Below are 112,450 nucleotides of genomic sequence, written 5' to 3'. Positions count from 1 at the left end.
GCGGCAGCCGTCGCCGCGGCCTTCTCCAGTCGGCGCTGCCGGACCTCGGAGTACACGAAGTAACCGAGACCGATCGGGGCGATGATGCCGAACGCGATCCACTGGATGCCGTAGGACAGGAACGGCCCCGCGTCGAGATGCGGCAGCGGGATCACCCCGAGACCGCCGGGCTGGTCCTCGACGAGTTGCAGGTACGAGCCGGCCAGCGGAACGCCCGTCAGCGTCGCGACCTGCGCGGTGTTGATCGAGTACACCTGGTCGAAGCCCTCGGCGCGCATCGGCTTCTTGTCGGCGGCGACCTGTTCGGAATCCCGCAGCCGCGCGGTGATGGTGACCGTGCCGCCCGGAACGGGGGCGATCGGCGGCACCTGGGAACCCTGCTCCGGCTTGGCATATCCGCGGTTGACGAGCACGGTGGGCCCGCCGTCCACGGCGAACGGCACCAGCACCTCGTAGGCGGGGTCGCCGTCGACCACCCGCAGCCGGGCAAGCACCTGCGCGTCGGGCAGATAGTGGCCGGTGGCCGTCACCCGTCGCCACTGGTCGTCGGCCGCCGACGAATCCTGTTGCGGCAGAAGTGTCGTCACGGGAACGGGGTCCGCGGTCAGCGAGTAGGCGATCTGGTCGTTCTCCCGGGAGGTCTTGGTGTTCTTGCCGAGCTGCCACGGAGCCAGCACGGTGAAGCACAGGTAGGCGAACGCCATCACCACGACGAACAGGGCCAGCCAGCCCGGCCGTAGGAAGAACGCCCACCGACGCATCAGCTGGCCAGCCCGCGTTCGGCGAGGCGTTCGTCCACCCAGTCGTGCAGGCCGGGCAGCGCCGCCTCGATCACCCGGAACACGTCCTCGAAGTCGTCCTGGGTGCCGTAGTAGGGATCGTCGACGTCCAGCGCATGCGCCCCCGAGCGCGGGTCGAATGAGCGCAGCATCCGCAGCCGGTTCGACGGCACACCCTGCTCGCCGAGCATGCGCAGGTGGTTGCGACCCAGCGCCACCACGAGGTCGGCGCTGCGGTGGTCGTCGTCGACCTGCGCGGCGCAGTGGGCCGAGGGATAGCCGTGGGCGCGCAGCACGCGACCGGCGCGGCTGTCGGCCGGGTCGCCCGCATGCCAGCCGCCGGTGCCCGCGCTGCTCACCCGGACCGCGTCGGCCAGGCCGCGCTCGGCGATCTGATGGGCGAACATCTTCTCCGCCATCGGCGAGCGGCAGATGTTGCCCGAGCAGACGAACGTGACGTGCAGTGGTTCATCCCCGGGTCGCTTCGCTCCTGCCCGCCGAAGCTCAGACACCGAGCACCTCACGCAGATCGGCGACGGTGGCCACGTGTGCCCGGCCGCGCACCGCACCGGGCCTCGTGAAATCGGTGCGGCCGTAACCCCAGTCGACCACCACCGTGTCGATGCCGTGTGCCGCGGCGCCCTCCACGTCATGGCTGCGGTCACCGACCATCAGCACCCGCTCGGGCAGCGGCGCCAACTTCGCCAGCGCATGGGCCACCACGTCGGCCTTCTCGGCGCGCGAGCCGTCGACGCTGGCGCCCGCGATCACCTCGAAGTGGCCGGCCAGACCGAAGTGTTCGAGGATCCGGTGCGCCGTGGGTTCCGCCTTCGAGGTGGCCACCGCCAGACGCACCCCCGCCGCCCGCAGGTCGGCCAGCAGACCGGGGATGCCGTCGAACAGGCTGTTCATCGACCAGCCCCGCGTCGTGTAGTCGGCCCGGTAGGCGGCGACCGCGGCGGCGGTGCGGTCGCCGAGTCCCATGGCGCCGAGGGTGTGGTGCATCGGCGGCCCGATGATCCGTCCGGCCAGGTCGCCGTCCGGCACCGGGGCGCCGACCTCGGCGAGCGCGTGCTTGAAGCTGGACACGATGCCGCGTGCCGAGTCGGTCAGGGTGCCGTCGAGGTCGAAGAGGACCAGCTGCGGTCGCGTCGCGGCGAGCGTGCTGTCCAGCGTGTCCGTCACACCGCCATTGTCCCCGACGCAGTGCGTCGTCCCGAAATCCCACCGGCCGGACCGCCCATTACTGTCGTGATGTGGGGAGTGTCCGTCTGGCCGAGATCATCGACGTCCTCGACGACGCGTATCCACCCGGGCTCGCCGAGGCGTGGGATTCGGTGGGCCTGGTGTGCGGCGACCCCGACGAGACGGTCTCCTCGGTGACGGTCGCCGTGGACGCCACCGCCGACGTCGTCGACGAGGTGCCCGACGGCGGTCTGCTGCTGGCGCACCACCCGCTGCTGCTGCGCGGCGTGGACACCGTGGCGGCGAGCACCCCCAAGGGCGCGCTGGTGCACCGGCTGCTGCGCTCCGGACGCGCCCTGTTCACCGCGCACACCAACGCCGACAGCGCCCGTCCCGGCGTCTCCGACGCGCTGGCCGAGGCGATCGGGCTCGAGGTGGGTGACGCGTTGTCCCCGTCGCAGCCGCGCGCCGACCTGGACAAGTGGGTCGTGTTCGTGCCGACCGAGGACTCCGACGCACTCCGCGAAGCCCTGTTCGCCGCAGGCGCAGGCCACATCGGCGACTACTCGCATTGCAGCTGGACCGTCGCGGGAACCGGTCAGTTCCTGCCGCACGACGGCGCCCGCCCGGCGATCGGCAGCATCGGCGCCGTCGAGCGGGTGCCGGAGGACCGGGTGGAGGTGATCGCACCGGCGAGGTCGCGTGCCCGCATCCTCGCGGCGTTGCGCGCCGCACATCCCTACGAGGAACCCGCCTTCGACGTGCTGGCGCTGGCGCCGCTGCCCGGCGACACCGGCCTCGGCCGGATCGGGCAGCTGCCCGCACCCGAACCGCTCTCGTCGTTCGTGGCGCGGGTCCGTGCCGCACTGCCCGAGACGACGTGGGGGGTGCGGGCCGCGGGCGATCCGCGTGCGACGGTGTCGCGGGTGGCGGTGTGCGGCGGCGCGGGCGACTCCCTGCTGGACGCCGTGACGGCCGCGGACGTCCAGGCCTACGTCACCGCCGACCTGCGCCATCACCCCGCCGACGAATACCGACGCGGGTCGCCTGTGGCGCTCGTCGACGTCGCGCACTGGGCGAGTGAATTCCCCTGGTGCCACCAGGCGGCCGAGCTGTTGCGTGGCCGATTCGGCGCCGCACTGCCGGTGCAGGTGTGTCCGGTGCGCACCGACCCGTGGAACGTCGAAGACGACCGTACGGAAAAGAGGACATGAAAGCCGAAGTAGTGCAACAACGCTCGTTGCTCGAGCTGGCTCAGGTCGATGCCGAGCTCAGTCGCATCGACCACCGGACGAAGAACCTCGCCGAGCAGCAACGGCTCGACGCCGTGCAGGCCGAGCACACCGAGGCCAACGACAAGCTGGCCGTCCTGCAGATCGCGCTCGACGACCTCGAGGGCCAGGCGGCCAAACTCGAAGGCGAGATCGACTCGGTGCGCAAGCGGGAGGACCGGGACCGGTCACTGCTCGACAACGCCGCCAACGCCAAGCAGGTCACCGAACTGCAGCACGAACTCGAGACGCTGCAGCGTCGGCAGGCCAGCCTGGAGGACTCGCTGCTGGAGGTGATGGAGCGGCGCGAGGAACTGCAGGAGCAGCAGGCGGCGGCGCTCGCCACCATCGACGAACTGCAGACCGGCCTGAGCGCAGCCCGCGCGGCGCGGGACGCGGCCGTCAACGAACTCGGCCAGACCCGGCGCCAGCGGGCCACGCGGCGCGACGAGATCGTCGAGATGCTCGACGCCGACCTGGTGAAGCTCTACGAGCGCCAGCGCTCCGGCGGCGGCCCGGGGGCGGGCGCACTGCAGGGCCGCCGGTGTGGCGCCTGCCGGATCGAGATCGACCGCGGCGAATTGGCGAGGATCTCGGCCGCGGCCGAGGACGAGGTGCTGCGGTGTCCTGAGTGCGGTGCGATCCTGTTGCGCGTGAAGGACAACGGCTGATGAAGGTGATCGTCGAGGCCGACGGCGGGTCGCGCGGCAATCCGGGCCCCGCCGGATTCGGTGCGGTGGTGTTCTCGGCCGACCGCGCCACCGTTCTCGCCGAGAGCAAGCAGGCGATCGGGCGTGCCACCAACAATGTCGCGGAGTACCGCGGGCTGATCGCGGGACTCGAGGAGGCCGCCGGGGTGGGCGCCACCGAGGTGGCCGTCGCCATGGATTCCAAGCTGGTGGTCGAGCAGATGAACGGCCGTTGGAAGGTCAAGCATCCCGACCTGATCGAATTGCACCGCGAGGCAAGCGGTCTGGCCGGCAGGTTCGAGCGGGTGGACTACCGCTGGATCCCGCGCGCACAGAATTCGCACGCCGACCGGCTGGCCAACGAAGCCATGGATGCCGCGGCGGGGATCGGCGACGGCCCGTCCGAGGCGACCGCGGACGCACCCGCGTCGACGCAGGTGGTGACGAGTCCGGCGGGCTGGACCGGTGCCCGCGGCGCGCCGACCCGGCTGATGCTGCTGCGGCACGGGCAGACCGAGCTGTCGGTGCAGCGGCGCTACTCCGGCCGCGGCAATCCGGCATTGACCGACCTCGGACGCAGGCAGGCCGACGCCGCAGCGGGGTACCTCGCCCAGCGCGGCGGGATCTCGGCCGTCGTGACGTCGCCGCTGCAACGCGCCTACGACACCGCCGCGGCGGCGGCCAAGGCGCTCGGGCTCGACCTCACCGTCGACGAGGACCTCATCGAGACGGACTTCGGCGACTGGGAGGGCCTGACGTTCTCCGAAGCGTCCGAACGGGATCCGGATCTGCACTCGCGGTGGTTGCGCGACACCGCCATCGACCCGCCCGGCGGCGAGAGCTTCGACACCGTGGCGCACCGCGTCCGGCGCGCGCGCAACCGCATCATCGCCGAGCACGGCGACGCGACGGTGCTGGTGGTGTCCCACGTGACGCCCATCAAGACCATGCTGCGGCTGGCGCTCGACGCCGGGCCCACGATCCTCTACCGGCTGCATCTCGACCTCGCCTCGCTGAGCGTCGCCGAGTTCTATCCGGATGGCGCGGCGTCGGTGCGACTGGTGAACCAGACGTCGTATCTGTGATCTGAGGCGCCGGTCACGAGGTGTGCAGGTGCAGGCGCTCGCCGTGCGGCCCGAAGATCGCCAGCGCCTCGACCGCTTCCTCGACAGCGCCGAACCAGTGCGGCGTCCACGTCGAGAATTCAACCGCCTCACCGGGTTTCACGGTGAAATCCTGGTCGCCCAGGATCAACCGCAGCCGGCCTGAGAGCACGTACATCCAGTCCTGTCCCTCGTGCACCGGCAGTTCCTCCGGCGGCTTGCGGCGTCGCGCACTCACCCGGATCTTGAACGCGTGCAGGCCACTGGCCGGCCCCTGCCGGGTCAGCGGCCAGTAGGTGACGCCGTGATGGGTGTGTGAACTGCTCTTGACCCGTGGGTCTTCGGCGTCGGGCGTGCGCAGCAGGTCGTCGGTGCTGACCGACAGTGCGGCGGCGAGGCGTGGCAGGTGGTCCAACGCGAGGCGACGCTTGCCCGATTCGAGCCGGCTCAGTGTCGACACGTCGATGCTCGACCGGTTCGCCACCTCCTCGAGCGTGAGGCCGCGCTGCGTCCGCAGCTCCCGCAACCGCCGCCGGACCCGTTGGTCGACACTGTCTTCTTCGGCTGTCTTTGCCTGCATGGCAAAACAGCTTGGCACTTGACCGGTGTGCGCGGCAACCTCGGGACATGGACGAGATCTGGGACTGTGTGGTGGTGGGCGGTGGCGCCGCGGGATTGAGTGCTGCGCTGGTGTTGGGACGTGCGCGGCGACGCACGCTGGTGGTCGATGCCGGCGCGCAGAGCAACTTGGCCGCACACGGCATCGGCGGGCTCCTCGGATTCGACGGCCGGCCTCCCGCGGATCTGTACGCGGCGGGCAGAGCCGAACTGACGGCGTATCCGTCCGTGGAGGTGCAGGCCGGTGAGGTGGTCGACGCCGAGCGTGCCGACGACGGGTTCGCCCTCTTGCTGAACGACGGTCGACAGGTGACGGCGCGGCGAATCCTGCTGGCAGGCGGGATGTCCTACGACATGCCTGCGCTGGCCGGGATGGATCGGCTGTGGGGCAGGTCGGTGTTCCACTGTCCCTTCTGCCACGGCTGGGAGGTCAGGGATCAGCCGGTCGCGGTGCTGGCCCGCGGCCCACGTGCCGTGCATGCCTCGCTGCTGCTGCGGGGATGGACCGACGACGTCGTGGTGCTCACCGACGGACCGGCGGATCTGAACGGCGAGGACCGCGCGCGACTGACCGCGGCCGGCGTGGAGATCGACGAGCGTCCGGTGGCGGGGCTGCGGATCGTCGACGACGGCCTCGACGCAATCGAATTCACCGACGGGACGAGCATCGACCGGCGCGCCCTGATGGTGACCCCGCGGCTGCGCCAGCGTTCGCCGCTCGCGGCGCGACTGGGCGTGCGGTTCCAGGAGTCACATCCCCTCGCCGAAGACGCGGTGGTCGTCGACGCGCTGCAGCGCACGTCGGTGCAAGGCGTGTTCGCCGCCGGTGACGTGTGCGTGCAGGTGCCGCAGGTGGCGGCGGCCGTCGCCGCCGGATCGCTGGCCGGCGCCTCGGTGATGCAGTCCCTGATGGCCGACGACCACGGGTTGCCGGTCCCCGAATGGAAGGAGCACGTGAATGTCTGAGGCGCAGGAGTTCTGGGACGAGCTGTACGGCGCGCGTGAACGGGTGTGGAGCGGCCGGGTGAATCCCTGGCTCGCCGAGACGGCCGAGTCGCTCCCGCCGGGTCGTGCTCTCGATCTGGGCTGTGGCGAGGGCGGGGACACCGTATGGCTGGCCGAACGCGGATGGCACGTGACGGCGGTGGACATCTCACCGACGGCATTGGAACGTGCGACCGGCGCCGCAGAGGAGGCCGGGGTGTCGGCGCGTGTCGACTTCCAGCGTCACGACCTGCTGGAGAGTTTCCCCGACGGCGAGTTCGACCTGGTGTCAGCGCAGTTCCTGCAGTCACCCCTGGAATTCGACCGCGACACCGTGTTGCGTCGCGCAGTCGAGGCGGTCGCGTCGGGCGGGCTGTTGATCGTCGTCGACCACGGTGCGGCGCCACCGTGGGCGCACGAGATGGCCCGCAAGCACCGCTTCCTCTCGGTCAGTGAGGTTCTCGATCCCATCGGGCTCGATCCTGTTCATTGGCAACGGGTTCGCGCCGAACCGGTCGAGCGTTCCGCCACCGGCCCGGCCGGCGAAGCGGGGACTCTGCTCGACAACGTGATCGTCCTGCGCCGGGCGGAAGTGCAGTAGGCCGTCGCTCAGGTGGCGTCGTGGAACACCAGGCCGAGGGTGAACCGCTCGCCGGACCGGACCGTCGAGACGCCGTGGCGGACCGGCGCGGTACTCCAGCCGCGGGAAGAGCGCACCGGCCGTTCACGCGTGGTGAACACGAACCCGTGGCAGAACGGCACCGTCGTCGAGGTCCCGCGGGATTGCGCACGGGGCCGCTGCTCGAGCAGCAGGAACTCGCCACCCGTGTGGTCGACGCCGGGCTCGTTGAGACCGATCACCACCTGCAGGGGAAAGATCATGTCTCCGTACAGGTCCCGATGCAGCGCATTCCAGTCGCCGGGGCCGTATCGAAGCAGGATCGCCGTCGACCGGGTCTGGCCGGCGGCGTGGCATGCGGCCAGCCACTCGTCGAGGGTGTCGGGCCAGGGCGCCTCGCGTCCGAGCCGGGTCCACCAGTCGCGCGCGATCGGCAGCAGGCGAGGATAGAGCGCGTGTTTGAGCCGCTCGACGGGCTCGGGCAGGGGGAGGTCGAAGTACCGGTACTCGCCGCGGCCGAAGCGGTATCGGCCCATGTCGATGGTCGCGCGAAATCGCGTGTCGTCGTCGTAGGCCGCCCGCAGCGCCGTCGCCTCGGCGGGGGAGAGCAACGCGGGCAGCGGGGCGCCGCCGAATTCGTCGAGCTCCGCGGCGACTCCTAGCCAGTCCGCGGAGTCGACGCGTCGCTGCCAATCTTGTTGCACCGCATCGGCCATCAGAAGAGCCTCGCCGCCCTGAGCTCTGCCGGCTCTTCCAGGTCGAGAAGCAGCTTCTTGCGAGCGATGCCGCCGGCGTAGCCGGTCAGCCGGCCGGTCTTGCCCACCACCCGGTGGCACGGGATCACGATGCTGAGCGGATTGCGGCCGACGATCTGTCCGGCTTCGCGGGCGGTCACGCCGCCGACGGTGTCGGCCAGTTCGCCGTACGTCATCGTGGCGCCGTAGGGGATCGTGGTCAGCTGCCCCCACACCCGTCGCTGCAGGCTGTCACCGCGCGGGTCGATCGGCAGATCGAGTGCCGTGCGGGTTCCGCTCAGGTAGTCGCCTAACTGGTTGTGCGCCTCGGCCAGCAGCGGATCAGTGTCCGCGTCGACCCGTCGGCCGAAGCCGCTCCTCGCCGGCCTGGGCCAGTGCCCACGGAAGTACAAGCCGATCAACGTGTCGCCGTCGGCGACCAGCGTCAACTCGTCGAGCGGGCTGTCGATCACGGTGTGTCGGATGCTCATGGCGTCCTCCCTTCACCGAGTAGACGGTCTGGTCGTCGATTCTGTGAGACGGCGAGGTGGACGGTGTCGAGGTAGGTGTTGACGGCGATGACGACGCGGCGTGGGGATGTCACGTTGTAAGTCATGTCCGCCCCGCTTGCCCGCACGTCGCTTGTGAGACATTTCACCTGTTAGACAACCCAGGTGGGCGTCAGTCGAACCACGAGTCATCACTGGCGGCGAACGAGCAAGACCATCCTCACTCGAACCGGTTGAACAGAATCATTGTCGTACCCCTCTGCCATAATCGAATGTATGTTCGATCCGGCGCAGGCAAGCTTCGACCAGGTGCTGGCCGTGACGCGTCCGGAGTCGGTCGAGGCACGCGAACTGATAATCGCCGTGGTGGTGGCGGCGCGTCGGGAGAATCAGCAGGCCGCGGCGCGGTTGACCGCGATCGGTGAGTTGTATGCGGTGCGGTTCGCCGAGCGCGATGAGCTCAGCGACCAGTGGGCCGTGGACACCGAATCCGCGGTGGCCGTCGAGATCGGCGCGGCACTGAACATCGCCTACGAGCGGGCCAAGGATCAGGTCGGCCTCGCTCGCGGGCTGCGTGAACGCCTACCGTTGGTGGCGGCGGTGTTCCGCGCCGGTGAGTTGACCCTCGACATCGTCGACACCCTGCTGCACCGCACCACGTTGATCACCGACCCCGCTGTCTTGACCCACGTCGATGCCACCTTGGCCGGTGCGGCGGCCCGGTTGATGAGGCTGAGCTACGGCCAGGTCTGCGGGTATGTCGACCGGATCATCGCCACCCACGATCGGGATGCGGTGCGGCGCCGCCAGAAAGCCGCCGACGAGCGTGAGGTGTGGGTCATCGACGGCCTGGACGGGATGAGCAGTTTCGGCGGCACCATGCCCACCGCCGGGGCCCGGGTGTTCGACAACCGCCTCGACGCGCTCGCCGACACCGTCTGCCCCGATGATCCGCGCACCAAGAAGCAGCGCCGCGTCGACGCCATCGAAGCCATCGCCAAGGGCGCCGACCACCTGGGCTGCCGATGCGGCACCCCCGACTGCCCGAACAAGAACGCGATCGCCGCCCCCTTCGTCATCCACACCATCACCGGCCCCAACACCGACGCTGACAGCGGGGATGCCGCCGAGGATGCGAACACCTCGGCCGACACGTCGGTCGACACCACCGACACTGATACCGAGGCCACCGCCCGGGACGCTTCTGTCGCTGATTCGGTGGCGAGCCTGGTGCACAACGACGGCCTCCTGCCGCCTGAACAGCTCGCAGGCTTGGCCGAGCACGCCACCATCCGGCCGCTCATCCACCCCGGCGACGCCGCCCCCGAACCGCGCTACACCCCGTCGCGCAACCTGGCGGAGTTCGTGCGGTGCCGCGACATGGGTTGCCGATTCCCCGGCTGCGACGTGGCGGCCTTCAGCACCGACATCGACCACACCATCCCCTACAGCCAAGGTGGGCCGACTCAGGCGTCGAACCTCAAATGCCTGTGCCGCCTGCACCACCTGATCAAAACGTTCTGGGGCTGGCACGACCAGCAACACCGCGACGGGACGGTCATCTGGACCAGCCCCGCCGGGCAGACCTACACCACCACACCCGGAGCGGCGCTGCTCTTCCCGCACCTGTGCACCCCCACCGCCGCAGCCATCATCACACCGCGGACAGGGGACCCGTGCGGTGATCGCACCGCGATGATGCCCACACGGCAACGCACCCGAGCCCAGAACAAAGCCGCCCGCATCGCCGCCGAACGCCAAGCCAACCGTGAACACCGCGAAGCCCGCCGACAAGCCCGCCGACAAGCACTCGACAAACTCTTCGCCCCCAAGCCACCACCCCAACCCGGCGACGAACCCCCACCCTTCTGACGTGGAGTGATGTTTCGTCGAGGGGCAGGGTGAAGCGGCGGGCCCGCCGTTCTAGGCGAGTTGGGTGACGCGCACGCTGTTACCGGACGGGTCACGGAAACCCGAGTCGATGCCGTAGGGCATCGGGTGTGGCTCCTCAGTGAACTCGACGCCACGCGCGCTCAGCCGCTCGAAAGCTCCCTGGCAGTCGTCGGTGGTGAGGAACACCGTTCCCGCGAACCCCTTGGCCGTCAGGTCGAGCACCTGCGACCGCGTGGCGTCGTCCATCACCGGCGCGCCGGGCACCGCCATCAGGACGATCGACACGTCGTTCTGTCCCGGCGGTCCGACGGTCAGCCAGCGGAACGGCGTGTCGATGTCGGGCAGTGAAACATCTTCGCGCACTTCCATTCCGACCTGCTCGGTCCAGAATTTCAACGCGACTTCCTGATCGTGGACCCACAGGTGGGCACTGGCGATTCTCATCATGGGCACGACGCTACGGCCGGGCCGCGCCGCTCGTCTTCTCCCCGTGTGCTGTCTTGACGCGGCTGTCCGCGGGCGGCCGGGTGTCGCGGCGCAGAATGCAGCTGGGCACTCTGGCGCGCAGTGCGGCGGGCGGCAGCGAGGCCCGGTAAGCGGCCGGCGGCCTGCCGTACACCCGCGCGAAGCTGGTGGTGAACGACCCGACGCTGTGTAGGCCGACCATCACGCAGATGTCGGCCACCGAGCGGTCGGTGTAGCGCAGCAGCGCCGCGGCGCGTTCGAGCCGCCGCGTCTGAAGGTAGCTTCGCGGCGACTCACCGAACGTCCTGGTGAACATGCGGCTGAAGTGCGCCCGGGACAGCCCGGCGGCGGCAGCGAGGTCGTCCACCGTGATCGGCTCGGCGTAACGCGCGTCGACCAGATCTTTCGCGCGCATCAGGTAGCGGGCCGGCGGCACCTGCGGCATAGCGGTAGAGGTTACTCCCGGGGGAGTATCTTGTTGAGGCGGACGAGTTGGCCGGGCGGCCGCGTGCCGTAGCGATACGGCCCGAGGAAAGTCCGGACTTCACAGAGCAGGGTGATTGCTAACGGCAATCCGAGGTGACTCGCGGGACAGTGCCACAGAAAACAGACCGCCACCCTCGCGGTGGTAAGGGTGAAACGGTGCGGTAAGAGCGCACCAGCATCCCGGGTGACCGGGGTGGCTAGGCAAACCCCACCCGAAGCAAGGCCAAGAAGGCCGCACCTGGTGCGGTCGCGCAGGCGTCCGAGGGCTGCTCGCCCGAGCCTGCGGGTAGGCCGCTCGAGGCACCCGGCAACGGTGTGTCCAGATGGATGGTCGCCGCCCGGTCTCACCGACCGGGAACAGAATCCGGCTTACAGGCCAACTCGTCCGCCCCCCGGCAGCACGCCGACAGTCAGTCGGCCTTGCGTACCGCCTTGTGGAGCTTGTCGAGCGCGTCGCCGAGCTGTTCCTCGGCCTCCTTCGCGACGGCGTCCTCATGGGCGAAGAGCAAGCCGTAGGTGAAGGTGTCCTCGCCCGCGGCGTGCGCGGCATCCGCCTGCTGGTGCAGGTGCACCCGGCTGACCACGCTGTCCTGATGGTCGCCCAGCAGGGACTGCACCGCCTTGGCGCGCTCGGCCACCTTGCCCTCACCGGTCGCCGCGGCCGTGTAGCGCAGCCGCTTGGCGCGCTTGCGGATCTTGTGGAGGGCCTCGTCGCGCTCGGCTTCATCGGCGTCGGACTCGGCGACCGCCCTGGCCTTCTTGGTGGCCTTCTTCACCTTCTTGTAGGCCGAGTCGATGGAGACCGGCACGAGTTCCTCACCGGGCCGGGGCGCCGGAGGTTCGGCGGCGACCAGTCCGTCGAGCGCGTCGAGCAGCCGGAAGTAGCGCTGCGAGCGCATGGCGATCAGCGACCGCCGAAGCCCAGCGTCGTAGCGCTTCTTCGCACCCTCCACCAGCCGCTCGCGGACCGGTCCGCGGACCAGCTCGGCCGGCAGCTCGTCGATCGCCTTCTCGTACTTCTCGGCCAGCACCTCCGCGTCGCGCGCCACGCCGAGGACAGCGGCGAGCTGCTTGAGCTCGTCGAGGATCCACGCGTCGTCGGAGATGCCGAACGCGCCTTCCGCCGACTGCAGCAGGCTGCGGATCTTGCGGGTCACCACCCGCATCTGGTGCACCGAGTCGTACACGTCCGCGCGGACGGCCCGATCCCAGATCACCAACTCGTCGACCTGCTCGGCCACCGCCGCGTGGATGGGGTCGACCGCCCGCTCGTCGCCGTCGGCGTCCGCCGGCTCGCCGCCCGAGGTGTCGAGCACGCGGGCCAGCTTCGATCCGTGCCCGGCGGGCGTCGCGCCCGCGTCGAACAGCCGGTTGGCCAACCGGTCCAGCAGCTCCGAACCCGCGCGGCCGTCGTCGACAGCGCCTTCGACGAGTTCGAGTTCCCACTCCCGCCAACGCTGTTCGTCGCCGTCCTGACCCGCGGTCGCCGTCACCTGGTCGTCGCAGAACTCGGCCAGTGGCGAATCGTCGGGGCCGAACAGAAGATCGACGGTCCGCTCCGTGGAGATGCGGGCGACGGGCGCCAGCGGCCGGTCCCGCACGACCGCAAGAACCACGTCGCGCAGCGACTCTGGCACGGTGTCGACGTCGTCCAGCGGTTGCCTGACCTCGGTCCTGGCGTCCGGCCCGGCGGGCAGCTTCAGATGCCAGCCGGCGTCGTCGCCCCCGGTGCGCCGGCGCAGCGTGACGCGATGGGCCGCGAGGTCGCGGTTCGGGGTGTCGAAGTAGACGGCGTCGAGATGCTGGATCGGCAACCGCTCCACCCGTGACACCGCCGACAACCCCGCGAACGACGGCGACACCGTCGATTCGGTCACCTCGAACTTGCGCTCGACCTCGGTGTGGCGCGAGGTCTTCTTCGAATCCTTCTGTGCCCCGGCGGAGCTGTCGGCCATGGGTGCATTGTCCTTTCGGGGGCGAAGGCGGGTCTGAACGGCAGGTGGCCACAATGCCACACGAAGGTGAATCACCCGCTCCGCGCGACCGGCTCCCACGCTGGGCGGACGCCGCGGATACAGTCCGGGGTGTGACCGAATACGACGCCATCACCTTCTCCCAGGACGGCGCCGTCGCGCGCATCGGCCTGAACCGGCCCGACGCCGCGAACGGCATGAACGACACGATGACTCGCGAACTGGCCGACGCCGCCAAGCGCTGCGACACCGCGTCGGTCAAGGTGGTGGTGCTCACCGGGTCGGGGAGGTTCTTCTGCGCCGGTGGTGATCTCAAGTCGTTCGCGTCCGCGCCCAGCCGAGGCGCGTACATCAAGGGCGTCGCCGACGACCTGCACCGGGCCATCTCCACGTTCGCGCGCACCGACGCGGTGCTCATCACCGCCGTCAACGGCACCGCCGCAGGCGCCGGATTCAGTCTGGCGATCACCGGTGATCTGGTACTGGCCGCCGAGTCGGCGACGTTCACGATGGCCTACACGAAGGTGGGTCTGAGCCCCGACGGCAGCTCGTCGTACTACCTGCCCCGGCTGGTGGGACTGCGCAAGGCTCAGGAGCTGATGCTGACCAACCGGACCCTGACCGCGGCGGAGGCGGTGGATTGGGGCCTGGCCACCGAGGTGGTGCCCGACGCCGAACTCGGCGAGCGCGCCACCGCTCTGGCCGAGAAGGTGGCCGCCGGTGCGCGCGGGTCCGGCGGAGGCGTCAAGTACCTGCTGCTGAACTCGTTGAAGAACAGCCTCGAGGAGCAGATGGAACTCGAGGGCCGGCTGATCGCCGACCGCGCCGACTCCGCCGACGGGCGCGAAGGGGTCGACGCGTTCCTGGCCAAGCGCCGCCCCGAGTTCGCCTAGAAGCTGTGCTCCTCGGCGGGGAACACGCCGGATGCCACCTCGTCGGCGTACTGCGTTGCGGCACGGCGTAGTTCATCGCCGACGCTGCCGAACTGCTTGACGAACTTGGCGGTCCTGCCGTTGGTGAGACCTGCCATGTCCTGCCACACCAGCACCTGCGCGTCGCAGCTGGGTCCGGCGCCGATCCCGATCGTGGGGATGGTCAGCTTGCCGGTGATCTGGGTGGCGAGTTCGGCGGGCACCATCTCCATGACGACGGCGAACGCCCCGGCCTCCTGCACGGCGATCGCGTCGTGGATCGTCTGATCGCCCGCGTCGCCGCGGCCCTGCACCCGGAAGCCGCCGAGACCGTTGACGCTCTGCGGGGTGAACCCGATGTGCGCCATCACCGGGATACCGGCGGCGGACAGCGTGGCGATCTGCTCGGCGACGCGTTCACCGCCCTCGAGCTTCACCGCGTGCGCGCCGGTCTCCTTGAGGAACCGGGTGGCGGTCGCCAGCGCCTGCGCCGGGCCGGCCTCGTAGCTGCCGAACGGCAGGTCGGCCACCACCAACGCGTGCGGTGCGCCCCGCACCACACCACGAACCAGGGGGATCAGTTCGTCGACGGACACCGGGACCGTCGTGTCGTATCCGTAGACGACGTTGGCGGCCGAGTCACCGACCAGCAGGACCGGGATGCCCGCGTCGTCGAAGACCCGGGCGGTGGAGTAGTCGTAGGCCGTCAGCATGGCCCACTTGTGGCCCTCGGCCTTCCATTTGTGCAGATGATGCGTGCGGACCTTGGTCCGTGGCTTGGGCTGTGAATCGCCATCGGCGGTTCCCGTGGCAGCACCGTAGACAGTCTGCTCAGACATCGTTGTCCCTCGTGGTGGTCGTTTCGATCCTCGAGGCCCGACAGGGTCCCCGGGTTCGGCTGACGAGTTCAGTGTGCCACCATGCGCTGCCCAGGTGAACCCTGGGTTAAGTGGACTTTCTCACACGCCGGCATCGGGGCGTCCTACGCTGGCCACATGCAACGCCTCAGCGGACTCGACGCCAGCTTCCTGTACCTCGAAACCGCACAGCAGCTGCTGCACGTCTGCTCGATCCTGGAGCTCGACACCACGACGATGCCGGGCGGTTACACCTTCGACAAGCTGCGTGACGCGTTGTCGAAGCGGATCGAGTCGATGCCGCAGTTCCGGGAGAAGCTCGCCGACAGCAGGTTCAACCTCGACCACCCGGTGTGGGTGGAGGACAAGGACTTCGACGTCGACCGGCACCTGCACCGGATCGGGCTGCCGCCGCCGGGCGGCCGTTACGAGCTGTCCGAGATCCTCGGCCACATCGCCTCGCTGCCGCTGGACCGGGCCCGGCCGCTGTGGGAGAAGTGGGTGATCGAGGGCATCGACGGCACCGACGCCCGCGACGGCGGGAAACTGGTGGTGCTGACCAAGGTGCACCACGCCGCCGTCGACGGCGTCACCGGCGCCAGCCTGATGTCGCAGCTGTGCAGCACCGAACCGGACGCGGCCGACCCCGAGCCCGTGCAGGGCGTCGGCGGCGGGAACCAACTCGAGATCTCCGTCAACGGGGCGATCAAGTTCGCCACCCGGCCGCTCAAGTTCGTCAATGCGCTGCCGAGCACCGTCAACACCGTGCTCGACACCGTCAAGCGCGCGCGGGCCGGCCAGTCGATGGCCGCCCCGTTCGCCGCACCGCAGACGCCGTTCAACGCCAACGTCACGGGCCACCGCAACATCGCGTTCGCCCAACTCGATCTCGACGACGTCAAGAACGTGAAGAACCACTTCGGGGTCAAGCTCAACGACGTGGTGATGGCGCTGGTGTCCGGCGTGCTGCGCAAGTTCCTGCTCGATCGGGGACAGCTGCCGGACAGCACGCTGATCGCGATGGTGCCGGTGTCGGTGCACGACAAGTCCGACCGGCCCGGACGCAATCAGGTGTCGGGCATGTTCTCCCGACTCGAGACCAACGTCGAAGACCCGCTGGAACGGATCAAGGCCATCTCCGACGCCAACTCCGTTGCCAAACAGCACAGTTCGGCGATCGGTGCCACGCTGCTGCAGGACTGGACCCAGTTCGCCGCGCCCGCGGTGTTCGGTGCGGCGATGCGGGTCTACGCCGCGAGCAGGCTGTCCGGCGCCCGGCCGGTGCTCAATCTCGTGGTGTCCAACGTTCCCGGCCCCCAGGTGCCGCTGTATTACCTGGGGTGCGAGGTCGGCGCGATGTACCCGATCGGCCCGGTCTTCCACGGCGCCGCGCTGAACATCACGGTGATGTCGCTCAACGGCAAGCTCGACGTCGGCCTGGTGTCGTGCCCCGAACTGCTGCCCGACCTGTGGGACATGGCCGACGACTTCGCGCCTGCACTCGAGGAGCTCCTCGACGCCACGCGCTGAAGCCGCCCGGCAGCCGCCTCGCCAGCACCGATGGTCGGTCATGGCAGCATGTGGAGCCATGAGACATCGCATGGGGGTCGTCGCGGCCGCCGCGGCCCTGCTCCTGGTGGCGGGCTGCAGCAACGTCGTCGACGGACGTGCGGTTCTCGCCGTGCCGCGGCCGGGTACGCCGGTGCAATGGGTGCTGTGCCAGGGCTCCGCGCCGTCGGGTGAATCCCGGATCCCGCCGGACGCCGAGTGCGGTCTGCTGTCGGTCCCCGTCGACTACTCCAAGCCCGACGGCGACGTCGCCCGGCTGGCGATGATCCGGTTCAAGGCCACCGGCCCGAACCGGATCGGCTCGCTGGTGATCAACCCCGGCGGACCCGGGGAGTCGGGCGTCGAGGCGGCCGTGTCGACGCTGCCGTCGATCCCCGACTCGGTGCGCGAGCGGTTCGACCTGGTCGGTTTCGATCCGCGCGGCGTCGCCTCGTCCTCGCCCGCGGTGTGGTGCAACTCCGATGCCGACAACGACCGGTTGCGAGCCGACCCACAGGTCGACTACACCCCCGAGGGCGTCGAGCACATCGAGAACGAGACCAAGGCGTTCATCCAGCGATGTGTCGACAAGTCCGGTGAGAACTTCCTGGCCAACATCGGAACGGCAAATGTCGCACGCGATCTCGACGCGATCCGGCAGTCCCTCGGCGACGAGAAGCTGACCTACCTCGGCTACTCCTACGGCACCCGCATCGGGTCGGCCTACGCCGAGGCCTTCCCGGACAAGGTGCGGGCGATGATCCTCGACGGCGCGGTCGATCCGAACGCCGACCCCATCGAGGCCGACATCCGTCAGGCCGCCGCCTTCCAGAAGGCGTTCGACAACTACGCCGCCGACTGCGCCAAGTCCCCGGACTGTCCGCTCGGCACGGACTCCGCCAAGGCCGTCGAGGTGTACAAGAGCCTGGTCGACCCGCTCGTCGAAACACCCGCCAAGACCGATGACCCGCGCGGGCTCTCCTACAGCGACGCGATCGTCGGCACCATCATGACCCTGTATTCGCCGAATCTCTGGCGGCACCTCACCACCGGGCTCACCGAGCTCAAGCAGGGCCGTGGCGACACGATGCTGATCCTCGCCGACCTCTACATGCGCCGCGACGCGACCGGGCGCTACAACAACTCGACCGACGTGCGAGTGGCGGTGAACTGCGTGGACCAGCCGGCCGTGAAAGACCGGGAGAAGATCATCGAGGAGGACCGCAGGCTGCGCGAGGTGGCGCCGTTCATGAGCTACGGCGATTTCACCGGCAACGCCCCGTTGGGCACCTGCGCGATGTGGCCGGTGCCGCCGACCAGTGAGCCGCACGAGATCTCGGTCAGCGGCCTGCCGCCGGTCCTGGTGGTCTCCACAACCAACGACCCCGCCACGCCGTATCAGGCCGGGGTGGACCTGGCCCGTCAGCTGGGCGGCACACTGGTGACGTTCGAGGGCACCCAGCACACCGTGGTGTTCCAGGGCAACAGCTGCGTCGACGACATCGCGGCGACCTACCTGGTCGACGTGAAGGTGCCGCCGGCCGACACCCGTTGCCGCTGAGCGGGTCACAGCCAGGTCACCGTTTCGTACCGGCCGCAGACCTGCCCCGGTCGGCCGTGCGAACATGAGCGCCATGTGGCGGGTCGGACGGCGGTCGTTGACGGCTGCGCTCGTGCTCGTCATGCTGCCCACCCCCGGCGTCGCTCCCGCGCTGGCCAGCCCCGAGGGCCAGGCCACCCAGGCCTACGGACAGCCGCCGGTATGGGGTGGCTGTGCCGACATGCTCGGCGACGTCAGCCGCATCCCGACCGCGCAATGCGGCCGGGTGGCGGTACCCGTCGACTGGAACAATGCGGCGAATCCACAAGCGGCACAAGCGCAATTGGCCGTCATCCGCGTTCCGGCCCGCGGTGAGCGCATCGGTGTGCTGATGGTCAACCCGGGCGGTCCCGGCGCCTCGGCCGTCGACGTCGTCGCAGGTATGGGCGCCGCGCTGGCGGACACCGAGATCGGCCGGCGGTTCGACCTGGTCGGCTTCGACCCGCGCGGTGTCGGCCATTCGACGCCGGAACTGCGGTGCCGCACCGACGCGGAGTTCGACGCCTACCGCCGCGAACCGATGGCCGACTACAGCCCGGCCGGCGTCGCGCACATCGAAGGGCTCTACCGACAGCTCGCCCAGCAGTGCCTCGACCGGATGGGCGCACAGTTCCTTTCCGGGGTGGGCACCGCCTCCGCGGTGCGCGACATGGACGCCGTCCGTGGCGCGCTCGGCGAGCAACAACTGAACTATCTCGGGTTCTCCTACGGCACCGAAATCGGCGCCGGCTACGCCGAACAGTTCCCCGACCGGGTGCGGGCCATGGTGCTCGACGGGGCGGTGGACCCGAGCCTCGACCCGACCACCCGCAACCTTCGCCAGTTGGCCGGCTTCCAGCGGGCGTTCGACGCCTACGCCGCCGACTGCGCGACATCGGCCGGGTGCCCGCTCGGCACCGATCCGGCGCAGTTCGTCAACCGCTACCACCAACTCGTCGACCCCCTGGCCCAGCGCCCCGCCCCGACCCCAGACCCGCGCGGACTTGGCTACCAGGACGCCATCACCGGCACCGGCAGCGCGCTGTACTCGAAGCGCTTCTGGCCCTACCTCACCAGCGGTCTGCTCGGTCTGGCCCGCGGCACCGACCCCGGTGACCTGCTCGTGCTGGCCGACGAGTACCAGAAGCGCGATCGCGCCGGCCACTACGGCAACCAGCAGGATGCGTTCACGGCGATCCGCTGCGTGAACTCCGCGTACCCGACCGACCCAGCGGCGTGGGCCGACATCGACCGGCAGGCCCGCCTGGCCGCGCCGTTCCTCGCCTACGGGTCGTTCACCGGGTTCGCCCCCCGCGACATCTGCGCGATGTGGCCGGTGTCGGCGACGTCGACGCCGCATCCGGCCGTGAGCCCCGGTCCCGGCAAGGTCGTCGTGGTCTCGACGACCCGTGATCCGGCGACGCCGTACGAGGCGGGCGTCGAGCTGGCACGGCAGATGCAGGCGTCGCTGATCACCTTCGACGGCACCCAACACACCGTGGTGTTCAACGGCGATGCCTGCGTCGACACCGCCACCCTCCGGTTCCTCGTCGATCTGCAGGCCCCTCCGGCCGGTTTGACTTGCTAGATCTAGCAGCGGCGTAACACGGATTTAACAGCCGGAACCTACGCTGCGAACATGGATCGCCAGAAGGAATTCGTGCTGCGCACGCTGGAGGAACGCGACATCCGCTTCGTCCGGCTGTGGTTCACGGATGTCCTGGGATACCTCAAATCCGTCGCCATCGCGCCTGCCGAACTCGAGGGCGCGTTCGAAGAGGGCATCGGCTTCGATGGATCCTCGATCGAGGGCTTCGCCCGGGTGTCGGAAGCCGACATGGTGGCCCGCCCCGATCCGTCCACCTTCCAGATCCTGCCGTGGGCCGACAGCTCCGAGAAGCACCACTCGGCACGGATGTTCTGCGACATCACGATGCCCGACGGCTCGCCGTCGTGGGCCGACTCGCGCCACGTGCTGCGCCGCCAGCTGGCCAAGGCCAGTGACCTCGGCTTCTCCTGCTACGTGCACCCGGAGATCGAGTTCTTCCTGCTCAAGCCCGGCCCCGACGACGGCACCCCGCCGGTGCCGGCCGACAACGGCGGCTACTTCGACCAGGCGGTGCACGACTCGGCGCCGAACTTCCGCAGACACGCCATCGACGCGCTCGAGCAGATGGGCATCTCCGTCGAGTTCAGCCACCACGAGGGCGCACCCGGGCAGCAGGAGATCGACCTCCGTTACGCCGACGCGCTGTCGATGGCCGACAACGTGATGACGTTCCGCTACGTCGTCAAAGAGGTGGCGCTCGGTGACGGCGTGCGTGCGTCGTTCATGCCCAAGCCGTTCGCCGAGTACCCGGGGTCGGCCATGCACACCCACATGAGCCTCTTCGAGGGCGACACCAACGCGTTCCACAGCCCCGAGGACGCGCTGCAGCTCTCCGATGTGGCCAAGTCGTTCATCGCGGGCATCCTCGAGCACGCCACCGAGATCAGCGCCGTCACCAACCAGTGGGTGAACTCCTACAAGCGGCTGGTACACGGCGGTGAGGCGCCCACCGCGGCGTCCTGGGGCGCGGCGAACCGGTCCGCACTGGTCCGGGTGCCGATGTACACCCCGCGCAAGGCGTCGTCGCGGCGCATCGAGGTGCGCAGCCCCGATTCGGCGTGCAACCCCTACCTGACCTTCGCGGTGCTGCTGGCCGCGGGTCTGCGCGGAGTGGAGAAGGGCTACGTGCTCGCACCGCAGGCCGAGGACAACGTCTGGAGCCTGACGCCGGAAGAACGCCGCGCGATGGGCTACCGCGAGCTGCCGTCCAGCCTCGGCGTCGCGCTCGCCGAGATGGAGAATTCCGAGCTGGTCGCGGAAGCATTGGGGGAGCACGTCTTCGACTACTTCCTGCGCAACAAGCGCTCGGAATGGGAGACCTACCGCAGCAACGTCACGCCGTACGAGCTGAGGACCTACCTGTCGCTCTAGCGACGTCCGGCCACCTGCGGCGGTGCGATACCGTCGTCAACGTGGCCAAACCCGTGACCGACCGACCGAAGCTGCCCAGCCCGGGCCGCCTCGGTCTGGTGCAGGAACAGGCGGCGGCGAATCTCGACCGGTTGGGCTGGACCACCGACGCCCACGTGGAGCTCCTGTGGTCGCTGTCGCGGGCCCCCGACGCGGACACCGCACTGCTGGCGATGGTCCGGCTGGCCGACGCACTGGATGACCGGTGGACCGAACTCAACGGCGCGCTGCTCAAGGACAAGGGCCTGCGTGGGCGGCTCTTCGGCGTGCTGGGCGCCTCGCTGGCGCTGGGCGACCACCTCATCGCCAATCCGCAGTCGTGGCATCTGCTCGAGGGTGCCGTCACGCTGCCCTCGGCGTCGCAGCTGCGGGACGAGTTCGCCGCGGCCGCCGAGAACATCAGCGACACAACCACTGCCGCAGCCCCGCTACGCCAGCTCTACCGGGACAGGATGCTCGTGCTGGCGGCGCTCGATCTGGCGTCGACGGTGGAGAACGAACCCGTGCTGCCGTTCGTGGCGGTGGGGGAGCACCTGTCCGACATGGCCGACGCCGCCCTGGGCGCGGCGCTCATCGTGGCGACCCGGTCGGCCTGCGGATCCGGGCCCGCCCCGCGGCTGGCGGTGATCGCGATGGGCAAATGCGGTGCACGCGAACTGAACTACGTCAGCGACGTCGACGTCATCTTCGTCGCCGACGAGGCCTCGGCGCTGGCCATCCGGGTGGCCGGGGAGATGATGCGGCTTGCCGCGGACGCCTTCTTCGAGGTGGACGCCGCGCTGCGGCCGGAGGGCAAGCACGGCCAGCTGGTGCGCACCCTCGAGTCGCACGTCACCTACTACCAGCGGTGGGCCAAGACCTGGGAGTTCCAGGCGCTGATGAAGGCCAGGCCCGCAGCAGGCGACGCCGAGCTGGGCCGGGAGTACATCGAGGCGCTGACGCCGATGGTGTGGACGGCGTGTGAGCGGGAGGACTTCGTGCCCGAGGTGCAGGCGATGCGCCGACGGGTGGAGGAACTGGTGCCTGCGGGGGTGCGGGCCCGTGAACTCAAGCTCGGCACCGGCGGCCTGCGCGACGTCGAGTTCGCGGTGCAGCTGCTCCAGCTGGTGCACGGCCGCAACGACGAGTCCCTGCACGTGGCGTCGACGGTGGATGCGCTCGCGGCGCTGGGCACCGGCGGCTACGTCGGGCGCGACGACGCCGCCAACCTCACCGCGTCCTACGAGTTCCTGCGGCTGCTCGAACACCGGCTGCAGCTGCAACGGCTCAAGCGCACCCACATGCTGCCCGAGTCCGGCGACGACGAGGCGATGCGCTGGCTGGCACGGGCGGCGCACATCCGGCCCGACGGCCAGCACGATGCCCTCGGAGTGCTGCGCGAGGAACTCAAGCGGCAGAGCCTGCGGGTGTCGCGGTTGCACGCGAAGCTGTTCTACCAACCGCTGCTCGAGTCGGTCGGCCAAGACGCCCTGGGCATTTCGGCCGGGCTCAGCACGAAGTCGGCCGAACGGCGGCTCGCCGCGCTGGGCTACGAGGGGCCGCAGAGCGCACTGACCCACCTGGCGGCCCTCACCGGTGGCGGCGCCCGGCGCGCCCGGGTGCAGCAGGTGCTGCTGCCGACGCTGCTGGACTGGCTGTCCGACACCCCCGACCCGGATGCCGGGCTGCTGTCCTATCGGCGGATCAGCGAGTCGCTGGCCGAGGAGCGGTGGTACCTGTCGACGCTGCGTGACGAGGGCGCGGTCGCGAAGCGGCTGATGCGGGTGCTCGGGGTTTCGGCCTACGTCCCCGAACTGCTCATGCGGGCGCCCGAGGTGATCCGGCTGTACGCCGACGGCCCCAACGGCCCGAAACTGTGCGACGTCGAACCCGACGGAATGGCCAAGGCGCTCATCGCCTCGGCGGGCCGCCATCCGGACCCGGTTCGTGCGATCGCCGCCGCACGGACACTGCGCCGGCGCGAACTGGCGCGGATCGCGTCGGCCGACCTGCTGGGCATGCTCGAGGTGACCGAGGTCTGCAAGGCGCTGACGGCGCTGTGGCTCGCGGTGCTCCAGGCGGCGCTGGAGGCGGTGATCCGGGCGAACACGCCGGACGACGGACCACCCGCGCGGATCGCTGTCATCGGTATGGGCCGGCTGGGCGGCGGCGAGTTGGGTTACGGGTCGGACGCCGACGTGATGTTCGTCTGCGAACCGCACGCCGGTGTCGAGGAATCCGTCGCGGTGAAATGGTCGGTGAACATCGCCGAACAGGTCCGGGCGCTGCTCGGAACGCCGAGTGCGGACCCGCCGCTCGAGGTCGACCTCGGCCTGCGGCCCGAGGGCCGCAACGGACCGCTGGTCCGCACGCTGGCCTCCTACACCGCGTACTACACGAAATACGCCCAGCCGTGGGAGGTTCAGGCGCTGCTGCGGGCGCACCGGGTGGCAGGTGACCTCGAACTCGGTGAACAGTTCCTGTTGATGATCGACGGCATCCGGTACCCGGCCGACGGCGTATCGGCCGCGACGGTGCAGGAGATCCGGCGGATCAAGGCGCGGGTGGACGCCGAACGGTTGCCCCGCGGCGCCGACCCCAACACCCACACCAAGCTCGGCCGCGGCGGGCTCGCCGACATCGAGTGGACGGTGCAGCTGCTGCAGCTCCGCTACGCGCATCGCATCCCGGCGCTGCACAACACCTCGACGCTGGACTCGCTGAACGCGATCGGCGCCGCGGAACTGATCGCCGAAGGCGACATCGACCTGCTCCGGCAGGCCTGGTTGACCGCGACGCGGGCCCGCAACGCTTTGGTGCTGGTGCGCGGCAAGCCCACCGACCAGTTGCCCGGGCCGGGCAGGCAGCTCAACGCGGTGGCGCTGGCCGCCGGCTGGGACAACGACGACGGCGGCGAGTTCCTCGACAATTACCTGCGCGTGACACGTCGCGCGAAGACCGTGGTGCGCAACGTGTTCGGAGGTTGATGTGGATTTCTTCTTCGAGTCGATGAGTGCGGAGGAACACGACCGGCTGCGTGCTCTGCACGAACCGCTGACGCAGTCGGTGCGGCGACTCATCGAGGCGAGCATCCGCACCGGGGCGGATGACGAGACCGTCGTCGAGGCGCGCCGGGCGATCGACGCGGTCAGTTCGATGCTCGAAGAGCAGGAACGCGACCAGACGCCGCGGATGCGGCACGCCGACACGGGACGGCCGGTGGTGTGGGCGAATCCGGTTGTCGGCATCCGCAATGCGATGGCGCCGCCGCTGATGATCGAGCAGGACGCGGACGGACGCTGCTGGAGCGAGTTCGCGTTGGGCGCGCCGTACGAGGGGCCGCCGGGGTGGGTGCACGGCGGCGTCTGCGCGCTGGTGCTGGATCAGATTCTCGGCGAGGTGGCCAGCGACGGCCTGACCAAACCGCTGTTCACGGGGACGATCACGCTGAAGTATCTGCGCGGCACTCCGCTGGGGGCGCTGCGCGCCGAGGCGTGGATCGACCGGGTGGACGGGTTCAAGACCTACGCCCGCGGCGAGTTGCGGGATGCCGACGGGGTGACCGTCGAGGCCGAAGGGGTGTTCATCATGCCGGCCTGGGCGCGGGAAGCCGGGTGAGGTTCTACGTCAGCTCGGCGTTCCTGGAGTCCCGCGAGGTCATCGAGATCGCCCGGGCCGCAGACGATCTCGGCTACGACGGGATGGGGATCCCGGACCACGTGGTGAACCTGGAGACACTGAAGACGCCGTACCCCTACACCGATGACGGCAGCAGGCGGTGGAAGCCGTTCACCCACTGGCCGGACCCGTGGGTGCTGGTCGGGGCGTTGGCCTCGGTCACCGAACGCCTGCGCTTCGTCACGACGGTCTACATCCCGGCGATGCGTGATCCGTTCTCGGCGGCCAAGGCGATCGGCACGGCGGCGTACCTGGCCGACGGGCGGGTGGAACTCGGTGTCGGCGTGGGCTGGTGCGAGGAAGAGTTCACGCTGCTGGGGCAGCGGTTCGACCGGCGCGGCAGGCGCACCGACGAGATGCTCTCGTTGTTCCGCGCGCTGTGGCAGCCGGGGTGGAACGAGTTCTCCGGAGAGTTCTACTCGGCGCCGCGTCTGGAGATGGAACCGACGCCGCCGCACATCCCGATCTACGTCGGCGGATTGAGCGATGTCGCGCTGCGGCGGGCGGCCCGTCACGACGGTTGGATCGGTGACCTCATCTCCACCGACCACGCGATCGCGTCGGTGGACAAGCTGCGTGCACTGCGCGCGGAGAACGGGTTGACGATGGACGGCTTCACCGTCCTCACCCCGCTGACCGATGCATTCACCCCCGAGCACTACGCCCGGGCCGAGGCCGCAGGCATCACCGGCATCATCACGATGCCGTGGATGTTCTACGCCGGCCCGCAGGCGTCGCTGGCCGAGAAGATCGACGGAATGAAGCGGTTCCGCAAAGACCTGGGCTGAGTCTTACAGCTACGGCAAACAGCCGTGTCGTTCGATTCGCGGCCACGAGGCGGGTGCGGGACCCGTGGAGTCCGAACCGACCGCTCAGCCCCACCCGGAAAACGATCTTGAGCTGGTGGTTTTGCGGCGCGGATGGAAAGGCTCGCGGTTCGTGATCGGGGTCGGCACGCCGAAATCCTTCCCAGCAGGGCATTCGCCCTCCGCGGCGGGGGGCCGGTGGTGGCAAATTCATTGATATCGCGAGCATGCCGTCGAGTGGTGCCCGGAAGGGCTAGGTGCGGCGAGTCGCAGCCCGTACGCTCCGTCTGATCCTGAGAGCAAGCTGAGAACACCATCCGGTGCGTCCGCAAGCCGAAGGCCACTGGAGGGGAAGCACCATGGACGCCGCGAAGCGACGCACTGGCCGGTACACCGCAGCACCGACGATGTACGCGCGGTACATCGGGCGAGTCGGCGCGCTGGCCGTCGCTCTCGGGGTCGGGGCGGCCGTTGCCACCACTCCGGGTGTCGCCTGGGCAGAGGAGACGACGACGTCGAGCGACTCCGGGTCTGCGCCTTCATCGAAGAGCGAGGCCGACACGTCCGACGAGAGCCAAGACGACGCGCCCCGCTCGGCGCAGGACGCACGGGACGCCATCGAGAAGCGGATCGAGAAGCGCATCGACCGTGCGACGGACGCGGTCCGGAAGATCGTCACAGGTGTGGCGAAGAGTTCCGGCGATGCGATCACCGCGACGCAGCGCCTCGGTGAACGGCCCACTCGCACCAAGCCGGTCGCGACCGAGCCGGTCGCGGCCGACCCGTCCGAGACCGAGCAGAGCAAAGGTCTGGGTGCGCAGCAGGAACGTGCGACGAACGGGCCCTCGACACCCGCAGTCTCGGCGCCGCCTGCTCTCACAGCGACGCAGTCCGCGCCCAGAACACCGGCGCCACAGGTGTTGTCGCGCCGTCTGAGCGCCGCGATCACCGACAACCGGCCGCCGGCGGCCACCCTGGACGGCGCGTTGCAGCGGGTGCGCGAGTCGGTTGTCACCGGCGTCGACTCGGTTGCCGGACCCCAACAGCAGGCGTCGGTCGTCAACGAGATCACCTCGGTTGAGCAGCAGCGAATCTCAGAACCGGTCAGGGCGTCGTTGAGCGTGGTGACGCGGGTGCTGTCAGCCGCGCTGGCCCCGTTCCTCGGTGCCGGGACTCCCGGTCAACCGGTGCCGCAGAATCCGGTGCTGTGGGGAGTGCTCGCGTGGGTGCGTCGCCAGGTGCAGACGAGCTTGCTCAACGACTCGCCGACCATCACCTCCTCCACGCAGGGTCAGTCGATCGACCCGACGTCGGGGAGTCCGGTGGTCACCGGTTCGGTGGAGGTGGACGACGACGACAGCGACGAGTTCACCTACACCGACAGTGACGGCGCCCAGGGCGGCACCGTGGTCGTCGACGACGAGGGGAACTGGACCTACTCGCCGCCGACGACGTGGAACGCCAACGGGACAGAGCCGTTCACCGACAGTTTCACCATCACGGTCAGCGACGCCGACGACGGGCCGCACCTGCACGGCCTGGCAGCCCTCCTCCGTCCCGACGGCGGACACACTGCCACGACGCAGACCATCAACGTCACGGTCCAACCGGGAGCCGGCACGGTGGATCCCGAAACGGTCGTCGATCCCGTCACCGGGAAGTCGACGACGCCTGTCGGCCCGCTGTCGCCCGAGAACGACGAACTGGTCCGCAACAACCTCGACGACTACATCGGGAAGAAGATCCCCGCCGAATACGGCACGGCGACGATCACCGGGTACGACCCGGCCACCCGGAAGTTCACCGTCGAGTACACGCCCGACGCGAACATCCGCATCGGCGGCTATACGGCGGAGCCGCCCACCCCGCAGACCTTCCAGTCGCTCAATGCGTTCCGCAGCATGCGATCCACCAGCACTCTCGCCGCAGCACTGGCGCCGACCACCGACACCGTCACGATCACGGTGGGCGAAGGGACTGACGCGCAGACGTTCACGATCACCGTGCCGATCACCCAGGCGCGCCTGCGCACCGAGAACGACGCGATCACCGTCGGCACGGCACCGCTGTCGCCAGTGCTCTACGGTGACCGGCTGTTCGTGCTGAGCAACCGCGACAGCACGATCACCGTCATCGACACCAGCACGAACACGGTCATCGACACGGATCCGATTGCAGCCGGCACGAATCCCATTGCCACCGGCAATGCCGTCAGCATGGTGGCGTCGGGCGGCCGACTCTATGTCAGCGAGAGCGGCGGCACGCTGCGGGTGTTCGAGATCGACGCGGACGACCCGAGCGAGAACTACACCCAAGTCGACGTCGACCCGTCGACGGCTGCCATCGACACGATCCAGACCGGCAAGCAGACGAACTTCCTTCCCCAGAGCCTGGCCGTCAACGGCACCGGCACCCGGCTGTACATGCTCAACAACGACCGGACGGTCTCCGTCGTCAACATCGACCCCGCCGACGCCGACGCCGACGGCTACGGGACGGTTCTGCCGAGCCAGCAGATCGCACTCGCGGGAGTCAACACCCCGTCGGGACTGGTCGTCGCCAACGACAAGCTGTACGTCACGGACGTCGGCGCGGGTAACGTCCGCGTCTTCGATGTCAGGCAGGGCACCGCGGGGTATGGCCAGCCGGTCGGGGCGCCGATCCAGGTCGGCGCCGCTCCCTACGGGATCTTCAAGACTCCGGCCGGCGCCACCCACCCCGACCTCTACGTCGTGAACGCCACCACCAACTCGGTATCCATCATCGACACCGCGACGGACACCGTGGTCGCCACCGTGCCCGTCGGAGCGCTGCCGACCGGCGTCGCCTTCAGCCCCGACGGCAGCCTGGCCTATGTCGCAGGCGCCGACAACTTTTCGATCATCGACACGAGTTCCCGCCAGTTCGTGCTGACCACCGCCACCGATGGCAGTCCCGACGGGCAGCCGTTCGACTACGTGGTGGCCACCGAGGATCACATCTACCTCACCGATCAGTACCTCGTGTCGCCCGCCGCCGGGGGCACCCTGAACAACCAGCTGACCGTCGTGTCCTTTTTCGCGGGTGAGAACCTCTCGGCGCCGGCGATCACGTCCACGAGCGTGCAGGGCGCCAATCCGAACTCCGGTGCGGTCCCGGTCATCGTGCGCGCCACGGATGTCGACGGCGACGCGCTCAGCGTCCTCGTCACCCAACCCGCGAACGGGCGGGTGAAGGTGACCCCGAACGCCGACGGCAGCTACACCGTCACCTACACCCCGGACGGCCAGGCCCGTCTGGATGCGTACGCCAGTGACGACCCGATCACCGAGACGTTCGTCGTCACCGTGACCGACGGGCAGCGCACCGACTCGACCGACGTCACGGTCACGGTCAGCCCGGCGGAGGCCGCAGTGACCGAGACGCGGGACCCCGTCGACGGTTTCGCCCTGCTACGGGGAGCCACGCTCGGGCCCGACGGCAGACTGCGGCTGATCGTTCTGCGGCCCGGCAACATCGCTGATTCGCAAGCCGGCTACACCGTCGAACTGGTCGACGTCGGCGGTCCCGGAGATCCGATCATCCTGCGTGACGAAACCGGCAGTTACTCGAACGCGGTCAACCCGGATGCCGACGACGTCGCGGTGGACGACAACGGGAACACCTACGTGCTCGACGACGCCACCGGAACGGTCGCCGTCTACAACGGCGGCGCAGCAGGCACGCCGATCACATTCGGCGACGGCCAGCCGGTGAGCCTGTTCGCGGAGGACGACGGCAGCAGCGTCTACGCCATCGTGCTCAACAGGATCTACGACTCGGGCGTGGGGACGTCGACCCTCGAGGTGTCCGTCGTCGACCTCACCAGCGGCAACCAGGAAATCGGTTCCTATGTCGTCGACAACTTCAACGGCGACGACGAGCGTTATGCCGAAGGTGCCGTCGCGAACGACGGCACCGTCTACGTCACCAATTACTCCGACAGCACCGTCACAGTCATCAGCGGTGGTACCGCGAGCACAGTGCCGGTCACGGGGGGCAGGCCCGTTGGAGTCGCCGTCGACAAAGTCAGCGGAACCGCGTACGTGGTTGTGACGCAGCAGATCAATCCTCAGCTGACGTCGACCTCGGTCGTGAAGATCTCCGGCGGCACGGCATCGACGCTGGCAGCCAACATCTCGACCACTCCGACCGCGTATTCGAGTCTGACGAGCTCCGACATCGCGGTGAGCCCGGACGGCACACGGATCTACGTCACCAACCCGACAGACGCCTCGCTGACGGTCATCGACGCCGCAAGCGGGACGGTACTGCCCGGGATCAAGGTCGGGGAGCTGATCCTCGGCGAGTACCCGCAGCGGATCCTGTTCGCCCCCGACGGCAGCGCTGCGTACGTCGTGGACCGCGCGGGGACAATCTCCGTCGTGACGTTCGCCGACGAGGCGACGAACCTGTAGTCAGTACCGGTTACGGCGGAAGCGGCTGAGCAGCCCGCCTCGACGCACGGGTGCGGCGGCAGGAGTGCCCGCAGGTGCGGCCGTGCCGGTCACCACCCGCCCGCGCCGCACACCGGAGCCACCGCCGACGCGCCGGCGCGCATCGACCGACCAGGCGCCTGCGCCGAGTCCGGCGATCGCCAGGAAGCCGAAGCAGTACAGCAGCGCTGTCTCGCCGCCGTTCACCGTCGGCCAGAACGACGCCGACGGCCCCTCGAGCGGCGGCCAGTGGTACCAGAAGTACGCCACCGCCATCTCACCCGAGGCGATGAACGCCGCGATGCGGGTGAAGAACCCGACCGTGATCAGCAGGCCGAGAACGAATTCGAGCAAGCCGGCCCACCACGCCGGCCACGCGCCGACCTCGATCGGCATCGGCGAGGCAGCGGGCCAGTCGAACAGTTTCTGGGTGCCGTGCAACGTGAACATCAAGCCGGCCACGATGCGGAAAACGCTCAAGAGGGGAGAGGAGTAACCCGCGAGCCGAGAGTCGAAGTTGGTCGCCATGGCGGAGACTTTACGCCGAGGCGGTCGGCTTTCTCACAGCTCCAACATGACTGTTACCGGGCCGTCGTTCACCAGTTGCACTTTCATGTCCGCACCGAAGACTCCGGTGGCCACCTCCGCCCCGAGCGCCCGCAGCGCAGCGGCGAACACCGACACCAGCGGTTCGGCGACCGGCCGCGGCGCCGCCAGGTTCCAGCTGGGCCGCCGGCCCTTGACCGTATTGGCGTACAGAGTGAACTGGCTGACCACCAGGATCGGTGCGCCGACATCCGACGCCGATTGCTCCTCGTCGAGTATCCGCAGCTGCCACAGCTTCTCGGCCATCCTGCGGGCTTTGTCCTCGTCGTCGTCGTGCGTCACGCCGACCAATGCCAGCAGCCCCTGCCCGGCCGGCGTGATCTCACCGACCACCTCGCCGTCGACCTCGACGCTCGCCGATGTCACCCGTTGCACCAGTACTCGCATGCCCCCATCCTCCCCGGCCATGCGAAAGGGCCGGGCGGCCCCCGTACTGGGGATCCACCCGGCCCTTGCGGACGCGAGGACTTACACGTCGTAGTACAGCGCGAACTCGTACGGGTGCGGACGGATCTGCACCGGCATGATCTCGTTCTCCCGCTTGTAGGAGATCCAGGTCTCGATCAGGTCCTCGGTGAAAACGCCACCCTCGGTGAGGTACTCGTGATCCTCCTCGAGCCGGTCGATCACCGCCGACAGCGACGTGGGCGCCTGTGGGATGTTGGCGGCCTCGTCCGGCGGCAACTCGTAGAGGTCCTTGTCGATCGGGGCCTGCGGCTCCAGCTTGCGCTTGATGCCGTCGATGCCGGCCATCAGCATCGCCGCGAACGCCAGGTACGGGTTGCCCGAGCTGTCCGGGCAACGGAATTCGAGGCGCTTGGCCTTCGGGTTGTTGCCGGTGATCGGGATGCGCACACACGCCGAGCGGTTGCGCTGGCTGTACACCAGGTTGATCGGCGCCTCGTACCCCGGCACCAGGCGCTTGTAGGAGTTCACCGTCGGGTTGGTGAACGCCAGCAGCGACGGCGCGTGGTGCAGGATGCCGCCGATGTAGTGGCGGGCCAGATCCGACAGGCCGGCGTAGCCCGACTCGTCGTGGAACAACGGCTGGCCGTCCTTCCACAGCGACTGGTGGGCGTGCATCCCGGAGCCGTTGTCACCGAACAGCGGCTTGGGCATGAACGTCACGGTCTTGCCGCCCTGCCATGCGGTGTTCTTGATGATGTACTTGAACAGCAGCACGTCATCGGCCGCGTGCAGCAGCGTGTTGAATTTGTAGTTGATCTCGGCCTGGCCTGCGGTGCCCACCTCGTGGTGACCGCGCTCCAGCACGAACCCGGCGTTCTGCAGGTTGGTGGCCATCTGGTCGCGCAGGTCGACGTAGTGGTCGTACGGCGCCACGGGGAAGTAGCCGCCCTTGGGCCGCACCTTGTAACCGCGGTTCGGGCTGCCGTCGGCCTCCAGCGGCTCACCGGTGTTCCACCAGCCCGACTCCGAGTCGACCTCGTAGAAGGTGCCGTTGATCCGCGAGTCGAAGCTGACCGAGTCGAAGATGTAGAACTCCGCCTCGGCGCCGAAGAAGCACGTGTCGGCGATGCCGGTGCTGGTCAGGTAGTTCTCCGCCTTGCGGGCCACGTTGCGCGGATCGCGGGAGTAGGCCTCGCGGGTGAACGGATCGTGCACGAAGAAGTTCATGTTCAGCGTCTTGGCGGCGCGGAACGGGTCGATCTGCGCGGTCTCGGGATCGGGCAGCAGCATCATGTCCGACTCGTGAATGGACTGGAAGCCACGCACCGAGGAACCGTCGAATGCCAGTCCGTCTTCGAACACGCTCTCGTCGAATGCCGACGCCGGGATCGAGAAGTGCTGGACGACGCCGGGAAGATCGCAGAACCGGATGTCGACGTACTCGACACCCTCGTCCTTGATGGTCTTGAAGATGTCGTCGGGCGTAGTTTCTGCCACTAGGTTCTCTCCTTCACTGGTAACCCGCGCGTTGACGCTAGGGACACGATGTTGCACGGTCATCAACCGCATGTTGCGCCGAAGTTACGCAATCACACCGCGCACTCGTGACGGTCGGCGGCCTCGCGGCGCGTGTCAGGGGCGAGCCTATGCTGAGATCATGGCCCGCGAACCCGGTTCCCGCCTCGGATCGTGGCTCTCCGGCCCGGACCGGACTCAGGGCGCCGCCCCCGGTGAGAAGCCCAACGACTACCCCGGCCACCGGCTGGGCATGCCGGAGCGCGGCCCCGGATCGCTCGCCCGCTTCGGCCGCCGCATCGCCGCACTGATCGTCGACTGGCTGATCGCCTACGGGCTGGCCGGGCTGGCCATGGCGTTCGGCTGGGTGTCGCTCGCCATGCTGTCCACCGCCGTCCTGGTGGTCTGGTTCGTGCTCGGCGTCCTGTCCGTGCGCCTGTTCGGCTTCACGCCCGGTCAGTACGCACTCGGCCTGCACGTGGTGTCCGTCGACGGCCGCCTGCACGTCGGTGTGGGACGCGCCGCCGTGCGCGGACTCCTGATCTCGCTCATCATCCCGGCCCTGTTCACCGACAGCGACCTGCGCGGTCTGCAGGACCTGGCGACGAAGACCGCGGTGGTCAGACGCTAGCCGGCCCCGCGTCCCGTAACGCCGCTTCGGTCCGGCCGACGATCACCGCAGGGCGGTACCGCAGCATCTCGGCATTGACGTGAACGATGCGCCAGCCCAGTGCCGCGAGTCTGGCCCGCCGCTCGAGGTCGCGGTTGCGGATGGACGGGTCTGTCCAGTGTTGCGGCCCGTCGTACTCGACGCCGACCTTCCACCTGAGGTAGCCCATGTCGATGCGTCCCACGAACTCGTAGTGGTCGAAGACCTCGATCTGTGTGTGGGTCGGCCGGAGTCCTGCGGCAGTGAGCACCAGACGCGTGCGCGTCTCCTGCGGGGACTCGGCTCCGGCGTCGGACAGTGCAAGTGCCTTGCGCAACTGCACGATGCCGCGAGCGCCGCGATGACGTTCGGCGAGTGCATTGACGTCGACGGCGGTGAGTCGGGTCGCCTGCCTCAGCGCGTCGATGCGGACAACGGCGGTCGTCAGGCCCTTCCGGCGGCCGAGGTCGAACGCCGTCCGGGCGGGCGTGGTTGCGGGAACGCCGCGGGCGTGGCAGATCTCATCGTCGGCCAGGGCGTCACTGTGCAGGCGGATGCCTGTGGTCTTGTGCCGGCTGGACTGATTGAGCTCGGCGGGCAGTGTGGCGTCGATCCACTTGGCACCGTGCAGCGCCGCGGCCGAAAGTCCCGCGACAGTGGCACGCCTGCCCGACCAGAGCCACGCGCCGACGGCCTTGTCGGCGGCCGTGACCGCCTGCCCTCTCGGTACGTACACGTTGCGATAGAGCGCGTCGTGTCGAGTGGACAACTGGTACCTGTTGACCGCGCCGGCCGCGAGGGCCTCGGTGCCGAGGAAGGGCCACTCCACTCACGTACGACGGCGGCAGCGCCCGATGGGTTCCACCCACGAACGTGCGGTTGTGCTCGAATTTCCGGCCGGAACTCGCTCACGAGCTCACGTTCGGCGACTAGCGCCTGCGCACGGTGCGTTGCACGCCCCGCATCTTCGCCTGCGCGGGCAGCGGGCCCTTCGGCATCGCCGCCGGTCCGATCTTGGTGCCCAGGGCCGCCAGTTTGGACTCCAGCGTGTCCATCTGCTTGACGGTGATGTTGGCGGGCAGCTTGGTCAGGTGGCGTTCCAGCTTGGACAGCGGCACCTGACCGTCGCCGTTGCCGACGATGATGTCGTAGATCGGGGTGTCGCCGATGAGGCGGGCGGTGCGCTTCTTCTCCTGGGCGAGCAGCGGCTTGAGCCTGCCCGGCGACCCCTCGGCCACGAAGATCACTCCCGGCCTGCCGATCACCCGGTGCACGGCGTCGAAGTTGCCCGTCGCCGCGACGCCCGGCGTCACCCGCCACTTGCCCCGCAGGTTGTCCAGTGCCCACGCCGCCGCGCCCGTCTGGCCCTCGGCCTTGCGGTACACCGACTTCTGCGCGCGACGGCCGAAGATGATGAACGCGACCAGGGCGCCCAGCAGCACACCGAGCGGGATCAGCGTGTAGGTGGTGAACCCGCCGACGAGCACACCGACCGTCACCGACGCCGCCACGATCAGCACGAACGCGCCGATCATGTACGGCAGCAGCCGCTTGTCCTCTTTGCGCTGGATCTGGAATGCCTGCCACAGCTGGCCGCGGCGCTGCTTGGACGCCGCCTTGCGGGCTGCCTTCGCCTCCGCCTTGGCGGCCTTGGTAGCGGCCGGGTTGCGCGTCTTCGCCATCACATCAGGATACGGGTGGGCATTCGGCCGTCCGCAGGCTCTTCGCCTGCGAGTAGAGCCGGCCGGCGCGATACGACGACCGCACCAGCGGACCGGCCAGCACCCCGGCGAAGCCGACACCCTCGGCGAACTGCTGATGCTCTACGAACTCCTCCGGCCTTACCCAGCGCTCGACCGGGTGGTGCCGCAGCGACGGCCGCAGGTACTGGGTGATCGTGACGATGTCGCAGCCCGCCTCGTGCAGGTCGACGAGTGCGGTGCGCACCTCCTCGGGCGTCTCGCCCATACCGAGGATCAGGTTGCTCTTGGTGACCAGCCCCGCTGCCCGGGCCGACGTCAGGACGGCGAGGCTGCGGTCGTAGCGGAACGCCGGCCGGATTCGCTTGAAGATGCGCGGCACCGTTTCGACGTTGTGCGCCAACACCTCCGGTCGCGAGTCGAAGACCTCGCGGAGTTGCGCGGGGTCGCCGTTGAAGTCGGGGATCAGAAGTTCGACGCCGGTGTTGGGGTTCAGCGCCTTGATCTGGCGGACCGTTTCGGCGTAGAGCCAGGCGCCGCCGTCGGGCAGGTCGTCGCGCGCCACCCCGGTCACGGTCGAGTACCGCAGACCCATCGCCTGCACGCTCTCGGCGACGCGGCGCGGCTCGTCCCGGTCGAGGTCGGCGGGCTTACCGGTGTCGATCTGGCAGAAGTCGCAGCGCCGCGTGCACTGCTCGCCGCCGATCAGGAAGGTGGCCTCGCGGTCCTCCCAGCATTCGAAGATGTTGGGGCAGCCGGCCTCTTCGCAGACGGTGTGCAGGCCCTCGCGGCGGACGAGGCTCTTGAGCTCCTTGTACTCGGGGCCCATCTTCGCGCGCGTCTTGATCCACGGGGGTTTGCGTTCGATCGGAGTCTGGGCGTTGCGGACTTCCAGACGCAGGAGTTTGCGGCCGTCGGGAGCGATCGTCACTGCATCGATGCTACGCCCGGTGCGTCCGCCGCACCGACTGCGAGCCTGCCGTCCAGCGCGTCGCACACCGCGGCGGTCACCGGCCCGATCACGTCGTCCACCCCGACGTGTCGGCCCAGTTCGGCGGTCAGGGACGTCACCCCGGCGTCGGCGATTCCGCACGGGACGATGGTGCGGAAGGCGGTCAGATCGCAGTCGCAGTTGAGGGCGAACCCGTGCAGGGTGGTCGCGCGTGCCACCCGGATGCCGATCGCGCCGATCTTGCGGGCGGGCCGCATCCCCGCCCCGGCGTCGTCAGCGGGCAGCCAGACCCCGGACCGGCCCGGCACCCGGGTGGTGGCCAGGCCGAGGCCGGCGCAGACGGCGATCAACGCCTCCTCGAGGCGCCGGACGAAGTTCACCACGTCCAGCGGCTCGGCCAGCCCGATGATCGGGTACCCCACCAGCTGCCCGGGACCGTGCCAGGTGATCTTGCCGCCACGGTCGGTGTCGACCACCGGGGTGCCGTCCATCGGCCGTTCGTGCGGTTCGGTGCGCCTGCCCGCGGTGTAGACCGGGGGATGTTCGAGCAGCAGCAGCGTGTCGGGACCGCCAGCGATGCGTGCCTCGGCGGCCTCGCGCTGCAGCTGCCATGCGTCGAGGTAGTCGACGGTGCCGAGTCGGCGGACGTCGATCGGCGCGGCTCCGGAGCGGATGGAGACCTCCATGTGCACCAACGTACTCGGCGGCTACTCGTCCCGGCTCTGCGTCGCGTAGGCCAGCGCTTCACCGACGGTGTTGTGGTGGAACACGAATCCGGCCCGCTCCAGAGCGGCCGGGATGACGCGCTGGCCGGTCAGCAGACCCTCGTCGGCGAACTCGCCGAACGCCGCGCGTAGCGCGAACCCCGGCACCATCAGCGGCGTCGGCCGGTTGACGGCCCGGCCCATCGCCGTGGTGAACTCGGCGTTGGTGACCGGCGCCGGTCCGGCCATGTTCACCGGTCCGGACAGCCGGCCGTCGAAGATCGCGAACAGCAGCGCCCGGATCTCGTCCTCGAGGCTGATCCACGCCATGTACTGGCGTCCGTTGCCCAACCGCGCGCCGACCCCGAGCGAGAACAACGGCCGCAACCGGCCGAACAGCCCGCCTGATGGCGCCAGCACCAGGCCGGTGCGTGCCAGCACGACGCGGGCGCCGTCCTGTGCCGCCGGTGTGGTGGCGGCCTCCCAGTCACGGCACAGCTGCGCGAGGAATCCCTCGCCCGACGGTGCGGACTCGTCGGCGGCGCGGTCGCGGGTGTCGCCGTAATAGCCGACCGCGCTGGCATTGACGAGGACGGGCACCCCCGCCTCGACGACCGCCCCGGCCAGCACCTCGGTGGGTGCGATGCGGCTGTCGCGCAGGCTCTGCTTGAACGCGCCCGACCACCGCTTGTCGCCGACGCCGACCCCGCACAGGTTCACCACGGCGTCGACACCGCGCAGTGCACCGGCGTCGAATTCGCCCGCGTCGGGATTCCAGAACAGCTCGTCGGCGTTCGACGGGGCACGCCGCACGATCCGGATCACCCGGTGGTCGGCGGCGCGCAGCGCCGAGACCAGAGCCGAGCCGATCAGACCTGAGGATCCCGCAATTGCGATGACAGAGTCCGACACTGGGGGTTGGCTGCCCTTCTAGAGGCCGAGGTCAGCCTCGAACGCACCGTCCTCGAGGCGACGCTTGACGGTGGTCAGGAACCGGCCGGCGTCCGCACCGTCGATGAGCCGGTGGTCGTAGGTCAGCGGGAGATAGCTGATCGAGCGCACACCGATCGACTCGTTGCCGAACTCGTCGACGATCACCCGTGGCCGCTTGACGATCGCCCCGGTGCCCAGCATGGCCGCCTGCGGCGGCACCAGGATCGGAGTGTCGAACAACGCGCCCTGGCTGCCGATGTTGGTGATGGTGAACGTCCCGCCGGACAGATCCCCGGGCTTGAGGTCACCCGAGCGCGCGCGGGCGGCGATGTCCGCGATCGCCCGGGCCAGCCCGGCGAGCGACAGATCGCCGGCGTTCTTGATGACCGGAGACAGCAGACCCTGCTCGGTGTCCACCGCGAAGCCGAGGTGCTCGGCGTCGTAGTAGGTGATCTCCTTGGTGTCCTCGTTGTAGCTGGCGTTGACGTTCGGGTGCTGCTTGAGCGCGTCGATCACCGCGCGGGCGATGAACGGCAGATAGGTGAGGTTGACACCCTCACGCTCGGCGAAGTCCTTCTTCGCCCGCGCCCGCAGCGCCACGATCCTGGTCATGTCGACCTCGTGCGTCTGCGTCAATTGCGCTGTCGCCTGCAGAGATTCACGCGTCTTCTTGGCCGTCAGCTGACGGATCCGGGTGGCCTTCTGCGTGGTGCCGCGCAGATGGGCCAGCGGCGCGTCGGCGGCGTTGGCGTCGGCGCCTGCCATCGCCGCGGCCGGCGCCTTGGACGGCGCCTCGGCGGCCTCCTCGGTGTCGGACTTCGGAGCCTTCTTGGCCTCCGCGGCGGCGAGCACGTCCTGCTTGCGGATCCGGCCACCCACACCGGTGCCCTTGACCGACGAAAGGTCGACGTCGTTCTCCGAGGCCAGCTTGCGCACCAGCGGGGTGACGTAGGGCGCGCCGTCCGACGACGCCTCGCCGTCCTGCTCGGGCTCTGGCTTCTTCTCCTGCTTGGGCTCGGGCTTCTCTTCTGGCTCGGACTCCTGCTTGGACTCCTGCTTCTTCTCCTGCTTGGGCTCGGGCTTCTCTTCTGGCTCGGACTCCTGCTTGGAATCCTGCTTCTTCTCCTGCTTGGGTTCCGACTTCTTTTCCTGCTTGGGCTCGGGCTTCTCTTCCGGCTCGGGCTCCTCTTCAGGCTCCTGCTTCTTTTCCTGCTTGGGTTCCGGCTTCTCTTCCGGCTCCGGCTCGGCCTCGGGTTCGGGCTCCGGCTCGGGTTCGTCGGATGCCTCCGCGTCGGCGTCGCCGATCTTCGCCAGTTCCCCGCCCACCTCGACGGTGTCGTCCTCCTCGGCGGTGATGGAGACCAGCGTGCCCGCCACCGGCGACGGGATCTCGGTGTCCACCTTGTCGGTGGAGACCTCGAGCAGCGGCTCGTCCACCTCGACGCTGTCGCCGACCTTCTTGAGCCACCGGGTCACGGTGCCCTCGGTGACGGACTCACCGAGTTCCGGCATGACGACCGGCGTCGCCGAGCCCGACGACTTCGACGACTTGGCGGCAGGCTTCGACTCGGGTTCCGGCTCGGACTCCTCGTCATCCGACTCGTCGGAATCCTCCGACTCCTCGGCCGCCTCCTCGGGCTGCGACTCCGGCTCCTCGGCCGGCTCCTCCTCTTCGGCCGGCTCCCCGTCGCCGGAGTCAGCGGAGTCCTCGTCACCGGAATCGTCGCCGGAGTCCGACGACCCACCCTCGTCGTCACCGTCGTCACCGTCGTCGGCGTCGCCGATCACCGCGAGCTCGCCGCCGACCTCGACCGTGTCGTCCTCCTGCGCGACGATCTTCTTCAGCACACCCGCGGCCGGTGACGGGATCTCGGTGTCCACCTTGTCGGTGGAGACCTCGAGTAACGGCTCGTCCTGTTCGACGGTGTCACCCTCTTGTTTGAGCCAGCGGGTGACGGTCCCCTCGGTGACGCTCTCACCGAGTGCGGGCATCTCAACAGTGACGGCCATGGGTGTTGGCTCCTTCGCACGAGCAGTCGCAGGGGTAGGCGAATGTCGTTCCCCATCCTTCCACGTTCACTCCTTCCGTTCGCCGCAGACTCGTGTACTCGCCGCTCTGGCACTATCGAAAGAGACGAAAGCCCCGCGTGGGCGCGCAGAACGGGGGAGAGGAGGAGGGCCGAGGTGGGACTGTTCAGCAGATTGCGCGGCCGCCGATCGGCACGCGGCGACGGCCGCGACCCGGCCGCCGACCTCAGGTACCTCCGGCAGTGGGTCGCCGAACACACCGGCGTCGAGGCTTTCGTCGAACCGAAGACCACGGTCACCGAGGTGACCGTCGTGCTGGTGGCCGCCGACGGCGAATGGACGCGTCGTCGCGCCGGCGGCGACGCGGGTGCCCGCCGGTTGAGCGAGCGGTTGAACATCCCGGTCTACGACGTCCAGAAGGTCGGCTATCCGCAGCGGATGCGCGACTACGACGCGCGCCGGCGCATCGAACGCAAGCGTGCGGCCCGCCGGGAGCTCGACGACCGCTGACGCCGTGGCAGGGTGGGGCCGGTGAGCGCACATCGTGACCCGGCCGCGCGGTTCGTCGACAGCACCGACGACGTCCGCCTGGCCGTCTTCGAAGAAGGCAATCCCGACGGTCCGGCCGTCGTGCTGGTGCACGGCTGGCCGGACACCCACGTGCTGTGGGACGGCGTGGCGGCGCAGCTGGGCGACGACTTCCGGATCATCCGCTACGACAGCCGCGGCGCCGGGCAGTCGTCGGGCCCGAAGTCGGCGAAGGCGTACACCATGGCGCACTTCGCCGAGGACTTCGCGGCCGTCGTCGATGCGCTGGCGCCCGGCGAGACCGTGCACGTGCTCGCGCACGACTGGGGCTCGACGAGTGTCTGGGAGTACCTCCTTCGCCCCGAGGCACGCGACCGCGTCGCCTCGTTCACGTCGGTGTCCGGACCGGCCCTGGACCACCTGCTGCGCTACTTCCGCGACGCGTTGGTCCGTCCGTATCGGCCGGGGATGTTCGCGGGTGCGGTCGATCAGGCGCTGCGACTGACCTACATGGCGGTGTTCTCGGTGCCGCTGCTCACACCGATCGCGATGCGGCTGTTCCTGGCCGCCGCGATCCGCAGGCTGGCCATCGCCCCGCACGTCGGCAGCGACCGGGTCCGTCATGCCGACAGCTTCAGCGCTGACGCGGCGAACGGCCTGAAGGTGTACCGCGCGAACTTCTTTCCCTCGATTCGACGCGGTAGGAACGATCACCACGTCGACGTGCCGGTGCAGTTGATCGTCAACACCCGCGACCGCTGGGTGCGCCCGCACTCCTACCGGTACACCGCGCGGTGGGTGCCGCGGCTGTGGCGCCGCGACCTGCAGGCCGGCCACTGGTCCCCGATGTCGCACCCGCAGTTCCTGGCCCGTGCCGTGCGTCAGTTGGCGAACCACGTCGACGGTGCGCCCGCCGACCGCGAGCTGCTCCGCGCCGACGTCCACCGGCACCGCGAATCATTCGGCGACACCTTGGTTTCGGTCACCGGCGCCGGTAGCGGAATCGGACGGGAGACCGCGCTGGCGTTCGCCGCCGAAGGGGCCGAGGTCATCGTCAGCGACATCGACGCGGCAAGCGCGAAGGACACCGCGGCGCGGGTGGCCGCGCTCGGCGGGGTGGCACACGCCTACGTGCTCGACGTCGCCGACGCCGCGGCGGTCGAGCGCTTCGCCGAGGAGGTGACCGCGGCTCACGGCGTGCCCGACATCGTGGTCAACAACGCCGGTATCGGCCAGGCCGGCCGCTTCCTCGACACGCCGGCCGAGGAGTGGGGCCGCGTGCTCGACGTCAACCTCGGCGGAGTCGTGAACTGCTGCAGGGCCTTTGCGCCCCGACTCGTCGACCGCGGCGCAGGCGGCCACATCGTCAACGTCTCGTCGATGGCGGCCTACGCGCCGCTGCAGTCGCTGAACGCCTACTGCACCAGCAAGGCGGCGGTGTACATGTTCTCCGACTGTCTGCGCGCCGAACTCGCCGAAGCCGGTGTCGGGCTGACCACCATCTTCCCCGGTGTCATCGACACCAACATCGTGCACACCACGAGATTTGCTGCGCCGCAAGACAAAACGACGCAGGTAGCGGGTCGCCGAGCGCAGCTCGAACGGGCGTTCCAGCTACGGCGCTACGGTCCCGACAAGGTCGCGAAGGCGATCGTGTCCGCGGTGCGCAAGGACAGGGCGCTGCGGCCCGTCGCACCGGAAGCCCATCTGCTCTACGGGCTGTCGCGGGTGGCGCCGCAGGTGCTGCGCAGCACCGCTCGCGGCCGGGTGCTGTAGCTGCGCCCCCGCCGTGCGCGGCTAACCGTTCGCCGCGATGTCCTCTAGGACGGCGAACAGGGTCCGGGTGGGCACCCCGGTGCCGCCCTTGCCGGTGTACCCCCACGGCCCGCCGGTGTTGTACGCCGGGCCTGCGACGTCGATGTGCGCCCACTGGACGCCGTCGGCGACGAATTCGCGCAGGTAGGTCCCCGCGACGAGCATGCCCGCGTAGCGCGAACCGCTGACGTTGGCCAGGTCGGCCACCGCCGACTTCAGGTCGTCCTTGAGCTCTTCGGGCAGCGGCATCGCCCAGCCGTTCTCACCGACCCCCTGCGACAACCGCGCCACCCGGTCACGGAAGTCGTCGCTGCCCATCACGCCCGGCGTGCGCGCGCCCAGCGCGACGGTCTGCGCACCGGTCAGCGTCGACGTCTCGATCAGGTAGTCCGGCCCGTCCTCACAGGCCCGCACGATCGCGTCGGCCAGGATCAGCCGGCCCTCGGCATCGGTGTTGAGCACCTCGACGGTGATGCCGCCGTACTGGGTCAGCACGTCACCGGGACGCTGCGCCGTCGACGACGGCATGTTCTCGGCCATCGGCACCGTCGCGATCACGTCGATCGGCAGCTTCTGCTGGGCGGCCAGCACGACGGTCGCGATGACCGCGGCCGCGCCGCCCATGTCCGAGGTCATGTGGTGCATGTTCGCCGCCGGCTTGATCGAGATGCCGCCGGTGTCGAACGTGATGCCCTTGCCGACCAGCGCGACGCGCTTGCCGCTCCGCTTGGCGCCCTTGTGACTCAACCGGACCAGCCGCGGCGGGCGCGACGAACCCTTGCCGACGCCGACGATGCCGCCGTAGCCCGACTTGGTCAGCGCCTTGTCGTCGAGCACCTCGACGGTCAGGCCGGCCGCCTCACCCAGCGCCTTGGCCCGCTTGGCGAACTCGTCGGGGAACAGGTGACTCGGCGGGGTGTTGACGAAGTCGCGTGCGGTGGCCACCGCGGTGGCGATCGCCGCGGCTCGCTCGACGGCGGCCTTGGTCGCCCCCTTGGTGTCGGCGGCCAGCACCGTGATCGTGCGCAGGCCGCCGTCCTTGGGCGCGGTCTTCTCGCTGCGGATGCCCGCGAACCGGTAGGCGCCCAGGACCAGGCCCTCGACGGCGGCGTCCAGATCGACCGCCGACAGCGTGGTCGCGGCGGCCGCCACCCTGTCCAGTGACCTCGCCGCGACACCCGCCGCCCGCCGGACCGTGTCGGCCGGCCACTCGTCGCGTGACTTGCCCAGTCCCACCGTCAGCACGCTGGCCACCGGCAGCGAGGGGACGGCGAGCCGGTGGGTCTGCCCCTCGGCACCGGTCCCGCCGACCGCGCGCAGCGCCGCCTCGATCTCGCGCACGGCGTCTGCGGGCAGATGCGAGCCCGCGTCGAGCACCGACGGCGCGTCGTCGCCGCTGACGACGGGCACGATCAGCACCGTCTCGTCCACCCCCCGGCGGGGAAGCGAGGAGGCGACGGTCACGGCGGGGGACTGGTATCCGGTGTTCGCGGGGCTCACGAGCGTCCACCCTAAGGTGTGAAGGGTGAGCGACACCCTGCATGGCCCACTCGAAGACCGTCATCGCCGGCTCGGCGCGAACTTCGCGGAGTTCGGCGGCTGGTTGATGCCGGTGTCCTACGCCGGCACCGTCGGCGAGCACACCGCGACGCGCACCGCCGTCGGGCTGTTCGACGTCAGCCACCTGGGCAAGGCCCTCGTACGCGGCCCCGGCGCCGCCGAGTACGTCAACTCCGCACTCACCAACGACCTCAACCGGATCGGACCGGGCAAGGCGCAGTACACGTTGTGCTGCAACGAAACCGGCGGTGTGATCGACGATTTGATCGCCTACTACGTCAGTGACGACGAGATCTTCCTGGTGCCCAACGCCGCCAACACCGCGGCGGTGGTGGCGGCGCTGCAGGACGCTGCCCCGGACGGCCTCACCATCACCGACGAGCACCGGTCCTACGGTGTGCTCGCGGTGCAGGGACCGAAGTCGGCCCAGGTGCTCGACGGGCTGGGCCTGCCCACCGACATGGACTACATGGGATACGCCGACGCCGAGTTCCGCGGCGTCCCGGTGCGGGTGTGCCGGACCGGTTACACCGGCGAACAGGGTTACGAGCTGCTGCCGCCATGGGACGGCGCAGCGACGGTGTTCGACGCCCTGGTCGACGCGGTCACCGCGGCGGACGGCCAGCTCGCCGGCCTCGGCGCCCGCGACACCCTGCGTACCGAGATGGGGTATCCGCTGCACGGCCACGAACTGTCGCTCGACATCTCACCGCTGCAGGCGCGCTGTAACTGGGCCGTCGGCTGGCGCAAAGAGGCGTTCTGGGGCCGCGACGCGCTGGTGGCGGAGAAGGAGGCCGGGCCGCGCCGATTGCTGCGTGGCCTGCGGGCGGTGGGCCGCGGGGTGCTGCGCCAGGACCTCACGGTGCTCGACGGCGACACCCCCGTCGGCATCACCACATCCGGAACCTATTCTCCGACACTGAAAGCCGGCATCGCACTGGCGCTCATCGACACGGCGCACGACATCGCCGACGGGCAGCGGGTCGCGGTCGACGTACGCGGCCGCCCGGTCGAGTGCGAGGTGGTCAAGACGCCGTTCGTAGCGGCAAAAACCCGGTAGCGTCCGGTTATACAATCGGCCCATGACTGACGGCCCCCTCGAGTTCATCGTCGATCGCAACGCGGATCCGGCGAGTGACGAGGTGAAGGCCGCCATCCTGGCCAATCCCGGGTTCGGGAAGCATCACACCGACCACATGGTCTCGATCGACTACGTCGCAGGCCCGGGCTGGCACAACCCGAGGGTGCTGCCCTACGGGCCCATCGAACTCGACCCGTCCGCGGTGGTCCTGCACTACGCCCAGGAGATCTTCGAGGGCCTCAAGGCCTACCGATGGGCCGACGGATCGGTGGTGTCCTTCCGAGCGGACGCCAATGCGGCGCGGCTGCGGTCCTCGGCGCGCCGGCTGGCCATCCCGGAACTGCCCGACGAGGTCTTCCTCGAGTCGCTGCGGCAACTGATCGCCGTCGACCAGTCGTGGGTGCCGCCCGCCGGCGGTGAGGAGTCGCTGTACCTGCGGCCGTTCGTCTTCGCCACCGAACCGGGTCTCGGGGTGCGACCGGCGACCGAGTACCGCTACATGGTGATCGGCTCGCCCGCCGGCGCGTACTTCCCCCGCGGCATCAGGCCGGTGAGCGTGTGGCTGTCCCACGAATACGTGCGGGCGTCACCCGGTGGCACCGGCGCGGCCAAGTTCGGTGGCAACTACGCCGCCTCGCTGCTGGCCCAGGCCGAGGCCGCCGACCACGGATGCGACCAGGTGGTGTGGCTGGACGCCATCGAACGCCGCTACGTCGAGGAGATGGGCGGCATGAACCTGTTCTTCGTGTTCGGCAGCGGAGGATCCGCGCGGCTGGTGACGCCCGAGCTGAGCGGGTCGCTGCTGCCGGGTATCACCCGGAATTCGTTGCTGCAGTTGGCCACCGACGCCGGGTTCGCGGTCGAGGAACGTAAGATCGACGTCGACGAGTGGCAGAAGAAGGCCGCCGCGGGGGAGATCACCGAGGTGTTCGCGTGCGGCACCGCGGCGGTGATCACCCCGGTCAGCCACGTCAAGCACACCGACGGGGAGTTCACCATCGCCGACGGCGAACCCGGCGAGGTCACCATGGCGCTGCGCGACACGTTGACCGGCATCCAGCGCGGCACCTTCGCCGACACCCACGGCTGGATGACGCGGCTCGTCTAGCCTACGGCCAGGCCGACCGCCACGACGGTGGTGGTGACCTCGACCACCGCGCCGAGCACGTCGCCGGTGACGCCGCCGAACCGCCGCACGCAGTGCCGCACCAGCAGCGCGGCGACGCCGAACGCGACCAGCACGGCCACCGGGCCCTGCCACGGTTGCGCACCTGCGGGAACCGACAGCGCTGCCACGGCGAGGATCCACGCCGACACCACGGCCACCGGTTGGCTGCCCGCCACCTGGGCGCCCAGTGCGCTGCCCTCGGCCGCGGGCACGCCTCGCCGGCAGGCCAGCACCGCCGCCACCCGGCCCGCGGTCACCGCGGTGAGCACCGCCAGCCAGCCCGGCGGGCCGGTGTTCGGCTCGGCGAAGGCCAGCGCCTGCACGAGGATGGTCACCACCACGGCGGCGGCGCCGAACGGACCTGCGGCACCGTCGCGCATCACCGCCAGCGCGCGTTCCGGCGGCCCGTAGCACCCCAGCGCGTCGACGGTGTCGGACAGCCCGTCGATGTGCATCCCGCGGGTCGCCAGCAGCAGCACCGCCACGGTCAGCGCGCCGGCCAGTGGGCTGTGGTCACCGAACGCCCATGACCCGGCCGCCAGCGTCGCGGCCGCCACCGCCCCGAGCGTGAGGCCGACCACCGGCAGCGCGGTCAGCACGCCTCGGCCCAGCGGCGCGGTCCACCGCGCGGGCAGCGGCAACACGGTGCCGAACGTGAGTGCGCCGCCGATCGCGCGGATCATGGTGGGTCGCTGGAGATCCCGGCCTCGCCGAACGTCGCCATGTCGGTCAGCGCGGCGACAGCGGCCCTGACCACCGGCAGTGCCACGGCGGCGCCGGTGCCCTCGCCGAGGCGCATCCGCAGATCCAGGATCGGGTCGAGGTCGAGGTCGGCGAGTGCGAGCGCATGAGCCGGTTCCGTTGAGCGGTGCCCGGCCTGCCACCACAGCCGCGCGCCCGGCGCCATCCGGTCGGCGACCAGCGCGGCCGCGGTCACCACCAGACCGTCGAGCAGCAGGGGAGTGCGCCGCACCGCGGCCTGGGCGCAGAACGCCGCCATCGCCGCGATGTCGGCCCCGCCGCACACCCGCAGCAGCGCCGACGGATCCGCCGTCACGTCGCGGGCGCGGTACAGCGCGTCGCGCACGGCCGCGGTCTTGCGGGCCCACCCGGCGTCGTCGATGCCGGTGCCCCGGCCCACCGCGGCGACCGGTTCGGTCCCGGTCAGTGCGGCCACCAGAATCGTTGCCGCCGTGGTGTTCCCGATGCCCATGTCGCCGGCGATCAGCAGGTCCGCCCCGGCGTCGACCTCCTCGTCGGCGATGCGGCGGCCCGCCTCGAGCGCCGCGGCGACCTCCTCGGCGCTCAGCGCGTCCTCGACCGCGAGGTTGCCGCTGCCCCTGCGCACCTTGTGGGCGCCGACCGCCTGCGACAGCGGGGTGTCCACGTCGACGGCGATGTCGACGACGCGTAGCCCGGCACCGGCCACGTCGGCCAGCGCGTTGATCGCCGCGCCGCCGCCCGCGATGTTGGCCACCATCTGCGCGGTCACCTCGGCGGGGTAGGCCGACACCCCGGCCTGCGCCACGCCGTGGTCGCCTGCGAACACCACCACCCGGGGCCGGACGAACTGGCGCGGCGGGCAGACGCCCTGGCAGGCGGCCACCCACACCGCCAAGTCCTCGAGGCGGCCCAACGCCCTGCGCGGTTTCGTCAGCACGTCCTGGCGGTCGCGCGCCGCGGCGGCCGCCACCGGATCCGGCGGGTCGACCGCGCCGGCCTCTGATCCCGTCACGACGGGTCCTTGACCGGTACGGGCTGACCGGCGACCACCAGGACCACCCGGTCGCACTCGTCGGCCAGCCGCTGGTTCAGCTCGCCCAGTTCGTCGGCGAAGCGGCGACCGGCCTCGGTGGCGGGCACCACGGTCAGTCCGACCTCCGGACTGACCAGCACCAGCGGCGAGGTCACGGCCGCGACGGCGGCCAGCAGGTCCGAGACGTCGCCGCCGACCGCGCCGCCCGACCAGGCGTCACGGCGGTCCATCACGGCGGTCAGCCAGCCACCGATGTCGTCGACCAGGGTCGCGGTCGACGCGTCGGTGTGCAGCGCTGCTGCGACATCGGTGGTCTCGACCGTGGACCAATGCGCGGGGCGCCGGTCGCGGTGTTCGGCGATGCGGTGCGCCCAGCCGGCGTCGTCGGGACCGGTGGGCCGGGCGCCGGTGGCCACGTAACGGACCGGTGCATCGCCCGCGGCCGCGGCGACGGCGTGTTCAGCCCACCGCGACTTGCCCGACCGGATACCGCCGAGCACCAGGATGCGCACCGCGTGCGGGTCAGGCGACGTCGGCGCCGCGGGCGACCTGCGGCCGGGGCGCCCGCATCCGGCGCAGCTGGGAGGCGCGGCTGGCCGCGTAGAAGCCGAGCTTCCAGCCGGTCTCGGTGTTGTCCGGGAACTTCTCGTCGGCGAGCCGGTTCACCTTGCGGCCGAGCAGCAGGCCGTCGATCACCATGACCAGCACCAGTCCCATCATCACGTAGGAGACGACCTGCTGGACCGCGGGCGCGGGCACCGAGAGCATGACGAAGATGAGCGCGAGCGCCGCGGGCATGAACAGCCCCAGCACGTTGCGGCGGGCGTCGACGACGTCGCGCACGTAGCGGCGCACCGGCCCCTTGTCGCGGGGCAGCAGGTAGGCGTCCTCGCCGGCCATCATCCGCTCGCGCCGCTCGCTCATGTTCGAGCGCCGCTCCACCTTCTCGATCTTGCGCTCTTCGCGGCTCAGCTTCGGGCCGCGCATCTCCTTGCGACGTTTGCGCGCCTCGGCCGTGGTCAGCGGGGCGGGAGCGACCGGACCGCGGCGCCGGCCGGCATCGCGCTTCGGCGTCGGCCTGCCCTTGGGTGCGGTGGTCTTGGGCTGCGTGTCCCCGGGGCCGCCGCCGGCGGGCGCCGCTCCGGTGTCCTCGGAGACCGCAGCGGTGACGTCGGTGTCTTTCTTCCGGCCGAGCAGCTTCACGCCTGCCAGGGTACTTCGTGCCGATGTGGTCCGACGACCTGGGGATAAGTCGGGAATAGCGGCGGAACAAGGTACCGTTGACAGTGTGGACCTCCGTCAGACGGGGCACACCACCACAGACCACGCTCAGGGATGCAAAGGGAGAGCAATGACTGTTCAGGACGAGTCGGCGACCGCCACCGCAACCCACGGTGCGGTACTGACCGACGCCGCGGCCGCCAAGGCGAAGGCGCTGCTCGACCAGGAGGGCCGTGACGATCTGGCGCTGCGCATCGCGGTTCAGCCGGGTGGCTGCGCGGGCCTGCGTTACAACCTGTTCTTCGACGACCGGACCCTCGACGGCGATCTGACCACCGACTTCGGCGGCGTGTCGCTGACGGTGGACCGGATGAGCGCCCCGTACATCCAGGGCGCCACCATCGACTTCGTCGACACCATCGAGAAGCAGGGCTTCACGATCGACAACCCGAACGCCACGGGTTCGTGCGCGTGCGGTGACTCCTTCAACTGACCGGCTTCGACCGGGATCAGTACTGCCCGCCACTGCGTAACAGGTAGGAGCAGACGAACACGTCGTCGCCGCGTTCGAGCACCTGTGCGACGGCCTGTTCGTCCTCCTGTTGCGATCCTCCGCGCCGCGGCCCGCCCGCAGGCGTCACCCGCATGGTGAACAACACCTGTGCCTGGTAATTCGACAGCGGCACGATGGTGTCGATCGAACTCACCTCGGCGCGGTCGAACTGCTTGCGAAACGCGTCACCGGCCAGGCCTGCGAGCGCCAGGTCGCTGCGGCGCTGCTTGATCCCGTCGAACAGCCCGCACAGGGTGTGGCGCGCGACCGTCTCGTCGTCACCGTCGGCGAGCGCATCGAGATAATCCTGGATGGCGGCCTGCGCGGCCGCCGACGTCAGCGCGCCCTGCTCGCCATCGTCACCACCCCAGGTGGCCAGTACGACACCCGCGACCAGTGCGACCACGACCAACAGGCCTGCCGCCGCGGCGAGCACCGCCCGCCACGGGCGTCGCCTTTTCGGGTACTGCACCGGCGGCGGCAACATGCCCGGGTAGGCCGACGGCACGTTCTCCGGATACGGCACCGCGGGCGCCTCCTGCGGCGGCAGCGGCTGATACGGGTGCTGCGGCTGCGGCGGACCCTGGGGGTGCTGGGGGAAGGATTCCGGGTACTGGTGGGGACCAGCCATGTAAAAAGACGCTCCGGGGGTGTGGAATGGGCTTGCCTGTCTACAGTGACCGGGCGGGCACCTGGTACGCAGGTTAGCGCACGTCGGTGCCTGCCAGCCGAGCCGAGCGGCCCGCTAGACTTAGATAGCCAAGTTAACGAATGAAGGGTGACGCTTCGTGACCATTGCGGTGACCGGATCGATCGCAACCGACCATCTGATGCGCTTTCCGGGGAAGTTCGCTGAGCAACTGCTCGCCGAACACCTGCAGAAGGTGTCTCTGAGCTTCCTGGTCGACGACCTGGTCATCCACCGCGGTGGCGTCGCCGGCAACATGGCGTACGCGATGGGCCTGCTGGGCGGGTCGCCGACACTGGTCGGCGCCGTGGGCAAGGACTTCGACGACTATCGCAACTGGCTCACCGCGCACGGCGTGAACTGTGACAGCGTGCTGGTCTCCGAGACCGCGTACACCGCGCGCTTCGTCTGCACCACCGACGAGGACATGGCGCAGCTGGCGTCGTTCTATCCGGGCGCCATGTCGGAGTCGAGCAACATCAAGCTCGCCGACGTCGTCTCCCGGGTCGGCACACCGGAACTGGTGATCATCGGCGCCAACGATCCCGCGGCGATGTTCCAGCTCACCGAGGAGTGCCGCACGCTGGGCCTGGCATTCGCCGCGGATCCCAGCCAGCAGCTCGCCCGGCTGTCGGGCGACGAGATCCGTGCGCTGATCGACGGCGCGACCTACCTGTTCACCAACGACTACGAATGGGACCTGCTGCTGCAGAAGTCCGGCTGGTCGGAAGCGGAGGTGATGCAGCAGATCCAGCTGCGGATCACCACGCTGGGGGAGAAGGGCGTCGACATCGTCGGCCGCGACGGCACCTTCATCCACGTCGACGTGGTGCCCGAGACGCACCGCGACGACCCGACCGGCATCGGCGACGCCTTCCGCGCCGGCTTCCTCAGCGGACGCGCCGCCGGGCTGAGCCTCGAGCGGTCGGCGCAGCTGGCCTCGCTGGTGGCCACCCTGGTCCTGGAGGCGCCCGGACCGCAGGAGTGGACGTGGGCCAAGGACGCCGGGATGGCGCGCCTCGCCGACGCCTACGGGGCCGAGGCGGGCGCGGAGATCGCCGAGGCGCTGGCCGGCTGAGGCCGGTTAGAGCTGCACCGGGTAGTGCGGTTCGCTGATCCGCGGGGTGACGCTGTGCTCGACGAAGATCGCGTGCCACAGCATGAAGATCAGCACCGTCCACAGCCGTCGGCTGTGATCGGTTGTGCCGAGCCGGTGTTCGTCGAGCATCGACCGAACCGCGGCGAGGTCGACGAGCTCGTCCGCCTGTGACGAGGCGACCGTGGCATACGCCCAGTCGAGCAGTTCGCCGGCGCGCAACCAGTGCCGGATCGGCACCGGGAACCCCAGCTTCGGCCGGTTCAGCACATGCGGCGGGATCACCGACTCCAGTGCGCGGCGCAGCGCGAACTTCGTGGTGGCCCTGGTGATCTTCTGCTCGAGCGGCAGCCTGGCGGCGACGGCGAACACTTCGGGGTCCAGGAACGGCACCCGCAGCTCGAGCGAGTTGGCCATGGTCATCTTGTCGGCCTTCACCAGGATGTCGCCGCGCAACCAGGTGAACAGGTCGATGTGCTGCATGCGCGCGACCGGATCCCAGCCGGCCGACGAGGCGTAGATCGGGGCGGTCACGTCGGTGTGGGTCCACTCGGGGCGGAAACCCGGAAGGACGGCGCGAAGCTGTGCGTCGGAGAAGCTGCGGGCGTTGCCGTAATAGCGCTCCTCGAGAGTGAGTGAGCCGCGGTGCAGCAGACTCTTGCCGCGCATCCCCTCCGGCAGCGGACGCGAGGCCCGGCCCAGCGACCGCCGGACGGGACGGGGCAGGTAGTTGAAAGGCTTGAGCGACAACGGCTCCCGGTAGATCGTGTAACCACCGAAGAGCTCGTCGGCACCCTCGCCGGACAGCACCACCTTGACGTGTTTGCGCGCCTCGCGCGCGATGAAGAACAGCGGCACCAGCGCCGGATCGGCCACCGGTTCGTCGAGGTACCAGACGATTTCGGGCAGCGCCTCGACGAATTCCGCCTGGCTGACCACCTTGGTGACGTGCCGGGCGCCGATCGCCTCGGCCGATGCGACCGCGACGTCGACCTCGGAGAACCCCTCGCGCTCGAATCCGGTGGTGAACGTGATCAGCCGCGGGTTGTGCCGCATCGCCAGCGCCGCGATCGCGGTGGAGTCGATACCGCCCGACAGGAACGCCCCGACGGTCACGTCGGCGCGCATGTGCTTGGCCACCGAGTCCTCGAGCACCGCGGTGATCTCGTCGTAGCGGGCCTGCTCACCACCCGGCCCGGAACCGGCGGTGAACGGCACGGCGTCGAACCGCGGGGTGAAGTAACGCGCCACCTCGGGTGTGCCGCCCGGCCGTAGGCGCAGATGACTGCCCGACTCCAGGCGGCGCACACCCCGGTGCAGCGTCTCGGGCTCGGGTACGTACTGCAGCACGGTGTAGTGCTGGACGGCCCGTTCGTCGAGCGACATGTCCAGACCCAGCGGCTCGGCCAGCTCGGTCATGCACTTCTTCTCGCTGGCGACCGCGGTGCCGCCGGGGCCGGTCGCGACGAACAGCGGCTTGATGCCGAACGGGTCCCGCGCGCAGAACAACTCCCGCTCCACGGTGTCCCACAGCGCGAAGGCGAACATGCCGCGCAACCGGGACAGCGCCGCCGCTCCCCAGTGGTGGTAGGCGGCGATGATCGCCTCGCCGTCCCCGTCGGTGTGGAACTCCGCGCCGTGCTCGGCATGCAGTGCCTCGCGGAGTTCCAGGTAGTTGTAGATCTCGCCGTTGAACACCAACACGTAGCGGTCCGGCGAGTCGGCGGGCCCCCAGCGCAGCGGCTGGTGGCTGTGCGCGATGTCGATGATCGACAGCCGGTTGAAGCCCAGCACCACGTCGCGGTCGGACCACGTTCCCGGCTCGTCCGGGCCGCGGTGCCGCATGAGGTGCGATGCCCCCGACACCGCCTCGACCAGTGCGGGGGAGACGTCTTCAGACGGGTCACACAGCAGCGCCAGCAGTCCGCACACCGCGCCAGTATGCGTCATTCCCGAGTCGCTTCGCCTCCCCCGGTGGGCGTGGTCTACGCTGCGTAGTATTCGCCTGGCTTCATCGACTCATAGGAGGCGCCGACGTGACACCTCGCAGGCCGAAGGTGGTGGCACGGACAGCGGCTTTGGCAATCATCCTGGGTGCGACATCGCTGATGCTGACCGGCTGCAGCTGGTCTGAGGTGCTCGGTCTGGGCTGGCCGAAGGGCATCACTCCCGAGGCCCAAATCAACCGGGAACTGTGGATCGGCTCGGTGATCGCCTCGCTGGTCGTCGGCGTGATCGTCTGGGCCCTGATCTTCTGGGCCAGCGCCTTCCACCGCAAGAAGGCCACCGACACTGAACTGCCCCGCCAGTTCGGCTACAACATGCCGCTGGAACTGGTACTGACGGTGGTGCCGTTCCTCATCATCTCGGTGCTGTTCTACTTCACCGTGGTCGTCCAGGAGCGGATGTTGCACGAGGAACCCAACCCCGAGGTCGTCATAGACGTCACCGCGTTCCAGTGGAACTGGAAGTTCGGCTACCAGAAGGTCGCCTTCACCGACGGCTCGTTCACCTACGATGGCGCGGATCCCGCGCGCAAAGAGGCCATGACCTCGGCGCCTGGCGGCGCCGGTGCCGTCGGCGAAGAGGGTTCTGAAGGTCCCGAGCACGGCGCGATCGCCGGCAAGAACCCCGAGGACCGGACCTACCTGAACTTCGACAAGGTCGAGACGCTGGGAACTTCCGAGGAGATACCGATCCTGGTGCTGCCGAAGGGCAAGCGTGTCGAGTTCCAGATCGCTTCGGCCGACGTCATCCACGGGTTCTGGGTGCCGGAGTTCCTGTTCAAGCGTGACGTGATGCCCAACCCGAAGGCCAACAACTCCGACAACACGTTCCAGATCAGCGAAGTGATGGAGACGGGCGCATTCGTCGGCCGCTGCACGGAGATGTGCGGCACCTATCACTCGATGATGCAATTCGAGTTGCGGGTCGTCGAGCCCAACGACTTCAAGGCCTACCTGCAGCAGCGCAGCACGGGCCGGACGAACGCCGAGGCGCTCATCGCGATCAACCAGGAGCCCACCGCGGTCACCACCAAGCCGTTCGACTCCCGGCGCGGGCAGATGGCGCCCCAAGCGAGCAGGTAGGACACCATGCACATCGAAGCCAGGCTGTTCGAGTTCCTCACCGCGTTCTTCGCGTTGTCCGCGGTGGTGTACGGCGTGTTGACCGCCATGTTCGCCAACGGCGGCGTCGAGTGGGCGGGCACCACCGCGCTGGTCCTTACCACCGGCCTCACGCTGATCACAGGCACCTTCTTCCGGTTCGTGGCGCGCCGTCTCGACACCCGCCCCGAGGACTACGAGGACGCCGAGATCAGCGACGGCGCGGGCGAGCTCGGGTTCTACGCTCCGCACAGCTGGTGGCCGATCCTGATCGCACTGTCGTTCTCGACGGCCGCCGTTGGCACCGCGCTGTGGCTGCCCTGGCTCCTGGTCGCCGGCGTGGTCTTCGTGCTGGTGTCGGCGGCCGGACTCGTCTTCGAATACCACTGGGGTCCCGAGAAGCACTGACGGACCGCAGGTGCGGCTCCACTGCGCAGGATCAAGGTCACAATCCAGGCGTTACTTGATCCCCGACCCGCGTCGCGTCATCCGTCCTCTCCACAGGGTTGCGTTAGTGTTGCCGAGGCGAACGCAGCCGAGTGAGGCAGGACGAGACTGCGCCGGTGATGCAGTCGAGAAGGACAGGCGTAGATGAGCGGGCCGAATCCCCCGGGGCCGGACTCTCCGGGATCGGAAGAACCGGAGCAGGAGCGCGGCAGGCACTCCGCACCCGAGGAGAACACCGAAGAGGTCGCCCAAGCCGACCCCGGCATCGATTCCGCGGCCGACGTCCCGATCCGGACCGGTCAGACGGAGGCCTACTCGCAGGCGTACTCCGCGCCCGAGTCCGAGCAGTTCACCAGCGGCCCCTATGTGCCCGCCGACGCGGCGCTCTACGACTACGACAGCTACGACCCCGTCGTCGATCAGGCCGTCGCGACGTCGCCGCCGCGCTGGCCATGGGTGGTGGGCGTCACCGCGATCATCGCGGCGGTCGCGCTCGTGGTGTCGGTGTCCGTACTGGTCACCAGCGACGACCCCGACGACCTCGCCTCACCGGACACCAGCACCACCACGTCCGGGCCTGCCGTGCAGGACGAGATCACCACGACGACACCGCCGCCGCCTCCGCCGCCGAGCAGCACTCCGCCTCCGCCTCCGCCGCCGGAGACCATCACCGTCACCGAGCCGCCGCCTCCGCCGCCCGCGAGCGAGGCGCCGCCGCCACCGCCGCCACCACCGGCGTCCAGCGAGGTGCCGCCGCCCCCGCCCACCACGACGGCGCCCGCGGGCCCACGTCAGGTCACCTACTCGGTCACCGGGACCAAGGCTCCGGGCGACATCATCTCGATCACCTACATCGACGCCGCCGGGCGCAGCCGAACGCTGCGCAACGTCTACATCCCGTGGTCGTTCACCGTGACGCCGATCTCCCAGTCCGAGGTGGGCTCGGTGCAGGCGTCGAGCCTGCTGCTGCTCAGCAGACTCAACTGCTCGATCACGACGAGCGACGGTCAGGTGCTGTCGTCGAACTCCGGTAATTCACCCCAGACGAGCTGCTGATGACATACGCCGACATCGACCCGCGCCGCGACGACGGGTCCACCGACAACCTGGACCGCATCCTGCTCGCCGCGTGCGCGGTGATCTGGCTGATCGCCCTCGGCGCCACGGTGGCCGCCATCGTCGCCCTGGTCGACCTCGGTCGCACACAGCAGGACTCCGGCGACGGGTCGGGCACCCCGTGGCTGCTCTACACGGTGATCGTGGTGTCAGCGCTCGTGATCATCGGCGCGATCCCACTGCTGCTGCGGGCCCGCCGCACCGCACTCGAGGGCCCGGCGCCGGCACCGGTGCGGCCCCGCCGCGTCGAGGACAGCCGGACCGCGCCCGCCGTCCCGCCCCGCGGGATCGAGACGCCCACCGGCAAGCTGCGGATGTTCGGCCCCCCGCCGGACCCCAGCGTCCGCACGCCCGGCTACGTGTCCGCTGTGGCGCCCCACCGGCTCGAGCCGGGGTTCCCAGCCGTCGCCGTCGACCAGGTGTACCTGCGCTTCGCGCTGACGGTCGCGTGTGCGTTGGGCGTGGCGACCGCCGCGATCGGCGCCGCCACCTACCTGATGGCCTCCGACAGCGACACTCTGGCGTGGGTGAGCTACGGCGTCGCCGCGGTCGTCACCCTCGCCTCGCCGGTGATCCCGGTGTACTACGTGCGTGAACTGCGCGGGCTGTTGAACACCGGCTGATCGCGGGTCTTCACTGACAGCACTGGGCCACTGACAGCACTGAGCCCGGCCGCCTCGACATCCGGCGACCGGGCTCAGTGCTTGTCAGGACACGTCAGTCGTGACCGTTGGTTTGCCCGTTGGAGTGACCGTTCGAATGACCATTGGTGTGGCCGTTGGTCGAGCCGTTGCGGTCCTGGTGCTCCTTGAGCGCCGTGATCGCCTTGCGCTCGGAAGCATGGGCTGCTTCGGTGATCGCCTCGTTCTCGACCGTCGGGTCCGCACGCAGGAAGCTGCCGCTGCCCGGCGAACCGGCCAGACCCAGCTTGTTCATCCGCTTGGGCAGGGCCGCACCCTGATACTCCAGCGCGAGAGGATGGCCGTGATCGTCGACCGGCCCCAGCGGCTGGTGCAGCTCGATGTAGGCACCGTGCGGCAGGCGCTTGATGATGCCCGTCTCGATGCCGTGCTCGAGCACCTCGCGGTCACTGCGCTGCAGCGCGATCGCCCACCGGTAGGTGATGTAGTAGACGATCGCCGGCAGGATCACCAGGCCGATACGGGCGATCCACGTAGTCGCGTTGAGCGAGATGTGGAACTTCAGCGCGATGATGTCGTTCATGCAGGCGAAGGTCAGCAGGATGTAGATCGAGATGGCCATCGCGCCCAGCGCGGTGCGCACCGGGGCGTCCCGCGGCCGCTGCAGCAGGTTGTGGTGGGCGGTGTCACCGGAGAACTTCTTCTCCAGGAATGGATAGACCGACAGCAGGCCGAACACCGCACCCATCAGGACGGCGACCCAGACACCTTGCGGGATCGTGTAATTGCCGATGTAGAACTCCCACGCCGGCCAGATACGGATCAGCCCGTCGGTCCACATCATGTAGAAGTCCGGCTGGCTGCCCGCCGACACCTGGGACGGTTTGTACGGTCCCAGTTGCCAGATCGGGTTGATCTGCAGCAGCCCACCCATCAGGCCCAGGATGCCGACGGTGACGGCGAAGAACGCGCCGGACTTCACCGCGAAGACCGGCATGACCCGAACGCCGACCACGTTGGTCTCGGTGCGGCCGGGGCCGGGGAACTGGGTGTGCTTCTGGAACCAGACCAGCGCCAGGTGCACGCCGATCAGCGCCAGGATGATCCCGGGGATCAGCAGGATGTGCAGCGCATACAGGCGGGGGATCAGGATGTCGCCGGGGAAGTCGCCGCCGAAGAGCGCCCAGTGCATCCAGGTGCCGACCACCGGGATGCCCATCGTGATGCCCGACAGCGCGGCGCGGATGCCGGTGCCCGACAGCAGGTCGTCGGGCAGCGAGTAACCGAAGAAGCCCTCGAACATGGCCAGGATCAGCAGCAGGCTGCCGATCACCCAGTTCGCCTCGCGAGGCCGGCGGAACGCGCCGGTGAAGAAGATGCGGGCGAGGTGGACCATGATCGACGCGGCGAACAGCAGCGCCGCCCAGTGGTGCACCTGACGGACGAACAGCCCGCCGCGGATCTCGAACGTGATATCCAGGGCGGTCTCGTACGCCCGCGACATCCCCACACCGCGAAGTGGCTGGTAGACGCCGTCATAGGTGACGTGTGCCATCGACGGGTCGAAGAACAGCGTCAACCACACGCCGGTCAGCAGCAGGACGAGGAAGCTGTACAGCGCGATCTCGCCGAGCAGGAACGACCAGTGGGTGGGGAAGACCTTGTTGAGCTGTCGCCGCACCGCCGCGGACGGGTGGTAACGCGAGTCGATCGCATCACCCTGCGCCGCGAGTTTTGAACTCATGCCTTTGTCCTCCGTTCCCAGAAGGCCGGCCCGACTGGCTCGATGAAGTCGCCGTTGGCGACGAGATAGCCGTCCTGGTCAATGGTGATGGGCAGCTGCGCCAGTGCCCTCGCGGCAGGGCCGAAGATCGGCTTCGCGAAGTGCAGGGCGTCGAACTGCGACTGGTGGCACGGGCACAGAATCCGGTTCGTCTGCTGCTCGTAGAGCGACGCCGGGCAACCCAGGTGCGAGCACACCTTGGTGTAGGCGAAGAACTCACCGAAGTTGAAGCTCTCCTGGTTCTTTCGCTTGACCACCTTTGCCATGTCGCCTGGCCGCAGCCGGATCAGCATCACCGGGTTGCGCACGCCCATCGAGATCTCGACGAGGTGGTCCTCGGACTCGACCGTGGTGCCGTCACCGTCGGACTCGCGCCACGGGTAGACGGTCTCCATGCCGCCGGCGTCGAGGTCCTCGGGCCGCATCTTGACGAACGGGGAGGAGCCGACCTCACCGGTCGCCCGCGCCAGGAAGATAGTCTCGCCCTGGAAACGCGGCGTCCAACCGGAGGTCCACAGCACGGCCTTCATGCCCTCGGCGGTGGGCACCACCGGCTTCCACGGGTTCTTGATCAGGCCGCCGAGGAATGCCACCAGCGTGCCGAGTCCGAAGGCGCCCATGCCGACACCCAGCGACATGACGATCAGCTTGCGGCGCTTGATCGTCGAGCCCTCGAGCGCGTCGGTCAGGTTGGCCGCGGCGGTCATGCGCTGGATCTCCGCGGAGCGCCCGTCGTGGCGTTCCTGGATCGAGATCTCCTCGGGGATGAACTTCTTCTGGAACAGCACCGCGCCGACGCCGATGGCCAGCACGGACAGGCCGAACGTGACGCCGTAGAGCGGCGTGGCCAGCGAGTACACGAACTCACCCGCCGACCCATAGGGCTGGTACTCCCACGGCCAGAAGAGGAAGACCATCAGCAGCGCGAGGCCCGAGAAACCGCCAAGCAGAAGCCAGTTCGCGACGGCGCGCTCGGCGCGCTTCTCGGCCCGGGTGCCGGGCACCGGCCAGCGCGGCTCCTTGTAGATGGTCTCGACGCCGTCGATGCGACCACCCAGCTCGACGAGTTCCTCACGGGTCATCTCGGCGAGTTCGGCATCGGTGGGCTGGCCGGGTACGCCGGCGTGGCCCGGGGCGTCGGTGCCCTTGGGGGTGTCGTCCGGGTCGCCGTCGCGGCGGGGGCTGCCGTCGGCTCCGCGCTCCGTCATGCCCGTGCTCCGATCCAGAGGGCCGCAGCGATGACGGCCACCATGCCGATGATCCAGGCCGCCATGCCCTCCGGCGCGGGGCCGAAGCCGCCGAGGCCGTAGCCGCCCGGGTTCGGCGTCTCGGCCGACTCCCGCACGTAGGCGACGATGTCGCGCTTCTCTTCGGGCGAGAGCTGGCGGTCGGAGAACTTGGGCATGTTCTGCGGGCCGGTCAGCATCGCCGCGTAGATTTGCGACTCGGTGGCGTCACCCAGGTCTGGGGCGTACTTACCCGACGACAGGGCGCCGCCCTTGCCGGTGAAGTTGTGGCACGACGCGCAGTTGAGGCGGAACAGGTCGCCACCACGGGCGACGTCGTTGCCGATGAGAGATTGTGAGGCAATCTGGCCGTTCTCGTCGCGGGGTACGACGGGGCCGCCACCTGTTGCCTGCACGTAGGCGCCCAGCGCGTCGATCTGCTGCTCGTCGAAGTTTGATGGCTTGTCCGGGGCCTGCGCCTCGCCGCGCATCGCCGGCATGCGGCCCGTGGAGACCTGGAAGTAGACCGCCGCCTCGCCGGTGCCGATCAGGCTGGGCCCGCGGTCGGCCACACCCTGCAGGTTAGCGCCGTGGCAACTTATGCACGAGGTCTCGAACAGCTGCTTACCGGTGCGCAGCAGCGCCGACTGCGACTCGTCGGCGACCGCCACCTGCGGCGTCGGAGTCAGTGTTGCGGCGACGCCACCCGCGACGCCGAGTCCGGTCAGCAGCAGCAACGCTGCCGACAGACGCCGTCGCAACCGGCGGCGGGACTTGGTGGTCATCGAACCCCTTCTCATCGGCGGCGCAGGACGCGAGCTCTCGCTCATCGGACGAAGTAGATGACGGCGAACAGGGCGATCCACACGATGTCGACGAAGTGCCAGTAGTACGACACGACGATCGCCGCGGTGGCCTGCGCCGGGGTGAACTTGCTCATCTTGGTGCGGACGAGCAGGAAGATGAACGCGACCAGGCCGCCGATGACGTGCAGCCCGTGGAATCCGGTGGTCAGGTAGAACACCGTGCCGTAGGCACTGCCCGCTATGGTGGTGCCTTCCTCGACCAGGCTGAGATACTCGTACCCCTGACCGAGAACGAAGAACAGGCCCATCGCAAAGGTCAGCAAATACCACCGCCGCAGCCCGAACACGTCGCCGCGCTCGGCGGCGAAGACCCCCATCTGGCAGGTGAACGACGAGGCGATAAGCACCAGCGTCACGGGCACGGCGAGCATCAGATTCAGCTCGGTGGGCTCCGGCGGCCAGTCGCCACCCGCCTGCGCGCGCGCAGTGAAGTACATCGCGAACAGGCCAGCGAAGAACATCAGTTCGCTCGACAGCCAGACGATGGTGCCGACACTGACCATGTTCGGCCGATTCAGCGAATGCACGCGGGAGGTGATGGCGGTTCCCGAGGTGCCCACAGCGCTCGTCACACATGAAGTATGACGCTTTGTAGTTGTTGAACTCCACCCGGGTCGAGCAATTCGTCATAATCTCGGGGTGGTCATTCCCGAGCCGTCTTCGCGTCCGCCGTCCCCCGCATCCGCAGGCGCGCCCACGTGGCCGCAGGTCCTGGGCCGCTTGACCACCGGTCAGGCCCTTCCGTCGGGCCACGCCGCCTGGGCGATGGACCAGATCATGACGGGAGCGGCCACTCCGGCACAGATCGCCGGCTTCGGCGTGTCGATGAAGATGAAGCGTCCCACATCGGCCGAAGTGACCGAACTGGCGGACACGATGCTCAAGCACGCGCGTCGCGTGCCCACCGACGAGATCGGCACCGACAGCGTCGATGTGGTGGGCACCGGGGGAGACGGGTCCAACACCGTCAACCTGTCCACCATGGCCGCGATCGTGGTGGCCGCCAGCGGGGTCCCGGTGATCAAGCACGGCAACCGGGCGGCGTCCTCTCTGTCCGGTGGGGCGGACACGCTGGAGGCGCTCGGGGTGCGCATCGACCTCGGCCCCGACGACGTCGCGCGTAGCGTCGCCGAGGTCGGCATCGGCTTCGCCTTCGCGCCGCAGTTCCATCCGTCCTATCGGCACGCCTCCGTGGTGCGCCGCGAGATCGGCGTCCCGACGGTGTTCAATCTGCTTGGCCCACTGACGAATCCGGCCGGTCCGCGGGCCGGCCTGATCGGCTGTGCGTGGGCCGACCTCGCCGAGGTGATGGCCGGAGTGTTCGCCACCCGGCGCTCCAGCGTGCTGGTGGTGCACGGCGACGACGGCCTCGACGAGCTGACCACGACGACCACCAGCACCATCTGGCGGGTGCAGGCAGGCATGGTCGAACGGCTGACCTTCGACCCGATGGCCTTCGGCTTCAAACGTGCGGAGCTCTCCGAGCTCGTCGGCGGGGACGCCGAGGCGAACGCCGCGTCGGTGCGGTCGGTTCTGGCCGGCGCCACCGGTCCGGTGCGCGACGCGGTGGTGCTCAACGCCGCAGGCGCGATGGTGGCCCACGCCGGCCTAGCCAGCGACGCCAAGTGGGTGCCCGCCTGGGAGACGGGGCTGGCGCGCGCCAGTGAGGCCATCGACTCCGGGGCGGCCGAACAGCTGCTCGCGCGTTGGGTGCGGTTCACTCAGCAGCTCTGACCCGTCGAGGGCCTGCTCGGCCGCGATCCGGGCCGATCGCGCCGACGCGGCCCACGCCGCCCATCGGCCCGCCGACCCCGCCGCCGACGCCCACCCCGGATCGCAGCGCACGATGCGCACGCCTGGCTGCGCCAGCCAGCGGGCGATCAGAGCGGTCTCCTCGACCAGTGCGCCGCCCAGAGGGGCCTCGGCGGGCAGCACCACCTGAGCGGCTGCCCCCAGCGCCTCCACGACGGGCATGGGCGGCACTCCGGGTGCCGCGCAGCCCGCTGCGGCCAGCCTGCCGTGCCGGACCACGGCGAGATGCCAGCCCCCACTGCCGTCGGCGCGGGCGGCGACGAGTTCGGACTGCGCGGCCAGCGCGTGCAGCCGCTGCCCCCGCCACAGCACCTCGATCGCCGCCGCGGCGTGGTCGCGCAGCCGGGCGGCGATCTCGTAGCGACCCGCGGCGGCCAGCCCGCTGAGATGGGCCAGCATCGCCGCCAGCGGCGTGCTGTCGCGACCGGCGATCACGTCGGCGGCGCGGCGGGGGGTGGCGGCGTAGTCGGCCGCCGAGAGGTCGCGCGGCGCCGGGCAGGGGGACAGTTCCCGCTCCGGGCACGACGGCCCGTGCAGCGCTGAGCGGGCCAGCCGGGCGGTGCAGGTGCGCACACCGGTGAACCGCGACAGCAGATCCGCAGTCTCGACGGCGTCGGCGCGTGACCGGAAAGGTCCTACGGCGCAATCGGTCCGGGGTGATCGCACCACCGAGAACCGCGGGAACGCCTCGTCGGTGAGCACCAGCCACCACCACCGGTGCGGGAACTTCGACCGCCGGTTGTAGGGCGGCGCGTGCGCGGCGAGCATCCGCAGCTCGCGGACCCCGGCCTCGAGTTCGTGAGCGCACTCGACGTGGTCGACGGCGGTGGCCAGCGACGCCATCTCCTTCATCCGGGTGCGCGGATCGGCCCCGTTGAAGTACTGGCGGACGCGGCGGCGCAGGTCCACGGCGGTGCCCACGTAGAGCACCTCGGCGCCCGGCCCGCGGAACAGGTACACACCCGGCCGGTGCGGCAGCGGGTCGGCCAGCGCGCGGTTGCGCCGCTGCGCGGGTGTGACGTCGGGCAGGTACGCCTTCAGGTCGGCGTAGGTGTGGATGCCCTGATTGCCGACCCGCTCGATCAGCGCGTGCAGGACGTCGACGGTGGCGCGCGCGTCGTCGAGTGCGCGGTGGGTGGGGGTGGTGGCGGCGCCGAACAGCCGGGCCAGGGCGGACAGCTTGACGCTCGGGGCCTCGTCGCGGGTCAGCACCCGGCGCGCCAGCTTCACCGTGCACAACACCGGCGGCCGCGGCCAGGCCAGGCCGCAGCGTTCGGCGGCCGCCCGCAGGAACCCGATGTCGAAGCCGGCGTTGTGGGCGACGAGCACCGCCCCGCGGGCGAATTCGAGGAAGGCGGGCAGCACGGAGTCGATGCGGGGCGCCGCGTACACCATCGCCGAGGTGATGCCGGTCAACGCGACGATCTGGGGCGGTATCGCGCGGCCGGGGTCGACCAGGGTGGCCAGCTCGCCGAGCACCACGCCGCCACGCACCTTGACCGCGCCGATCTCGGTGATCATGTCGCAGTTGTCGCCCGCGGCCCGGCCGCCGGTGGTCTCCAGGTCGACCACCACGAACGTGGTCTCCCGCAGCGTCAGGTCAGCCTGCGGATCGACGTCGGCGAAGCTGAGCTGCCCCATGGCCGTCAAGGTAGGCACTCGCACCGACAACCGGCGGTTGCCACGCGCAGGCCCGGTGGGCTTGTCGGAGCTTGTCGGTGGGCGTCGATACCGTGCCGACAACACCCCAGAGAGGAGGGCCCACGATGGGACAACCCTTGGTTCCCGACGGCCCCTTGGTTCCCGACGGCGCCGCGTCCGACCGATCCGAGCCGGACGGCACGGTGGTGATCGACTGCGACGACTGCGCGGTGCGCGGACCCGGATGCCAGGACTGTGTCGTGAGTGTGCTGCTCGGGGTGCCCGACACGTTGCTGATGGACGAACGCCGCGCCCTGGAAGTGCTGGCCGACGCGGGACTCGCGCCGCGACTGCGTCTGGTTCCGATTCACCGGCAAACAGATTCCGGCGTTGCCTGACGACACGCATCCCCAGCGGGCGCCGAAAAATTCCCCTGACAGCTGTTAAATTTGCGTCTTCTGTTGGACAAGCCCGATGCCGTTTCGTAACCTATCTGAGACCTGAGAGCAGTTCGAGGCGGCTCGTTACGCCAGTTTAAGGACGCAAAAATCTTGAGGCTCACCCGCGCGCACTGGAGAAACCGTGCTGTCACACGACTTCTTGTCGGTGCAACCATCGGTGTGACACTGTTTGCCGCCGCGCTGACCTCGAGTGTGCAGGCCGACCCTGCCTCTGACGCACTGGCAAAGCTCACCGAGCTGTCCAGGCAGGCCGAACAGACCACCGAGGCGATGCACGCCGCGCAGCTGGATCTCAAGGACAAGCTGGCTGCTCAGCAGACGGCCGAGGCGAAGCACACCGCCGACGTCGCCGCCACGGACGCCGCCGAAAAGCAGCTGGCTACCTTCCAGGGCGCCGTCAACCACGTTGCTGCAGCGCAGTACATGGGTGGCCGCACCGACGGTATGAGCGCCATCCTCACGGCGAACTCGCCGCAGCAGTTCATCGACCAGCTCTCGGTGCAGCGCGTGGTGGCCACCGAGATGTCGGCCCAGATGAAGAGCTTCAAGGCCATCAGCGAGCAGGCCGCCACCGCCCAGCTGGCGTCGGCGGAGTCGGCCGCAGCGGCCAAGACCGCCGCCGAGCAGGCCGCCGCAGTGCGCGCTGACCTGCAGAACAAGCAAAGTCAGCTGCAGGTCCAGATCGCGATCGTCAAATCGCAGTACGAGGCGCTGACCCCCGGGCAACGCGAAGCGCTCGCCGCCGCGCCGCCCGCGCCCGTGCCGCCGCCTTCGGCTGCGCTGCCGCCGAACGACCCCGCCGTGGTTGCTGCCCCTCCCGGCGCCATCCCGCCCGGCGACCTCGCCCCGCCTGCGGGCGGCCAGGGCGCCGTCGCGGTGCAGGCGGCACTGAGCCGGATCGGCTCGCCCTATTCGTGGGGCGGTTCCGGCCCGAGCGCATTCGACTGCTCAGGCCTGGTCATGTGGTCCTTCCAGCAGGCAGGCATCTCGCTGCCGCACTCCAGCCAGGCGCTGGCCCGCGGTGGTCAGGCCGTGTCGATGGATCAGATGCAGCCCGGCGACCTGGTGACGTACTACTCGGACGCCTCGCACGTCGGCATCTACATCGGCGGCGGACAGATGGTGCACGCCTCCACCTACGGCACACCGGTGCGCGTCGCCCCGGTGGACAACGCGCCGATCTACAACGTCCGCCGGTACTGAGGCCGGGCGTCGTACCCGGCCCGGTCAGGGCTCCCGTGTCCGCGAAACGTCTGCTGCTCGCCGTGCTGCTGGCCGAACTGATGTGCGCGCTGCTGCTCCTCGACCGGTCTGTGACGCCGACCGTGCCGCAGACCGCCGCGCCCGTGCCCGCCGCCCCCGCGTCCGTGCCGGCCGCGACGAGCCTTGCGCTGACCGGCGGTCGTACCGCCACGCTGATCGCCGTCGGCGGTGATCGCAATGCCGCCCTGACCCGCCGCATCGCCGATGAACTGGGGCCCGCGGCCGACGCGGTGACGGCGTTCTGGGGTCCGGACTGGCGACGCGACATCGTAGTGGCCGTCGCGAGCTCCGACGCGCAGTTCGCCGCGCTGGCCGCACCGACCCCCGGCGCCCCCACCACCGACATCGCCGCCGTCACCACCGCCGACCGGATCCTGTTCGCGCCCGGTGCGGCCGCGATGACCACCCCGGCGCTGCGGATCGTGCTGCGTCACGAGCTGTTCCACTACGCGGCGCGGGCCGACACCGCTGCCGACGCGCCGCGCTGGCTCACCGAGGGAGTCGCCGACTACGTGGCGCGCCCCGCCCCGACGCCTCCGCCCGGCGCGGGCATGTCCGCGAGACTGCCCACCGACGCCGAGCTGGACACCGCAGGGGCGGTGCGGTCGCTGGCGTACGACCGGGCGTGGCTGTTCAGCCGCTACGTCGCCGACAGTCACGGCGCGGCGGCGTTGCGCGCGGTGTACCTGCGTGCCTGCGGCCCCGGACACCCCGACGTCGCGACAGCGGTGCGCGACACCCTCGGGCTGGGCCTGCCCGAGGTGGAGGCCGGCTGGCGGGCGTGGCAAGGACAATGACCCGAGTCCTTCTGGTCACCAACGATTTCCCGCCCCGCAGCGGCGGGATCCAGGCATATCTCGAGGCACTGGTGGGTCAACTGGTGGCGTCCGGTTCACACGCGCTGACCGTGTACGCGCCGACGTGGTCGGGATGCGCGGACTACGACCGCGCGGCCGGGTACGAGGTGGTCCGGCATCCCACCACGCTGATGCTGCCCGAGCCGACGGTGGCCGCCAGGATGGCTGCGCTCATCCGCCGCCACGACATCGAGACCGTATGGTTCGGCGCCGCGGCGCCGCTGGCGTTGCTCGCACCGCTGGCACGGCGGGCAGGCGCGGACCGCGTGCTGGCCAGCACCCACGGTCACGAGGTGGGCTGGTCCATGCTGCCGCTGGCCCGAACGGCGTTGCGCCGCATCGGGGACGGCACCGACGTGGTGACCTACGTCAGCCGGTACACCAGGGGACGGTTCGCCTCGGCGTTCGGGCCCGCCGCCGCGCTCGAGCACCTCCCGCCGGGCGTGGACACCGACCGGTTCGCACCCGATTCGGCCGCTCGTGCCGAACTGCGGGCCCGTTACGGGTTGGGGGACCGGCCCGTGGTGGTGTGTCTGTCCCGGCTGGTTCCCCGCAAGGGTCAGGACATGCTGATCCGGGCGCTGGCCGAGGTGCGGCGGCGCGTTCCGGGAGCGGCGCTGGTGGTCGTCGGTGGCGGCCCGCACCGGGAGGCCCTCGAGCAGTTGGCCGCCCGGCACGGAGTGGCCGACCACGTCGTGTTCACCGGCGGTGTGCCCGCCGCCGAATTGCCGGCCCACCACGCGATGGCCGACGTCTTCGCGATGCCGTGCCGCACCCGCGGTGCGGGCCTCGACGTGGAAGGGTTGGGAATCGTCTACCTGGAGGCCTCGGCGACCGGCGTCCCCGTGGTCGCCGGGCGGTCCGGCGGCGCCCCGGAGACGGTGCGGGACGGCCAGACCGGAACGGTGGTCGACGGCCGAGACGTGCCCGCCATCGCCACCGCGGTCAGCGACCTGCTGGCCGACCCCGTCCGGGCCGCCGCGATGGGAGCCGCGGGCCGCGCCTGGGTGGTCGACCAGTGGCAGTGGCACACCCAGGGCCGACGGCTGGCCGGACTGCTCTAACCGGACCCGTAGAGCGCCTCGATGTCGGTGGCGAACTTCTCCGCCACCACCTTGCGCTTGACCTTCAGCGTCGGGGTCAGCTCGCCGGTGTCCTCGGTGAAGTCGACGGACAGGATGCGGAACTTGCGGATGGCCTCCGCCTTGGACACCGCCTGGTTGGCCTCTTTCACCGCCGAGTCGATCTCGGCTACCAGGTCCGGATCTTCGGTGAGATCGCCGACGGAGGCACCGCTGTCCTTGCCGTTGCGGCCCTTCCAGCCGTCGAAGGCCTCCTGGTCGATGGTGATCAGCGCACCGACGAACGGCTTGGCGTCCCCGACCGCCATCGCCTGACTGATCAGCGGATGCGCGCGCAGCTGGTCCTCGAGCACCGCAGGCGCGACGTTCTTGCCGCCCGCGGTGACGATGATCTCCTTCTTGCGCCCGACGATCGTCAGGAAGCCGTCCTCGTCGATGGCGCCGAGATCACCGGTGTGGAACCAGCCGTCGGAGAAGACCTTGTCGGTCTCCTCCTGGTTGTTCCAGTAGCCGCTGAACACCACGCCGCCCTTGACCAGCAGCTCGTCATCGTCGCCCAGGCGCATGCTGTTGCCGGGCAACAACTTCCCGACCGAGCCGATCTTGATGTCGCCGACGCGGTTGACGGTGATCGCCGCACTGGTCTCGGTGAGGCCGTAACCCTCGTAGATGGTCAGGCCGACGCCACGGTAGAAGTGGCCGAGCCGGGCGCCGAGGGGGGCACCGCCGGAGATCGCGGCGCGGCAGTCCCCGCCGAGCGCGGCCCGCAGCTTGCCGTAGACCAGCCGGTCGAACACCGCATGCTTGGCCCGCAACACCAGCCCCGGCCCACCCTTGTCGGCGGCCTTGCTCCACTCGATCGCCGTGTCGGCCGCGATGTCGAAGATCCGGCCCTTGCCGTCGCTGCGGGCGTTCTGCTCCGCGGTGTTGTACACCTTCTCGAACACCCGCGGCACCGACACCACCAGCGTCGGCTTGAACACGCCGAACAGCGGCACCAGGTTCTTGATGTCGCTGGTGAAGCCGAGTGTCACCTTGCTCGTGAACGCGGCGATCGTGATGGCCCGCGCCAGCACGTGGGCCAGCGGCAGGAACACCAGCATGCGTTCGCCCTTGGCGAGCTGGTCGGGGAAACATGCTCTGGCACCGCGGATCTCGTAGAGCAGGTTGGCGTGGGTCAGCTGGCAGCCCTTGGGCCGGCCGGTGGTGCCCGAGGTGTAGATCAGCGTGGCCGGGTCGGCGGAGGAGATCGCCGCGAGCCGGTCGGAGAGTTCCTTGGCGTCCACCGACGCGGCGGCCTCCGCCAGCGCGGGCAGTGCGGGTTCGGCGCCCTCGATGCGCAGCACTGTGCGTAGATCGGACAGCTCGCCGGCGAACTGATCGATCTTGTCCGCGTGCGCATCGGTCTCGGCGAACACCGCCACCGCGCCGGAATCCGACAGCACGTGACGCACCTGCTCGGCCGAGGAGGTCTCGTAGATCGGCACCGTCACCGCGCCCGCGGCCAGGATGGCCAGGTCGATGATCGTCCACTCGTACCGGGTCGCCGAGAGCAGCGCCACGCGGTCGCCGGGCTTGATCCCCTTGGCGATCAGACCCAGGGCGGTGGAACGGATCTGGTCGGCGGCCGCAGCGCAGGTGACGTCCTGCCACGTGCCGTCGACGAGGCGGCTGAAGATGACGTGGTCCGGATCGTCGCGCTCGTGAGCGAACGCGACGCCGACGACGCTGTCGTGTTCGTCGACGGTGAAATCGGCGGGAACGCTGAACTCGCGCACGGTGCTGGCCTCCCGGCTCTCGGCTTGCTGATGTGCCGCCTCAGCCTAGTCGGCCGACCCGACGCGGCGAAGGAGCATATGTGAAGCTTGGAGGCGATGAACAGCATCCAGATCGCGGACGAGACGTTCGTGGCGGCCGAGCCGGCCGACGTGGGCCGCGCCGTCGCCGATCCGGCGGCGTGGCGGCGCTGGTGGCCGGATCTGCGGCTCACCGTCGTCGAGGACCGCGGCCCGCAGGGCCATCGCTGGACCGTGACCGGCGCGCTGACCGGGACCATGGAGGTGTGGCTGGAGCCGGCGCTGGACGGGGTCATCCTGCACTACTTCGTGCACGCCGAACCGGCGGGAGTCGCGGCGTGGCAACTGGCCCGGATGAATCTGGCCAAGCTCAATCATCAACGCCGCGTGGCCGGTAAGAAGATGGCGTTCGAGGTCAAACAGACGCTCGAGGCGTCCCGGCCGGTGGGGCTGCCCCGGCCGACGTCATAGTCCTCGTCCCGGCCGTGCGGTTGGCACGAGGTGGTCGGGGTAGATTTCGTGCCGAGGAGGGGTGCAGGTGGCGGACAGAACGGCACAGACGATCTACATCGATGCCGATCCGACGACGGTGATGGACGTGATCGCCGACATCGGCTCGTATCCGGACTGGGTTGCCGAGTACAAGGAGGCCGAGGTCCTCGAGGCCGACGCGAAGGGCAACCCGAAGACCGCCCGGCTGGTGCTCGACGCGGCCGTGCTCAAGGACACCATGGTGCTGGCCTACGAGTGGCCCGCCGACCGCACGTCGGTGACGTGGACGCTGGTGTCCAGTTCGTTGCTCAAGGCGCTACAGGGCGCATACCGGTTGACGCCCAAGGGTTCCGGCACCGACGTCACCTATGAACTGTCGGTCGACCTGGTGATCCCGATGATCGGTCTGCTCAAGCGCAAGGCCGAACGCAGGCTGACCGACACCGCGTTGAAGGACCTCAAGAAACGAGTCGAGGCTGACTGACCTGAGTGACCGGCCACCGGCCACCCCCGCCCGCATCAGTCTCTTCGTCGGCAAGGGGGGAGTGGGCAAGTCGACGCTGGCCACGGCGACCGCTGTGCGCGACGCGCGGGCCGGCATGCGGGTGCTCATCGTCTCCACCGACCAGGCCCACTCCACCGGCGACGTGCTCGGCACCGTCGTGGTGCCGACGGGACGCCGCGAGCCCACCAGGGTGCCGGCCGAACTGGAGACCGGGGACCTCGCCGACGGCGGCGGATTCCTCGACGCGCTCGCGCTCGACACCCTCGCTCTGCTGAGTGAGCGCTGGCGCGAGGTGGCCGCGCCGATCGCCGCCAAGTTTCCCGACTCGGACCTCGCGGAGCTCGCCCCCGAGGAACTCTCGGCACTGCCGGGCGTCCAGGAGGTGCTCGGCCTGCACGAGGTCGGCGAGCTGGCCGCCGAGGGCACCTGGGATCACGTCGTGGTGGACTGCGCCTCGACGGCCGACGCCCTGCGGATGCTCACCCTGCCCGCCACCTTCGGCCTCTACCTGGAACGGGCCTGGCCCCGCCACCGCAGGCTGTCCACCGGGGCCGACGACGCGACGACCGCGGCGGTCATCGCGCTGGTCGAGCGCATCGACGCCGCCACCCGTGAGCTGACATCACTGCTGGCCGACGGTGCCCGGGTCGGCGCACATCTGGTGCTGACCGCCGAACGGGTGGTGGCCGCCGAGGCGGTGCGCACCCTCGGATCGCTGGCGATGATGGGGGTGCGGGTCGCGGAGCTGATCGTCAACCAGTACCTGGTGCGCGACGACTCCTTCGAGTACCGCAATCTGCCCGAGCACCCGGCGTTCGAGTGGTACGCGGCGCGGATCGGCGAGCAGAAGGCGGTGCTCACCGAACTCGACGCGGCGGTCGGCGATGTCGCGCTCGTGCTGGTTCCGCACCTGCCGGGCGAGCCGATCGGTCCGAAGGCGCTCGCCGAACTGCTCGACGGCGCCCGGCGCCGCGACGGGTCACCCCCACCGGGGCCGCTGCGGCCGGTGGTGGACCGGGAATCCGGCAGCGGCCTCGAAGCGGTGTACCGACTGCGGCTAGAGTTGCCAGCGGTCGACTCCGCCGGACTGTCGTTGGGCCGGGTCGACGATGACCTGATCATCGGCGCAGGCGGTATGCGGCGCCGCGTACGGCTGGCATCGGTCCTGCGGCGGTGCATCGTGACCGATGCGCAGCTGCGGGGGCATGAGCTGACGGTGCGATTCCGACCCAATCCGGAGGTGTGGCCGGCGTGAGTGACTCCGACACCGACGCCGGTGCCGCCGGGGGGCGACACCAGAACCTGGCGCCCGAACTGCGGGCACTGGCCCAAGCCGTCCTCGATCGCCTCGATCCTGCCGTGCGGCTGCTGGCCGCGCGGGCGGCGTCGAGCGGATCGCCGGGTGCCTGCCAGCAGGTGTGGTGCCCGGTCTGCGCACTCGCGGCGCTGGTCAGCGGCGAGGAGCATCCACTGCTGAGCGTGATCGCCGAGCACAGCACCGCGTTGCTGACGGTGGTGCGCGCCGTGGTGGAGGACATGGGCCCGCCGCAGGATCCCGACCGACCCCCGCCGTCGCCGGGTTCGGCGCCGCAGGGGCCGCCCGCGGACCCGCCCGCGGACCCGCCCGGCCCCGGTCGCTATCAGCACATCCCGGTCACCGTCGAGGAGTGACGTCCCGTGCTGTGGTCCGTTCCACAGTGCCTGGGTAAAGTTGTCGCCGAGCACCGTCAGGTGCGTCCGATGGGGAGGATCCATGTGGTATTGGCTCTTTAAGTACGTCTTCATGGGCCCGCTGCTGTCGCTGCTCGGACGCCCGAAAGTCGAAGGGCTCGAGCATGTTCCGACGTCTGGCGCGTGCATCCTGGCCAGCAATCACCTGGCGGTGGCGGACAGCTTCTACAAGTGCCTCGTGGTCAAGCGTCGCATCACCTATCTGGCCAAGGCCGAGTACTTCACCGGCACCGGGCTGAAGGGCTGGTTCCAGCGCTGGTTCTACACCGCCGCCGGTCAGGTGCCCATCGACCGCACCGACGCCGACGCCGCCAAGGACGCTCTCAGCGCCGCAGTGCGGATACTCAACGACGGCAAGGTGCTCGGCATGTACCCGGAGGGCACCCGCTCGCCGGACGGCCGGCTCTACAAGGGCAAGACCGGGCTGGCCCGGGTGGCGCTCGAGACCGGAATCCCCGTCATCCCGGTCGCGTTGATCGGCACCGATGTGGTCAACCCGCCCGGCAGCAAGATGTGGCACTTCGGGCGCGTGCAGGTGAAGTTCGGCAAGCCGATGGACTTCACCCGGTTCGAGGGCCTGGCGGGCAACCGGTTCATCGAGCGGGCCGTCATCGACGAGGTGATGTACGAGCTGATGCAGCTGGGCGGCCAGGAGTACGTCGACCTCTACGCGGCCGACGTCAAGGAGGGCGGCAAGGAGGTCGGAGCCGACACCGACACCCCGCCCGCCGACCGCATCCCCGAGGCCGCTGCGGGCTGACTCCGCTCCCGGCCCGACTCAGCTGGCGGCCGGAACCGGCGTCGCGTCGGGTGTCGACCCGGCCCGGTCCGCCGTTGACACACGCACCATGCCCGTCACCACGATGACCGCCAGCGCCCACCACACGTAGGACCCGCCGGCCAACTGGCGCCACAGCGAGGCCGCGGCCTCGCGGTGCGCAGGCATCAGGGTGATCGGCGTCCACACCACCAGCGCCACCCCGGCCACCGACACCGCGGCCAGCGCGAGCGACCTGCGGCGCGCGGCGGTCACGCCGGTGGCCAGTACTGCGGGCAACACCCACACCCAGTGGTGGGACCACGACACGGGGGACACCACCAGCCCGAACATCGCCACGCAGATCAGGGCGAGCACCGGTTCACCGGCCCGCAGCAGCCGCCGCGCCGCCCACACCGTCAGCCCGAGCACGGCGAAGCAGCACGCCGTCCACACCGCGAACCGGACCTCCTCGCCGAGGCCGATCCGGGCCAGCGCGCCGGCGATGTTCTGGTTGGTGTTCAGTGTCGCGGAGCCGATCCGGTCGGTGTTGCGCACCGTCTCGGTCCAGTACTCGATCGAATCCCGCCAGGCCAGCACGAATCCCGCCAGGGTGGCCGCGGCGACCGACGCCGCGGCGGTGATCAGAGCGCGGGTGTCGCGGCGCAGCAGGAAGTACAGCAGGAACACCGCCGGTGTCAGCTTGAGCGCGATCGCCAGGCCGAGCAACATCCCGCGCGGCCACGCAGTCCGTCGCGGCACGCAGTCGGCGATCACCAGCGTCATCAGCACGACGTTGATCTGCCCGAAGTCGAAATTCGCCCGGATCGGTTCGAGATAAACGACCGCGGGCGCCGCCAGGGCGGCCGCCAGCCACGCCCTGCGCAGCCACGCCGGCTCCGACGTCACGGCGGTGTGCGGCCACACGTCGAGGCGGGTGAGCAGGATCGTGGTCGACACGATCAGCAGCACCAGGGTGGTGGCGGTGATCGCCATGCTGGCCGCGGACAGCGACAGCCAGGCGAACGGGGCGAACGCGATGGCGGCCAGCGGCGGGTAGGTGAAGGGCAGGTCGAGCCCACCCTTGGTGGCGAACATCGCCCCGTCGGCGTACAGCGGCCTGCCGTCGAGCCAGGCCCGGCCGCCCATCCGGTAGACGTCGACGTCGATGCGGTAGGGGACGTGGCCGAGCAGCCGCCATGCGGCCCAGCCCAGGGCGGCGAGGGTCGACAACTGGAACAGCCGCCACGCGATGGTGGGCGCCAGACCAGCCCCACCGGGCGACTGCCGAGTACTCATGTCGCCGATCAGACTATCGGTGGGCAACGACGCGCCGGGAAGCCATGCCGGACCCGACGCCGAATTCGGCGTGCAGGTCGGCGTAAGTTTTCTGCGTGCACGTGACCTTCGATCTGGACTTTCTCACCGCGGGAGTCACCCGGGACCGCCTTCCGCTGGTGTGTTGTCTGGTCGCATTCATCCTCACGTTCTTCGTGACGCGCACGATCGTCCGCTACATCCGGCGCAACGCCGACAGCGATGCGCCCCGCAAGTGGTGGCAACCGCGCAACATCTCCACTGGTGGGAGCGGGTTGCACATTCATCACGTGGTGATCGGCGTGATCCTGGTCATGATCTCCGGACTGGCGATGGTGACCTTGGCGGTGAACGGTGGAGTTCCCGAATTCACCGCCGCGGCCATTGGCTTCGGGGTCGGCGCGGCGCTGGTGCTCGACGAGTTCGCGCTGATCCTGCACCTGTCCGACGTCTACTGGTCCGAGGACGGCCGCACGTCGGTCGATGCCGTGTTCGCCGCGGTGGCGGTGGCCGGGCTGCTGGTGGTGGGGTTCAACCCGCTGTCGTTCTTCGACGTCGGCATCTGGCGCGACGACCACTCCCTGGCGGCGCGGGCGTCGGTGATCGCGATCGCGGTGCTGACCCTGGCCCTGGCGGTGATCGTGTTGTTCAAGGGCAAGGTGTGGACCGGCCTGGTGGGCATGTTCATCACCCCGCTGCTGATCGTCGGCGCCATCCGGTTGTCGCGGCCGCACGCCCCGTGGGCACGGTGGCGCTACACCAACCGGCCGCGCAAGATGCACCGCGCGCTCGAGCGCGAGCGCAGGCTGCGCCGGCCCGTGGTGCAGGCCAAGCTGTGGTTGCAGCACGTCGTCGCCGGTGAGCCGCAGTTCCCCGAGGACGCCAAGGTCGACGCCGAGCTCGACCGCGAGATCCACGCCGCCCCGGCGCCGGGACCCGGTCCGGCGATCGCGCCCGCACGCGACCGTGACCGCGGGCGGGTCGCCTGATGCGGTACTTCTACGACACCGAGTTCATCGACAACGGCCGCACCATCGAGCTCATCTCGATCGGTGTCGCAGCCGAGGATGGCCGCGAATACTACGCCATCTCAACGGAATTCGATCCGGACCGGGCCGGCAGCTGGGTGCGCAAGAACGTGCTGCCCAAGCTGCCGTCGCCGGCGTCGCCACTGTGGCGCTCGAGGAGGCAGATCCGCACCGAGCTCGAGGACTTCTTCGGCATCGACGGCGACGACACGATCGAGCTGTGGGCGTGGGTCGGCGCCTACGACCACGTGGTGCTCTGCCAGCTGTGGGGACCGATGACCAGTTTGCCGCCGGCGATGCCGCGATTCACCCGCGAATTACGGCAGTTCTGGGAGGAACGCGGGTCACCGCGGATGCCGCCCCGGCCACGTGACGCCCATGACGCGCTGGTCGACGCGCGGCACAACCTGCTGCGCTTCCAGACGATGACGGGCCTCGGCCGTCGTCCGCCGAGCTGACCTGCAGTCGACTGCGTAAATTCCGATGCGCCGCCCAGTTACCATGAATGGGTGAACTGGACCGTCGACGTACCCATCGACCAGCTCCCAGACCTGCCGCCGCTGCCCGAGGACCTGCGGCGACGGCTCGACGCCGCGCTGGCCCGCCCGGCCGTCCAGCAACCCAGCTGGGATCCCGCCACGGCCAAGGCGATGCGGACGGTGCTGGAGAGCGTTCCGCCGATCACCGTGCCGTCGGAGATCGAGCGGCTCAAGAGCCTGCTCGCCGACGTCGCGCGCGGTGAGGCATTCCTGCTGCAGGGCGGTGACTGCGCGGAGACGTTCGCCGACAACACCGAGCCGCACATCCGCGCCAACATCCGCACGCTCCTGCAGATGGCGGTGGTGCTGACCTACGGCGCCAGCATGCCCGTGATCAAGGTGGCCCGCATCGCGGGCCAGTACGCCAAGCCGCGGTCGGCCGACATCGACGCGCTGGGGCTGCGGTCCTACCGCGGCGACATGGTCAACGGCTTCGCCCCCGACGCGGCGCTGCGGGAGCACGACCCGTCGCGGCTGGTCCGCGCCTACGCCAACGCCAGCGCCGCGATGAACCTGGTGCGGGCGCTGACCTCCGGCGGCCTGGCGTCGCTGGACCTGGTGCACGACTGGAACCGCGAATTCGTCCGCACCTCGCGCGCCGGTGCCCGCTACGAGGCGCTGGCCGGCGAGATCGACCGCGGCCTGCGGTTCATGAATGCCTGCGGCGTCAACGACCCGAACCTGCAGACCGCCGAGATCTACGCCAGCCACGAGGCCCTGGTGCTCGACTACGAGCGGGCGATGCTGCGGTTGTCCACCGACTTCCCGGCCGGCCAGCCCGAACCGCGGCTCTACGACCTGTCCGCGCACTACGTGTGGATCGGCGAGCGCACCCGCCAGCTCGACGGCGCCCACATCGGCCTGGTCGAGACGATCGCCAACCCGATCGGCGTCAAGCTCGGCCCGACCACCACGCCGGAGATGGCAGTCGAGTACGTCGAGCGACTGGACCCGCACAACGAGCCCGGCCGGCTGACACTGGTCACCCGGATGGGCAATCACAAGGTGCGCGATCTGCTCCCGCCGATCATCGAGAAGGTGCAGGCCACGGGCCACCGGGTGATCTGGCAGTGCGACCCGATGCACGGCAACACCCACGAGTCGTCCACCGGCTACAAGACCCGGCACTTCGACCGCATCGTCGACGAGGTGCAGGGATTCTTCGAGGTGCACCGGGCGTTGGGCACCCATCCGGGCGGCATCCACGTCGAGATCACCGGCGAGGACGTCACCGAATGCCTCGGTGGCGCGCAGGACATCTCCGACACCGACCTCGCCGGCCGCTACGAGACCGCGTGCGACCCGCGACTGAACACCCAGCAGAGCCTGGAGCTGGCGTTCCTCGTGGCGGAGATGCTGCGCGACTAGAGCAGCCCGGGCAGATTGGTGCCCAGCGTCCAGGCGGCGGTGCCGAGCAGGCCGGTGAGCGTGAGCACCGCGATCACCCAGAACAGCAGCGTCCGCCGGGCCCGCTGCCGGGCCCAGTAGAACTCGTCGATCGGGATACCGGCGAAATGGTCGGTCGCCGAGGGATATTCGTCGTCGCGGCTCGGTTCGGCGGGCCAGTCGTCGGGGCCGCGGGTGAGTTCGCGGGTGGGCTGACGCGGCGGTGCGGGCGTGGCGGCGGCGACGGGCGCACGGGTGTGCGCCCGGGTGGCCGACGCGTGCGCCGCCGAATTCCTGGCGACGGGCACCCGGAAGGCCGGCAGTCGCAGTTCGTCGGCGATGTCGGCGAGGTCGTCGCCCATGTCCTGGGCGTCGGCGTACCGCTGTGCGGGGTCGCGGGATGTGGCCCGCAGGACCAGATCGTCGAACTGCGGCGGCACGCCCGCGATCACCGAACTCGGCGGTGCGACGTCATGGTCCATCCGCTGGTAGGCCACCGCCAGTGCGGTGTCGCCACTGAACGGGGTGTCTCCGGTGAGCAACTCGTAGGCGAGCACCCCCACGGCGTAGACGTCGCTGCGCGGACCGGAGTCACCGGAGGCGACCTGCTCGGGCGACAGGTAGGCCGCGGTGCCGAGAATGACGCTCGTCGAGGTGATCTTCGCCTCGGCGAGGGCACGGACGAGGCCGAAGTCGGCGATCTTGACCTCGCCGTCATCGGAGATCAACACGTTCTCCGGTTTGACGTCGCGGTGCACCAGACCGGCGCGGTGGGCGACGGCCAGCCCGGACAACACCGGCGCCAATACCGCGGCCGCGGCGTGCGGCGGCATCGGACCGCGTTCGCGCAGCAGTTCGCGGAGCGTGCCGCCCTCGACGAGCTCCATCACCAGGAACGGGTGGCCGCGGTCGATGCCCTGGTCGTACACGGCGACCAGGCCGTCGCCCTTCAGCCGCGCGACGGCCCGGGCCTCCCGCTGGAACCGGGTGAGGAAGTGCTGATCGCCCGCGTAGCGGGCCTCCATCACCTTCAGCGCCACCGGCCGGTCCAGACGCTCGTCCAGGCCGCGGTAGACCGTCGACATGCCGCCGGCGGCGATCGGGGCGTCGACGCGGTAGCGCCCGTCCAGCACGGTGCCGACGAGCGGATCCGGATGCTGGGGGTAGGGCTCCACCGAACACATGTTACGAGTCGCGTTTGGCCCTAGACTCGATGCCGTGAGCAGCATTCCGGCCGCTGACGATGTATTGGAGCGCGACGAGGCCGTCTACGACCTGCCCGCCGTCGCATCGATGCTCGGCATTCCGGTGACCAAAGTCCATCAGCACCTGCGCGAGGGCCACCTCATCGGCGTCCGCCGTGGCGGCACCGTGGTGGTGCCGAAACTGTTCTTCGACGACTCCGGGCAGGTGATCAAGCCCCTGCCCGGGCTGCTGGTGGTGATGCGAGACGGCGGGTACCGCGACACCGAGATCGTGCGGTGGCTGTTCACCCCGGACCCGTCGCTGACGATCAGCCGCGACGGCAGCACCGAGCGGCAGACCAATGCGCGACCAGTGGACGCGCTGCGCTCACATCAGGCACGCGAGGTGGTGCGCCGCGCCCAGGCGATGGCGTACTGACCCGGCCGCCGGTCGGGGTGATAGAGCGAATACCAGGCCACTGCAGCGCATGCCGTGGCGAGCAGCACGTGGGCCCACGAGTACATGCCGTGCGCGCCGTCGGGTTTGAAGATCACCATGATCCACGTCGAGAACCCGGCGATGAGCGCGATGGCGGGCCGGCTCTGCGCCAGCGCGGCCAGCACGGCGAGCGGCCAGGTGTAATACCAGGGCAGGGCGGCGGGCACGAACAGCACCACCACGCCCATCACCGCGGCGATGCCGATCAGCGCCTCGCGATCGGTGTGGCGGAACCGCCACCACAGCAGCGGAAGTGAGATCGCGATGATCGCGATGCCGATGATGCGGGTGACGTCGAGCACGGCGTAGAAGTTCACCGGCAGGATCAGTCCGCCGATCACGTTGACCAGTTGGGCCGCCGCGGTCGGCAGGGTGAGCCAGTTGATGATCTTCACCGATCCGGCCAGCGCGGTCAGCCAGCCCAGGCCGACGCCGGCCAGGGCGGACACCACGGCGAACACGGCGACGAAGACGGCGCACGACGCGGCGGTGGCAGCGGCGAAGGCGCGCAGCGGCCGGTACCCGCGACGGTCCTGCAGTTGACGCATCCACACCCACACCATGAACGGAAGTGCCAGTCCGCCGGTCGCCTTGACCGCCACCGCGAGCGCGATCAGGCCCACGCCCCAGACCGGCCGGCCACCGAAGGTCAGCGCGATGCCTGCGACCATCAGCCCGACCATCAGCATCTCGTTGTGCACGCCACCCATCAGGTGGATGATCACCAGCGGGTTCAGCACGCAGATCCACAGTGCCGCCGCGCCGTTGGCGCCGACGTGGCGGGCCACCCGCGGCGCGGCCCAGATCAGCAGTGCCAGTCCCGGCAGCATGCACAGCCGCAGCAGCATGGTGCCTGCGATGACGTCGTCGCCGACGAGCATGGTGACGAACTTGGCGATCAGGATGAAGGCCGGTCCGTACGGTGCGGTGGTGGTGGTCCAGATCGGACTCACGTTGTCCAGCAGCGGGTTCGGATTCTCGATCGGGCCCACCAGGTACGGGTCGAAGCCGTCGCGCAGCAGGGCGCCCTGTGCCAGGTAGGAGTAGGTGTCGCGGCTGAAGACCGGCACGCTCAACAGCAGCGGGGCGATCCAGAACCCCGTGGTCGCGACCATCGTGTACTCGGTTGCGGTCCCGTCGATCACCCGCCGCCCCAGCCACAGCCACGCGATCAGCATCACCGCCACCCCGCCCCACAGCAGCAGCGAGGACAGCACCAGGCCGTGCCCGAAGCGCAGCCACGACAGGTGCAGTGACTCCAGCAGCGGGTCGTGCAGCCTCGTGCTGCCCGCGCCCAGCGCGCCGATGGTGATCAGCGCGGCGCCCAGGCAGCCCAGCAGGGCCGGCCGTGCCGCGCCCGACGAGGCGAAGGCGGCCAGCCGCGACAGATGCTGCGCCACAGTTGTTCTCGGAGTTCCGGTTTCGGTCGTCATGCTGTCAGGCGGACCGGTTGGCGGCCGATCTCGCGAGTTCGGCCAGTCCGGCCTTGGCGCGCGCATCGATCGGCGCGGCGGCCAGTCGCTCCAGTGAGCGCCGGGTGAGCAGTTCGATGCGCTCCTCGACCGCGGCCAGCGCACCGACGGACTCGATGACCTGACACAGCTCGCGCACCTGCGCATCGGTGAGCTGGGTGCCGATCGACGTCCGCAGCAGTTTGGCCGCGACCGGGTCGGTGCGCTCGGCCAGCTCGACGGCCTCGGCGACGAGTACCGTGCGCTTGCCCGAGCGGAGGTCGTCACCGGAGGGCTTGCCGGTGACGGCGGGGTCGCCGAACACCCCGAGCACGTCGTCGCGGAGCTGGAAGGCTATCCCGAGGTCGGTGCCCACCTCGTGGAAGATCGTCTGCACGTCGGGACGGTCCGCTGCCGCGGCGGCGCCCATCTGCAGCGGCCGCGACACGGTGTAGGACGCCGTCTTGTAGGTGTTCACGGTCATCGCCGAGGCCACCGAGTCGGCGCCGCCGGCTTCGGCGACGATGTCGAGGAACTGCCCGCCGAGCACCTCGGTGCGGATGTCGGCCCACACCCCTTGCACCCGCCGGTGCGCGTCGTGCGGGAGATCGGCGGTGGCGACGATGTCGTCGGCCCACACCAGCGCGAGATCGCCGAGCAGGATCGCGGCAGACAGGCCGAACTGCTCGGCGGACCCGTGCCAGTTCTGCCCGCGGTGCCGCTCGGCGAACAGCCGGTGCACGGTCGGCAGGCCGCGTCGCGTCGCCGACGCGTCGATGACGTCGTCGTGGACCAGGGCGCAGGCGTGCAGCAGTTCCAGGGCGGCGAAGAGCCGGAGGATCCCGGGGTCGGCGTCCCGGCCGGCCACCGCGCGCCAGCCCCAGTAGGCGAACGCCGGTCGTACCCGTTTGCCTCCGCGCAGGACGAATTCCTCCAGCGCGGCGGTCACTTCTGCGTACTCCGGGCCGATGTAGGCGCTGTCCCGGCGGCGGTCCCGGAGATAGTCCCGCAGTTGGTCGGTGACGGCACGGGCCAGCTCGACGGCTGACGGTGCCGCGGCATCCACGCTCAGCGGGCACCCCTTTCTCGCGTGCTGATCTCGCCCCCGAGTGCACTAAGAGTAGAGCGTGTCGAGGGTTTCTCGGCAAGCCAGGCGCACGGGGGCCGCCGCGCGCCGGTCATGCGTCCTTCGCCGGCTCCTCGCCGAAGCGGGGGGAGCGGTCGCGGCTCGTCCAGGCCAGCGCGCCGACGACGCCGGCAACCAGTATCGACGCCAGGCCGAGCCAGATCGCGGCGCCGGTGAACGAGCGGGCGCTGGGGTCGGTGTAGCGGGCCTGGGCGTTCATCGTGGTCACCACTCCGGGGCGGAGTTTCCACTCGACGATCTCCGCACTGAGCTGGTCGCCGTTGGTCGAGGTCACCTCGCCGGGGAAGGACACCGAGAGCGACACGTCGGCCTCGGGATCGCTGAGCGAGGTCAGGTCGACGCGGCCCTCGAGGATCACCAGGTCGCCCGCGCGGCGCAGGGAGATGTCGACGCCGGCCGCGTCGCGGTTCATGTTCGCCAACTGGGGGAGTTCGGCGAAGGTGAGGTCGGAGAACACCGCCTGCGAGCCCACGTAGTCGTCACGCTCGTACTCGGTGACCGCCACCTTCGTCGCGAACGGCAGGCTGTTGAGCAGCTGCGGGCCCTTGTCGTTCTCGTCGCGGGGCTTGGCGGCGGCGACGATCTGCCCCGACACCCGGTCGTCCGGCGACACCGTGATGGACGCACGCACACGCACGCACCCCACCATCATCGGCAGCATCAGCACCAGCAGGGCCAGTACCAGCAGACGGGTTCGGCGTTTTGCGGACGGGCGGGCGCGCACCCGGTCATCGTGCCAGACCGGGCGTTGCCCAGTGGCCCGACGGGCGGACTAGAGCGGCAGAGCGCGCCCGAGGATGGCGAACGGGCGAGGATCGCCGGCGAAGTGGTAGCCGCGGATCACGTCGGCGAAGCCCAGCCTGCGGTAGAGCCGCCAGGCCCGGTTCGCCTCGCCGCTGGTCTCCGGCGTGGACAGCAGCACGTGGTCTTCGGTGCGGTCCGCGAGCAACCGCCTGGCCAGCGCCTCGCCGAGGCCCCGGCCCTGTGCCGCGGGGTCGATGTGCAGTTCGGTGAGCTCGAAATAGCTGGTCATCAGCTCGGCGATGCGCGAATGCTCGGCTCCGACCCGCTGTAACCCGGCGACCACCTGCTGCTGCCACCACTGGTCCGGGGCGCCGCAGTACCCGTAGGCCACCCCCAGCAGCGGTGCGGCCTGCAGCTCGTCGAGGGGAGGCTCCGCCGCACCGTCGGGCGTCTCGACCACGGCCACCGCCTTCCAGCCGTGCCTGCGGGTGTGTTCGAGCCACATGGACGCCCGCTGCTCCTCGGTGCCGCGCGGGTAGTGCATCGCGTCCACGTACACGCTGAGCGCGTCGGAAAGCCGGCGCGCCATGTCGTCGGGCGACAGATCGATCAGAAATGTCGCCAATGTGTCGCCTCTCCAGGGTGCTCTACCGTCGCCTCCATTATCCGGGGCGAGGTGGTGGCGTCCCAATGGCGGTGCACGTCATACAATCGTGCGACGAACTAGGTGGTACGGCTCAGATCGACCTCGTATCATGACTATTAGGTGTCCGTGAATGCGGGCATGCATGACTTTGAACACCGTGACCGGCCGTACCGGCGAGGAGGGACGTATGCCACTCTCCGATCATGAGCAGCGCATGCTCGATCAGATCGAGAGCGCGCTGTATGCCGAGGACCCCAAGTTCGCCTCGAGCGTCCGGGGTGGAACCCTGCGTGCGCCCTCGGCCCGCCGCCGATTGCAGGGCGCGGCGCTCTTCGTGGTCGGTCTGGGCCTTCTGGTCTGCGGGGTCGCCATCAAGGCCACCATGATCGGCACGTTCCCGATCCTTTCGGTGATCGGCTTCGTGCTGATGTTCGCCGGCGTGGTGTTCGCGATCACCGGCCCGCGGGTGACCGGCGCGCGGGACCGTTCGGCGCCCGAGGCGTCGTCGCGGTCGACGAAGAAGCACAAGGGCTCGGGCAACTCGTTCACCAGCCGGATGGAGGATCGCTTCCGCCGTCGCTTCGACGAGTAGCCGAGTCTTCGGTTCACAGGGGTAGCCCGATGCGGGCTACCCCTTTTTCATGTCTGTGGGCGACTCCGCGACACGCCGCTCCCAGCTGCCGCCCGCGTAGCGCCCCACTCCGCCCCACCTTCTCCTGTGGCTGTGCTGAGCTGCTCTGATGCCCGATCGAGCCCCGTCCGAGGCATAGGACGGCCACCCGCGATGTGCCCTTGTGGGTCACTGGTGGGGAATTTGTCGAGCTCGCACACACTAGATGGAGCAAAGTGGGGGATTGTGGGGTAAAGTGGCATGCATCGGAGCGAGGCGGGAGGTGGCCGGATGTTTCTGGGCACCTACACGCCGAAGCTCGACGACAAGGGGCGGCTCACACTGCCCGCCAAGTTCCGCGACGCACTGGCAGGAGGGCTGATGGTGACCAAGAGTCAGGACCACAGCCTGGCGGTCTACCCGCGGGACGAATTCGAGAAGCTCGCGCGGCGGGCGTCGCAGGCGTCGCGGTCCAATCCCGAGGCGCGTGCATTCCTGCGCAACCTGGCCGCCGCCACCGACGAACAGCATCCCGACGCGCAAGGCCGGATCACCCTGTCGGCCGACCACCGCCGCTACGCAAACCTCTCCAAGGAGTGCGTGGTGATCGGTTCGGTTGACTACTTGGAGATCTGGGACGCCCAAGCATGGCAGGAGTACCAGCAGACCCACGAAGAGAACTTCTCCGCGGCAACCGATGAAACTCTGCGCGACATCATCTGAGTCCCCCGCGGGCCGGGGACACCACCCGGCCTTCGGTCCGCATGTCGCCCGTGCATCGTGGCCTCTGTCCGATCCGGCCCTGGCGTACTTCCCCGACGCCAGGTCCGCGCTCTCGGGCAGGGACCTCGATGCAGGGGTGCTCTATTCACAGAACGGTTCTTCGGGGGTGGCGATGGAACACGTCCCGGTCCTGCTGGACCGCTGTGTCGAACTGCTGATGCCGGCGCTGACCCGCCGCGGCGCCGACGGCGCGGGCGCGGTGCTCGTCGACGCCACCCTCGGCGCCGGTGGACACTCCGAGCGCTTCCTCTCACTGCTGCCCGAGCTGCGCGTGATCGGCCTCGACCGCGACCCGGACGCCCTGGCGATCGCCGGCGAACGGCTCGCCCCGTTCGGCGACCGGGTCCACCTGGTGCGCACCCGTTACGACGGCATCGCCGACGCCCTGACCGGATCCGGCTCGTGGGCGGCGGACGTCCGCGGCTTCCTGTTCGACCTCGGCGTCTCGTCGATGCAGCTCGACCGTCCGGAACGGGGCTTCTCCTACTCCGCCGACGCCCCTCTGGACATGCGGATGGATTCCGACGCCCCGCTGACCGCGGCCGAGGTGCTCAACACCTGGGACGAGAAGGCCCTGGCCCGGGTGCTGCGCGAGTTCGGCGAAGAACGGTTCGCCGGCCGGATCGCCAAGTTCGTCGTACGTCGCCGCGCCCGCGCGCCGTTCACCAGCACGGGCGAGTTGGTGGAACTGCTCTACGAAGCCATCCCGGCCCCTGCCCGTCGCACCGGTGGTCATCCCGCCAAGCGCACGTTCCAGGCGCTGCGCATCGCGGTCAACGGCGAACTGGACTCGCTGCGCGACGCCCTGCCCGCCGCGCTCGACGCGCTGGACGCCGGCGGGCGGATCGTGGTGATGGCCTACCAGTCCCTGGAGGACCGCATCGTCAAGACCCGGTTCGCAGAGGCCACCGCATCGCGCACACCGCCGGGTCTGCCTGTCGAATTACCTGGCCACGGGCCGGAATTCGTCGCACTGACGCGTGGCGCCGAGCGTGCCGCCCCCGAGGAGATCGAGCGCAATCCGCGCAGCGCCCCCGTGCGCCTGCGCGCGCTGGAGAAGGTTGCCGGAAGGGAAGTGGCATGAAGGTGAAGCGAAACGCGGTCGACCGGGGCGCCGATCGGCGGCGTACTGCCCGCCAACCGGTCCGTGGCGGAGCTCGCCGCCCGGTCGACACGCCGTCGCGCCGGGGCAGGCCCACCCGCGAGCGCGGGCCCCAGCGGTCCGCACCGCAGACCGGACCCGTCGCCCGGCCGGCCAAGCCGTCCTCCGGCGCGGTGGCCGTACCCGCGCGGCCGAAGAACGCCAGCCAGGCCAAGGCCCGCGCCAAGGCGCGCAAGGCCAAGGCCCCTAAAGTCATTCGGCCTCCGCTGCGGCAACGGCTGCTGGTCAGGCTCGCCGAGATCGAGCTGAACCCGCGGACCCTGGTCGCCCGGGTGCCGTTCGTGGTGCTGGTCATCGGGGCACTGGGTATGGGCCTCGGCATCACGCTGTGGCTGTCCACCGGCGCCGCCGAGCGGTCCTACCAACTGGGTGCGGCCCGCGAGACCAACCAGGCACTGCTCCAGCAGAAGGAGGCGCTCGAGCGCGACGTGCTGGAGGCGCAGGCAGCACCCGCGCTGGCCGAGGCGGCCCGCGGTCTGGGCATGATCCCGTCGCGCGACACCGCCCACCTCGTCCAGGATCCCGCGGGCAACTGGGTGGTCGTCGGCACACCGAAACCGGCCGAGGGCGTCCCGCCGCCACCGCTGAACGCTCCGCTGCCCGACGACACGCCGACGCCGCAACCGCCTCCCGCGCCGCGAGTGGTCGATCCTCGTGAGGTGACTGTTCGGATGCCCGACCGCACCGGCCTGCCCGGATCGCCCGTAGCGACGCCTGCCGTGCCGCTCGGAACCGCACCGCACGGCACCGCGGACGGACCGCCGGCGTCGCCCGGACCGGCTCTGCCGCTGCCCGCCGCGGGTGCGCCGGTCGCGCCTGACGCGGCGCCGCTGGCCGTCGCGCCGCCGCCGGCCGCCGCGCCCGCCCCGGCGCCGCTGCCTGTTCCGGGCCTGCCGCTGCTGCCGGGCCCCGCGCCCGACCAGGTGGCCCCGGAAGCGGTCGCCGCCGCGGCACCGCCTCCTCTTGCCACCCCGCAGGCACCGCCCGCGCCCGCTCCGGCCACGGGCGCCGAGCAGTTCACCCCGGTCGCCGCACCGCTGCCCGGGCCCCAGGCATGAGCCGCGACGCCGGACGGCGCCGTCCTGCCCGGCCGAACGCCAAGCCCCGACGGGGTGCGGCGCCGTCGGCCGAACACTCGGCGCGCGCCCGGCGTACGCGGGAGACCTCGGTCGAAACCGGCCTGCGCAGTTCGTCGTTCACGTTCCGGCACCGCGGCGGCATGGCGGTGATCTTCGTGCTGCTGCTCGTCGCGGCCGGGCAGTTGTTCAGCTTGCAGGTACCGCGGGCCGAGGGGCTGCGCGCCGAGGCCGCCGGCCAGCTCAAGGTGACCGATGTGGAGAAGGCGGTGCGCGGCAGCATCGTCGACCGCAACAGCGACAAGCTGGCCTTCACCATCGAGGCACGGGCGTTGACGTTCCAGCCGGTGAAGGTGCGCAAGGAGCTCGAAGAGGCCTTTTCGAAGAATTCGGCCGAAACGCCGCAGGCGCCGGACCCCCAGCGCCGGCTGCGCGACATCGCCACCGAGGTGGCGGCCCGGCTCGGCAACAAGCCCGACATGAAGACGGTGCTCAAGAAGCTGCGCAGCAACGAGTCATTCGTGTATCTGGCCCGCGCGGTCGACCCGTCCGTGGCCGACGCGATCACCGCGAAGTTCCCCGAGGTCGGCACCGAGCGTCAGGATCTCCGCCAGTATCCGGGCGGATCGCTGGCGGCCAACATCGTCGGCGGCATCAACTGGGACGGCCACGGGCTGCTCGGACTCGAGGACTCGCTGGACGCGGTGCTGGCCGGCACCGACGGCTCGATCACCTACGACCGCGGTTCCGACGGTGTGGTCATCCCCGGCAGCTACCGAAACCGGCACGACTCGGTCGACGGCTCGACGGTGATGCTGACGATCGACGACGACATCCAGTTCCACGTCCAGCAGCAGGTGCAGCAGGCCAAGGACGCCTCCGGCGCCAAGAACGTCTCCGCCGTGGTGCTGGACGCGAAAACCGGTGAAGTGCTGGCGATGTCGAACGACAACACGTTCGACCCCTCGCAGGACATCGGCCGCCAGGAGCACAAGCAGAACGGCAACCTGTCGGTCTCCTCGCCGTTCGAACCCGGCTCGGTGAACAAGATCGTGACCGCGGCGTCGGCGATCGAGTACGGGCTGACCAATCCCGACGAGGTCCTGCAGGTGCCCGGATCCATCGACATGGGCGGCGTCACGGTCGGTGACGCGTGGAAGCACGGGGTGATGCCGTACACCACCACCGGCGTGTTCGGGAAGTCCTCCAACGTCGGGACACTGATGCTGGCCCAGCGCGTCGGGCCGGAACGCTACGCCGACATGCTGCGCCGGTTCGGCCTCGGCCAGCGCACCGGAGTCGGCCTGCCCGGCGAGAGCGCCGGCCTGGTGCCGCCCATCGACCAGTGGTCGGGCAGCTCCTTCGCCAACCTGCCCATCGGACAAGGCCTTTCGATGACCCTGCTGCAGATGACCGGCATGTATCAGACCATCGCCAACGACGGCGTGCGAATCCCGCCCCGGATCATCAAGGGCACCGTCGCGGCCGACGGCAGCCGCACCGACGAACCGCGCCCGGAGGGGATCAAGGTGGTCTCACCGGAGACCGCGCGCACGGTGCGCAACATGTTCCGCGCCGTCGTCCAGCGCGACCCGATGGGCACCCAGCAGGGCACCGGTCCGGCGGCCGCGGTGGAGGGCTACCAGATCGCGGGCAAGACCGGCACCGCCCAGCAGATCAACCCCGCCTGCGGCTGCTACTACAGCGACGTCTACTGGATCACCTTCGCCGGCATGGCGCCCGTCGACGACCCGCGCTACGTCGTGGGCGTGATGATGGACGCTCCGCACCGCGCGGCCGACGGCACGCCGGGTTCCTCGGCTGCCCCGCTGTTCCACAACATCGCATCGTGGCTGCTGCAGCGCGACAACGTGCCCCTCTCACCGGACCCCGGCCCGCCGCTCACGCTGCAGGCGAGCTGACCTGTAGAAGCACCGCCGGTGCCGGGATCGGTACTGTGTCATCGCCATGAACCTGCGTCCCAGCCACCCCGCCGGATCCCCGCTCGGGCCGCTGGCCGAGCGGGTGACAGCGGTCCCGCGCGGGGTCGCGCCGCTGCCTGACATCCAGATCACCGGGGTCACCCTGCGCGGACAGGACGCCCGGCCGGGTGACCTGTTCGCCGCCCTGCCCGGTTCCTCGTCGCACGGCGCCCGCTATGTCGGGGCGGCCGTCGCGGGCGGTGCGGCGGCGGTGCTCACCGATGCGGCAGGCGCCGACCTCATCGACACCGGGACCGACGTCGCGGTCCTGGTCCATCCCGACCCGCGTGCGGTGCTGGGCGACGTGGCGGCCACCGTCTACGGCAGGCCGTCGGAGCGCCTGCGGGTGATCGGGGTGACCGGCACCTCGGGCAAGACCACCACCACCTACCTGGTGGAGGCGGGCCTGCGTGCAGCCGACCGGGTGGCGGGCCTGATCGGCACGGTCGGCGTGCGGATCGCCGGCCGGGACCAGCCCAGCGCACTGACCACGCCCGAGGCGCCCGACCTGCAGGCACTGCTGGCGGTGATGGTGGAGCACGGCGTCGACACCGTGGTGATGGAGGTGTCGAGCCATGCGCTGAGCCTCGGCCGGGTGGACGGCGTGCGGTTCGCCGTCGGCGGATTCACCAACCTCTCGCGCGACCACCTGGACTTCCACCCGACGATGGCCGACTACTTCGCCGCCAAGGCACGGCTGTTCGACCCGCGGTCGGCCGCATGCGCCGACCTGCCGGTGATCTGCGTCGACGACGAGGCCGGCCGGGAGATGGCGGCGCTGGCCACCGCGCCGGTGACCGTCAGCGCCACCGGCCGCGACGCCGACTGGCGGGCCGAGCAGGTGCGCGCCGTCGGTCACGTCGCCCAGGAGTTCGTCGCCGAGGACCCGGCCGGCGTACACCACGGGCTGCGGATCGGACTGCCCGGCCGCTACAACGTGGCCAACTGCCTGCTCGCCACCGCGCTGCTGGACGCGGTCGACGTGTCACCCGAGCAGGCCGCGCCGGGTCTGCGCACCGCGACGGTGCCGGGCCGGCTCGAACCGGTCGACCGCGGTCAGGGCTTCCTTGCGCTGGTGGACTACGCGCACAAGCCCGGCGCGTTGCGCGCGGTACTGGAGACGCTGCGCGAGCACGCCGGCGGCGCCCGGGTGGCGGTCGTGTTCGGCGCGGGCGGCAACCGCGATCCGGGCAAGCGGGCGCCGATGGGCCGCACGGCCGCCGAACTGGCCGACCTGGTGGTGGTCACCGACGACAACCCGCGCGACGAGGACCCCGCCGCGATCCGGGCGGCCATCGTCGCGGGCGCGCGCGAGGCCGGGTCCGCGGCCGAGATCCTCGAGGTGGGCGACCGCCGCGGCGCCATCGACTGCGCGGTGGCGTGGGCGCGGCCCGGCGACGTCGTGCTGGTCGCGGGCAAGGGCCACGAGGCGGGCCAGACGAGCCACGGCCGGACCCGCCCGTTCGACGACCGTCAGCAGTTGGCCGAGTCGCTGGTCGCGTCGGGGCGCGGCGGATGATCGCGCTCAGCCTCGCCGAGATCGCCGACATCGTCGGCGGAGAACTGGCCGACGTCACACCCGAGGTCGCCGCGACCCGGGTGACCGGCACCGTCGAATTCGACTCCCGCGCCGTCACGCCCGGCGGGCTCTTCTTGGCGCTGCCGGGCGCCCGCGCGGACGGCCACGAGTTCGCCGCGGCCGCGGTGGCCGCCGGTGCGGTTGCGGTGCTGGCCGCCCGGCCGGTGGGTGTGCCCGCGATCGTGGTGCCGCCCGCCGAGGGCGCGGACGCCGGTGCCGGGGTGCTCGAACACGACGTCGACGGCGCAGGTGCGGCGGTGCTCGCCGCGCTGGGCAGGCTCGCCGCGGCGGTGGCCGAGCGTCTCACCGCGAACGGGCTGACCGTCGTCGGGATCACCGGCTCCTCCGGCAAGACCTCGACCAAGGACCTGGTCGCCGCGGTGCTGTCGCCGCTCGGAAACGTCATCGCGCCACCGGGCTCGTTCAACAACGAGCTCGGCCATCCGTGGACGGTGCTGCGCGCCGAGGAGTCGACCGACTTCCTGGTCCTCGAGATGTCGGCCCGCCATCCCGGCAACATCGCCGCGCTCGCCGCGATCGCGCGGCCGTCGATCGCGGTGGTGCTCAACGTGGGCACCGCCCACCTCGGCGAGTTCGGTTCGCGCGAGGCCATCGCCGCGACGAAAGGCGAACTGCCGGAATCTGTTCCGCCGTCGGGTGTGGTGATCCTCAACGTCGACGACAATGCGGTGGCGGCGATGGCCGGCCGCACCGCGGCGCGGGTGGTGCGGGTGTCGCAGGACGCGGGCGCCTTGGCGGACATCTGGGCCGACGGGATCGCTCTCGACGCACTGGCGCGGCCGCGGTTCACCCTGCACACCGGCGCAGGCGAGGTCGACGTCGCGCTGGCGGTGCACGGCGAGCACCAGGTGTCGAACGCACTGTGTGCGGCGGCGGTGGCGCTGGAGTGCGGCGCCCGCCCCGATCAGGTGGCCGCCGCGCTGGCCGACGCCGGTCCGGCGTCGCGGCACCGCATGGAGGTGACCACCCGTGCCGACGGGGTGACCGTCGTCAACGACGCCTACAACGCCAACCCCGACTCGATGCAGGCCGGCCTCAAGGCGCTGGCGTGGATGGCCCGCGGAGGACAGGAGCGGCGGCGCAGCTGGGCGGTGCTGGGCGAGATGGCCGAGCTCGGCGAGGACGCGATAACCGAGCATGACCGCATCGGCCGGCTGGCCGTGCGCTTAGATGTGTCTCGACTCATCGTCGTCGGAACCGGGAGGTCGCCGAGCGCCATGCATCACGGGGCGGTCATGGAGGGATCGTGGGGGTCGGAGGCCGCCCTGGTCGACGACGCGGACGCGGCGCTCGCCGTGCTGCGCGCCGAACTGGCGCCCGGTGACGTGGTGCTGGTGAAGGCGTCGAACTCGGCCGGGCTCGGTGCACTGGCCGACGCGCTGGCGGCGGACTCCGGAATCGGTGATCGATGAGGCAGATCCTGATCGCCGTCGGCATCGCGCTGACGGTGTCGATCCTGCTCACCCCCGCGCTGATCCGGCTGTTCACCCAGCGCGGCCTCGGCCACGAGATCCGTGAGGACGGGCCGGCCAGCCACGCCAAGAAGCGCGGCACCCCGTCGATGGGCGGCGTGGCGATCCTGGCCGGCATCTGGGCCGGCTACCTCGGCACGCACCTCGTCGGCGTGGCGCTCGGCGGGGAGGGCCCGTCGGCGTCCGGCCTGCTGGTCCTCGGGCTGGCCACCGCGCTCGGCGCGGTCGGCTTCGTCGACGACCTGATCAAGATCCGGCGCGCCCGCAACCTCGGCCTGAACAAGACCGCCAAGACCGTGGGCCAGCTGCTGGCCGCGGTGCTGTTCGGTGTGCTGGCGCTGCAGTTCCGCAACGCCGACGGGCTGACGCCGGGCGGCGCGGAGCTGTCCTACGTCCGCGAGATCGCCACCGTGACGCTCGCGCCGGCGGTGTTCGTGCTGTTCTGCGTGGTGATCGTCAGCGCCTGGTCGAACGCGGTCAACTTCACCGACGGCCTGGACGGCCTGGCCGCCGGCGCCATGGCGATGGTCACCGCCGCCTACGTCATCATCACGTTCTGGCAGTACCGCAACGCCTGCGCGACCAGTCCGGGGCTGGGCTGCTACAACGTCCGCGACCCGCTGGACCTGGCGCTGATCGCGGCGGCGACGGCGGGCGCCTGCATCGGGTTTCTCTGGTGGAACGCCGCGCCCGCCAAGATCTTCATGGGCGACACCGGCTCGCTGGCGCTGGGCGGCGTCATCGCGGGTCTGTCGGTCACCAGCCGCACCGAGATCCTCGCGGTGGTGCTCGGTGCGCTGTTCGTCGCCGAGGTGACCTCGGTCGTGGTGCAGATCCTGGCGTTCCGCACCACGGGCAGGCGGGTGTTCCGGATGGCGCCGTTCCATCACCACTTCGAACTGGTCGGCTGGGCCGAGACGACGGTGATCATCCGGTTCTGGCTGTTGACGGCGATCGCATGCGGCCTGGGCGTCGCACTCTTCTACAGCGAGTGGCTCGCCGCCGTCGGGGCGTGACGTGTCGCCGATAGCCCCCGGGGCGGCGGTTCTGGTGACGGGCGCCGGGATCACCGGCCGTGCGGTGCTGGCCGCGCTGGCGCCACTGGGGGTGACGGCGACGCTGTGCGACGACAACGCCTCGGCGCTGGCCTCCTACGCCGACACGGGCACGCGAGTGACCGATCCGGCGACGGCGGTGGCCCGCATCGCCGACTACGACCTCGTGGTGACCAGTCCGGGCTTCCCGCCGACGGCGCCGCTGCTGGCCGCGGCGGCCGCGGCGGGCGTGCCGGTCTGGGGTGATGTGGAGCTGGCATGGCGGCTCGACCAGTCCGGGCGCTACGGCCCCCCACGCCGCTGGCTCGCGGTGACCGGGACCAACGGCAAGACCACCACGACGTCCATGCTGCACGCGATGCTGGTGGCGGGCGGCCTGCGCAGCGCGCTGTGCGGCAACATCGGCGAGCCGGTGCTCGAAGTGCTGGGGCAGCCGTCCGACGTGCTCGCCGTCGAGCTGTCGAGCTTCCAGCTGCACTGGGCGCCGTCGCTGCGGCCCGAGGCGGGTGTGGTGCTCAACGTCGCCGAGGACCACCTGGACTGGCACGGTTCCATGGCCGCCTACGCCCGCGACAAGGCCAGGGTGCTCGACGGCCGGGTGGCGGTGGTCGGCCTGGACGATCCGGTGGCGGCCGGCCTGCTGGGCGATGCGTCGGCGCCGGTTCGGGCGGGTTTCCGGCTGGGCGTGCCCGGTGCGGGCGAACTGGGGGTGCGCGACGGCACGCTGATCGACAACGCGTTCGGCCGCGACGTCGAACTCGCACGCACCGCCGACATCACGGTGGCGGGGCCGGTCGGGGTGTTGGACGCGCTGGCGGCTGCGGCGCTGGCCCGGGCCGCGGGGGTGGAGCCTGCCGCGGTGGCGGGTGCGCTGCGGGGCTTCACGGTGGGCAGGCACCGGGCGCAGGTGGTGGCGGTGCGCGACGGCGTCACCTACGTCGACGACTCCAAGGCCACCAACCCGCACGCCGCCCAGGCGTCGATCGCCGCGTACCCACGGGTGGTGTGGATCGCCGGCGGCCTGCTCAAGGGCGCGTCGGTGCAGGACCTGGTCCGTGACGTGGCCGGACGTCTGGCGGGCGCGGTGCTGATCGGCCGTGACCGCGCCGTCGTCGCCGAGGCGTTATCGCGACACGCGCCGGATGTCCCCGTCGTCGAGCTTGTGACGAGGGAGGATTCTGGGGTGCATGGGACAACTGAGTCAGCTGTTAAGCATGTGACTCGTGTGGTCGAGGTGGCCGACGGGGCGATCGCCGAGGCGGTGATGGCGGCGGCTGTCCAGGCCGCCGGCGACCTGGCGCGGCCGGGCGACACCGTCCTGCTCGCGCCCGCGGGCGCCTCTTTCGACCAGTTCACCGGCTACGGCCACCGCGGCGACGCGTTCGCCGCCGCCGTGCGCGCCGGCACCCGGTAGCGGACCGTGGGCAACCTGCTGGCCCGCCTGCGCTCGCGCGGCGCCGCGGCGGAGACGGCCGAAGCGGCGGTGACGCGCGGTCCCCGAACCCGCTTCGGCGCCTGGCTCGGCCGGCCGATGACGTCGTTCCACCTGATCATCGCCGTCGCGGCACTGCTCACCACGCTCGGCCTGACGATGGTGCTCTCGGCGTCGGGGGTGTACTCCTACGACTCCGCCGGATCGCCGTGGTCGGTGTTCGCCAAGCAGGTGCTGTGGACCGCCGTCGGCCTCATCGCGTTCTACGTCGCGCTGCGGATGCCGGTCGCCCTGATGCGCCGTCTCGCGTTTCCCGCCTTCGCCATGACGATCGTGCTGCTGATCCTCGTGCTGATCCCAGGAATCGGCAAGGTGGCCAACGGGTCTCGCGGCTGGTTCGTCGTGGCGGGCTTCTCGATGCAGCCCTCGGAGCTGGCCAAGATCGCCTTCGCCATCTGGGGTGCCCACCTGCTGGCGTCGCGCCGCCTGGAACGCGCATCGCTGCGCGAGATGCTGATCCCACTCGTGCCTGCGGCCGTGATCGCCCTGGCGCTGATCGTCGCGCAGCCCGACCTCGGGCAGACGGTGTCGCTGGGCATCATCCTGCTGGCGCTGCTCTGGTACGCGGGCCTGCCGCTGCGGGTGTTCCTCAGCTCGCTGCTGGCCGTCATGGTGTCGGCCGCCGTGCTGGCGATGGCGGAGGGGTACCGCTCGGCGCGGGTGCAGTCCTGGCTCGACCCCGCGGCGGATGCCCAGGGCTCCGGCTACCAGGCCCGCCAGGCCCGGTTCGCACTGGCCAACGGCGGGGTGTTCGGCGACGGGCTGGGGCAGGGCAGCGCGAAGTGGAGCTACCTGCCCAACGCCCACAACGACTTCATCTTCGCGATCATCGGCGAGGAGCTGGGCTTCATCGGCGCCGCGGGCACGCTGGGCCTGTTCGGGCTGTTCGCCTACACCGGGATGCGCATCGCGCGCCGCTCGGCCGATCCGTTCCTGCGGCTGCTCACCGCCACCGCCACCACCTGGGTGCTCGGCCAGGTGTTCATCAACGTCGGCTACGTCGTGGGGTTGCTGCCCGTCACCGGGCTGCAGCTGCCGCTCATCTCCGCGGGCGGGACGTCAACGGCGACAACGTTGTTGATGATGGGCGTGATGACCAACGCCGCACGACACGAACCCGAGGCGGTGGCCGCGCTGCGGGCGGGCCGCGACGACCGGGTGAACCGGCTGCTGCGGCTGCCGCTGCCCGAACCGTACGTGCCCACCCGGTTGGAGGCGGTCCGCGACCGGTTGCGGACCCGGCCGGGCCGGCCGGGCAAGCCCGCGCCGCGGGCACAGGCAGGCGATCGCAAACGCAAACCCCCCGCCGATGACCGACGGGCGCGGCGCGCAGGGCATCATGTAGGCGATCAACGCTCCGGCGGACAGCCTCGCCGGGCGATCGGGTCCGGCAAGCAGAAGGCCGACCGCGGGAAGCGGACCGGCGAAGGCCGGACCGCGCAACGCCAACAGGGCCGGCGGGCCCGCACACTGGAAGGTCAGCGTTACGGGTGAGCGGCGCAGGGATGTCCGTTCCGGCGGGGCAGGGAGGTAGCCACCGGCCGGTCTCGGTCGTCCTCGCCGGCGGAGGCACCGCGGGACACATCGAACCGGCGATGGCCGTGGCCGACGCGTTGACCGCACTCGATCCCACGATCCGGATCACCGCGCTGGGCACCGCGCGCGGCCTGGAGACGCGGCTGATCCCTGCCCGTGGGTACGACCTCGAACTGATCACGCCTGCGCCGCTGCCGCGCAAGCTCTCCGCAGACCTGGTCCGGCTGCCGCTGCGCGTCCGCCGCGCGGTGCGCGAGACCCGGGCGGTGCTCGACAGCGTGCAGGCCGACGTCGTGGTGGGTTTCGGCGGCTACGTCGCGCTGCCTGCATATCTGGCCGCGCGCGGCGGCGTCCGGCGACGGCGGGTGCCGGTCGTGGTGCACGAGGCCAACGCCAGCGCCGGTTGGGCGAACAAGGTGGGCGCCCGCTCGGCACGTCGCGTGCTCGCCGCGGTGCCCGATCCCGGGCTCGGTGACGTCGAGGTCGTCGGTGTCCCGGTGCGAGCGGCGATCACGTCGCTGAACCGGGGCGCGCTGCGCTCCGAGGCGCGCGCCTTCTTCGGCTTCGGCGAGCACGACCCGGTGCTGCTGGTGTTCGGCGGGTCCCAGGGCGCGCAGTCGCTGAACCGGGCGGTGGCCGGAGCCGCCGAAGCCCTTGCCGCGGCGGGTGTCTCGGTGCTGCACGCCTACGGTCGCAAGAACACCCTCGACGTCCGCGAACCGGCGGGCGGTGGCGCCCGCTACGTCGCGGTGCCGTACCTGGACCGCATGGACCTGGCCTACGCCGCAGCCGATCTGGCGATCTGCCGGTCCGGCGCGATGACGGTCGCCGAGGTCACCGCCGTCGGGCTGCCCGCGGTCTACGTGCCGCTGCCGATCGGCAACGGCGAGCAGCGGCTCAACGCACTGCCGGTGGTCGGTGCGGGCGGCGGCCTGCTCGTCGACGACGCCGATCTGACACCGGCCTTCGTGGCCGAGACGGTCGCAGGCCTGCTCACCGACGCCGGGCGGCTGCAGACGATGACCGCCGGAGCGGCGCTGGCGGGACACCGCGACGCGGCCACCGAGGTCGCCAGGGTGGCGCTCGAGGTGGCGGGCCGGTGAGCGGCGCACCGCTGCCCGAAGAACTGCACCGGGTGCACATGGTCGGCATCGGCGGCGCCGGGATGTCCGGAATCGCCCGCATCCTGCTGGACCGGGGTGGCCTGGTGTCGGGCTCCGACGCCAAGGAGTCGCGGGCGGTGGCGGCGCTGCGCGCCCGCGGCGCGTCGATCCGCATCGGGCACGACGAGTCCTCACTCGACCTGCTGCCGGGTGGGCCGACCGCGGTGGTCACCACCCACGCGGCGATCCCCAAGACGAATCCGGAACTCGTCGCGGCGCGCAGGCGCGGGATCCCGGTGATCCTGCGGCCGGTGGTGCTGGCCAAGCTGATGGCCGGGCACACCACGCTGATGGTGACCGGGACAGCAGGCAAGACCACCACCACGTCGATGCTCATCGTGGCCCTGCAGCACTGCGGGTTCGACCCGTCCTTCGCCGTCGGCGGTGACCTCGGAGAGGCGGGGACGAACGCCCATCACGGCAGCGGCGCCTATTTCGTCGCCGAAGCCGACGAGAGCGACGGGTCGCTGGTGCAGTACGAGCCCGACATCGCCGTGGTGACCAACATCGAGGCCGACCACCTGGACTTCTTCGGCAGCGAAGAGGCCTACGTGGCGGTGTTCGACGCCTTCATGGAACGGCTCAAGCCCGGGGGAGCGGTGGTGGTCTGCGTCGACGACGCCGGGGCCGCCGCCTTCGCCGAACGGACTGCCGCGCAGGGGATCCGGGTGCTCCGCTACGGCAGCGGCGATCAGCCCGACCTGGCCGGTGCGCTGCTGGACTGGTACCAGCAGGGCACGAGCGCGGTGGCCACGGTGCAGTTGGCGGGGGAGAGCAGCCCGCGCACGATGCGACTGGCGGTGCCCGGCAGGCACATGGCGCTCAACGCGCTGGCCGCGCTGTTGGCGGCGATGCAGGCCGGGGCGGCGGCGGACGTCGTACTGGAGGGCCTGGCGGAGTTCGAGGGCGTCCGGCGGCGTTTCGAGCTGGTCGGTACGGCGACCGGGATCAGGGTCTTCGACGACTACGCCCATCACCCGACGAAGGTCGCGGCCGCGCTGACGGCGGCGCGCGGGCTGGCGCAGGAGTCGAACGGCCGTGTGGTCGTGGTCTTCCAGCCGCACCTGTACTCCAGGACCGAGGCGTTCGCGCGGGAGTTCGGCCGCGCCCTCGACGCCGCCGACGCGGTGTTCGTGCTCGACGTGTTCGGCGCCCGCGAGCAGCCGCTGCCCGGTGTCAGCGGGGCGACGGTGGCCGAGCACGTGAGCGTTCCTGTGACCTACCTTCCCGACTTCTCGGCGGTGGCCGACCGGGTGGCCGACGCCTCCCGGCCGGGTGACGTCGTCCTCACGATGGGCGCAGGCGACGTGACCATGCTCGGACCGGAGATCCTGACGGCGCTGCGGGCGAAGGCCAACCGCATCGCGCCGCCGCCCCGGGCGGAGCGGTGATGAGCGAGCCCCCGCAGGACGGCGGGCCACCCGCCGAACCACCGGAGGCGCCCACCGAACCACCGGAGGCGGCCGACGCGTCCGAGGACGGCACCCTCCCGCCGGCCGCGGCGGAGGACTTCGAAGGTCCGCGCAGGCGCGCCCGCCGCGAGCGCGAGGAGCGCCGCGCCGCGCAGGAGCGGGCGACGGCCATCGAGCAGGCCAGGCGCGAGGCCAGGCGCAAGGCCATGGGCGCACCCGTCGACGCGCCGAAAACCCTTGGCCGGGGCGCGGTTCGGGGACTGAAGGTGCTGTTGTGGTCCACGCTGCTCTCGGTGCTGGCGGTCGCACTGGGCCTGCTGCTGTACTTCACGCCGGTGATGTCTGCGCGCAGCATCGTGATCACCGGCATCGGAGCGGTGACGCAGGAGGAGGTGCTCGCCGCGGCCGCCGTGCCTGCCGGGGCGCCACTTCTGCAGGTCGACACCGACGCGGTGGCCGAGCGCGTCGCGACCATCCGCCGGGTGGCCGCCGCCCGGGTGCAGCGCGAGTACCCGTCCACGCTGCGCATCACGGTGGTGGAGCGGGTTCCGGTGGTGGTCAAGGACCTTCCGGACGGTCCGCATCTGTTCGACCGCGACGGCGTGGACTTCGCGACCGCGCCGCCGCCCCCGACGCTGCCCTACCTCGACGCCGAGAATCCCGGCCCCAGCGACCCGGCGACCCAGGCCGCGCTCGAGGTGATGACCGCGCTGCCGCCGGACGTGGCAGGCCAGGTCGGGCGGATCGCGGCGCCGTCGGTCGCGGCGATCACGCTGACGCTGACCGACGGCCGGGTGGTGGTGTGGGGCACCAACGACCGCACCGAGGAGAAGGCGCTCAAACTGGCCGCCCTGCTCACCCAGCCGGGGCAGACGTACGACGTCTCCAGTCCCGATTTGCCCACGGTCAAGTAGCACCCGCAGGCGCGATGCCGCGCCGCGCGGCATGACGTCGATGAAAATTCGTCAGATACGCACCGGCGCGCCTGCATGGTCAATGCCGGGGCCGGCCATACCGTTCTGTTTGCACGGCGCTACTTGACATAACTCTAAGCCTCACGTTGAGGTTGAGAGTTTGCTCAACGGAGTTGGACCAGTCGTACAGGAAGGCGAACGATGACCCCCCCGCATAACTACCTCGCCGTCATCAAGGTCGTCGGCATCGGCGGCGGCGGCGTCAACGCCGTCAACCGGATGATCGAACAGGGCCTCAAGGGCGTCGAGTTCATCGCGATCAACACCGATGCGCAGGCGCTGCTGATGAGCGATGCCGACGTCAAGCTCGACGTCGGCCGCGACTCCACCCGAGGGCTCGGTGCAGGCGCCGACCCCGAGGTCGGCCGAAAAGCCGCCGAAGACGCCAAGGACGACATCGAAGAGCTGATCCGCGGCGCGGACATGGTCTTCGTCACCGCTGGAGAGGGTGGCGGCACCGGAACCGGTGGCGCACCGGTGGTGGCGAGCATCGCGCGCAAGATGGGCGCGCTGACGGTCGGCGTCGTGACGCGGCCGTTCTCCTTCGAGGGCAAGCGCCGCAGCAATCAGGCCGAGACCGGCATCGCCTCGCTGCGCGAGAGCTGCGACACCTTGATCGTCATCCCCAACGACCGGCTGCTGCAGATGGGCGACGCCGCGGTGTCGCTGATGGATGCGTTCCGCAGCGCGGACGAGGTGCTGCTCAACGGTGTTCAGGGCATCACTGACCTGATCACCACACCGGGCCTGATCAACGTCGACTTCGCCGACGTCAAGGGCGTGATGAGTGGTGCGGGCACCGCACTGATGGGCATCGGTTCCGCCCGCGGCGACGGACGTGCGCTCAAGGCCGCCGAGATCGCGATCAACTCGCCGCTGCTCGAGGCGTCGATGGAGGGCGCGCAGGGTGTGCTGCTGTCGGTCGCGGGTGGCAGCGACCTCGGCCTGTTCGAGATCAACGAGGCCGCGTCCCTGGTGCAGGATTCGGCGCATCCCGAGGCCAACATCATCTTCGGCACGGTGATCGACGATTCGCTCGGTGACGAGGTGCGGGTGACGGTGATCGCGGCGGGCTTCGACGCCGCCGGACCGAGCCGCAAGCCGGTGGTGGGCGCGGGCCAGGCCATCGCGCCGGGACGGGCGGGCAAGGTGACCTCACCGCTGTTCGACCCGGCCGATCCGGCGAGCGTGCCGCTGCACACCAACGGCGCGACCGTGCGCATCGGCGGTGACGACGGCGGCATCGCCGACGACGACGTCGACGTGCCGCCCTTCATGCGCCACTGAGCCGTTCGGTGATCCCGTGCCGTCCGGCGATACTGGATCCGTGACCGTCCGGGTTCGGCGCGTGACCACCACCCGCGCCGGCGGCGTCTCGGCGCCGCCGTTCGACACCTTCAATCTCGGCGACCACGTCGGCGACGATCCCGGCGCGGTGGCGGCCAACCGGAGACGGCTGGCGTCGGCGACCGGTCTGGGCGCCGACCGGGTGGTGTGGATGAACCAGGTGCACGGCGACCGGGTGGTCGTCGTGGACGACCCGGCACAGGCCGCCGCGGGCCCGGTCGAGAATACCGACGCTTTGGTCACCGGCATCCCGAGATTGGCTCTGGCCGTGGTCACCGCCGATTGTGTTCCGGTGCTAATGGCCGACGCCCGCGCGGGTGTGGCTGCCGCCGTGCACGCCGGGCGGGTCGGCGCCGCACAGGGTGTCGTGGTGCGCACCGTCGAGGTGATGCTCGAACTCGGCGCCCGCGCCGGGGACATCTCCGTGCTGCTCGGCCCGGCGGTGAGCGGAGCCCGTTACGAGGTGCCCGCCGAGATGGCCGACGAGGTGGAGGCGGCGCTGCCCGGCAGCCGCACCACCACTGCCCGCGGCACCGTCGGTCTTGACCTGCGGGCCGGAATTGCAAGGCAATTAACGGGTTTGGGTGTCACCGCCATTGACGTCGACCCGCGCTGCACGGTCGCCGACAAGAATCTGTTCAGCCATCGCCGCGACGCCCCGACCGGCCGGTTGGCGTCGCTGGTGTGGATGGAGTGAGCGCCGTGCCCACCGACCGGGAGAGTGAACTGCAAGCGTCGCTCACGGCGGTGCGTGCCCGGTTGGATCGAGCCGCCGCGGATGCCGGACGCAATGTCGGAGAAATCCAATTACTTCCCGTCACAAAATTCTTCCCGGCTTCTGACGTATTGCTTTTGCACGCAATGGGCTGCACCGAATTCGGCGAATCCCGCGAACAGGAAGCGTCGGGAAAAGCGGCCGAAGTCGGTGTCGAATTGAGCGGCGAACCCATTCGCTGGCACATGGTCGGGCGGATCCAGCGCAACAAGGTGCGGGGGATCGCCGAGTGGGCGCACGCCGCACACTCCGTCGACGACCTGCGAGTGGTCGCCGCGCTGGACCGGGCGGTGGGCCGTGCGCTGGACGAGGGCCGCCGGGCCGAGCCGCTGCAGGTCTACCTCCAGATCAGTCTCGATGGTGATGCCGGGCGGTCCGGGGTCGACGTCCGCAGGACAGACCTCGTCGACGAACTCGCGGCCGCGGTCGACGCCGCGGCGTCGCTGCGGCTGGTCGGTGTGATGGGCATCCCGCCGCTGGACGCGGACGCCGATGCGGCGTTCGCGACGCTCGCGGCCGAGCGCGACCGGGTTCAGCAGCGCTGTGGGCAACCCCTCGGGCTGTCCGCCGGGATGTCGGGCGACCTCGAAGTCGCGGTGCGACACGGTTCCACGTGTCTGCGTGTCGGAACCGCTCTTCTGGGACGACGACCGCTAACGTCACCATGAGTAGTCACACCAGTCACATCTTCATCACAGACACCACAGCTTCCAGAGTCATTCAGAAGGGTCGCGCGATGAGCACACTGCACAAGGTCAAGGCCTACTTCGGTATGGCTCCCATGGATGACTACGACGACGAGTACTACGAGGACGACGACCGCGGCGCCGCCCGCGGATACGCTCCCCGCCGCCCGCGCGACGAGCGATTCGAGGAGGAGGGGTACGGCCGCGGCTACGACGACCGGCCGCCCGCCCGCGAGTACGACGAGCCCCCGGGTTACCGCGCCGGCTACGACGAGCCGCGCTTCGAACCGCGCCTGCGTGGACCGCGCGAATTCGATCGTGCCGCCCCGCGGTTGGGTGCGCTGCGCGGTTCGACCCGCGGTGCACTCGCGATGGATCCGCGCCGGATGGCCGAACTGTTCGACGCGGGCAGCCCGCTGGCGAAGATCACCACGCTGCGACCCAAGGACTACAGCGAGGCCCGCACCATCGGTGAGCGCTTCCGCGACGGCACGCCGGTGATCATGGACCTGGTGTCGATGGACAACGCCGACGCCAAGCGCCTGGTCGACTTCGCCGCCGGGCTGGCGTTCGCGCTGCGCGGCTCGTTCGACAAGGTCGCGACCAAGGTGTTCCTGCTGTCACCCGCCGACATCGATGTCAGTGCCGAGGAGCGCAGGCGCATCGCCGAGGTCGGCTTCCACGCCTATCAGTAGGTCTGCCTGTCGGTAGGTCCGCCGGTCGGTGGGCCCCGCCCCCGACGGGTAGGCTGGCGTCGCGCCCGAGGCCGCTCACGTGGCCGCGGGCGTTGACTCTGTATCGAATGTCACACATCTGCCCGTAGTGAGGACGGCTGTCGTTGTCGCTCTTCTTCGAAATCCTCGGTTTCGCGCTGTTCGTCTTCTGGTTGTTGTTGATCGCCCGGGTCGTGGTCGAGTTCATTCGGTCCTTCTCCCGCGACTGGCATCCCAAGGGTGTGACGGTGGTGATCCTCGAGGTGATCATGACGCTCACCGATCCTCCGGTGCGGCTGCTGAGACGCCTCATTCCCCAGCTCACGATAGGTGCCGTGCGCTTCGACCTGTCCATCATGGTGCTGCTGCTGGTGGCGTTCATCGGGATGCAGCTGGCGTTCGGCGCCGCGGCCTGACCGCAGCCCCCGGACGGGTCGCGGGCGGCGTGTCCGGACCGCCGGCACGGTGTTTGCCGAGGCCCCGGAATTGCGGGTCAACATTGAAATTCGTTCTTAAAATTCGGCCTCGACTGCAACCGCCGGGTCTGGTGTGACAGGATGGACGCCAGTTGCGAACAGGCCAGGCTTTACACTTTGAGATCGGTTGACGGTCCAGACTCCAAGGGGGCAGACAATGCCGCTCACACCAGCCGACGTTCATAATGTCGCGTTCAGCAAGCCACCCATCGGCAAGCGCGGCTACAACGAGGACGAGGTCGATGCCTTCCTCGATCTGGTTGAGAACGAGCTGACGCGACTCATCGAGGAGAACGCCGATCTGCGCCAGCGGGTCGCCGAACTCGATTCGGAATTGGCTTCCGCCCGCTCCGGCAATGGGGCGCAGTCCACGCAGGCCACGCAGGCGATCCCGCTCTACGAGCCGGAGCCCGAGCCGGCACCGGCGCCGCCTCCGCAGCCCGTGTACGAGGCGCCGCCGGTCGTTCAGCAGGCCGCCGCGCCCAGCGAGGACCAGGCACTCAAGGCGGCCAAGGTGCTCAGCCTGGCCCAGGACACCGCCGACCGGTTGACCAGCACGGCCAAGGCCGAGTCCGACAAGCTGCTCTCCGACGCGCGTGCACAGGCCGACGCCATGGTCAGCGAGGCGCGCATCACCGCGGAGAACACCGTCACCGAGGCGCGCCAGCGTGCCGACGCGATGCTCGCCGACGCCCAGACCCGCTCCGAGACCCAGCTCCGGCAGGCTCAGGAGAAGGCCGACGCGCTGCAGGCCGACGCCGAACGCAAGCACTCCGAGATCATGGGCACCATCAACCAGCAGCGCACGGTGCTCGAGGGGCGGCTGGAACAGCTGCGCACCTTCGAACGCGAATACCGGACCCGGCTCAAGACGTACCTGGAATCACAGCTCGAGGAGCTCGGTCAGCGCGGGTCGGCGGCACCCGTCGACTCGAGCGCGAACAACGACGGCGGCGGCTTCAACCAGTTCAACCGGGGCAACAACTGATCCGCGATAGGTGATCGATGCTCATCATTGCGCTCGTCCTGGCCGTCGTCGGCCTCGCCGCCCTGGTGACCGCGGTGGTCACCAGCAATGAGCTGATCGCCTGGGTCTGCATCGCTGCCAGTGTCATCGGAGTGGTGCTGCTGATCGTCGACGCCCTACGTGAGCGTTCCCGGCGCGACCGGGGTGACCGCTCCGACGAGGACGAGCAGGAGACCGCCGAGTTCGACGCCGAGTATCCCGACGACACCACCCACGCCGACGATCTGTCCGCGGACACCCCCGACGGCGATGTCGACGCGGACACCACCGCCGTGCCGATCGACGAGCGCGAGGACGACGTCGCCCACGAGGAGCGCCGCTAGACCGTCGGTGTGCGGAGCAGTGCGCGCACCTCGTCGTCGGTGACCTGATGGAAATCGGCGAACACCTGACCGACGGCCTCGAATCCCGGCGGCATCGTCGCACACACCACGTCGTCGGCCTCCCGGCCGATCTCCCGGCAGGCCGACGTGGGTCCGACGGGCACCGCGACCACGATCCCGGCCGGTCCGACACGGCGCACCGCCCGCACCGCGGCCAGCATGCTCGCTCCCGTCGCGATGCCGTCGTCGACCAGGACCACCGTCCGGCCCGACAACTCGACCGGCGGTCGGCCGCCGCGGTAGGCACGTTCGCGCCGGGCCAGTTCGGCGGTCTCCCGTTCGACCGCGGCCTGCAGATCCGCCTCGCTGATGCCGAGGCTGCGCACCAGCCGGTCGTTGACGACCATGCCACCGCCGGTGGCGATCGCGCCCATCGCCAACTCCTCCCAGCGGGGAACGCCGAGCTTGCGGACGAGGAAGACGTCCAGCGGTGCCCGCAACGCGGCCGCCACCTCCCAGCCGACCGGGACGCCACCGCGCGCGAGGCCGAGTACCAGCAGACCGGGGGCGTCGCGGTAGGCGACCAGCGAGCGGGCCAGCACGCGGCCGGCCTCCGAGCGGTCCCGGAAGGTGCGCCTGTCATCGCGGTGGGCGGCCCTGGCACCCATGCCGACGGGGTACCCGTATCCCGAGCTGCTCACCGCGGGTATCCAGGAGGCGCCCGGCTACGAATGACGTTCGGGATCTGAAGCGAGGAGAAGCATGGGCATCGAGTTCGAGAGCGTCGTCGACCATCCGCTGGACGAGGTGTTCGCGTGGCACGGCAGGCCCGGTGCGATGTCGCGGCTCGTCCCGCCCTTCGCGCCGATGACGGTGGTCGCGGAGACCGACTCGCTGGCCGACGGTCGGGCGGTGCTCGGGCTGCCCGGCGGGTTGCGCTGGGTCGCGCAGCACCAGGCCGACGAATTCGATCCGCCGCACCGGTTCGTCGACGTGCTCTCCACCGACGGCGCGACGTCGTGGCCGCCGCGGGCGATCGGCTGGTGGCGGCACACCCACGACTTCGCGGCGGAGTCACCGCAGTCGACGCGGGTTCATGACCGGGTGGACACCACGGTGCCGGGACGGGCGTTGCGCTCGATGTTCGTCTACCGGCACCGGCAGCTCGCCGACGACCTGGCCGCCCACCGCGACGCGGCGGAGGCCGGCGCCGGGCCACTCGTCGTCGCCGTCACCGGTGCGTCCGGCCTCGTCGGTGCGGCGCTGACCGCGCTGCTGACCTCCGGCGGGCACCGCGTCATCCGGCTGGTGCGCCGGGAGCCCGGCAGTCCCGACGAGCGGCGCTGGGACCCCAAGAGTCCGGCGCCCGGACTGCTGACCGGAGTCGACGCCGTCGTGCACCTGGCCGGGGAGTCCATCGCAGGCCGCTTCACCGCGGCGCACCGCGCGGCGGTCCGCAGCAGCCGCATCGGGCCGACCCGCAGGCTCGCCGAGGCCGCGGCGGGCACCGACGGCGGGCCCCGGGTGTTCGTCAGCGCGTCGGCGATCGGTTACTACGGCTACGACCGGGGCGACGAGGTGCTGACCGAGGAGGCCGCACAGGGCAGCGGTTTCCTGGCCGACGTCGTCGCCGAGTGGGAGGCCGCGACCGCGCCGGCCGCCGACGGCGGACTGCGGGTGGTCGCCGTGCGGACCGGCATCGTGCAGGCCGCGGCGGGCGGGACGCTGCGGTTGATGCGGCCGCTGTTCTCCGCGGGCCTCGGTGGCCGCCTGGGCAGCGGACAGCAGTGGCTGTCGTGGATCGGCCTGGACGATCTGCTCGACGTCTACTACCGCGCGTTGTGGGACGACCGGCTGAGCGGCCCCGTCAATGCGGTGGCGCCGGAGCCGGTGCGCAACGTCGACTACACCCGGGCGCTGGCGAAGGTGCTGCACCGTCCGGCGGTGCTGCCGGTGCCGTCGCTGGGCCCGCGGATACTGCTGGGCGCCCAGGGTGCGCGTGAACTGGCCGAGGCCGACCAACGGGTGGCCCCCACCGTGCTGCAGTCAGTGGGACACCGGTTCCGTCAGCCGCTCGTCGCCGAAGCGCTCGCGCATCAGCTCGGACACGGCTGACGCGCCACCCGGTCCAGGAACCCCCGCACCAGCAACCGGATCCGGCGCGCGGCGTCATCGCGCAATTCCGTTGTGCGAGCCAGTAATTCGTCGTGGCGCAGCCCCGCCCCGATGACGTCGCCGTCACGGTCGTCGGACAGCCAGCCGGCCAGCAGGCCCGCATCGAGCTCGGGATGGAACTGCAATGCCAGCGTGCGGCCCAGCACGAACGCCTGCGACGCCTGGGCGGTGCGGGCGAGTTCGGTGGCGCCGGGCGGCAGCGTCCAGCGGTCGAAGTGCCACTGGAACCACGGCCCGGGCGGCACCACCCCGGTGTCGTCGGTGTCGATCTGGTACCAGCCGATCTCGGGCGTCGTGGACCGCGCGACGGTGCCGCCGAACGTCTGAGCCAGCAACTGACCGCCGAAACACACCCCGAGCAGCGCGACCCCGGCAGCCGCGGCGTCGCGCATCATCTGCATCTCGGCGTCCACCCAGGTGCGGCGCAACGCCTCGTCGTAGACCGGCCAGCGGGCGCCGAGCGGAACGATGACGTCGTAGCCCGTCGGATCGGGGAAGGTCACGTCGACTGCCGGGCTGTCCACCCGGTCGGGGGGCACCACCTCGAATGTGTCGACGTCGAACCCGCTGTCGATGAACGCCTCGCCGAGCAGGCCCTCGGTCGCCAGATGCTCGTTGTAGAGGAACAACACCTTCGCCGCCACGGCAGCCATTATCTCGGCGGCGGCATGGGCGGCGCATCCTCGGGGGCCAGTTCGGCGCCGATGCGGCGGAACAGCGCCTCGGCCTCGTTGGCGTACTCGCCCTGGTCGTCGAACGCCTCGGGCGCGTAGGTGACGGCGACGGCGACGGCCAGTTTGCGTTCCGGCAGGTAGGCCTCCACTGCCGACGAGCCGGACAGCAACGGGTTCTGCAGCAGCCACTGCCCGGAGATGACCACGCCGAGGCCATAGGTGTAACCGATGCCCTGGGCGAAGCAGGTGCTGCAGCCGGGCTGCGGCCGTGTCTTCCCGCGCAGGCCGGTCGAGGTCATCCTGCGATAGGACGCCTCGGACAGCAACTGTCCGGAGCCGATGCCCTCGGCGGTGCGGGCGAGATCGGCGATGGTGGAGGTCTGCACGGCTCCGTGGGTGATGGTCCACGACGGGTTCCAGAACGTCGACTCCTCGTAGAACGGCGCGCCTGCGGGGACACCGAGTGCGGCCCGGCGCTCGGAACTGAACGCGTGCAGCACCGGGTCGGGGATCTCCGCCGTCAGCGAAGCGGTGGTGCCGGTGAGTCCGAGCGGCTGTAACACGTTGTCGGACAGTAGTTCCGGCATATGCTGACCGGTGGCCTTCTCCAGCGCCAGGCCGAGCAGCACGTAGTTGGTGTGGGCGTAGTTCCAGTTGGTGCCGGGTTCGTAGAGCAGCGGCTCGTCGACGGCGTAGCGCAGCAGTTCGTCGGTGGTCCAGGCGCGGAACGGGTTGTCGTAGGCGGCCGCGGCGAAGGCGTTGTTGCCGATCACGTAGTCGCGGTATCCCGACGTCATCTGGGCGAGCTGGCCCAGAGTGACCGCCTCGGCGTGCGGTACGTCGGGCAGCCATGTCGACAGCCTGTCCTCGAGCCGTACCGTGCCGCGGTCGACGAGGATCAGCAGCAGCGTGGCGACGTAGGAGATGGCCACGGCGCCGTTGCGGAAGTGCATCTGCGGGTTGGCCGGGACGCCGGTCATCGACTCGCCGAAGGCGTCGGTGAGGATCTCCCGACCGTCCTCGGTCACCCGCACCAGCACCGCCTTGAGGTGCGCCGAGGTGATGGCGTCACGCACGATGGCCCGCACCGCCGCCGCCCTGGAATCCTCTGCGGGCTGCGGGGTCTGGTCGGGCTCTGGTGCGCATCCGCCGAGCACGGTCAGCGCGCACAGGACGGCGAGCGTGCGACGGCCGCGGAGCATGACTGATCCTGGCAGAGTCGGGCCGCCCCGGCGGCGTACTTTGACGGGCAAGTGGGCATTCCCCCGACGTGAACGACCTCTCCGAGTGGTTCCTGACGACCGCCGAGCGGAACAACCCCCACTCGGATCTGCCCGCCTGGTGCGCGGGCAGCCTGGTGGAGCCGCTCATCCACGGCGCGACCTACTTCGACCACCTCGTCACCGAGGTGGAGGCGCTCGGCGAGGGCGACCACGTGTTCTTCACCGACTGGCGCGGTGATCCCGATCAGCTGCTGCGCGACGGCGGTCCGACCATCCGCGAGCTGTTCTGTCACGCCGCCGAGCGCGGCGTCGTCGTCAAGGGGCTGGTGTGGCGGTCGCATATGGACTGGATGCAGTACAGCGAGGAGGAGAACCAGCACCTCGGCGAGGCGATCGAGGCGGCAGGCGGGGAGGTGCTGCTCGACCAGCGGGTGCGCATCGGCGGGTCGCACCACCAGAAGCTGGTGGTCATCCGGCATCCCGGCCAGCCCGAGCGCGACGTCGCCTTCGCCGGCGGCATCGACCTGTGCCATTCCCGCCGCGACGACCGGTTGCACCACGGCGACCCGCAGGCGGTGCAGATGGCGGCCCAGTACGGCGAGCACCCGCCGTGGCACGACGCGCAACTGCGGTTGCAGGGCCCCGTGGTGGGCGCGCTGGACGCCACGTTCCGGGAGCGCTGGCACGACCCGGCGCCGCTGGACACCCTCTCACCGGTGGCGTGGGTGATGGACAAGCTGCGCGGCGCCGACCTGAAGCCCGACCCGCTGCCCGAACAACCGCCGGACCCGCCGCCGTGCGGTCCGCACGCCGTCCAGGTGCTCCGCACGTACCCCGACGCGCACTTCGCGTTCGACTTCGCGCCGCACGGTGAATTCACCGTCGCCCGCGGCTACACCAAGGCGATCGCGAAGGCCCGTCGCCTGATCTACCTCGAGGACCAGTACCTGTGGTCGCGCCAGGTCGCCGACCTGTTCGCCGCCGCCCTGAGCGCCAATCCCGACCTGCACCTCATCGCCGTCGTGCCGAGGCACCCCGACGTCGACGGCAAGCTGGCGCTGCCGCCCAACCAGATCGGCCGCCGCGAGGCGATCGATGCGTGCAAGGCCGCCAGCCCAGACCGGGTGCATGTCTTCGACATCGAGAACCACCAGGGCAAACCGGTGTACGTGCACGCCAAGGTGTGCGTCATCGACGACGTGTGGGCCTGCGTGGGCAGCGACAACTTCAACCGCCGGTCGTGGACGCACGACAGCGAACTGTCGTGCGCCGTCCTCGACGACACCCGTGACGAGCGGGAGCCCACCGACCCGGCGGGCAGCGGTGATGGCGCCCGCGTGTTCGCCAGGGAGCTGCGGCTGGAGCTGATGCGTGAACACCTCGACCGCGACGGTGACGACGGACTCATCGACCCCGCCGACGCCGTACGCGAGTTCGTCGCGGCTGCAGAGGCTCTCGACGCGTGGTACGACGGCGGGCAGCGCGGTCCGCGGCCGCCGGGCCGGGTGCGCAGCCACCGCGCCGAGAAGCTCGGCCGGCTGACCCGGCTGTGGGCCGGTCCGGCGTATCGGATGTTCTACGACCCCGACGGCCGGTCCTACCGGGCTCGCTTGAAGAATCGGTACTGAGTCAGCGGCCTTCGGTCTCCGCGTCGGCGAGCCCGGCGAGCACCCGGGGGAGCGGTCCGTCGTGCAGCACGCCGAGTCGTTGCGTCGCGCGGGTCAGCGCCACGTAGAGTTCGGCCGCGCCGCGGGGGCCCTCGGCGAGGATCCGGTCCGGCGCCACCAACAGAACCGCGTCGAACTCGAGGCCCTTGGTTTCCGACGGCGGCACCGTGCCGGGCACGCCGGGCGGTCCGATCACCACGCTGGTGCCCTCGCGCGCGGCCTCGTCCCGCTCGAAATCGCGGATGGCATCGGCGAGTTCAGCGTCGCCGACACGGCGCGACCACGGGCGGAATCCGTTCGCGCGCACCGACTCCGGTGGCCGCACCCCGGGCGCGAACTCGGCGAGCAACGCGGCGGCGACGGCCATGATCTCCGCGGGCGTGCGGTAGTTCACCGTCAGCGAGCGGTAGATCCAGCGGCCGGGCACATACGGTTCGAGCATCGCCGCCCACGACGTCGCCCCTGCGACCGAGCGGCGCTGGGCGAGGTCACCGACCACGGTGAACGACCGCGCCGGGCATCGCCGCATCAGCACCCGCCAGTCCATCTCGGAGAGTTCCTGCGCTTCGTCGACGACGACGTGGCCGTAGGTCCAGTCGCGGTCGGCAGCGGCGCGTTCGGCGACGTCGCGGGTGTCGCGTTGTTCGAAGCGCAGCGCGAGGTCCTCTGCGTCGATCACGTCGCTCGCGAGCAGATGGTCCTCGTCGTCCATCATGTCCTCGCGCGCAAGCATCATGTCGAGGACGCCTGCGGCATAGGCAGTTTCGGCTTGCCGCTCTTTCTCCGCGGCCTGGTCGGCCGCTCTGTCGCGCCCCAGCAGGTCGACCAGCTCGTCGAGCATCGGCACGTCGGAGACGGTCCAGGCGTCACCGTCGGTGCGCCAGAGCAGTTCGTCGGCGCCTGCCGCCTTCAGCCGCTCGGGTGATTCGTACAGCGACTTCAGCAGTGCGTCCGGTGTCAGCAGTGGCCACAGTGCGTCGAGCGCGGCGACGAACTGCGCGTTGTCCCTGAGCTCGACGAGGAGGTCCTTCCGCAGGTTCTCCCACGCGCCGCGGTCGTCACGGGTCAGCCACCCGCGGCCGATGCGGGCGATCGCCCGTTCGGTGAGCACGTACTCGACGATCTCGCGGAACTTCGTTCGGGCCTCGTTGTGCGGCAGGCCGGTCGAGCGTGCTTCGTCCCTGGCCCATTCGGCGGTCTCGGCGTCGATGCGGACCGTGACGTCGGTGAGTTCGATCGTCAGCGGTTCGTCGGGGACGCGCTGTCGGTCGGCGATGGCCGCGGCCAGGACGTCGAGGATTCGCAGAGAACCCTTGAGCCGGGCGACATCCGGGGTGTCCTCGGCGGTGACCCGCAGGCCGGGGACGAAGTCGCCGGTGGTGGTGAACACCACGTCGGATTCGCCGAGGGACGGCAGCACCCGGCCGATGTGCTCGAGGAACGCCGGACTGGGCCCGACGACGAGGATGCCGTGCCGCTCCATGCGTTTGCGCTGGGTGTAGAGCAGATAGGCGACGCGGTGCAGCGCGACGACGGTCTTGCCGGTGCCGGGACCGCCCTCGATGACCGTCACCCCCGGATGCTCGAGCCGGATGATCGCGTCCTGCTCGGCCTGGATGGTGGCGACGATGTCGCGCATGCCCTCGCCGCGGGGCGCGTTGACAGCGGCGAGCAGGGCGGCGTCACCGCGTTCCTCGCCGATCCGGCCGAAGACCTCGTCGGTGAAGTCGAGCAGCTGCCTGCCGCGGGTGTGGAACTGCCTACGGCGGCGCATGCCCTCCGGATGCGCGCCGGTGGCCGTGTAGAAGGCCTGTGCCGCGGGAGCGCGCCAGTCCAGCAGCTTGGTCCCGTACCCGTTCTCCTCGTCGAGCAGACCGATGCGGCCGATGTAGCACCGCTCACCCGACAGCGGGTCGAGGCGGCCGAAACACAGCCCGTGGTCGGCTACGTCGAGGCGCGCCATCTGCTTGGCGAGCGCGTGCACCTCGGCGTCGCGGGCCACCAGCGTGCCGCCGTCCATCTTGTCGATGGGCGCCCGCAGCGCCTCCTGGTAGCGGCGCTTGGCCCGATCGCGTTCCGCGTCCAGCCGGGCGTACAGGTCGGCGACATAGTCGCGCTCGGCCTGCAATTCGTCGTCGTACGCCAGATCTCTCACTACCTCTGCTGTCTCCTTCGTCGAACTCGTGGAGCAGCGAGTGTGCGCCATGACCCCGGCCTTGCGGCAAGCCCCCCGGTGCCGGATATCCTGAGAAGGGCAGGGACGTTCGTCCCGCCTTCTGTCTCCCAGTCGAGACACCCACAGTAGTCGCCTTTTTCGGTGGGTTGTCGTCCTGTTGCCTCATGTCAAGATGCGCGCGTAGGGGGGTTCGTTGCCTCACGTAAGCGTGCGCGCTTGGTGATGGGGGCTGTGGCGTCGGGGCCGG

General features: G+C 70.1%; 101 protein-coding genes, 1 other RNA gene and 3 pseudogenes (1 of these 105 cut by a window edge). 63 read left to right on the top strand and 42 right to left on the bottom strand.

All coding sequences use genetic code 11. The features are described 5' to 3' along the window. The 3 genes in view from ACPCHZ_RS14990 to ACPCHZ_RS14980 are tightly spaced (each overlapping or abutting the next) and all read right to left on the bottom strand, a layout consistent with a single transcriptional unit that may run on beyond the window. Positions 1-761 carry the 5' portion of an SURF1 family protein gene (locus ACPCHZ_RS14990; RefSeq protein ID WP_423485468.1) on the bottom strand. Its footprint begins 67 nt before the window's first position, so 761 of the gene's 828 nt are visible here — the first part of the coding sequence; the start codon lies at positions 759-761; its stop codon lies off the left edge, out of view. Next, positions 761-1,291, bottom strand: coding sequence for a low molecular weight protein-tyrosine-phosphatase (locus ACPCHZ_RS14985; RefSeq protein ID WP_423485467.1), 531 nt, complete (start codon positions 1,289-1,291; stop codon positions 761-763). Before ACPCHZ_RS14985 ends, ACPCHZ_RS14990 begins: the two co-directional genes overlap by 1 nt. Then, positions 1,284-1,964: an HAD hydrolase-like protein gene (locus tag ACPCHZ_RS14980; protein ID WP_423485466.1), complete on the bottom strand. Its 681-nt coding sequence runs from the start codon at positions 1,962-1,964 to the stop codon at positions 1,284-1,286. The genes ACPCHZ_RS14985 and ACPCHZ_RS14980 overlap by 8 nt, the downstream gene beginning before the upstream one ends. 71 nt (positions 1,965-2,035) lie before the next feature. Between ACPCHZ_RS14980 and ACPCHZ_RS14975 the strand changes: the two genes are divergently transcribed. Genes ACPCHZ_RS14975 through ACPCHZ_RS14965 form a run of 3 tightly spaced genes read left to right on the top strand, consistent with a single transcriptional unit; the run spans position 2,036 to position 5,009 of the window. After that, a complete protein-coding gene (locus ACPCHZ_RS14975) occupies positions 2,036-3,178 on the top strand; it encodes a Nif3-like dinuclear metal center hexameric protein (RefSeq protein ID WP_423485465.1) in 1,143 nt (380 codons plus the stop codon). Beyond that, positions 3,175-3,906, top strand: a complete 732-nt coding sequence (locus ACPCHZ_RS14970) for a zinc ribbon domain-containing protein (RefSeq protein ID WP_423485464.1) — start codon at positions 3,175-3,177, stop codon at positions 3,904-3,906. The genes ACPCHZ_RS14975 and ACPCHZ_RS14970 overlap by 4 nt, the downstream gene beginning before the upstream one ends. Then, entirely contained in the window at positions 3,906-5,009 is a 1,104-nt protein-coding gene (locus ACPCHZ_RS14965; RefSeq protein ID WP_423485463.1) for a bifunctional RNase H/acid phosphatase, read from the top strand. Before ACPCHZ_RS14970 ends, ACPCHZ_RS14965 begins: the two co-directional genes overlap by 1 nt. Positions 5,010-5,022: 13 nt before the next feature. Here ACPCHZ_RS14965 and ACPCHZ_RS14960 read toward each other — a convergent pair whose 3' ends face one another. Then, positions 5,023-5,607 (bottom strand): helix-turn-helix domain-containing protein, encoded by a 585-nt coding sequence (locus ACPCHZ_RS14960; RefSeq protein WP_364981293.1) that lies wholly within the window; start codon positions 5,605-5,607, stop codon positions 5,023-5,025. Between the two features lie 47 nt (positions 5,608-5,654). On the opposite strand from ACPCHZ_RS14960, the gene ACPCHZ_RS14955 reads away from it, so the two are divergent. Together ACPCHZ_RS14955 and ACPCHZ_RS14950 are read left to right on the top strand one after the other, a co-directional pair. After that, complete coding sequence (locus ACPCHZ_RS14955) at positions 5,655-6,611, top strand: NAD(P)/FAD-dependent oxidoreductase (protein ID WP_423485462.1); 957 nt, start codon at positions 5,655-5,657, stop codon at positions 6,609-6,611. Further along, positions 6,604-7,230: a class I SAM-dependent methyltransferase gene (locus ACPCHZ_RS14950; protein WP_423485461.1), complete on the top strand. Its 627-nt coding sequence runs from the start codon at positions 6,604-6,606 to the stop codon at positions 7,228-7,230. The genes ACPCHZ_RS14955 and ACPCHZ_RS14950 overlap by 8 nt, the downstream gene beginning before the upstream one ends. 8 nt (positions 7,231-7,238) lie before the next feature. Here ACPCHZ_RS14950 and ACPCHZ_RS14945 read toward each other — a convergent pair whose 3' ends face one another. Then, positions 7,239-7,964: a 2OG-Fe(II) oxygenase gene (locus ACPCHZ_RS14945; protein WP_423485460.1), complete on the bottom strand. Its 726-nt coding sequence runs from the start codon at positions 7,962-7,964 to the stop codon at positions 7,239-7,241. After that, on the bottom strand, positions 7,964-8,473 hold the full coding sequence (locus ACPCHZ_RS14940) for a methylated-DNA--[protein]-cysteine S-methyltransferase (RefSeq protein WP_423485459.1): 510 nt from the start codon (positions 8,471-8,473) through the stop codon (positions 7,964-7,966). Before ACPCHZ_RS14940 ends, ACPCHZ_RS14945 begins: the two co-directional genes overlap by 1 nt. A gap of 294 nt (positions 8,474-8,767) precedes the next feature. Between ACPCHZ_RS14940 and ACPCHZ_RS14935 the strand changes: the two genes are divergently transcribed. Further along, positions 8,768-10,363 (top strand): DUF222 domain-containing protein, encoded by a 1,596-nt coding sequence (locus ACPCHZ_RS14935; protein WP_423485458.1) that lies wholly within the window; start codon positions 8,768-8,770, stop codon positions 10,361-10,363. A 51-nt stretch (positions 10,364-10,414) separates the two neighbouring features. Here ACPCHZ_RS14935 and ACPCHZ_RS14930 read toward each other — a convergent pair whose 3' ends face one another. Both ACPCHZ_RS14930 and ACPCHZ_RS14925 read right to left on the bottom strand, forming a co-directional pair. Then, on the bottom strand, positions 10,415-10,831 hold the full coding sequence (locus ACPCHZ_RS14930; RefSeq protein ID WP_364981275.1) for a VOC family protein: 417 nt from the start codon (positions 10,829-10,831) through the stop codon (positions 10,415-10,417). A 10-nt stretch (positions 10,832-10,841) separates the two neighbouring features. Beyond that, positions 10,842-11,294, bottom strand: coding sequence for a helix-turn-helix transcriptional regulator (locus tag ACPCHZ_RS14925; RefSeq protein WP_364981272.1), 453 nt, complete (start codon positions 11,292-11,294; stop codon positions 10,842-10,844). Between the two features lie 43 nt (positions 11,295-11,337). On the opposite strand from ACPCHZ_RS14925, the gene rnpB reads away from it, so the two are divergent. Next, positions 11,338-11,723, top strand: an RNA gene (rnpB, locus tag ACPCHZ_RS14920) — RNase P RNA component class A. A gap of 22 nt (positions 11,724-11,745) precedes the next feature. Here the strand turns inward: rnpB and ACPCHZ_RS14915 are convergent. Next, positions 11,746-13,290 carry a CHAD domain-containing protein gene (locus tag ACPCHZ_RS14915; RefSeq protein WP_423485457.1) on the bottom strand — a complete coding sequence of 515 codons (1,545 nt, stop codon included), beginning with the start codon at positions 13,288-13,290 and terminating at the stop codon, positions 11,746-11,748. Positions 13,291-13,421: 131 nt separating this feature from the next. On the opposite strand from ACPCHZ_RS14915, the gene ACPCHZ_RS14910 reads away from it, so the two are divergent. Then, complete coding sequence (locus tag ACPCHZ_RS14910; protein WP_423485456.1) at positions 13,422-14,201, top strand: enoyl-CoA hydratase/isomerase family protein; 780 nt, start codon at positions 13,422-13,424, stop codon at positions 14,199-14,201. Here the strand turns inward: ACPCHZ_RS14910 and panB are convergent. Further along, positions 14,198-15,058 (bottom strand): 3-methyl-2-oxobutanoate hydroxymethyltransferase, encoded by an 861-nt coding sequence (gene panB / locus ACPCHZ_RS14905; protein WP_423485455.1) that lies wholly within the window; start codon positions 15,056-15,058, stop codon positions 14,198-14,200. The genes ACPCHZ_RS14910 and panB overlap by 4 nt on opposite strands. 156 nt (positions 15,059-15,214) lie before the next feature. Between panB and ACPCHZ_RS14900 the strand changes: the two genes are divergently transcribed. The 8 genes from ACPCHZ_RS14900 (at position 15,215) to ACPCHZ_RS14865 (ending at position 30,121) form a co-directional block, all read left to right on the top strand. Continuing rightward, positions 15,215-16,606, top strand: a complete 1,392-nt coding sequence (locus tag ACPCHZ_RS14900; RefSeq protein WP_423485454.1) for a WS/DGAT/MGAT family O-acyltransferase — start codon at positions 15,215-15,217, stop codon at positions 16,604-16,606. A gap of 58 nt (positions 16,607-16,664) precedes the next feature. Then, positions 16,665-18,185, top strand: a complete 1,521-nt coding sequence (locus ACPCHZ_RS14895; RefSeq protein WP_423485453.1) for an alpha/beta hydrolase — start codon at positions 16,665-16,667, stop codon at positions 18,183-18,185. Between the two features lie 64 nt (positions 18,186-18,249). Then, entirely contained in the window at positions 18,250-19,791 is a 1,542-nt protein-coding gene (locus ACPCHZ_RS14890) for an alpha/beta hydrolase (protein ID WP_423485452.1), read from the top strand. A 51-nt stretch (positions 19,792-19,842) separates the two neighbouring features. Beyond that, the gene (locus tag ACPCHZ_RS14885) at positions 19,843-21,183 is read left to right on the top strand and encodes a glutamine synthetase family protein (RefSeq protein ID WP_423485451.1); all 1,341 of its coding nucleotides are present in this window, start codon (positions 19,843-19,845) and stop codon (positions 21,181-21,183) included. Between the two features lie 41 nt (positions 21,184-21,224). Next, entirely contained in the window at positions 21,225-24,188 is a 2,964-nt protein-coding gene (locus tag ACPCHZ_RS14880; RefSeq protein ID WP_423485450.1) for a bifunctional [glutamine synthetase] adenylyltransferase/[glutamine synthetase]-adenylyl-L-tyrosine phosphorylase, read from the top strand. A gap of 1 nt (position 24,189) precedes the next feature. After that, positions 24,190-24,819 carry a PaaI family thioesterase gene (locus ACPCHZ_RS14875; RefSeq protein ID WP_423485449.1) on the top strand — a complete coding sequence of 210 codons (630 nt, stop codon included), beginning with the start codon at positions 24,190-24,192 and terminating at the stop codon, positions 24,817-24,819. Then, the gene (locus ACPCHZ_RS14870) at positions 24,816-25,667 is read left to right on the top strand and encodes a TIGR03619 family F420-dependent LLM class oxidoreductase (RefSeq protein WP_423485448.1); all 852 of its coding nucleotides are present in this window, start codon (positions 24,816-24,818) and stop codon (positions 25,665-25,667) included. The genes ACPCHZ_RS14875 and ACPCHZ_RS14870 overlap by 4 nt, the downstream gene beginning before the upstream one ends. Positions 25,668-26,044: 377 nt before the next feature. Continuing rightward, positions 26,045-30,121, top strand: coding sequence for an Ig-like domain-containing protein (locus ACPCHZ_RS14865; RefSeq protein ID WP_423485447.1), 4,077 nt, complete (start codon positions 26,045-26,047; stop codon positions 30,119-30,121). Between the two features lie 126 nt (positions 30,122-30,247). Here the strand turns inward: ACPCHZ_RS14865 and ACPCHZ_RS14860 are convergent. The 3 genes and pseudogenes from ACPCHZ_RS14860 to glnA all read right to left on the bottom strand — a co-directional run. Further along, positions 30,248-30,667 (bottom strand): annotated as a pseudogene (locus ACPCHZ_RS14860) (DoxX family protein); the annotation flags it as partial. A gap of 33 nt (positions 30,668-30,700) precedes the next feature. Further along, positions 30,701-31,132 (bottom strand): D-aminoacyl-tRNA deacylase, encoded by a 432-nt coding sequence (gene dtd / locus ACPCHZ_RS14855; protein WP_423485446.1) that lies wholly within the window; start codon positions 31,130-31,132, stop codon positions 30,701-30,703. A gap of 81 nt (positions 31,133-31,213) precedes the next feature. Then, the gene (glnA, locus tag ACPCHZ_RS14850) at positions 31,214-32,650 is read right to left on the bottom strand and encodes a type I glutamate--ammonia ligase (protein WP_423485445.1); all 1,437 of its coding nucleotides are present in this window, start codon (positions 32,648-32,650) and stop codon (positions 31,214-31,216) included. A gap of 160 nt (positions 32,651-32,810) precedes the next feature. Between glnA and ACPCHZ_RS14845 the strand changes: the two genes are divergently transcribed. Beyond that, entirely contained in the window at positions 32,811-33,299 is a 489-nt protein-coding gene (locus ACPCHZ_RS14845) for an RDD family protein (protein WP_423485444.1), read from the top strand. Here ACPCHZ_RS14845 and ACPCHZ_RS14840 read toward each other — a convergent pair. The 6 genes from ACPCHZ_RS14840 to sucB form a co-directional block, all read right to left on the bottom strand. Continuing rightward, the gene (locus tag ACPCHZ_RS14840) at positions 33,289-34,146 is read right to left on the bottom strand and encodes a hypothetical protein (protein WP_423485443.1); all 858 of its coding nucleotides are present in this window, start codon (positions 34,144-34,146) and stop codon (positions 33,289-33,291) included. The genes ACPCHZ_RS14845 and ACPCHZ_RS14840 overlap by 11 nt on opposite strands. A gap of 100 nt (positions 34,147-34,246) precedes the next feature. Next, on the bottom strand, positions 34,247-34,999 hold the full coding sequence (locus ACPCHZ_RS14835; protein WP_364981232.1) for a DUF4191 domain-containing protein: 753 nt from the start codon (positions 34,997-34,999) through the stop codon (positions 34,247-34,249). A 4-nt stretch (positions 35,000-35,003) separates the two neighbouring features. After that, positions 35,004-35,948 carry a lipoyl synthase gene (gene lipA / locus ACPCHZ_RS14830; protein ID WP_423485442.1) on the bottom strand — a complete coding sequence of 315 codons (945 nt, stop codon included), beginning with the start codon at positions 35,946-35,948 and terminating at the stop codon, positions 35,004-35,006. After that, positions 35,945-36,655, bottom strand: coding sequence for a lipoyl(octanoyl) transferase LipB (gene lipB, locus ACPCHZ_RS14825; protein WP_423485441.1), 711 nt, complete (start codon positions 36,653-36,655; stop codon positions 35,945-35,947). Before lipB ends, lipA begins: the two co-directional genes overlap by 4 nt. Positions 36,656-36,676: 21 nt before the next feature. After that, a complete protein-coding gene (locus tag ACPCHZ_RS14820) occupies positions 36,677-37,585 on the bottom strand; it encodes a TIGR01777 family oxidoreductase (RefSeq protein ID WP_423485440.1) in 909 nt (302 codons plus the stop codon). A gap of 18 nt (positions 37,586-37,603) precedes the next feature. Next, a complete protein-coding gene (sucB, locus tag ACPCHZ_RS14815; protein WP_423485439.1) occupies positions 37,604-39,616 on the bottom strand; it encodes a 2-oxoglutarate dehydrogenase, E2 component, dihydrolipoamide succinyltransferase in 2,013 nt (670 codons plus the stop codon). 174 nt (positions 39,617-39,790) lie between these two features. On the opposite strand from sucB, the gene ACPCHZ_RS14810 reads away from it, so the two are divergent. Then, a complete protein-coding gene (locus tag ACPCHZ_RS14810; protein WP_423485438.1) occupies positions 39,791-40,144 on the top strand; it encodes an oxidoreductase in 354 nt (117 codons plus the stop codon). Positions 40,145-40,165: 21 nt separating this feature from the next. Beyond that, positions 40,166-41,938, top strand: a complete 1,773-nt coding sequence (locus tag ACPCHZ_RS14805) for an SDR family oxidoreductase (RefSeq protein WP_423485437.1) — start codon at positions 40,166-40,168, stop codon at positions 41,936-41,938. 21 nt (positions 41,939-41,959) lie between these two features. On the opposite strand, the gene ACPCHZ_RS14800 is transcribed toward ACPCHZ_RS14805, so the two are convergent. Next, entirely contained in the window at positions 41,960-43,477 is a 1,518-nt protein-coding gene (locus ACPCHZ_RS14800) for a leucyl aminopeptidase (protein WP_423485436.1), read from the bottom strand. A 25-nt stretch (positions 43,478-43,502) separates the two neighbouring features. On the opposite strand from ACPCHZ_RS14800, the gene gcvT reads away from it, so the two are divergent. Together gcvT and ACPCHZ_RS14790 are read left to right on the top strand one after the other, a co-directional pair. Continuing rightward, positions 43,503-44,597: a glycine cleavage system aminomethyltransferase GcvT gene (gcvT, locus tag ACPCHZ_RS14795; protein WP_423485435.1), complete on the top strand. Its 1,095-nt coding sequence runs from the start codon at positions 43,503-43,505 to the stop codon at positions 44,595-44,597. A 22-nt stretch (positions 44,598-44,619) separates the two neighbouring features. After that, on the top strand, positions 44,620-45,726 hold the full coding sequence (locus tag ACPCHZ_RS14790; protein WP_423485434.1) for a branched-chain amino acid aminotransferase: 1,107 nt from the start codon (positions 44,620-44,622) through the stop codon (positions 45,724-45,726). Here ACPCHZ_RS14790 and ACPCHZ_RS14785 read toward each other — a convergent pair. Genes ACPCHZ_RS14785 through ACPCHZ_RS14770 form a run of 4 tightly spaced genes read right to left on the bottom strand, consistent with a single transcriptional unit; the run spans position 45,723 to position 48,745 of the window. After that, entirely contained in the window at positions 45,723-46,469 is a 747-nt protein-coding gene (locus tag ACPCHZ_RS14785) for an adenosylcobinamide-GDP ribazoletransferase (RefSeq protein ID WP_423485433.1), read from the bottom strand. The two genes, ACPCHZ_RS14790 and ACPCHZ_RS14785, sit on opposite strands and share 4 nt — an antisense overlap. Then, positions 46,466-47,521, bottom strand: coding sequence for a nicotinate-nucleotide--dimethylbenzimidazole phosphoribosyltransferase (gene cobT / locus ACPCHZ_RS14780; RefSeq protein WP_423485432.1), 1,056 nt, complete (start codon positions 47,519-47,521; stop codon positions 46,466-46,468). Before cobT ends, ACPCHZ_RS14785 begins: the two co-directional genes overlap by 4 nt. Next, entirely contained in the window at positions 47,518-48,054 is a 537-nt protein-coding gene (locus tag ACPCHZ_RS14775; protein WP_423485431.1) for a bifunctional adenosylcobinamide kinase/adenosylcobinamide-phosphate guanylyltransferase, read from the bottom strand. Before ACPCHZ_RS14775 ends, cobT begins: the two co-directional genes overlap by 4 nt. Positions 48,055-48,064: 10 nt before the next feature. Next, positions 48,065-48,745, bottom strand: a complete 681-nt coding sequence (locus ACPCHZ_RS14770; RefSeq protein ID WP_364981193.1) for a DUF3043 domain-containing protein — start codon at positions 48,743-48,745, stop codon at positions 48,065-48,067. 148 nt (positions 48,746-48,893) lie between these two features. Between ACPCHZ_RS14770 and ACPCHZ_RS14765 the strand changes: the two genes are divergently transcribed. Beyond that, on the top strand, positions 48,894-49,256 hold the full coding sequence (locus tag ACPCHZ_RS14765; RefSeq protein WP_364981190.1) for a HesB/IscA family protein: 363 nt from the start codon (positions 48,894-48,896) through the stop codon (positions 49,254-49,256). A 16-nt stretch (positions 49,257-49,272) separates the two neighbouring features. Here ACPCHZ_RS14765 and ACPCHZ_RS14760 read toward each other — a convergent pair whose 3' ends face one another. After that, on the bottom strand, positions 49,273-49,947 hold the full coding sequence (locus ACPCHZ_RS14760; RefSeq protein ID WP_423485430.1) for a hypothetical protein: 675 nt from the start codon (positions 49,945-49,947) through the stop codon (positions 49,273-49,275). 157 nt (positions 49,948-50,104) lie between these two features. Between ACPCHZ_RS14760 and ACPCHZ_RS14755 the strand changes: the two genes are divergently transcribed. Beyond that, the gene (locus tag ACPCHZ_RS14755) at positions 50,105-51,082 is read left to right on the top strand and encodes a carbohydrate kinase family protein (RefSeq protein ID WP_423485429.1); all 978 of its coding nucleotides are present in this window, start codon (positions 50,105-50,107) and stop codon (positions 51,080-51,082) included. Positions 51,083-51,088: 6 nt separating this feature from the next. On the opposite strand, the gene asnB is transcribed toward ACPCHZ_RS14755, so the two are convergent. Further along, positions 51,089-53,032, bottom strand: a complete 1,944-nt coding sequence (gene asnB, locus ACPCHZ_RS14750) for an asparagine synthase (glutamine-hydrolyzing) (RefSeq protein WP_423485723.1) — start codon at positions 53,030-53,032, stop codon at positions 51,089-51,091. Between the two features lie 176 nt (positions 53,033-53,208). Between asnB and ACPCHZ_RS14745 the strand changes: the two genes are divergently transcribed. The 4 genes from ACPCHZ_RS14745 to ACPCHZ_RS14730 all read left to right on the top strand — a co-directional run bounded on the left by ACPCHZ_RS14745 (position 53,209) and on the right by ACPCHZ_RS14730 (position 56,393). Beyond that, positions 53,209-54,189 carry a cytochrome c oxidase subunit II gene (locus tag ACPCHZ_RS14745; RefSeq protein ID WP_423485722.1) on the top strand — a complete coding sequence of 327 codons (981 nt, stop codon included), beginning with the start codon at positions 53,209-53,211 and terminating at the stop codon, positions 54,187-54,189. 6 nt (positions 54,190-54,195) lie between these two features. Further along, positions 54,196-54,615: a cytochrome c oxidase subunit 4 gene (locus ACPCHZ_RS14740; protein ID WP_302916718.1), complete on the top strand. Its 420-nt coding sequence runs from the start codon at positions 54,196-54,198 to the stop codon at positions 54,613-54,615. A 183-nt stretch (positions 54,616-54,798) separates the two neighbouring features. Continuing rightward, positions 54,799-55,710: an MmpS family transport accessory protein gene (locus tag ACPCHZ_RS14735; RefSeq protein ID WP_423485428.1), complete on the top strand. Its 912-nt coding sequence runs from the start codon at positions 54,799-54,801 to the stop codon at positions 55,708-55,710. Further along, entirely contained in the window at positions 55,710-56,393 is a 684-nt protein-coding gene (locus ACPCHZ_RS14730; protein ID WP_423485427.1) for a DUF2561 family protein, read from the top strand. Before ACPCHZ_RS14735 ends, ACPCHZ_RS14730 begins: the two co-directional genes overlap by 1 nt. 94 nt (positions 56,394-56,487) lie before the next feature. On the opposite strand, the gene ACPCHZ_RS14725 is transcribed toward ACPCHZ_RS14730, so the two are convergent. Genes ACPCHZ_RS14725 through ACPCHZ_RS14710 form a run of 4 tightly spaced genes read right to left on the bottom strand, consistent with a single transcriptional unit; the run spans position 56,488 to position 60,858 of the window. After that, on the bottom strand, positions 56,488-58,155 hold the full coding sequence (locus tag ACPCHZ_RS14725; protein ID WP_423485426.1) for a cytochrome b: 1,668 nt from the start codon (positions 58,153-58,155) through the stop codon (positions 56,488-56,490). Next, on the bottom strand, positions 58,152-59,402 hold the full coding sequence (locus ACPCHZ_RS14720; protein ID WP_423485425.1) for a ubiquinol-cytochrome c reductase iron-sulfur subunit: 1,251 nt from the start codon (positions 59,400-59,402) through the stop codon (positions 58,152-58,154). The genes ACPCHZ_RS14725 and ACPCHZ_RS14720 overlap by 4 nt, the downstream gene beginning before the upstream one ends. Further along, positions 59,399-60,220 carry a c-type cytochrome gene (locus tag ACPCHZ_RS14715; protein WP_423485721.1) on the bottom strand — a complete coding sequence of 274 codons (822 nt, stop codon included), beginning with the start codon at positions 60,218-60,220 and terminating at the stop codon, positions 59,399-59,401. Before ACPCHZ_RS14715 ends, ACPCHZ_RS14720 begins: the two co-directional genes overlap by 4 nt. A 26-nt stretch (positions 60,221-60,246) precedes the next feature. Continuing rightward, positions 60,247-60,858 (bottom strand): cytochrome c oxidase subunit 3, encoded by a 612-nt coding sequence (locus ACPCHZ_RS14710; RefSeq protein ID WP_423485424.1) that lies wholly within the window; start codon positions 60,856-60,858, stop codon positions 60,247-60,249. Positions 60,859-60,925: 67 nt separating this feature from the next. On the opposite strand from ACPCHZ_RS14710, the gene trpD reads away from it, so the two are divergent. Further along, positions 60,926-62,020, top strand: a complete 1,095-nt coding sequence (trpD, locus tag ACPCHZ_RS14705) for an anthranilate phosphoribosyltransferase (protein WP_423485423.1) — start codon at positions 60,926-60,928, stop codon at positions 62,018-62,020. Here trpD and ACPCHZ_RS14700 read toward each other — a convergent pair. Continuing rightward, a pseudogene (locus tag ACPCHZ_RS14700) lies at positions 61,958-63,739 on the bottom strand (DEDD exonuclease domain-containing protein); the annotation flags it as partial. The gene trpD and the pseudogene ACPCHZ_RS14700 sit on opposite strands and share 63 nt — an antisense overlap. A gap of 125 nt (positions 63,740-63,864) precedes the next feature. Here ACPCHZ_RS14700 and ACPCHZ_RS14695 point away from each other — a divergent pair. The 4 genes from ACPCHZ_RS14695 (at position 63,865) to ACPCHZ_RS14680 (ending at position 67,384) form a co-directional block, all read left to right on the top strand. Next, a complete protein-coding gene (locus ACPCHZ_RS14695) occupies positions 63,865-64,137 on the top strand; it encodes a hypothetical protein (protein ID WP_423485422.1) in 273 nt (90 codons plus the stop codon). A 153-nt stretch (positions 64,138-64,290) separates the two neighbouring features. After that, positions 64,291-65,403 (top strand): peptidoglycan hydrolase RipC, encoded by a 1,113-nt coding sequence (gene ripC, locus ACPCHZ_RS14690; RefSeq protein WP_423485421.1) that lies wholly within the window; start codon positions 64,291-64,293, stop codon positions 65,401-65,403. 80 nt (positions 65,404-65,483) lie between these two features. Further along, positions 65,484-66,260, top strand: a complete 777-nt coding sequence (locus tag ACPCHZ_RS14685) for a peptidase (protein ID WP_423485720.1) — start codon at positions 65,484-65,486, stop codon at positions 66,258-66,260. Beyond that, positions 66,257-67,384, top strand: a complete 1,128-nt coding sequence (locus ACPCHZ_RS14680; protein WP_423485420.1) for a glycosyltransferase family 4 protein — start codon at positions 66,257-66,259, stop codon at positions 67,382-67,384. Before ACPCHZ_RS14685 ends, ACPCHZ_RS14680 begins: the two co-directional genes overlap by 4 nt. On the opposite strand, the gene ACPCHZ_RS14675 is transcribed toward ACPCHZ_RS14680, so the two are convergent. After that, positions 67,381-69,180 (bottom strand): AMP-dependent synthetase/ligase, encoded by a 1,800-nt coding sequence (locus tag ACPCHZ_RS14675; protein ID WP_423485419.1) that lies wholly within the window; start codon positions 69,178-69,180, stop codon positions 67,381-67,383. The genes ACPCHZ_RS14680 and ACPCHZ_RS14675 overlap by 4 nt on opposite strands. Before the next feature lie 96 nt (positions 69,181-69,276). Between ACPCHZ_RS14675 and ACPCHZ_RS14670 the strand changes: the two genes are divergently transcribed. The 5 genes from ACPCHZ_RS14670 to ACPCHZ_RS14650 all read left to right on the top strand — a co-directional run bounded on the left by ACPCHZ_RS14670 (position 69,277) and on the right by ACPCHZ_RS14650 (position 72,686). After that, positions 69,277-69,669 (top strand): polyketide cyclase / dehydrase and lipid transport, encoded by a 393-nt coding sequence (locus ACPCHZ_RS14670; protein ID WP_423485418.1) that lies wholly within the window; start codon positions 69,277-69,279, stop codon positions 69,667-69,669. A gap of 67 nt (positions 69,670-69,736) precedes the next feature. Next, complete coding sequence (locus tag ACPCHZ_RS14665; RefSeq protein ID WP_423485417.1) at positions 69,737-70,174, top strand: SRPBCC family protein; 438 nt, start codon at positions 69,737-69,739, stop codon at positions 70,172-70,174. A 1-nt stretch (position 70,175) separates the two neighbouring features. Beyond that, the gene (locus tag ACPCHZ_RS14660; RefSeq protein ID WP_423485719.1) at positions 70,176-71,450 is read left to right on the top strand and encodes an ArsA family ATPase; all 1,275 of its coding nucleotides are present in this window, start codon (positions 70,176-70,178) and stop codon (positions 71,448-71,450) included. Continuing rightward, positions 71,447-71,866, top strand: a complete 420-nt coding sequence (locus ACPCHZ_RS14655; RefSeq protein WP_423485416.1) for a hypothetical protein — start codon at positions 71,447-71,449, stop codon at positions 71,864-71,866. Before ACPCHZ_RS14660 ends, ACPCHZ_RS14655 begins: the two co-directional genes overlap by 4 nt. A gap of 82 nt (positions 71,867-71,948) precedes the next feature. Further along, a complete protein-coding gene (locus tag ACPCHZ_RS14650) occupies positions 71,949-72,686 on the top strand; it encodes a lysophospholipid acyltransferase family protein (protein ID WP_364981145.1) in 738 nt (245 codons plus the stop codon). Between the two features lie 18 nt (positions 72,687-72,704). Here the strand turns inward: ACPCHZ_RS14650 and ACPCHZ_RS14645 are convergent, their stop codons facing one another. Then, positions 72,705-73,982 carry a glycosyltransferase 87 family protein gene (locus ACPCHZ_RS14645; RefSeq protein ID WP_423485415.1) on the bottom strand — a complete coding sequence of 426 codons (1,278 nt, stop codon included), beginning with the start codon at positions 73,980-73,982 and terminating at the stop codon, positions 72,705-72,707. A gap of 95 nt (positions 73,983-74,077) precedes the next feature. On the opposite strand from ACPCHZ_RS14645, the gene ACPCHZ_RS14640 reads away from it, so the two are divergent. From ACPCHZ_RS14640 to ACPCHZ_RS14630, 3 genes are read left to right on the top strand one after another with little or no spacing between them, the layout of a single operon-like run. Then, positions 74,078-74,989 (top strand): hypothetical protein, encoded by a 912-nt coding sequence (locus ACPCHZ_RS14640; RefSeq protein WP_423485414.1) that lies wholly within the window; start codon positions 74,078-74,080, stop codon positions 74,987-74,989. Continuing rightward, the gene (locus ACPCHZ_RS14635; RefSeq protein ID WP_423485413.1) at positions 74,989-75,486 is read left to right on the top strand and encodes a polyadenylate-specific 3'-exoribonuclease AS; all 498 of its coding nucleotides are present in this window, start codon (positions 74,989-74,991) and stop codon (positions 75,484-75,486) included. The genes ACPCHZ_RS14640 and ACPCHZ_RS14635 overlap by 1 nt, the downstream gene beginning before the upstream one ends. Positions 75,487-75,537: 51 nt before the next feature. Further along, positions 75,538-76,935: a class II 3-deoxy-7-phosphoheptulonate synthase gene (locus ACPCHZ_RS14630; RefSeq protein ID WP_364981133.1), complete on the top strand. Its 1,398-nt coding sequence runs from the start codon at positions 75,538-75,540 to the stop codon at positions 76,933-76,935. Here the strand turns inward: ACPCHZ_RS14630 and ACPCHZ_RS14625 are convergent. After that, positions 76,932-78,137, bottom strand: coding sequence for a protein kinase domain-containing protein (locus tag ACPCHZ_RS14625; RefSeq protein ID WP_423485412.1), 1,206 nt, complete (start codon positions 78,135-78,137; stop codon positions 76,932-76,934). The genes ACPCHZ_RS14630 and ACPCHZ_RS14625 overlap by 4 nt on opposite strands. 34 nt (positions 78,138-78,171) lie before the next feature. Here ACPCHZ_RS14625 and ACPCHZ_RS14620 point away from each other — a divergent pair, with 34 nt between their 5' ends. Beyond that, on the top strand, positions 78,172-78,576 hold the full coding sequence (locus ACPCHZ_RS14620) for an Rv2175c family DNA-binding protein (protein ID WP_364981127.1): 405 nt from the start codon (positions 78,172-78,174) through the stop codon (positions 78,574-78,576). Here ACPCHZ_RS14620 and ACPCHZ_RS14615 read toward each other — a convergent pair. From ACPCHZ_RS14615 to ACPCHZ_RS14600, 4 genes are all read right to left on the bottom strand, one after another. After that, positions 78,531-80,069, bottom strand: a complete 1,539-nt coding sequence (locus ACPCHZ_RS14615) for an alpha-(1->6)-mannopyranosyltransferase A (protein WP_423485411.1) — start codon at positions 80,067-80,069, stop codon at positions 78,531-78,533. The genes ACPCHZ_RS14620 and ACPCHZ_RS14615 overlap by 46 nt on opposite strands. A gap of 4 nt (positions 80,070-80,073) precedes the next feature. Continuing rightward, positions 80,074-81,153, bottom strand: coding sequence for a bifunctional (2E,6E)-farnesyl/geranyl diphosphate synthase (gene idsA2, locus ACPCHZ_RS14610; RefSeq protein ID WP_423485410.1), 1,080 nt, complete (start codon positions 81,151-81,153; stop codon positions 80,074-80,076). A 112-nt stretch (positions 81,154-81,265) separates the two neighbouring features. Next, the gene (locus ACPCHZ_RS14605; protein ID WP_423485718.1) at positions 81,266-81,895 is read right to left on the bottom strand and encodes an LppM family (lipo)protein; all 630 of its coding nucleotides are present in this window, start codon (positions 81,893-81,895) and stop codon (positions 81,266-81,268) included. A gap of 111 nt (positions 81,896-82,006) precedes the next feature. Continuing rightward, positions 82,007-82,603, bottom strand: a complete 597-nt coding sequence (locus tag ACPCHZ_RS14600) for a GNAT family N-acetyltransferase (RefSeq protein ID WP_423485409.1) — start codon at positions 82,601-82,603, stop codon at positions 82,007-82,009. Between the two features lie 208 nt (positions 82,604-82,811). Here ACPCHZ_RS14600 and ACPCHZ_RS14595 point away from each other — a divergent pair, with 208 nt between their 5' ends. The 20 genes and pseudogenes from ACPCHZ_RS14595 (at position 82,812) to ACPCHZ_RS14500 (ending at position 104,288) form a co-directional block, all read left to right on the top strand. Further along, complete coding sequence (locus ACPCHZ_RS14595; RefSeq protein WP_423485408.1) at positions 82,812-83,216, top strand: DUF3040 domain-containing protein; 405 nt, start codon at positions 82,812-82,814, stop codon at positions 83,214-83,216. 309 nt (positions 83,217-83,525) lie between these two features. Then, positions 83,526-83,957, top strand: coding sequence for a division/cell wall cluster transcriptional repressor MraZ (mraZ, locus tag ACPCHZ_RS14590; RefSeq protein ID WP_018599516.1), 432 nt, complete (start codon positions 83,526-83,528; stop codon positions 83,955-83,957). Beyond that, positions 83,932-85,101 carry a 16S rRNA (cytosine(1402)-N(4))-methyltransferase RsmH gene (gene rsmH, locus ACPCHZ_RS14585; RefSeq protein WP_423485407.1) on the top strand — a complete coding sequence of 390 codons (1,170 nt, stop codon included), beginning with the start codon at positions 83,932-83,934 and terminating at the stop codon, positions 85,099-85,101. Before mraZ ends, rsmH begins: the two co-directional genes overlap by 26 nt. After that, positions 85,098-86,237 carry a hypothetical protein gene (locus ACPCHZ_RS14580; protein WP_423485406.1) on the top strand — a complete coding sequence of 380 codons (1,140 nt, stop codon included), beginning with the start codon at positions 85,098-85,100 and terminating at the stop codon, positions 86,235-86,237. Before rsmH ends, ACPCHZ_RS14580 begins: the two co-directional genes overlap by 4 nt. After that, on the top strand, positions 86,234-88,177 hold the full coding sequence (locus tag ACPCHZ_RS14575; protein ID WP_423485405.1) for a peptidoglycan D,D-transpeptidase FtsI family protein: 1,944 nt from the start codon (positions 86,234-86,236) through the stop codon (positions 88,175-88,177). Before ACPCHZ_RS14580 ends, ACPCHZ_RS14575 begins: the two co-directional genes overlap by 4 nt. Before the next feature lie 46 nt (positions 88,178-88,223). Beyond that, positions 88,224-89,756, top strand: coding sequence for a UDP-N-acetylmuramoyl-L-alanyl-D-glutamate--2,6-diaminopimelate ligase (locus ACPCHZ_RS14570; protein WP_423485404.1), 1,533 nt, complete (start codon positions 88,224-88,226; stop codon positions 89,754-89,756). Next, positions 89,753-91,249 (top strand): UDP-N-acetylmuramoyl-tripeptide--D-alanyl-D-alanine ligase, encoded by a 1,497-nt coding sequence (locus ACPCHZ_RS14565; RefSeq protein ID WP_423485403.1) that lies wholly within the window; start codon positions 89,753-89,755, stop codon positions 91,247-91,249. Before ACPCHZ_RS14570 ends, ACPCHZ_RS14565 begins: the two co-directional genes overlap by 4 nt. Continuing rightward, positions 91,246-92,325, top strand: a complete 1,080-nt coding sequence (gene mraY, locus ACPCHZ_RS14560) for a phospho-N-acetylmuramoyl-pentapeptide-transferase (protein ID WP_364981098.1) — start codon at positions 91,246-91,248, stop codon at positions 92,323-92,325. The genes ACPCHZ_RS14565 and mraY overlap by 4 nt, the downstream gene beginning before the upstream one ends. A gap of 1 nt (position 92,326) precedes the next feature. Then, complete coding sequence (gene murD / locus ACPCHZ_RS14555) at positions 92,327-93,778, top strand: UDP-N-acetylmuramoyl-L-alanine--D-glutamate ligase (RefSeq protein WP_423485402.1); 1,452 nt, start codon at positions 92,327-92,329, stop codon at positions 93,776-93,778. 27 nt (positions 93,779-93,805) lie between these two features. Further along, on the top strand, positions 93,806-95,350 hold the full coding sequence (gene ftsW / locus ACPCHZ_RS14550) for a putative lipid II flippase FtsW (protein ID WP_423485717.1): 1,545 nt from the start codon (positions 93,806-93,808) through the stop codon (positions 95,348-95,350). Positions 95,351-95,361: 11 nt separating this feature from the next. Beyond that, positions 95,362-96,495 (top strand): undecaprenyldiphospho-muramoylpentapeptide beta-N-acetylglucosaminyltransferase, encoded by a 1,134-nt coding sequence (murG, locus tag ACPCHZ_RS14545; RefSeq protein WP_423485716.1) that lies wholly within the window; start codon positions 95,362-95,364, stop codon positions 96,493-96,495. Then, positions 96,492-97,944 (top strand): annotated as a pseudogene (gene murC / locus ACPCHZ_RS14540) (UDP-N-acetylmuramate--L-alanine ligase); the annotation flags it as partial. The gene murG and the pseudogene murC, both read left to right, overlap by 4 nt. A 1-nt stretch (position 97,945) precedes the next feature. Continuing rightward, positions 97,946-98,881, top strand: a complete 936-nt coding sequence (locus ACPCHZ_RS14535; protein ID WP_423485401.1) for a cell division protein FtsQ/DivIB — start codon at positions 97,946-97,948, stop codon at positions 98,879-98,881. Positions 98,882-99,082: 201 nt separating this feature from the next. Further along, entirely contained in the window at positions 99,083-100,228 is a 1,146-nt protein-coding gene (gene ftsZ / locus ACPCHZ_RS14530) for a cell division protein FtsZ (RefSeq protein ID WP_264012506.1), read from the top strand. Positions 100,229-100,268: 40 nt separating this feature from the next. Beyond that, complete coding sequence (gene pgeF / locus ACPCHZ_RS14525) at positions 100,269-100,985, top strand: peptidoglycan editing factor PgeF (RefSeq protein ID WP_423485400.1); 717 nt, start codon at positions 100,269-100,271, stop codon at positions 100,983-100,985. After that, complete coding sequence (locus tag ACPCHZ_RS14520) at positions 100,982-101,731, top strand: YggS family pyridoxal phosphate-dependent enzyme (RefSeq protein WP_423485399.1); 750 nt, start codon at positions 100,982-100,984, stop codon at positions 101,729-101,731. Before pgeF ends, ACPCHZ_RS14520 begins: the two co-directional genes overlap by 4 nt. Before the next feature lie 68 nt (positions 101,732-101,799). Further along, the gene (locus ACPCHZ_RS14515; protein WP_423485398.1) at positions 101,800-102,444 is read left to right on the top strand and encodes a cell division protein SepF; all 645 of its coding nucleotides are present in this window, start codon (positions 101,800-101,802) and stop codon (positions 102,442-102,444) included. Between the two features lie 143 nt (positions 102,445-102,587). After that, a complete protein-coding gene (locus ACPCHZ_RS14510; RefSeq protein WP_264012502.1) occupies positions 102,588-102,878 on the top strand; it encodes a YggT family protein in 291 nt (96 codons plus the stop codon). A 217-nt stretch (positions 102,879-103,095) separates the two neighbouring features. Then, the gene (locus tag ACPCHZ_RS14505) at positions 103,096-103,926 is read left to right on the top strand and encodes a DivIVA domain-containing protein (RefSeq protein ID WP_423485397.1); all 831 of its coding nucleotides are present in this window, start codon (positions 103,096-103,098) and stop codon (positions 103,924-103,926) included. Between the two features lie 17 nt (positions 103,927-103,943). Beyond that, complete coding sequence (locus ACPCHZ_RS14500) at positions 103,944-104,288, top strand: DUF308 domain-containing protein (protein ID WP_423485396.1); 345 nt, start codon at positions 103,944-103,946, stop codon at positions 104,286-104,288. Here ACPCHZ_RS14500 and ACPCHZ_RS14495 read toward each other — a convergent pair. After that, positions 104,285-104,956, bottom strand: a complete 672-nt coding sequence (locus ACPCHZ_RS14495; RefSeq protein WP_423485715.1) for a phosphoribosyltransferase — start codon at positions 104,954-104,956, stop codon at positions 104,285-104,287. The two genes, ACPCHZ_RS14500 and ACPCHZ_RS14495, sit on opposite strands and share 4 nt — an antisense overlap. Before the next feature lie 94 nt (positions 104,957-105,050). Here ACPCHZ_RS14495 and ACPCHZ_RS14490 point away from each other — a divergent pair, with 94 nt between their 5' ends. Next, on the top strand, positions 105,051-106,403 hold the full coding sequence (locus ACPCHZ_RS14490) for a TIGR01777 family oxidoreductase (RefSeq protein ID WP_423485395.1): 1,353 nt from the start codon (positions 105,051-105,053) through the stop codon (positions 106,401-106,403). On the opposite strand, the gene ACPCHZ_RS14485 is transcribed toward ACPCHZ_RS14490, so the two are convergent. After that, on the bottom strand, positions 106,385-107,116 hold the full coding sequence (locus ACPCHZ_RS14485; protein ID WP_423485394.1) for a type 1 glutamine amidotransferase: 732 nt from the start codon (positions 107,114-107,116) through the stop codon (positions 106,385-106,387). The genes ACPCHZ_RS14490 and ACPCHZ_RS14485 overlap by 19 nt on opposite strands. Further along, positions 107,116-108,339: a serine hydrolase domain-containing protein gene (locus tag ACPCHZ_RS14480; protein ID WP_423485393.1), complete on the bottom strand. Its 1,224-nt coding sequence runs from the start codon at positions 108,337-108,339 to the stop codon at positions 107,116-107,118. Before ACPCHZ_RS14480 ends, ACPCHZ_RS14485 begins: the two co-directional genes overlap by 1 nt. A gap of 68 nt (positions 108,340-108,407) precedes the next feature. On the opposite strand from ACPCHZ_RS14480, the gene ACPCHZ_RS14475 reads away from it, so the two are divergent. Continuing rightward, a complete protein-coding gene (locus tag ACPCHZ_RS14475) occupies positions 108,408-109,988 on the top strand; it encodes a phospholipase D-like domain-containing protein (RefSeq protein WP_423485392.1) in 1,581 nt (526 codons plus the stop codon). Between the two features lies 1 nt (position 109,989). Here ACPCHZ_RS14475 and helR read toward each other — a convergent pair whose 3' ends face one another. Beyond that, positions 109,990-112,182: an RNA polymerase recycling motor ATPase HelR gene (gene helR, locus ACPCHZ_RS14470; protein WP_423485391.1), complete on the bottom strand. Its 2,193-nt coding sequence runs from the start codon at positions 112,180-112,182 to the stop codon at positions 109,990-109,992. Positions 112,183-112,450 lie beyond the last annotated feature (268 nt).

Origin of the sequence: Mycobacterium sp. NPDC050041, assembly GCF_049541695.1 — a bacterium.
Classification (GTDB): Bacteria; Actinomycetota; Actinomycetes; order Mycobacteriales; family Mycobacteriaceae; genus Mycobacterium.
This window is presented reverse-complemented; position numbering and strand designations above follow the sequence as displayed.

What these genes read in the sequence shown, in the direction of transcription:
- ACPCHZ_RS14970 (WP_423485464.1), top strand. Translation starts at nt 3,175, where the DNA reads ATGAAAGCCGAAGTAGTGCAACAACGCTCGTTGCTCGAGCTGGCTCAG.
- ACPCHZ_RS14965 (WP_423485463.1), top strand. Translation starts at nt 3,906, where the DNA reads ATGAAGGTGATCGTCGAGGCCGACGGCGGGTCGCGCGGCAATCCGGGC.
- ACPCHZ_RS14960 (WP_364981293.1), bottom strand. Translation starts at nt 5,607, where the DNA reads ATGCAGGCAAAGACAGCCGAAGAAGACAGTGTCGACCAACGGGTCCGG.
- ACPCHZ_RS14955 (WP_423485462.1), top strand. Translation starts at nt 5,655, where the DNA reads ATGGACGAGATCTGGGACTGTGTGGTGGTGGGCGGTGGCGCCGCGGGA.
- ACPCHZ_RS14950 (WP_423485461.1), top strand. Translation starts at nt 6,604, where the DNA reads ATGTCTGAGGCGCAGGAGTTCTGGGACGAGCTGTACGGCGCGCGTGAA.
- ACPCHZ_RS14945 (WP_423485460.1), bottom strand. Translation starts at nt 7,964, where the DNA reads ATGGCCGATGCGGTGCAACAAGATTGGCAGCGACGCGTCGACTCCGCG.
- ACPCHZ_RS14940 (WP_423485459.1), bottom strand. Translation starts at nt 8,473, where the DNA reads ATGAGCATCCGACACACCGTGATCGACAGCCCGCTCGACGAGTTGACG.
- ACPCHZ_RS14935 (WP_423485458.1), top strand. Translation starts at nt 8,768, where the DNA reads ATGTTCGATCCGGCGCAGGCAAGCTTCGACCAGGTGCTGGCCGTGACG.
- ACPCHZ_RS14930 (WP_364981275.1), bottom strand. Translation starts at nt 10,831, where the DNA reads ATGATGAGAATCGCCAGTGCCCACCTGTGGGTCCACGATCAGGAAGTC.
- ACPCHZ_RS14925 (WP_364981272.1), bottom strand. Translation starts at nt 11,294, where the DNA reads ATGCCGCAGGTGCCGCCGGCCCGCTACCTGATGCGCGCGAAAGATCTG.
- ACPCHZ_RS14915 (WP_423485457.1), bottom strand. Translation starts at nt 13,290, where the DNA reads ATGGCCGACAGCTCCGCCGGGGCACAGAAGGATTCGAAGAAGACCTCG.
- panB (WP_423485455.1), bottom strand. Translation starts at nt 15,058, where the DNA reads ATGTCTGAGCAGACTGTCTACGGTGCTGCCACGGGAACCGCCGATGGC.
- ACPCHZ_RS14900 (WP_423485454.1), top strand. Translation starts at nt 15,215, where the DNA reads ATGCAACGCCTCAGCGGACTCGACGCCAGCTTCCTGTACCTCGAAACC.
- ACPCHZ_RS14895 (WP_423485453.1), top strand. Translation starts at nt 16,665, where the DNA reads ATGAGACATCGCATGGGGGTCGTCGCGGCCGCCGCGGCCCTGCTCCTG.
- ACPCHZ_RS14890 (WP_423485452.1), top strand. Translation starts at nt 18,250, where the DNA reads ATGAGCGCCATGTGGCGGGTCGGACGGCGGTCGTTGACGGCTGCGCTC.
- ACPCHZ_RS14885 (WP_423485451.1), top strand. Translation starts at nt 19,843, where the DNA reads ATGGATCGCCAGAAGGAATTCGTGCTGCGCACGCTGGAGGAACGCGAC.
- ACPCHZ_RS14865 (WP_423485447.1), top strand. Translation starts at nt 26,045, where the DNA reads ATGGACGCCGCGAAGCGACGCACTGGCCGGTACACCGCAGCACCGACG.
- dtd (WP_423485446.1), bottom strand. Translation starts at nt 31,132, where the DNA reads ATGCGAGTACTGGTGCAACGGGTGACATCGGCGAGCGTCGAGGTCGAC.
- ACPCHZ_RS14845 (WP_423485444.1), top strand. Translation starts at nt 32,811, where the DNA reads ATGGCCCGCGAACCCGGTTCCCGCCTCGGATCGTGGCTCTCCGGCCCG.
- ACPCHZ_RS14835 (WP_364981232.1), bottom strand. Translation starts at nt 34,999, where the DNA reads ATGGCGAAGACGCGCAACCCGGCCGCTACCAAGGCCGCCAAGGCGGAG.
- lipB (WP_423485441.1), bottom strand. Translation starts at nt 36,655, where the DNA reads ATGGAGGTCTCCATCCGCTCCGGAGCCGCGCCGATCGACGTCCGCCGA.
- sucB (WP_423485439.1), bottom strand. Translation starts at nt 39,616, where the DNA reads ATGGCCGTCACTGTTGAGATGCCCGCACTCGGTGAGAGCGTCACCGAG.
- ACPCHZ_RS14790 (WP_423485434.1), top strand. Translation starts at nt 44,620, where the DNA reads ATGACTGACGGCCCCCTCGAGTTCATCGTCGATCGCAACGCGGATCCG.
- ACPCHZ_RS14785 (WP_423485433.1), bottom strand. Translation starts at nt 46,469, where the DNA reads ATGATCCGCGCGATCGGCGGCGCACTCACGTTCGGCACCGTGTTGCCG.
- ACPCHZ_RS14765 (WP_364981190.1), top strand. Translation starts at nt 48,894, where the DNA reads ATGACTGTTCAGGACGAGTCGGCGACCGCCACCGCAACCCACGGTGCG.
- ACPCHZ_RS14760 (WP_423485430.1), bottom strand. Translation starts at nt 49,947, where the DNA reads ATGGCTGGTCCCCACCAGTACCCGGAATCCTTCCCCCAGCACCCCCAG.
- ACPCHZ_RS14745 (WP_423485722.1), top strand. Translation starts at nt 53,209, where the DNA reads ATGCTGACCGGCTGCAGCTGGTCTGAGGTGCTCGGTCTGGGCTGGCCG.
- ACPCHZ_RS14740 (WP_302916718.1), top strand. Translation starts at nt 54,196, where the DNA reads ATGCACATCGAAGCCAGGCTGTTCGAGTTCCTCACCGCGTTCTTCGCG.
- ACPCHZ_RS14735 (WP_423485428.1), top strand. Translation starts at nt 54,799, where the DNA reads ATGAGCGGGCCGAATCCCCCGGGGCCGGACTCTCCGGGATCGGAAGAA.
- ACPCHZ_RS14730 (WP_423485427.1), top strand. Translation starts at nt 55,710, where the DNA reads ATGACATACGCCGACATCGACCCGCGCCGCGACGACGGGTCCACCGAC.
- ACPCHZ_RS14725 (WP_423485426.1), bottom strand. Translation starts at nt 58,155, where the DNA reads ATGAGTTCAAAACTCGCGGCGCAGGGTGATGCGATCGACTCGCGTTAC.
- ACPCHZ_RS14720 (WP_423485425.1), bottom strand. Translation starts at nt 59,402, where the DNA reads ATGACGGAGCGCGGAGCCGACGGCAGCCCCCGCCGCGACGGCGACCCG.
- ACPCHZ_RS14715 (WP_423485721.1), bottom strand. Translation starts at nt 60,220, where the DNA reads ATGAGAAGGGGTTCGATGACCACCAAGTCCCGCCGCCGGTTGCGACGG.
- ACPCHZ_RS14695 (WP_423485422.1), top strand. Translation starts at nt 63,865, where the DNA reads ATGGGACAACCCTTGGTTCCCGACGGCCCCTTGGTTCCCGACGGCGCC.
- ACPCHZ_RS14685 (WP_423485720.1), top strand. Translation starts at nt 65,484, where the DNA reads ATGTGCGCGCTGCTGCTCCTCGACCGGTCTGTGACGCCGACCGTGCCG.
- ACPCHZ_RS14680 (WP_423485420.1), top strand. Translation starts at nt 66,257, where the DNA reads ATGACCCGAGTCCTTCTGGTCACCAACGATTTCCCGCCCCGCAGCGGC.
- ACPCHZ_RS14670 (WP_423485418.1), top strand. Translation starts at nt 69,277, where the DNA reads ATGAACAGCATCCAGATCGCGGACGAGACGTTCGTGGCGGCCGAGCCG.
- ACPCHZ_RS14650 (WP_364981145.1), top strand. Translation starts at nt 71,949, where the DNA reads ATGTGGTATTGGCTCTTTAAGTACGTCTTCATGGGCCCGCTGCTGTCG.
- ACPCHZ_RS14645 (WP_423485415.1), bottom strand. Translation starts at nt 73,982, where the DNA reads ATGAGTACTCGGCAGTCGCCCGGTGGGGCTGGTCTGGCGCCCACCATC.
- ACPCHZ_RS14635 (WP_423485413.1), top strand. Translation starts at nt 74,989, where the DNA reads ATGCGGTACTTCTACGACACCGAGTTCATCGACAACGGCCGCACCATC.
- ACPCHZ_RS14625 (WP_423485412.1), bottom strand. Translation starts at nt 78,137, where the DNA reads ATGTGTTCGGTGGAGCCCTACCCCCAGCATCCGGATCCGCTCGTCGGC.
- ACPCHZ_RS14615 (WP_423485411.1), bottom strand. Translation starts at nt 80,069, where the DNA reads ATGACGACCGAAACCGGAACTCCGAGAACAACTGTGGCGCAGCATCTG.
- ACPCHZ_RS14605 (WP_423485718.1), bottom strand. Translation starts at nt 81,895, where the DNA reads ATGCTGCCGATGATGGTGGGGTGCGTGCGTGTGCGTGCGTCCATCACG.
- ACPCHZ_RS14595 (WP_423485408.1), top strand. Translation starts at nt 82,812, where the DNA reads ATGCCACTCTCCGATCATGAGCAGCGCATGCTCGATCAGATCGAGAGC.
- mraZ (WP_018599516.1), top strand. Translation starts at nt 83,526, where the DNA reads ATGTTTCTGGGCACCTACACGCCGAAGCTCGACGACAAGGGGCGGCTC.
- rsmH (WP_423485407.1), top strand. Translation starts at nt 83,932, where the DNA reads ATGAAACTCTGCGCGACATCATCTGAGTCCCCCGCGGGCCGGGGACAC.
- ACPCHZ_RS14580 (WP_423485406.1), top strand. Translation starts at nt 85,098, where the DNA reads ATGAAGGTGAAGCGAAACGCGGTCGACCGGGGCGCCGATCGGCGGCGT.
- ACPCHZ_RS14575 (WP_423485405.1), top strand. Translation starts at nt 86,234, where the DNA reads ATGAGCCGCGACGCCGGACGGCGCCGTCCTGCCCGGCCGAACGCCAAG.
- ACPCHZ_RS14570 (WP_423485404.1), top strand. Translation starts at nt 88,224, where the DNA reads ATGAACCTGCGTCCCAGCCACCCCGCCGGATCCCCGCTCGGGCCGCTG.
- ACPCHZ_RS14565 (WP_423485403.1), top strand. Translation starts at nt 89,753, where the DNA reads ATGATCGCGCTCAGCCTCGCCGAGATCGCCGACATCGTCGGCGGAGAA.
- mraY (WP_364981098.1), top strand. Translation starts at nt 91,246, where the DNA reads ATGAGGCAGATCCTGATCGCCGTCGGCATCGCGCTGACGGTGTCGATC.
- murG (WP_423485716.1), top strand. Translation starts at nt 95,362, where the DNA reads ATGTCCGTTCCGGCGGGGCAGGGAGGTAGCCACCGGCCGGTCTCGGTC.
- ACPCHZ_RS14535 (WP_423485401.1), top strand. Translation starts at nt 97,946, where the DNA reads ATGAGCGAGCCCCCGCAGGACGGCGGGCCACCCGCCGAACCACCGGAG.
- ftsZ (WP_264012506.1), top strand. Translation starts at nt 99,083, where the DNA reads ATGACCCCCCCGCATAACTACCTCGCCGTCATCAAGGTCGTCGGCATC.
- ACPCHZ_RS14515 (WP_423485398.1), top strand. Translation starts at nt 101,800, where the DNA reads ATGAGCACACTGCACAAGGTCAAGGCCTACTTCGGTATGGCTCCCATG.
- ACPCHZ_RS14505 (WP_423485397.1), top strand. Translation starts at nt 103,096, where the DNA reads ATGCCGCTCACACCAGCCGACGTTCATAATGTCGCGTTCAGCAAGCCA.
- ACPCHZ_RS14500 (WP_423485396.1), top strand. Translation starts at nt 103,944, where the DNA reads ATGCTCATCATTGCGCTCGTCCTGGCCGTCGTCGGCCTCGCCGCCCTG.
- ACPCHZ_RS14495 (WP_423485715.1), bottom strand. Translation starts at nt 104,956, where the DNA reads ATGGGTGCCAGGGCCGCCCACCGCGATGACAGGCGCACCTTCCGGGAC.
- ACPCHZ_RS14490 (WP_423485395.1), top strand. Translation starts at nt 105,051, where the DNA reads ATGGGCATCGAGTTCGAGAGCGTCGTCGACCATCCGCTGGACGAGGTG.
- ACPCHZ_RS14485 (WP_423485394.1), bottom strand. Translation starts at nt 107,116, where the DNA reads ATGGCTGCCGTGGCGGCGAAGGTGTTGTTCCTCTACAACGAGCATCTG.
- ACPCHZ_RS14480 (WP_423485393.1), bottom strand. Translation starts at nt 108,339, where the DNA reads ATGCTCCGCGGCCGTCGCACGCTCGCCGTCCTGTGCGCGCTGACCGTG.